The following is a 115,343-nucleotide window of genomic DNA, read 5'->3' as shown; positions in this document are numbered from 1 at the left end:
CTCTTCTGATCTTGCTTTACGGATATAGTGTTTCAGTACATCGCCTTCTTCAAGCGTTCCTAAATATTGATGGCCGATTTTTTCTGCCCATGCTTTAATATCCGCTTTGGAACCTTTATCTGTTGCTAATACTTCCAATACTTCTCCTGATTCAACCTGGTCGATTGCCTTTTTAGTACGCACGATTGGCATTGGGCATGCCAAGCCTTTCGCATCTACAGTCATATTTACATTCATCAGTAGGTCATCTCCTTTTTTAGAAAAAATATTATTCTACATTACCTTCCCACTCGAGCATTCCGCCAACCATATTGATGACGTCAAAACCTTGGGCTGCCAAGAACATAGAGGCTTTCCCACTTCTTCCACCAGAACGGCATACCATGAAATGCGTTTTTGATTTATCGATATCTTGCGTGCTGAACTCCAATAAACTTAAAGGAATGTTCACCGCTTGCGGAATCTTCCCTGCAGCCACTTCCTCCGCTTCGCGTACATCAATAATAGATATCTGCTCGCCTGCAGCAAGCTTTGCTTCTAATTCTTGTGGTGTAATCTCTTTCATAATTAACAGCTCCTTTTCTAATAAGTATTACCAGGCGTTCATACCGCTTTTGACATTCGTTAGTTTCGTAAACCCTGCCTTTTTCAATTGTTTGTCGGCTGCGTTACTGCGCATGCCGCTTTGGCAAATTACGATGATCTCTTTCTCTTTTGATAGCTTGTTTGTGTTGTTTCCAATGGTGTTCAAAGGGATATTCTGAAACTGTCGAATGTGATTCCCTTTGTATTCCATCGGTGTACGCACATCAATGAACTGTTTGTTCTTATCTTTTAACTCTTGTTTTAATTCAGCCGTTGTTATCTGACGCACTCCGGCAGTAGGTTTCATTCTGCTGATGAGAAATACCACTGCCAGCGCCATTACAATGTAAGGAAGAAACTCCATTAAGCCACAATCCTTTTAGATAAATAAGTTTACATTACCTTCAGAAGCATCGCCTAAATATGCGCCAACCCCTGCGTACTCAATTCCGTCAATCATTTCTTCATGCTTTAAGCCAAGTAAGTCTACCGTCATTTGGCAACCGACTAACTTAACATCCTGCTCTTTGGCCATTTCAATCAAGCTTGGCAAAGACTGTACGTTATGCTTTTTCATAATATCTTTAATCATTTTAGGACCCATGCCAGCCATGTTCATAGTAGATAGTGGCAACTTGTTCGCACCACGTGGCATCATTTTGCCGAACATTTTTTCAATAAAGTTTTTCTTAACCGGAACAAGCTCTTCCTTACGAAGTGCATTCAATCCCCAGAATGTGTGGAAAATGGTTACTTCGTGGTCATATGCCGCAGCACCGTTCGCAATAATATAGGCTGCCATTGCTTTGTCATAGTCACCGCTGAAAAGTACAATCGTTGTTTTTTTCTTTTCCATGATAAGATCCTCTCCTTTTATGTTTTCGATCGTTATGCTTTTTTAATATAGAAAGTAAATACGTCGTTTTCTTCTTTCATATCTAATAGCTCATTGCCAGTTGCTTTGCACCATGCTGTTAAGTCCGTTTTGGCACCTTTGTCTGTTGAGATAACCTCTAAAATTTCACCGCTGTTCACTTCACTTAATGCTTTCTTCGTTTTCACCAATGGCATTGGGCAAGCTAATCCTTTTGCGTCTAATACTTTGTTTACGTTCATGTTTTATTCCTCCTATTATTGTTACCCCTGGGGGTATATTATAAGTTAAAAAAATATAGCTTAGATCTAAATACCTGGTAGGGTATATTTTGTTCTAAAAAAATAATGAGTCAACCCGTATACCCTCAGGGGTATATTAACATATAAAAAAATATGATGCAACCTTTTGTTTAAATACCCTAGTGGGTATCTACAACTCTATAATATACCACTAAGGGTATATTATCAAGTACTTTTTTTACTACCTGCTTTTAATGAGAAGATCAACCGCTTGTTGCACCATTTCGCTGGTCTCTTCACCTTTTAGTACATTTTCTCGAACGCATTGTTCCAAGTTTGTACTAACAATGACGCCAATGGCGCGTTCAATTGCAGTGGTTGCAGCGTTTAACTGAGATACCACATCTCGGCAATCTTCGCCTTGCTCCATCATATGAAGAACTCCCCTGATTTGCCCTTCGGCACGTTTCAAACGATTCTTCATTTGGTTTGTGTATTCCATAGCAGACATGCACCTCCTGTTGAAAATAATGTAGTAACAATGTCTATGCTCATATATTATACCCCTAAGGGTATATTGTCAACCCTTTGAATTAAGAATCTTTTACTTCCTTATTATAGATAGATTGGTGTTATATCATATTTTCTATACCAATAGCACGAGACCTATAGTAAATAAAATCGTTTCAACAATCATCTATTTGTGGTAGGATTATTCTTGTATATTATTTAGCGAAACGTTTCGATTTAAAATATTTTGTAAGCGCTTTTCTACTTTACCTTAAGGGGATGGAGAGACATGATTGAAATTAAAAATAAACAGATACTTATAGATGGAAAACCCGTTCTTATTATGTGCGGAGAAATACATTATTACCGTTTAGAACGGAAAGATTGGCAGGATCGCATCAATAAACTGAAAGATGCAGGCTGCAATGCCGTTGCTACATATATCCCTTGGCTTTGCCATGAGCCGGTGGAAGGACAGGTAGATTTAGATGGCAGAACTCGACCGGAATTGGACTTGGGTGCTTTTATCGACCTCTGTGCTGAAAATGATCTATACTTTTTTGCCAGACCAGGCCCGTTCATTATGGCGGAAATGAAAAATGAAGGAATACCACACTGGGTATCTAAGAAGCACCCTGAAGTTGTTCCAGTCGGATGGGATGGAAATGCTGCAACCACGCCAACACTCGATTACTTGGCTCCAAACTTCCTAAAAGAAACAAAAAAATGGTATGAATCAGTAATGGCAGTAATCGCTCCACGTTTGCATACAAACGGCGGAAACATCATTGGAGTGCAGCTGGATAATGAAATCGGTATGTTATCTTGGGTAAGCAACTGTCCAGATTTAACAGAGCAGTTGTTGGAGGACTTTGCTCGCTGGTTAAACGAGAAATATGAAGAGGCAGAGTTAAAAGAACGATATCCATTTAATCTGCAGGATACGTACGAAAGAATCACTGGCATCCGCTCTCCAAAAGAAGAGTATGCAGCCGAACTAATGCGAGACCTTGGTCATTACATGAGAGATCGATTTACACGCTATGTCGCTATTTTGCGCGAGTATGCCGAAGAATTTGGTGTGAAAGATGTTCCTTTCATTGTCAATATTCACGGAACAGGCGGAGGCCGGGGGTTGACGTATCCGATCGGCATCTCCCAACTTTATGAGTCTTATACCCAAAGTGAGGGGTATATGTCGGGTTCTGATATCTACTTTGGAGACTTAGATATGGAGTCATTCCAGGATCTTTACTTGATCAATGGTTTTATGGACGCCGTTCATAACCCGGACCAGCCTCTATCTAGCGTCGAGTTCAACTGTGGCGATGGCAACTTTGGAGAAACTTATGGTGGTCGCTATGATGTTTCCGCAGCCGATTTCAAAACAAGAATGTGTGTCGCGCAAGGTAATCGTCTGATCAATTACTACCTTTTTACCGGTGGATATAACTACAAGTTGAATGAAGCAGCAGGCGATGGAAATGGACGTATTGCTTCTACTGGGGAGCGTCATGGTTTTGCTGCACCAGTTAATCCGGAGGGCAAGCTCAACTACACTTTCCCTAGAATGGCCCGCTCCATCAAAACCATGATGGCTGTCGGTGACAAGCTTGCGGCAATGGACGAAGACCGAGATTCTGTAGCTTTTGCATTTATTCCTGACTATTATATGACGGAGTATCATTATCCCAAAAGCACAAAGATGCGCGAGATTACAGAAAATATCACGATGCACCGTGGTGCAGGTGCTTGGGAAATCGTAGCGCGCGCTATGCTCCTTGCAAACTATCGTTTCAGTTCTGTGGATGTGCAAAATAAAGAATTGGATCCGCAAGCGACAAAGGCGCTAGTACTGCCTTCTGCGCGTTATATGGACAAAGAAGTGCAGCTGAAATTGGTTGAGTATTTGCAGCTTGGTGGAGGAATTCTACTTTACGGTGAAGTACCGACCTTTGATATGGAAGGGAAGCCTTTTACTGCTTTAGCTGATGCGCTTGGTGTGAAGCCCTTAGGAGTGACATTCAATGAGCATGGTCGCTTTATGTCTCTAACAGCGGATGATTGGGCAGCTAAGCGTCCTGAGATCCGTACTTATTTTAACCAGACATTTGAGCTTGGTTCTAATGCAGAAGCCATCATGCGTGTAACCGAATCCGATGATGTATGTGGTTTTGATGCGAAGGTTGGAAAAGGTCGTGCTATCGTACTTGCGACTGCTTACCGCTGCGATATCGACCTTTTCAAAACAGCACTGGAGCAACTTGGAGCCGTTGCTGGGCTTACACATGATTGTGAGTACCATGGGATATTCTCGACGTCTGTCTCAAATGGTAACGAACGATTCGTACACATTCTAAATCTTGACGGATTTGATAAAGAGATCCAGCTGAATCTAGATAATGAGAAGATTTTTGAAGGCCGCAAGTTCACCCTTCAAAGCAAAGACGGGGTGATGTTGCCAATGAACGTTGCGTTGGATCATCTAGGAGTTACAGTTGTTTATTCAACAGCAGAAATATTTAATGTTTCGGATAACTCCATCGAATTCCGTTTAACACAGAAGAGCGATACCATTTGCTTAAATACTGATCGAACGGTTGTCGATAGCGAAGATTACACGATAGATAAAGAAGGTTCTATGGTGACGTTAACTTCCAAGAAACACGCAAAAGTGGATGATCGACTAGTGGTCAAATTTGTATAGTTTTCTGTTGATCTAATTTTACTCGCTAAAAAGGGGAATCGATTATCTCAATTCGATTCCCCTTTATTGTTTTGTATTATTAAACTTTCACCAATCCTGGTAGCTTCTCCAAATACCTCTTGGCGATTAGCAACCCTTCCTTGGTTTTTTCCAAATTACCGCCCCATATCGGATCTTCATGTTCAATGCTGACTACACCGTCATATCCTGCTTCCAACAGCTCGGAAATAAATTTCCTCCAATCCAGTGCACCATGTCCAGGCAATCGATACCTCCACCAGCTATAATCTGTCAGGAATCCCACTCGTTTCAACCTCTCTTCATCAATCTCCGTATCCTTGGCATGAACATGAAAGATTCGGTTGCCAAACTCTTTAATAGGCGAGTAAGGATCGATAAACTGCCAGATTAGATGGGAAGGGTCAAAGGTCAATCCAACATTAGGCGAATCCAATCTCTCGAACAACCTGCTCATCAGCTCAGGTGAAATTGCAATATTCCCCATCAATGGACAATTTTCAAAAGCAATTTTCACATTGACTTTTTCCGCCAATGCCACCATCTCTTCAAAAAAACCTTCCATTTTATCTAAACTGTATTCGGGTTTGGGACGGATTGCGTCATAGCTATCGTATTTATCTCCCTCTGCATTCATCGAAATGCCAGTTGAGGTTACCACTGTTGGAATACCAAGCTCGCCTGCTTTTTGGATTCGGCTTTTTAACTCAAGCCGATGACCCTTCGCAATTTCAGGATTATCACTTAAGAAGTTGCGACAATAAGTTAAAGCGGTAATGTTAACCTGCCCTTCAGAAACCACCTTTTCTAAATGATCAAATGGAATGTTGGGGCCGATTTCCAAGTGTTGAAAACCATGTTTCAAAGACCAGTCAACTATTTCATTTATATCTTTCACACCATGGTGAACTATTGAATTCGTAAGATAACCGATATCCATCGTTGCTTCCCCTCTTCACCATATTATTTATTTGCCGTGAATACCCCATATAATAACGCGACACTCGCTGCACCAATTACCCCTTGATGATCCCCTAGGTCGGTTGTGACGATTTCTACATTTCTTTTTTTTGCTAAAAAAGATAGAGTATTGACTTTCCCCCTAATTTCTTGGATGAGAGGTAAATCTGCTCTGGCAAGTTCACCGCCAATTACTATTTTTTGTACGTGAAACATATTAATGAATGAAGTAAGAACAATAGCAATCCTCTCTCCTGCCTCCATAAGAACATGGTTCACTTTTACGTCCCCATTCTGACTGGCCTTAATGATACTGCTCACCGATTCCAGATTTAGCGCATGTAAAAGAGCCTCTTCAGAAGCATATCTCTCCAAGCATCCTTTATTTCCACACCAGCAGTCAATCCCTTCCGGCTGATAGGTCATATGGCCAATTTCCCCGGCCCCAGTCAATTCACTGCGGTAAGGATGGTCATTAAGAAATAAACCTGCTCCTATTCCCTGGCCGATATAAACACTCATAAAGTCTGAGTGTTTTTTGCACGAACCGAACATTTTCTCACCGAGTGCCATTCCGCGTACATTATGATCAAGGTATACAGGTACATGAAAGATATCGGAAAGCTCGGAAGCAAGGTTGACATTTTCCCAGCCTAGATGCTCCGCTTCCAGAATGCTCCCATTGTCGAAGTCTACTAGACCAACCGACCCGATTCCAATACAGCTTACAGATAATCTTTGGTTTTTTTGAAGAAAGCTTTGCAGTTTATCGATTAGAAGTCGAAGAAATTCAACCTGGTTTATTTTTTCAGGAATGGTAAACCTAGTTGACGTTAAAACATTCCCTTTTAATGTGACAATGCCCATTTCAACCCGGTCACTTCTGATATGTATCGCTGCTACCCTTTTTACCTCTTCATTTAACCCAAGTACTACTGTTTTGCGACCCGCTCTTTTTGTATCACTTACACCGGTTCCTAGTTCTATCACAAAGCCTTCTGCCATCAACTCGCTTATAATGTTGGTTATCGTGGCAGGCGTAAGCTTGGTAAATGCTGCTATTTCCTGTCTTGTTGGTGCTTCAAAACGCAGTAATGTTTGAAATACCAACGCTCTATTCAATTGTTTGGTTCTTAATGTATTTTGGCCAATAAATGACATATTACGTTCTCCTCTTTTGGAGACGGTCTGAGTTTAACACTTCAAGTTCAAAGTCTATTAAACCCTTACCTTACATAAACGAAGTTCATGGGCACCGTCTTCTCTTGTGTATTCATAATAATACCATATCTGATCTTCGTGAATGATGGCATCCACATAACGAACCGCCTTCTTTAAGCTTGTTTCAAGAACAGGACCGTTTACATTTATTTTCGCAAAGGTTTTTAAATCCACTGTTAATGCCAATGCTAACTTTTCTTCATAGTTCTGTTCGACGCCGATACTCCCATCCCATAGAACGGTATAAGCACCTTGATACGGGATAATGGAAGTAAGTCGAGCTTGATAGCGGTCCCACCCTGATTCACTTACAGGTAAAACCGTATCCTTCCATTCAAAGTTTACTCCATCCTTACTTACGGCAAGGCCAGTCGGGGCAACTGCCAATCCCGTATTATGGACATCCCCAGTGTTATGCATGCTGCCTAAGTCCGCATCCTTTATTCCATTAGCGTATACAAAATACATATAATATAAGTCATCATGCTTCACAATATATGGATCTTTTACACCTTCTACACCAGGATAATCAGTTGCTGTTAACACTTTTTTTCGATTATTGACATCAAATGAAAACGGAGTCTCAGCTTCTACTACATCAATCCTCCAGCGATTATCTGCTGAATCCACATAGCTGACGTAAAGTCGATATAGATTGTCTTGTACCTTAACCAGTGCAGAACGTTCAATGGAGCTTGAATTCAATTGCTTTTTATGCAAACTCCACATATCCGTAAAATTCTCTCCATCTTTACTGCTTGCGATTCTAACCTCAAAGCCTCGTTCATTTTCTCCCAAGCCACGAGGATTTCTTAATCTATAATATAAGTAGAAGGTTTCATCTTTCTCATCAAAAAGAATGGTAGGTGCTCCTGCCCAATAGCCTGTCTCGTTTCCGAGTGGGGTTATCACTGCCTTTCCTTCTTCTGGATGAAATAAAGGTGCAAGTTTTACCTGATTTTCCTGTATGATTGTTTTCTCCATATTAAATCCCCTCACTTCAATTATTTTGTCTCAATAGGACGTTAATTTGTTTTCCAAAAGCGGCACTCTTATTCCCTTTTCACTAGACAATACAGCAGCATCAATCACTTTAGCCGCTTTCGCACCATAAGCAAAGGAAAGCTCATGAGGCTTATCGTGTACGATCGCATCATAGAATTCGGCATATTGCTTCCCGCGAGCCAACCCTGGGAAAACATGTTTCTCTTGGATTGTCATATGTACTAATTCATCAGCCCATGCGCCATTTTCCGTTCGACTTCGAAAATATACCTCGCCATCTTTATTCATGGAAACGGCCCCTTTTGTCCCCACAATCTCTAATCCATCGCCTTCCTGTGGAAGTAACCTGGAATTATTCAGTGTGCAAATAGCCCCATTCTCCATTCGCAAAATAACCGATGCTAGATCATCATTGGTTACAGCTTGTTTTCCTTCTTCTGTATGACGGGAAGTGATGAATGTCCCAAGGGCTGCCTGTACATCTTGAATTTCTCCGCAAACATCCGACAAGAAAAATTGAATTAAATCAACTTGGTGAATTCCGAAATCTGCTACGGAACCAGGGCCAGAATGCTCTTTTTTCATACGCCATTCCAATCCGACATTTGGATTTCCTATTCTAGACCCACCAAGCTTATGACGATAGGAAAAAATGTCTCCCAGCTTTCCTCCTTGAATTAATTCCTTTATTAATTGTGCGTAAGGATGATAACGATATTGCATTCCCATATAATGAATAATTCCTGCTTGTTCTGCTTCATCCGCCAAAAGTTTAGATTCGTAATAGTTAATGGAAAGAGGCTTCTCACATAGTACATGCAATTTCCGCTTTATTGCTTCCCGCGCAATAGCTCCGTGAGACAAGTTATCTGTGCAAATTGCAATGGCGTCTACCTTACCTAAAAGAGAGTCGAGACTTTGGCAGATAATTTCTGAAGATAAAGCGTTTCGCTCCACCCAACTTCTGGCGTTTTCTTTATTGATATCAAAAACCGCCGTTAGGTCCCATTGAGGAACTGCCTGTATTCCTTTAAGGTGATCGGTAGCAACTCCGATTGTCTGTCCTGTTCCTACAATGCCAATACGTAATTTCACTTTGATTGCACCTCGCTTTAGATAATAATCAATTAATTAATTCATTAAATTTATTTAAGTCTTGTTGTTATCTTACCACTTCTCGTTAGACTCCTCAACCGAAAAATAAACAAAAAAAAGAAACCGTTCTCCACACCTGGAGCCGGTCCCTTCTTATGTACTGTCGTTTTTTAATTCATAGAGTCTATTAACTTGTGGAGATTTTGTATGCTCACTCTCAGACTATCTAAGGGATTTCCTGGACAAACATCCTGCTCCACCGCATACCATTCAATTCCATTTCTTTCTCCCCAACGTAAAATAGGTTCAAAACTAATGGTCCCAGTCCCTACTTCCGCAAAGGATTGCTCCTCATCTTTTGCCATGTCCTTAAGATGAATAATCGGCATTCTGAGGGAATACGGCTCTAAAAAGCTAACTATATCTTTGCCACCCTTTTTCACCCAATACACATCTAGTTCAGCTAACAACAGGTTGTCATCAGTTGGATCCAATAGGTACTCCAATGCATTTTTACCTTCAATCTCTGTTTCAAATTCAAAATCATGATTATGATAACTAATGCGGTACCCATCCTTTTTAAGCTTTCTAGCAATTTCGTTCATTTCAGCCTTTAAAGACATGTAGCTCTCTACATTTCTATCTTCTTCTACGAGGTATGGAAGAATTAAGTCTTTGGTTTCAAACAATTCAGCTTGTTCTAGTACTTTCGGAAGGTCATTTCGGAAACTATTAATATCAACATGCATCCCAGCTGTCTTAAGTCCTAGTTCTTTCATTAATGTAGAGATTACCTGTGGATCATGTCCAAACATTCCGGATATTTGTACCCCTGCATACCCCATATCTTTCAATTCTCTTAATACTCCCGGAAAATCTTCTTCCAACAAATCTCGAACCGTATATAGTTGTGCTGCTATTTTGTGCTTCATCTCTACTTTCCTCCCTTTGCAAATCATTATTTAATCATTCAAACAAAAGCAACCAAGAGTTATACACCCTTGGCCACTAATTTCTTACACCCACCACATATCAGCAGGTTGTTCTTTTATCAACACAGATTGAAGGTTTGTCACAGCGCGTGCAAAGCCCTCTTCAATCGACATAATCGGGTCTTCATGTTCGATGCTGACTACATAATCATACCCGTACGTGCGCAATGCACTCATCATATCGGACCATTCTTGGACACTATGTCCGCAACCAACTGAACGGAAGCTCCATGCACGCGTTTGAACTTCACCATAAGGCTGCATGTCCGTCAAGCCGTACATGTTCACATTATCTTGGTCGATATACGTGTCTTTTGCATGGAAATGATGGATCGCGCCAGCTTTTCCTAAAATTTTGATTGCTGCAACAGGGTCGATTCCTTGCCACCATAAATGACTTGGATCCAGGTTTGCACCGATTGCAGGGGACGTTAGCTCACGTAGTTTAAGCATCGTGTGAGGCGTATGTACCAAGAATCCGCCGTGCAGTTCAAGACCAATTTTGATATTACGCTCTTCTGCATACTTCCCTACTTCCTTCCAGTAAGGTACAAGCTTTGTCTCCCACTGCCATGTTAGTACGTCGCCATACTCGTTTGGCCAAGGTGCAACAGGCCAGTTTGGCGCTTTTGCTGTTTCGCTGTCACCAGGAACGCCTGAGAAACAGTTTACTACTTCAACTCCTGTCAAAGCAGCAAGGTCAATTGTTTTTAGCAACGTTTCATGGGATTCTTTTGCAAAAGCCTCATCCGGTGAAATTGGGTTACCGTGGCAGCTAAATGCACTGATTTGCAAACCGCGGGAATGGATTTCCTCCATATACGCATTGCGTGCACCTTCGTCTTCAAGAAGAGTATCCAATGGACAATGGTTGTTTCCAGGGTAGCAGCCTGTACCGATTTCCACTGCATCCAACCCTGCCGCTTTCACATAATCAAGCATTTCCGTAAAAGGTTTATTTGCAAAAAGGACGGTAAATACGCCTAGTTTCATTAGTGTTCACGCTCCTTAGTTCAATTCGTTTTGGATGTTGACAATCTTCTTCGTTTCGTTAGATTCAAGCGCTCCCAAAATAACCATTAAGGAGTTCTTTCCTTCGTTTCCGTCGACAAGTACTTCTTTGTCTTCTAGGATGCTTGCTACAAAATGATCGATTACATGAGAACCAGTTTGTCCGCCTGCATCATTGCTTTGAATTTTACCTAATTCATAGCGAACTGTTTCGCCTGTTGCGTATTGTACGACTAAAGAGTGAGTCGGATCGTCTTCTAATCGAAGAACTGCTTTTTCCGCATAGATGATCGTGGAGTTATCTTCACGTTTGTATGACCAGCTAGCAGCAAGTGTTCCGACGATTCCACTTTCTGTTCTTAATGCGCAAACCGCTGTGTCATCGACATCTGTGTTTTCTTTTGCAGAAGTTTCAATGAATGCCCCCACTTCCACGATTTCTTCTCCTAAAAGGTATCGCAATAAATCGGACTTGTGTACGCCAAGGTCTCCCATTGCGCCGATAAATGCTTCTTCTTTACGGAAGAACCAGCTGTCTTTTCCGTCCACGCTCCATCCCTCTGGCCCAGGGTGTCCGAAAGCTGTACGGAAGCTGTAGATTTTTCCTACTTCGCCACTTTCGATAAGCTGCTTTGCTTTTTGGTGGGATGGGACAAAACGTTGGTTGTGCGCAATCATTAGCTTTTTGCCAGATGCTTTAGCAGCAGCAATCATCTCATCCGCTTCTTCTTTGGACGTTGCCATTGGTTTTTCACATAAAACATGCGCTCCAGCTTTAGATGCATAGATGGATACAGGGGCATGCAGGTAGTTCGGTGTGCATACACTCACAACGTCCAATTCTTCACGGTCGATCATTTCTTGATAGCTTTCATAAGCTTTCCCGCCAAATGTTTCAACTGCTTTCTCCGCACGTGCTAAAACAACATCACATAGTGCGACAAGTTCTACATTTGGATTTGCATGGTACTCCGGTAAATGACGGTGCTTTGCGATACTTCCGCATCCTACTACTCCAACTCGTAATTTCTTCATTTCGTTATCCCCCTTATTTACTTTTAATTTCTTCTAATGGTTTTGCATTTCCGTAATATACATCGCCGATTGTTGTCGGTTTTGCCCAGTTAACAGCATTCGTGATAACTTTTTGTACTTTTTCATGATAATACGTCGGGTATGTTTCATGACCAGGACGGAAATAGAATACTTTCCCTCTCCCGCGCTTGTATGTGCACCCACTGCGGAAAACCTCTCCGCCTTCAAACCAGCTCACAAACACTAGCTCGTCCGGATCTGGAATATCGAAGTGCTCGCCATACATTTCTTCGCGCTCAATATCGATATGCTCCCCGATGCCTTCAGCAATCGGATGGCCTGGTGATACTACCCAGATGCGCTCTTTCTCGTCCGCTTCTCTCCATTTCAGGTCACAAGTTGTACCCATCAATGTTTTGAAGATTTTAGAGAAATGACCAGAGTGAAGAACGATTAATCCCATTCCATCTAGTACTCTATTTTTTACACGAGTAACGATCTCATCGCTCACGTCATCATGCGCGACATGGCCCCACCATAAAAGAACATCCGTGTTGTTTAATACTTCTTCGGTTAGTCCGTGCTCTGGTTCGTCCAATGTTGCGGTTCTTACTTCATAGTTTTCTTCTTTAAGGAAGGAAGCGATGGCACCGTGGATACCTTCTGGATATACTTCTCTCACTTTTTCGTTTGTTTGTTCATGTCGGTTTTCATTCCATACAGTTACTCTAATCATTGTTTTGCTCCTTTCTTTGCTTGCAGTCTATTTTGGTTACACCGCTGTTGATTTCCGCGCCAGGCTTCGCTTTTCGCTGGAGTCTCCGCCTTTCGCTCCAATCATCAGCTAGGTTACTCACTTAAATTTTTGTAAAATCTCTAACTCTATTAATTTGCTATGGTTATGTTTGTGGGAACGTTTCCATATTGGGATATATGCAACATTCCTAGAGAACTCTCCTACATTATAAATGGATAATAAAGCGTTTTCAATGTTAAAGTCCGAACTAGATGGTAAAATTCCGACTTCTCGAGTGTAGGTTGGGGACGGGGGAAGATGTAGGGGTGTGAAAGTGAAGGAAATTCGGAAAAATGGATAAGTTCGTTGTATACATGGATAAATCATTTTTACAATGGATATATTTTTTTTACAATGGATAAATGGCTCTGAACAATGGATAAAATCATTTTACAATGGATAAACACCGATCCTCCCAAAAGTCGGGTAGCGGAGATGGGCAACTTTAATCAGCGATGACCAATATACAGTAAAAATTACTTGTAAAGCCGGCAAACTCCCCAATAACCAATCAAAAAAAGCCCTCCCTGTCACATAAACAGGAAAGGCCTGAACATAACTGTATTATTACCTTACTTCACCGACTTGCGCTCCACTATCTCGGTAGAAAGGTTATAGTAATTTTCTACTGTATCCTCTTTGGCCAAAGCTTGGAATACTACATGCACCGCTAAAGCACCAACCTCATACTTTGGCTGCCTTACCGTCGTGAGCGGCGGGTTCACATATTCAGCCATCTGAATGTCATCATACCCGATGATGGAAATATCGTCCGGCACGCTGATTTTGTTCTCTTTGAAAGCTTGCAGACCGCCAATCGCCATTTCATCATTGGCATAGAAAATGGCTTCCGGGAGCTGGCGTTGTGCGATCAGCATTTTTGTTGCTCGGTAGCCACCTTCACGAGTAAAATCACCCGATAGCTTCCATTTGTTCTGGTACTGGATTCCGTGTTCCTTCAGGGCAGCCATGTATCCGTCAAAACGCATTTGGTTATCATGAGAATTCATCGGTCCGCTTACATACCCGACTTCACTATACCCTTTATTAATCAAGTATTCTGTGGCCGCATACCCGCCATGAAAATTGTCTACTTCCACTTGATATACAAACTTATGATTAATCTTTCGATCAAGTACGACGATTGGGAAACCTTCACGGGCTGATTCTAAAATAATATCATTTGTAATATTATGGGCAAGGATGATAGCGCCATCTACCCGTTTTTCTTTTAAAAATTTAGCTGCGGTTGACTGTGCACCACCAACAGAGCTACATGCTATCAGGTCATAACCATTTGCTGTTGTAACTTCCTGTACCCCTTTGATTAGCTCGGAATAAAATGGACCTGATAAATCTCTTAAAATGAGTGCAATCGTGTTTGTTTTTGTTCTTTTTAAATCAGACGCAAAGCCATTTTTCATATAGTTTAGCTCTCTTGCGGCTTCTTGCACTTTTTTCATCGTAGCAGGACTGACCTTGTTTACATTATTCAGTGCATAGGACGCCGTCGAAACAGCCACGCCTGCAAGCTTTGCCACATCTTTGATTGTTGCCACCTTGCTTAACCCCCTTATAGAGACAGGACACATGTCCAAAAATGACCTGTGAACTGCTCCTGTTCGAAACGTTTCAATATCCTATCTCTAGCATAATGTAAACGTTCTTATTATTCAATAGTTTATAGCTTCCAAAGAGGGGCTCTTCAAAAGAATATCCTACTTACTTTTCGAACAAATCCTGTTTGTCCTGACTTAACCCAACAGGCAGAATTTCTGGGCGAGAACAACTATTTTTTATGGAAATATGCTTTCCTTCCACTGAAGACTTGTGGATGGCATGCATTACCTCTAGAACCTGCAAGGCCATATGTCCATTTGCCCTGTGCTGTCTGCCGGCTCTGATGGCATGGGCCATATCAGCCGCTCCAATTCCACGACTATTATCTGAGTAACCATATTCGAGTGGAACTTCCTTAAAGTCGTTCGCACCTATTTCTCGGACCCGAATTGCACCACCAAAATTATTCGGATCAGGAACACTTAAAGTTCCCTTTGTACCGTAGATTTCCATGCAAGGCAACTGAGTACCACCCATTACATCAAAACTTGTAATTAATGTTCCTACCGCTCCATTTTCAAAATCCAGCAAGCCGGTTACATGTGTTGGTGTTTCCACCTCAATTTGGCGTCCGTAATCTTCTGCTCTTGTCACGGTCCGTTTTTCAAAAGCTGATTGGGTCGAGCCTGTCACTCGATTAATTGGTCCCAATAGGTGAATGAAAGCCGTTAAATAGTATGGCCCCATGTCAAACATTGGCCCGCCGCCTTTTTGTTAGTAAAAGTCAGGAGCAGGATGCCAGCCTTCAGGACCCGCTCCAAGCATGAAACCTGTTGCGGCTACCGGTTTACCAATAATGCCTTCATCCATAAGTTTGCGGCAGGTTTGCAGCGCACCGCCAAGGAACGTATCTGGGGCACAACCAACACGAAGACCTTTTTGCTCAGCCAGTTCTAAAAGTTTTTTACCTTCTTCGACTTCGATCGTCAGTGGCTTTTCAACAAATACGTGTTTGCCTGCTTCAAGTGCACCAAGTGTCACTTCATAGTGTGCTTTAGGAATGGTCAGATTGATGACCATTTCAATTTCCGGAGCTGCCAGCATTTGTTCGACGGTGTAAACTTTCTCCACGTTATATTCAATTGCCTTCTCTTTCGCACGTTCCAGATTTAAATCGGCTACTGCGACAATGTCCAGGATGGAAAATTTGGTTGGCGCTTCTAAATAAATGCCGCTGATCGTACCAGTACCGATGACTCCAACTTTCACTTTTTTCAAGATTTTCTCTCCTCACAAAGAAATACGGCGCACTTAAATCTACGCCGTATATCATTATTAGATTGGTATTTTCCTATTTTACCCTTATTGTGGTAAAAAAACTTAGATGAATACCTCGACTTTATTTTCCCCTTCAGACAGGAGTTGTGATAACTCTTCCTTGCTGATGACAAATCCTCCGTTACGATAGCGGTTGGATACTTCTGTTCCCTTCACTGTTTTGCCATTTACACGAACTTGCTTCTGCTCTTGATTTAATTGGTAAACAAATTGAACATCATGTCCATTTACTTTATAGGTGAAGTGCAGCCCATCAAGTTCTGCTGGTAATACAGGATCCACTACAAGATCTCCAGCTTGAAAACGGATACCGAGGCAGTTGGAAATCAATTGGTTCATGTAGATTCCAGGTCCGCTAGAATAGATTCTCCAGCCACCTTTTACTTTTACAGAGCCATCGCGAAGTTTGCCGAATTGTTCTTGCGCTTCATAACGATTGTTGAACTGTCCGTCAGAAGAGCTGAAGTAGGCGTTGCTTTGACGGCGTTCAGCGTTCGGCACTGCCTTTTGGATATTGATTGGATTGATGGTATTTAAACCTCTCCACACTTCATCTGTCTTCCCAAGCTTGGCCATCGCTTCCACGTAGCGGATATGTGCGTGCACATATTGAAGTCCGATTTCACGGCCAAAGTTTGCCGCTTGTTCTGCACGCTTAAAGTGGGTGCTGACACCACCTGCATAGTTTGCCGGGCGGTTCATAAGGCGCACGCCGTCTGGGCAGTACAACTCTTTTTTAATAAGTTCAAAGTGTGATTTCGCTTGTTCTGGTGTTAATAGTTCACTGATCATGCTACGAGTCATTGGCAGCAAACGATAATGAATCCCTGTTTTCGTATCTTCTGGGTGTACCATTAGTTCCGGCTTGTCCTGATCTTCCATAAAGACGAAACCAGGAATCACATCAGATGCAAGCATGTATTTGTTAAAGTCTATTTCAATTCCTTTTGCCAATGCCTTCAATTCTTCTGCTTCTTCTGTTAATACTTCCACAAGTGCTTTGGAAAGAGTGTTCAACACCTGGTATGTCAAGGAAACGGTCCAGCTTGATACCATATATTGCTTCAACTGTGCATTAGCTGGCTGCAGCGTGTCATCCCAGTCCCCGTCCCCATAGGAAGAAAGGAATGTATCATGAAGGAAGTGATCCTTAATATATTGAATTTCTTTTTTCGCATGTTCTAACACAGTAGCCTTTTCTTCTGTTAAATGGAAAGCACCACGAACAGTATAAGGAATTTTTTCTTCTAAAATAGAGTAGTCCTTTGTGATAGTCAGATAATCACTTAATACTTTCAATGGCCAAACAATGATGTCTCCATGGCTCTCTTCACTTTGAATTCGGTTGTATTTATCGAACATGAACCATTGCGGCCAGTTCCCGGTATCCTCATATTGATGAGTGTAAACTTTTTTGATGATTTCCTTCACGCTTTCGTAGTTTTGCGTAGCCATGAAGTATTCCGTAGGCCCTTGGCAAACATCACGCGTTCCCCATGCCGCTCCACCGTACTGCTCCAAACCATGTGGCACAGAGTAGTGTACAAGCATGTTGTGTGTGTACCACCAGGCAGTGGCATTCATTTTTTCTAGCTCTTCCTTGCTTTCGCCACCTAATGACAACTTGAAACCGTTCATTACTTTTTCAAAAAATGCACGGTAACGCTCCACTTCTGTGGAGAAATCACCGGTCACTAATTCTCTCTCTTCACCATGTAACAACCCTTGAACGGTCATTGTCCAGTTGGCTGTTGCTTCTGTTTCCAATACGACTAGGGAAGCAGATCCTGGAACGACACCTTCTGCAAGCTTTGTTTCGTCGCTAACAGTAAAGTCAGCACCATTGACAGTCAGTTTATAAGCCAGGTCAGGGTAAACATGCTTGCTATCAGAACCTTCCACAGCTGTGAACGTCAGCACCTTACCTTCCTGTTTCATCTCATAAGAAACAACCAACTCATTGTTGTTCATGGAGATTTGGTTCGTAACAAGGTAGCGATAGTTTTTACCGTTTTCAGACGTTACCTCTAACTGAATGTCAGGAGAATCTACTACCGTATAGTTTGTTACCACAATCACATCGTCCGCCGTTTTGTAATACCAGCGAGCATAGTTAAAGCCAATTTCGAATAAAGTAGGCATCGTTAATAGCTTGTACTTTCCTTCCACTTCCACATAGATTCGTTGTCCGGAAGTTTTCATAACATTCAATGCATTACGAGAATTTGTCATCATTTTATGAAAGGACGTGTTGCCAACGACAAGCTGTGAGTTGAAGATTCCATACATATAAGAAGTGGAAGTGATAATGTTTTCCGTCATTTTGTCATTATTGCCTGACATGATAATATGACCGTGCGGACGTTCCACGACAAGCTCTTTTTCCTTTAACACGATATGCTCATACGTATCGGTGAAGAAAGATAGCAACGTATCTCCGTCCCATTCTTCTTGCTTGCGAACAGGGAAATACTTATCTAGTTCCTCTTTTGTAAAAGAAGCACCGGAAAGCACACCGGATAGGTTGGCTTTGGCCGTAACTTTCTCTAACTCCTCAGAAGAATCAGAAGCTCGCCCTTTTACTTCCTCCCAAGCTTGTGCTACCTCCTCAGAAAACTCAAGCTCTGTTACAGCTTCCTTATGATTTTCTTGGAACAGGCCATAAAATACAAAACTTTCTTGTCCATCAAGCACAACCTTTTCAGATTGAAGCCCTGTAAAAGCAAATTCATATTGATAGATTTCATTGGCAAGTGTTTCTTCTGTCAGCACTTCCGGCTCGTTTGTTTCTTTGTAAGAAAGACCAAAGAATTGGAAGCCATCTGTTGAATAGCCCACTGCTTTTGTTAGGGAGCCTTGCTGCAGGTATGGGAAACCTCCCGGCTGTGGCTGGTTCTGACGGGAGCAGACAACATAGCCATTCTGCTCGTCTTCAAATACGGTGTGATCAATGTATTGGGAGAGGTAGGATTCATTTGTACGAACAAATCCTTTGCTTCCGATTCCAACGTCTTGCCCGTAAACGATATCGACTGTTTGACCGGCGCCATTTACGTTTACATCCCAGAACCAGATACCTTTATCAGATAGTCGGAAGTTTACAGAATAGTCGATGTCAGCAACTGTTCCTTTCCATTTGATTTCGTTTTGGGAATGGCTTGTGTGGCTGGTTGATTTTACGCCTAGTAATGGATAGGCTTGGATCCCGTTTTCGCTGTGAACGCGAAGGTATAGATTATTCAGTGCACCGTCGATTGGGTTGGACATCCATTGGTTAATCATAATTTCTTTGTGTGTAGCTTCGAAGAGGTCCCCGCTGTTTAGGAAAGTAAAGCGAACATTTCCGGCTTCTATATTAATCTTTTGATTCGCTGTTGTTTGCATGATTAATGTCCTCCTTTAATGGTTGTTGCTTATACGGACGCAGATGATCTTGGAAAAAGGGTTCGCTTTCCGCTTCCTCACCTTTGCCAAAGCCACTAGAAAAGTCACTGGATTTAAGGTGTTGTTTAGACACCGCTGTTGATTTCCGCAAAAGGCTGCGCTTTCCTAGGGGCGCTGCTGGAGCCTCCTCGGCTACGCCTGTGGGGTCTCCATCTAGCGCTATCTCCCTCAGGAGTCTTCGCCTTTTTCTCCAATCAACAGCTAGAAATCATTAAGTACATGAGATTTCAGTTTTTCTGTGACTTTGCTACTCCTTCGGGGTCTCCACCTACCGCTTTCACCCTCGGGAGTCTTCGCCTTTTTCTCCAATCATTTGCTGATATTGCACTTGCGTTAAAGACTACTTGTTTAAAGTGAACTCTTTTATCGTCAGTTCGTTGCTGTTCGGGCCGACCATGGCGTGGAATTTTCCTTTGTCGCTTTGGAAGGTCAGGTCCGAATGGTAGTATCGGAGCTGATCTTCTGTGATGGTAAAGGTGACTTGTTTTGTTTCACCAGGCTCTAGCCATACTTTTTCATAGCCTTTTAGTTCTTTAATCGGGCGGACGATTTCTCCTGAGAGGTCACGGATATAGAACTGAACCGTTTCTTCACCGGCACGTTCACCTGTGTTCGTCACGTTGATCCTCATATCGATGCTGGAGTCATCTGTTAAACTATCGGCTGATAGATTCATATCGCTGTATTCAAAGGTTGTATAGCTTAATCCGAACCCGAATGGCAATAAAGGCTCATTTGGAATATCAAGATAATGTGTGACATAGCGCTCCTGTTTGTTTTCACCTTGTGGGCGTCCCGTGTTGAAGCAGTTATAATAGACGGGAACCTGTCCCACCGAGAAAGGGAATGACATCGTTAGTCGTCCGGAAGGATTTGCCTCTCCAAACAACAAGTCTGCAATGGCTGATCCAGCTTCCGTTCCCGGATACCATGCTTCCAGAACCGCATCCGAATGCTCAATTACACCATGTAAATCTAAAGGTCGACCGTTGAAAAGAACCGTCACAACAGGTTTTCCAAGCTCCCTTATTTTCGCTACAAGCTTTAATTGTGCTTCTGGCAGGCGGATATCTGCTCGGCAGCCACCTTCTCCGCTCATCTCGGATGCTTCCCCAAGTGCCAAGACAATGACATCTGCTCCTTTAGCTGTCTCTATAGCTTCTGTGAGTTGCTCTTCTGTGATTGTTTCAATGTCAGATCCTTGTGCCACCAAAAGATTAGCTTCAGATGTTTTTGCAAGCAGTCCGTCATATACTTTTACTGCCGCTTCCTTTGAACCTTGCCAAGACCATGGTCCAAGCACATCTCCATTTTTCGCAAATGGGCCGATCAGTGCGATTTTCTGCTCTTTATTCAACGGTAGAACCTGAACATTTTTTAAAAGAACACTAGATTTGATGGCAAGTTCTTTTGCCACTTGACGGTGCTCCGATGACATGATGACCTCTTTTTCTAGTTCCTCGCTCGTGCCCCGGTAGGGATTTTCAAAAAGTCCAAGTTTGTTTTTTAAATTTAAAATACGTAAGACCGATTCATCAATCAGTGCTTCCGATAGCTCGCCGCTTTCTACAAGGTCCTGAAGATTCTTCGCGTAACAGGCTGTCATCATTTCAATGTCTACCCCTGCCTCAAGACCTTTTAGCGCTGCTTCCCGTTCGTCCTCTGCAACACCATGTGGAATCAGTTCTTTCACTGCACCCCAGTCGGAGATCATGACACCTTCAAAGCCCCACTCCTCGCGTAACAGATCTCTCATCAGCTTTTTGTTTCCGGATGCAGGAATGCCGTCGACCGTGTTAAAGGCGGTCATGACCATCTCGCAGCCTTCATCAAGTGCCGCTTTGTAGGCAGGCAAGTAAGACTCACGAAGCTGTCTTTCCGACATGTTGACTGTATTATAATCGCGGCCTCCTTCTGGTGCACCGTATGCTGCGAAGTGCTTTACGCAAGCGGCAACACGGTGAGTGTCATTGGTCAAGTCTTCTCCTTGGAAACCTCGGACAAAGGCCTTGGCAAAGACACTGTTCAAATAAGGATCTTCCCCTGTTGATTCCATCACTCGTCCCCATCTTGGGTCTCTAACTAAGTCGACCATCGGAGCAAATGTGACATGAACACCTGAAACAGAGGCTTCCTTTGCCGCAATTTCTGCACTCTTTTCCGCAAGTTTTGTATCCCATGAGCAACCAATGGCAAGAGGTACAGGAAAGATGGTTTTAAATCCGTGGACAATATCCGCCATCATCAGTAGAGGAATTCCTAAACGATTCTCTGCAAGATGCTCTCTTTGAATACTGGCAACTTCCCATGCCCCTGATGCCCCAAGCACGGAGCCACTGTTTTGCACCACGTCATTGGAGATTCCCATATCTTCAAGGGGACCGGTAATTTCTCCATCCCCTGCTGCACCTTTATAGAAGAATGTCGCCAGTTGCATGAGCTGGGCTATTTTTTCCTCTAATGTCATTTGTTCTAAAAGATTTTCCATGTTTTTAGCCATCCTTAATTACCTCCCCAATCACATAACATGAATACGAAACGTTTTCACAAAAAATAATGAATAAATATAAGAGTTTTTGCAATAAAATAAACCGCTCTTTTCGAAACGTTTCTATTTATTTCGATAAAGGGCCCATAACGGCACTCTTTATTCCTTTATTCACCCGCAATACCAGAACGATCTACACCTTCGACAAACCATCGTTGCGTAATGGCATATACAACAAGCATTGGCAAAATGGTCATGACCGTACCTGCCATATTAATGCCTTCATTGATTTCAGATGCTTCCCCACCACTCTGCGGGTACATTTGTTGATAAGTAGCTACAAATTTTTGGAGCTCAAGTGGTAAGGTTGTTAACGAGTTACCAAAATAGATCGCTGCCAAATATGTTTCATTCCAGTACCAAACGAAGGAGAACAAGAATGAAATGATGATGGCAGGTGCAGCCATTGGAAGCGCTAGCGTCAAGAAAATACGTAAATATCCTGCGCCATCAAGCTGAGCTGCTTCCTCGAGTGCTTTTGGCATCATTTTAAAGAATTGATAAAAAATCAATATGAAGATCGCACTGTTGATTCCTTGTCCAAGTAAGGCAGGGAATAAGAAAGCCTGAATGCTTCCCAGAATTCCAATCTCGTTAAAAAATACATAACGAGGGATGACCGTTACTTGAGGAGGAATGATGAACGTCGCCAATACCAGTACAAACATGGTTCGTTTGAATGGAAAGGCAAAGCGTGCAAACCCATACCCAACCACCGCACATACTGCCGTTTGTACAATAGCCGGTATGGCCGTTACATATAAAGATTCCACTAAAGTAGGAAGGAATTTCAATACTGCATAGGCAGATTGATAGTTATCCAGGTAAAGTTGAGTCGGGATCCAGTTTACTAGTGGATTTAAGATATCTTCCAAACTTTTTAAACTATAAGAAATCATATATAGCAACGGGAATAAGTATACAAAGCCAATTCCGATCAACAAGCCGTAAATGAATAGCTTATAGAGAAAGCCGTCGTTCCCTTTCATTCCGAAAGCGAGCTTTTTCAACCTGGTCACGATGCCTGTCCCTTTTGGTTTGCGGTTAGTCAGCGATTCGCTTGCCATGATAACGGCCTCCTTTAAGCATAATTTTTTCTTCCTCTAACAGTTAACAGCGCTACTGATATACCCAGTGCAACCGCAATCAATAGGAAGTAGATCCATGATAGGGCTGAGGCATAGCCAAAGCCTGTATTGATTTGAAACATATTCGTTTGGATATGCTCAATAACTGGATTTAACGAGAAAATCGAGAATGTCACAATGGTATAAACCGTGTTAACAACGATCATTGGGAAAATACTTGGCAATGTCACCTTCCAGAAGCATTCCCAGTTGGACGCCCCATCGATTTTGGCAGCTTCATAGACTTGTGTATCTATTTTTTGCAAGGCTGCCAGGAAAATTAAGAACTGCACTCCGGAAAACCATAAAATGATGATCAGGTTATCCATCAAATACAGGAGCACACTGCTGAATAAGGAATCTGCAGAGAGCATCGTTTCAAATATTGCATAGTCCTTAATGGACGGGATGGATGTCACTCCCTGCGAGATCAATTCATTGATAACTGGTCCGCTTGCAATGATAACCGGCAGGAAGAAAATCATTCGGAAAAAATTACGAAAACGGATCGGCTGATTCAACAGAATCGCAATGATTAAAGAAAACACAATGATAATCGGCACAGATAACACAAGTTCTTGCACAAACGTCAACAGCTTTTGTGTAAACAATGCATCCACTGTAAAGGCATCTTTAAAGTTATCAAACTTTACAAAGGTTGTTTGGATGCCCTCTGTGGTGATCCGTACTTTTTGAAAACTTAAGTACAAAGAATAAAAGAGGGGATAAGCTGTGAATAAGAGAAATCCAAGAATCCATGGTGAGATGAACAATAATCCTGTTAGCGTATTCTTCGAGCGCATGGATAGCTGCTTCATGCTTAGTTCCCCCCTTTTTTTATGCTAAATGACGTAGCTGCGACCGTTGTTCCGTCAATGGTAACGTCTGAATCCGTGTAGTTAACGATAATGGATACACCATTTTCATAGACGACTTCAGATACCCCTTTTTGATGGACAATCCGATCAACAATCGAGCTATTCTCTACTTTTCCAAGACTTTCTTTCACTTGACGGTATTGACTGATCAATTCCTCTTTCCAACTAGCAAACTCTGACGTATACAAACCTCTTGAAGGCGTCTTCATTAATAGCTGTGCCGACTCTCTTGTCAGATAAAAGGATGGATAAGCACCAAACTCGATCATTCTCAACACTTCTTCCGTTGGATTATGAGAGAAGTTGGAGAATGTCGCATAATACGGCGTGTATCCCTTCAAGACAATTTGTAAGAACGGTACCGTGTCTGTTACAAACATATAGTTGGAGGAATACATTGGCATATCCAAGTACTTGTCCATATATCCCCAAGCATAGTCATTCGGACGGTATAGGGATAAGTCAATACCTTGCTCCTGATAGTGAGCAAACAGTTCTTGATTCAATTCAATCATTTCTGCTCTTGAAGATGCCATGCCTTTATTAAAGTCAGAGAATAGTTTACTTGCAGTTGTTTCAACTGCTATATTTTCTACGCTATGACCCTTAAAATCCGCTGCATCTTTCTTGGCAATTTCAAGCGATTTCGCAGGACTGAGATAATAACTGCTATAGCCAAATTGACTTTGCGTCATCGGCTGGCCGTTAATTTTTTTGGAAACATCCTTGCTTCCTGAAAAGCCGGATGCGCCGTCAAAAGCAGTCGTGAAGTCTGTGTGCAGGTAGAAAGGAATGTCTTTTTCTTCTAACTTTTGAATTGTTTCCTCCAACTCCCCTCTACTACCAACCTTCTTCTCTAACGGGAACTTTTGTGGGAGCGTTCCCGTCAGTCCGCCTTTTGTCCAGCCTCTTAACACCACATGCAGATTATCGACATCGTTTTGCTCTAGCTCTTCTACAAAACGAGGAATATCTCGAATCTCTGTCATTTGCTGCACGGAATTCCAAATCAATCCTTTTTTCGTTTCCCCGCCTAAAAGCTCCAGGCGAAGATCTACCTTGTCTTCCTTGTTGCTAGAAAGTGTGCCTTTTTCCTCTAAATGCTGTTGATATCTGTTCGCCATTCCGACATAATCTGCTTCTTGGTCAGATAAAAACATGACTTTCTGTTTGATATTGAAATTGTTTCTTTCTTCTTGGTAGACATTAAACCCACCCATGCTCTTACTTGTCGGCTGAAAATAATTAAATCGATATTGATAGTCAGATGTAACCCAAAAGAAATCAGTAGATGCACCAGACGGATAAGCAAGAACCCGCCCATAGCTTTGTCCTTCCTCAATGGATGTGATGAAGGCATTTTGTTTTACACCATGTACGGCACCGTATACAGGAACAGAAATCTTTTGTGCAGGGTAGGTGTATTCATCTTCTGTGCTTTGCGGTCTTGTAAATCCTTCATCTTCTCCATAAATGGAACCGATGAATGGCGTATCAGAACGGAAAGCACTCTTTTCAAATCTCATAAGTGCACCGCTTCCGTCCGGTATGAACAAATAGCCAGTAATATCATCCATGTGTGCGGCACCAAAGAAAGGATAGACTTTCATGGCCACTATCTTATTGTAGGTGCCATCTTGTACACCTTCACTCGGCACATCAATGACAATGTTTTCGTCTTCAAGTGTCACGTTCAGCTCTATTTCAATGCTGGAACCACGGAAATCTATTTCTGCAGTAAAGCCGTCATCGTTCATTTGAATGCTCGGTTTCGTTTCTTCTGTCAGTATGCTTTCCGTTTTGATGTTTCCGCGTCGATCCAAGTAATCAATGGTGATGGCGGATTGCACCATATCTGTCCATGTGTTGTTTAAGCGATAATTCTCCGCATTATCCACACCAGAATGCCAGATATAGCCCGTATCTTTGTTTTGAATTTTTATTGCCAGTGACGCTTCTTGCACATATAGCACAAGCTTGTCGTTCTCCGTTACCTTTGTAAAACCCTCAAGGTTTCCTTCTGGCAGAGGTTTGTTTTCCCCCTCTGGCTGGGTGAACTGATTGGAATCAAAGCGGAGCGTCTCTTCTCCGAGCTCTGTTTCCACTTCGATGTCTTCTAGCTCTTCCTTTGATGTTAAAGATTCAGCGAATACAGATACCGGAAGAATGGCGATAAGCATCGCAAGCAGAATTTTTTTAAACACGGAGAATCACCTCCTGAATGATTGCTGTTACAAAATCAATAACCTGATCCATCAATACGTAGATAATGAAGCATACCAACACAATGATGAACATACAGAAAATTGTCGTAAAGATATTTCGTACCGTTCCCCAAAATTCAAAGGCATGAATTTCTTTGATCATGATGAACAAGATAATTAACGACCATCCCATCATCACTTGCATAAAGAAAACGTATAAGAAGTATTCATTAAGCGTAAGCACATTTGACATGAGTGTAATCGGAACCAAGAGTACAATGATCGGTGCCAACGAATAAATGGTTCCAATATAAATATCCGAGAACCTTCCTTCTCCATCGTTAATGGTACTTACTAGATAGTTGGAAACGATGAAAAGAATGATTGGCAGGAATAACAAAATGAATTCCATTCCGAAATTAATTTGCTCTAAAGTAATACCACCCCTGAAAATAAATCCTGTGAAGTACTTCATGAACAAGAATTCGGCATACAAGATGACGTAAAGAATGGTGGCTGATAATACGCTGACCCTTCTTTGTCTTTTAATATAATAGAAGCTATCAATTGGATGACGTAAAAACTTCCCTAAGAATAATAGCTCACTCAATAGTTTCTTATTTTTAAATGCCTGCCATCTTTTCCTTGTCGGCGATAAGATCCCTTTCTTTTTATCTGCAAAAAGCAAGGTCGCCCTGACAGCAAACAATCCTATTAAAATTGCAAAAACAGTGCTTAGATTCTCATTCATCCACTGATTCCTGATCTCCCAGAAGGAGTCGGAATATCCTGCTACATTGCCTACCAGTTCAAATGATTCTAAAGCCTTTTCATATTCCTGTTGTTTGTAATAAGCTTCCCCCATCGCGTTATGAGCAAGGCCAATGGAAGAATTCATTCTCAACACTTCGCTCCAATATTGCTCACTCTCTATGTAAAGCCCTTGAGCATAGAGGGAGATCCCGCCATGAAGCATTTCTGCAAAAGCTGTTGGTTCGAGTACTTGTACGGTTCCACGCTCACGGTCTGTCACAAAAATCCGACCAAGGTTGTCTGTTGCAACACCAGATGGATCCATAAACAGTCCAAGACGGTTTGTACCATCGTCTTTACCGCCAAAGATAAAGAGCAGATTTCCAAAACTATCATACTCGTAGATTCTTCCATCTTTAGCTAAAACAAAGAAATTCCCAAGTGGCCCCATTGCTATATCCTGAAGATTAGTAATCTCGGAAATGTACGGTGACAGTATGTTCCCACCTGCAATGTTCAACTTTCGAATGACTTCAAAGCTAGTACCAGCTGTAATGGTGTAAACAAGTCCTTTTTCATCAATTGCAATGTTAGTAGGCGCTGGCGGCACTTTCAAAAACATGCTGGAGCGCTGTTGATCTGTTGTCAGTGCATCCTGTACCACAGACATTAACGATGGTCTTGTACGGTTTACTCCGAAGAATCCGAGAAATGTACCATCCTGGCCAACCTGGATGATGCCATTTGTCGAACCCTCACCGATAATGTAGAGGTTGCCTCGTTTGTCTACGGTGATTTTCTGTGGCTTGTACGGCGTTTTTGTTCCAAAAAGAGGAGAATCTGGTCTGCCGTATTCTTGGAGCATTTTCCCTTCTTTAGAAAAGCGGTAGACTTTTTCATTTGTATAATCCGCTACATATATTTGCTGTTCATCATCTACAAAAACCCCAGTCGGCATTTGCAGGATTCCTTCTCCTACTTCTAACAGCTTTCTGCCATTCTCATCAAACTTGGTGATTTTCTTCGTACCGGAATCAGCCACATACACATGGTTGTTCTGATCGATATAGACATCTTCCGGATTGACTATATCACTCGTACTACCGAAAAGCCCCACCGGTATATAAGCGGTCTGCGTTTCAATGATATACCCTTCTGTTGATACCGTCTCTGTATTATATGGAACAGACAGGGCTGCAAAGGATTGCAAAGGAGAAAGGAGGATTAACCATACAGTCAATAAGCCAATGAAAATGCGCTTCATACTCTTTTTCTCCCCCTTCTACTTGATTCCTGAATGTGCCATCGTATTCATTACTTGACTTTGTAAGATAATAAAGATGATTAAATTTGGAATGAACATTATTAAAGATGCCGCTGCCGCCATTCCTTGACCCGCTACGGTGTTACCTGTGGAGGTCGAAGTTAAAGTCGACATGTAAAAGGCAAAGGTCTTCAAATTTTCATTATCGACAAACAATGTCGAAGTTTCCGTGTTATTCCAAACAAGTTGGAACGATAAAATTGCTATGGTCGCTATCGCTGGTTTTACGAGCGGTATAATAATTTTCCGGAAAATTTGATAATCCGTTGCACCATCCATTTGCGCCGCCTCTATTAATTCGTTGGGTATTTGATCGATAAATTGTTTTACTAGGAAAAGCCCGATTGGCATCGCGATCAGTGGAAAAATATGAACTAGGAACGTGTCTAACAGCCCTACTTTTTCAATCAAAAGATATCGTGGAATCACCACTGCCGCAGAAACGAACATTAATGCAAGTGTGTTAATTTCAAAGATAGTTTTCTTTAATCTGAATCGCTTTTTCGATAAGGCATACCCTGCCATCGTACTGATTAGGACAGTTACAAATACGACGATGAGGGTAATGGAAATACTATTAAATAAGTAACGGGACATCGGAACTCCCGATGTGCTAGTGTTATTCATTAAATCAATGAAGTTCTGCATCGTCGGTTTTTGCACAAAAAAGCGCGGTGGATAAGCGAAGAGCTCATCTATCGGCTTAAAGGCGTGAGAAAAGACAAAGACGATGGGCATAGCCATAAAGATGGCAAGCGGTATTAGAAATGCATAGAACTTTAATTGGCTTTTGTGAAAACGGTCTGGATTGATTTTTGTTCCATGGAATGCCGACACATCATTCACTCCCTACATTAGAAGTTTTATGGGCTTGGATGTTTTCTATAAGTTAGTTGGTTGGTTTTACGGTTGACCGTTCCTTGCGTTCCGTTGGAGGCGAATGAAAAAGCAAATAGTTCTGGTCTGGATTAAACACCGCTGTTGAATTCCGCAATAGGCTTCGCTTTCCGCGGGGCGATGCTTGAGCCTCCTCACTTCGTTGCGGGGTCTCAAGCTACCGCTTCCCTCCCGCTGGAGTCTCCGCCTTTTGCTCCATTCAACAGCTAGAAACCAGCAGGATTGTAAAATTTCCTTTTCAATGGCCTCCTTCATTTCAGGTGTTTGCAAGTGACTTCCGCTACAATCCACTTATTAACTTTCTCCTAGAAAACAGCCATCGCCATTTAGTCTTTTTCTCCGAATAAACGCCAAGCAACTTTTGAAAAGATATAGACGAATAGTAGTAATAGAACGGATATTGCTGCTGCATATCCCATTTCATAGCGGATGAAGCCATAGTCCTCTAAATGGTTGACCATTAACTGACCTGCATATTGAGGCGTCGGGTTGGCACCGGATAAGGCGACCCCGATCGCACCGGCCTGGAACGTTCCGACCACTGCCATGACAGCTCCGAAAAGCATTTGTGGCTTCATTGATGGAATGGTGATAAAGATGATTTCTTGAAATCTATTTTTAATGCCGTCAATATAACCGGCTTCATAGATTTCCTTATTGATGTTCAAGACACCCGACAACATCGCAAGGAAACCTACTCCCATGCTTCCCCAAAGGGTAACCACAATCATGATCGTCATTAAGTGATCTGGTGATTGCAGCCATTGAACAGGCTCCAAGATGACACCGATTGTGATTAAAAGACTGTTTAAATAGCCTGTCTGATCCCCGCTGAAAATGATGGTCCAAACAACTGCCATTGCAATGCCGGCTGTCATGGATGGGGAATAGATGATAAGCGCCAATACCGTTCGCGGGCCTTTGGAGATCTGTGCCAGCATCCAAGCAAGCAGGAAGGATAAAATGTATCCCCCCGGCCCGACAATGACTGCAAACATTAACGTATTCGGCAAGACGCGCTGCATGAAGACCTCATCTTGCGTAAGCACGCTCACATAGTTGGCAAGCCCAATGAAGCTCGGCATCTCAATCGCATTGAAGTACGTAAACGATAAGAGAATGGCCACTACCACCGGGATGATGATAAAGGTAAAGAAAAAGATTAAATATGGTGCAAGAAAGATCGATGTACTTGCATGCTTTTGAAGGCTACTCCTCATTTTCTTCCACCCAGCTTTCTACTTGTTCAATCGTGGGAATCGGATAGGTTTTTACGATTTTTCCGTCTTTCATATATCCGAACTCCTCCATCTTCCGCCTCATTTCACGGTCAATGGTTACCACCGCATCGTCTACAGCTGATCGGGTATTTTCCCCGTCGAAAACCACACGGTTCCAAACATTACTAATCTCACGCTCTACCATATAGGTGTATGGCGTTTTCGGTACTTCACGTAAATGTTCCCATTGCTCTAAGATGACTTCTTTATGTTCTTCTGGCCATGGTAATTGTTTAAAGGCGTCAAGATTTGCGGTATTCCACATATAAGATGGTCCATACATGATTTGCAAGGTAGTAGCAAAGTCCGTCTGTGTTTCTGTGGACATCCACCATTTCAGCACTTCCCATGCTTCGTCCTTATTCTTGCTGCCGTTAAAGATCATGCCGGCCTGTCCAGATCCTGTTGCCCATCTTTCCACTTCTCCGTCCTCATTTTCCACTCCAGGATGAAGGGAAATGTCCCACCAACCGGAGATTTCTGGAGCTGCAGATGTAAGCTCTACATAAGTCTGGAAGTTAGATACACCAATTGGCAATGTGGAATAACGGAAATGATTATAGAAATTTGGCACCTGAAGCGGCGTGCTGTATATTGTATTCAAATCCGTCATAAGCTGAATGCCGCGGACTGTTTCATCACTATCAATTGTCGTTCCCATGCCATCCTCTTTATACAAGTCCCCATGATGCTGATAAATAAATGGAGACGTTGCCTGGAACGGCTTGAACGCTACTGCACCTGCGATAGGCGTGTAGTAATTTAATCCAAAGCGTTGCAGCTCAGGCAAGACATCTACTACATCATCCCATGTGTCAGGGACAGGAACATCTAAAGCACCTAAAATATCTTTTCTGTAAAACTGAACAAAGAAATCCTGCGTTTCCGGCAATCCATAAACCTCATCCTCGATGATCATTGGCAGTAATGCCCCCGGAGAGAAGTGAGCAAGTGTTTCATTGAAATTATCAAACTCTCTTAAGTCATAAGCCGCCCCACGAATAGCGAGTTCATATGGCAGCCAGCTACTGATTCCAAGCGCAAGGTCCGGCTGACTGTTGGCAGCATTAGCCAAAATCAATTTCTGCTCGGAAGGCATGATAGAAAATCTCACTTTTATTCCTGTTTGAGGGGTAAAGTTCTGATCCACCATATTTTGCATCAATTCTACATAGTGACGTGGTCTGTTCACCCACACATCTACTACATCATCGTCCACCTTTTCCGTTGCTAACGTATTAGACTGGAACGAGTGGAAGAATTTCAAAACAGATTCTTTTGCTTTTGCAAAAAATCCTAGTTCTGGTTTTGGTAACGTTTCGTCACCGTGAATATATATTCGATCCATTATCAATGGCTGTTTTTTCAAATTCAGTGTTGCATTTCCAAGAAGCTGTGCGACAGAACTGGAGCCTTCTGAAAGCTGAGTCAGTCGTGCCGGAATTTTGTCAGGATCTGTTGCAAGCTCTCTTAACCGTTCGACGGCGATGTTGAGCGATACAATCTCCACTGATTCTTTTCCATCACTTAACTCAAGCAGATACTCACTTTCTCCTTCAAGCTTATCCGCCCATGAAGTAAGTTCCCCTTCTATCTCAGGCATGTACTCGGTAATCCTCCAGCCGCGAGAGCGATCTTGGTTGTTTCCAGTTAGTCGTTTAATAGATAAAGAGAGTTGTTCAATGCCCTTCATCACTTCATCCATTTCGAATAACGTTCGATTTACAGGTGACGCATCACCTTTGAGTGTAAGGGTGTTTTTCCCCTTCTCTAAATAAAAATAATACGGTTCCCCGTTTTCGTTGCTAAGTGTTTCATTTACCCAGTTTTTCTCCTGTTGAAAAGGATAGCTTTCTACTTCTTCAAAAGGTAACTCTCCATTGATCATGACTGTCCGGAACACCGGGAAGCCTGATTGTTTCTCTTGTAACACTTTCAAGGAAATCTGGTAGTAACCTTCTTTCTCTACTTCCATCTCCCATGTAGCCGTTTGCCCACTCGTTTGCCATGACTCTCCGCCAATTGCATTCAACAGACGCTTATCGCGCTCATATGGGACAACAGATGCATCCTGTCTGTTCACAGGTCTGATAAAAGAACTATTTTTCTTAAGCGGGTGCTCCGCTTCAATTGTGATTCTAGTTGTTTCCGTGAGATCCCCGGCTTGGTTCTCTCTATATTGTTCATATGTAGGGATCGTTTCCACACCGTTCACATAGATGTTTCCAAGTAACATTTCTCCCCGGATATTTTCCAATGTGATGGTGTTTTTTCCTTCTTTTAATTGATACTTTAACGGCCTTGCTTGTAGATGACTAGAATCCTCGACCTTAATAAAATGCCATTGTTCAATCGGCAGCTGCTGCGGAATAATTTCATCGCCAAATCGGTCCTGCTCAAACTCATTCGTTGCACTTTTCCAGTCCTTCGGGAACGTAATCCTACGGCTCTCAAAATATGGATATTCCCCATTTACTTTGATAGAGCCTTCTATCGGTACAATTCCTTCCCCAAGAGGATAATAGTCAAAGCCCAGTTCATATAAGCCTGCTTCCTCTACTTCCACTTCAATAGTGACAGAATCCTTGTTTCTCCAAGCATATACTTGATCACCATACTCCTTGCTTTCTCCAGTTGAAAGCAAGCTACTCTCATCAATGGATAAAAAATCAGCGGGAGTGACAACGCGCTCGAAATCTTGCGCGTTGCCCTGTCCCACTTCATTCCACTGCTTAAGGATCGATAGATAGCGTGGCTCAATGACTTGTTCTGCCACCTGCTCAAGGCTCTTCTCTTCATCAGCAAATGCGAATTGGCCTGGTACTAGCAACAGCAGTATTAATGACCAGAACATCATTTTACGTTTCATATCTAATCCCCATCCCCTTCACAGTTGATACATCTTATTGACCAATCGCTTCTTTGCCTTCTTGGTACTTTTGATTTGCTAATTCATTGATTTGTGCAGCATAGTCTTCAATCTTGATTTCGCCTCTGATACTTGCATCAATCAGTGCTGCAATGTTTGCATTAGGGTTATCGCCTACTGCTACGCCAGTTGGTGCTTCCCATCTGGACTGCACGAATCCAGGTACTGTTTTAACAGGTTCCACAATTCCATTCGCCAGATTGTCATATGCTGTACGTAAGCCAGGGATATCCTGAACTTCGAAGAATGCATCCAATACTTCTTCATCTTGAGTTACAGGAAGGTTGTTCAATGCTTTCTCATTCTCTACTGCTAAATCAATACGCTTCAAGAATCCTTCTTTACCAAAGCTCATCCACTTAGCAAAAAGGAAAGCTTCTTCTTGGTGTTTAGTAGATTTAGAGATTCCCATGAAATCATTAACGATTACTGTTCTTCCGCCAGGAGTTCCAACGAAATCCCAATCAAAATCAAGGTTAGTAGAGAAGTTTTCCACTGCCCATGTACCATCCCAGTTAAGTCCGATTCCACCACCAGCAAATACTTCTCCAGCATTCTCGCCATTGAAGTTTGCTTTTTGTTCATCAGACAAATTCTCATAAGAATAGCCATTTGTTACAAAGTTGCTTGTAAGGTTAATACCAGAAATGAATTCGTTACTGTTTAAGTGATACTCATCTTCACTGAATGTGTACCAGCCAATTCCTTCATTTACAGAAGATGGATACCAGTCCACAATGGCAAATGGATTATTTAAACCAACCACTCCATTGTTCACATTTGTCACGGAACGAACAGATTCCGTAAATTCATCAACAGAGAAACCATATTCAGGAACATCCAAGTTTGCCTGATTGTATAAATCTTTATTTACAAAATAACCTAGGAAATGCTGTGCACTAGGAATTGCATATACTGCATCATTGTATGTAACAGAATCTGTTACAACTTCAGGGATTTTTGCAAAGTCCTCATCTTCTGCAGCCAATTCGGTTACATCTAACAACCAATCATTTGCAAGTCCAGTTGGTACTTGAGATACCATGAAGACGTCAGGCATTGCATTTGCACTTGCTGCAGAGGAAAGGGAATTATTCCAGTCATCTGTTGCGATAGACTCATCAATTTCCACATCGATATTAGGATATTTGTCTTCAAATTCCGCAATCATCAAGCGCTCAATGTTCTGATCTTCTTCCGTTCCAAGCGCCCAGCTAGCAAACTTAATGGTTACTTGATCTTCGTTGTTACCTTTTTTCTCCTCGTCACTTGAAGCATTGTTGGAGTTACTGCACCCAACTACCAGCATGAACGAAGCGGCAATCGCGATCCAAGGTTTCATCAATTTCATTACCCATACACCCCTTAAGAATTTTTATAATACCTTAATCGAAACGTTTCAATTCGTTTGTAAAAATAAAAAGGGAGATTACTCAACCTTTTTTAGCTGTTTATCTGCAATTGATACGTTTCACTAACGTCATTATACTCCGTCTTGTAAACGATTACAATATTATTTTCGAAATATTTTCGGAGATTGATAGAATTGATTGAAAAGTCTTAATATAAAAGGGTTGGTAGGTATTGCCTTTGTTTCTATGTTTAGTAAAAATAGAAAAAAGAACCGATTCTGATGCGTAGAATCGATTCGATTTATCGATATTGGTTGTGTTAAACACCTCTGTTGATTTCCGCAAATGGCTTCGCTTTCCTAGGGGCGGCGCTTGAGCCTCCTCGCTTCGCTGCGGGGTCTCAAGCTACCGCTATCTCCCTTAGGACAAGGAAGGCTTCGACAGCGAAACATCGCACGAAGAAAATGCGTAGCATTTTCGAGGAGTCTTCGCCTTTTGCTCCAATCAACAGCTAGAAAGCCTCAATTATTCTACATTCAACTTCAATTAAACATATTTATTAAATCACTTTTGATAGTTCTTTTCTGCTGTGGAGGTCTAGTTCTTTTATATTTGTAATTTCGCAGCGTTTTCCGTCCATATCGGTGATAATGATTCGATTGGGTGGAAGCAGGTCAAGGTGCTCGTGTATGTTTCTCATCATGAGTTTTAATGGTCCTCTGTCTGTGTGGAGTTCAAAAATCCAGAGCCCTGGTTCTTCTTTTATTGATTGTATTCTTTTTACCTCTGGTACCACATAGCGAACATGAAGTTCCCTACGCAGTACAGCTTTACTTTCATCATCTAATGGATCTACACTCTTAATGACTCCAAGCTCTGTATCATCATTCCATATGGATATATACTCGTATGGTTTTGAGAAAGGAAAGGTGCGAAAGATACCTACATTCGAATAGTCCGTTCCCTTATGCCTAAAATGAATCATTGTCCCATTGCCGTAGAAGAACTCTACCTCTCGAGGGTCAAAATAGGTGATATCATATTCTTCACTCATCCAACTTCTACTCCTTTTATTTGTGATAGCTCTTTTTGCGCCTCCACAAGTTTATAATAGATTCCCTCTACTTTGAGCAGTTCTTCATGTGTTCCCACTTCTGCGATAACACCTTTATCCACAACTACAAGCCTATCAGCATTACGCAGCGTTGATAAGCGATGGGCAATGGCAAAGGTAGTTCGCCCTTTCACCAGCCTTGCAATAGCTTCTTGAATCTTCCTCTCGGTTTCTGTATCAACGGAAGCCGTCGCTTCATCCAAAATAAGAATGCGAGGATCATGCAATATAGCCCTAGCGATGGCAATCCGTTGCTTTTGACCTCCAGATAATCGATGTCCCCGTTCCCCAACCTTCGTATCGTAGCCATCTGCCATCATCACCACAAATTCATGGGCATTGGCGATTTTAGCGGCCCTCATTATTTCCTCCGGTGTCGCATCCTGCTTAGAATAGGCAATATTTTCAGATATGGTTCCGTCAAATAAAAACGTCTCCTGCAAAACCACTCCTATACTCTGATGAAGCTGTTCCTGCTTTAAATTCTTTAAGTCGACGCCGTCTAATAAGATCCTTCCTTCATTTGGATCATAAAAGCGAGTAACTAAATTGATTAAAGTAGATTTTCCAGCTCCGGAATGACCGACAAGCCCGATCATTTCACCAGGTTTCACATCAAGATTAATATTTTTGATGACTGGTTGATGCTTTTCATATCCAAAGGTCACCCCTTCAATTTGAACATGACCGTCCATTTTTTCTAGCACGATAGCATTATGGTTATCAGGAACCTCAGAAGGTGTATCAATAATTTCAAAAATGCGATTAGCGGATGAAATGGCCCTTGTCACCCAGCTAATCATCTGATTGAACCACTGCAACGGACCAAAAAACATCCCTAAATACGCAACAAATGCAAGTAAAGTACCAAGCGTAATATCTTCACTAATAACGGACAATCCTCCAAAATACCATACCAACAACATACCCGAACCTGTAATAAAGGAAAACAACGGGAATACGCCTTGCCATAGGCCATCCGTTTTAAAGGTTTGAGTTACAAGTGCACGATTTCCCGCCATATAACGCCCCTGCTCTTGTCCTTCCTGACCAAATGCTTTTACCACTCGTATCCCTTGAAGAGTATCACCGACAATCATGTTCAACTTGTTAGTGGACTGCCACTGCTTATACCAAAGATGCTGCACACGTGGCCAAATAATCATAGAGAATAGTAAAACAACCGGGGAGGGTAATAACGCAAATAATGCCAACTTCCAGTCCAAACTAAACATCATGACCATGATGGCAAGTAAAAGCATCAGCTGACTGACAATATATAAAACCCCGTCGGTTAGAAACTGCCTGATTGATTCGGCATCACTATTCACCCTTGCGATAAACTGTGCAGTCTGCCTTCGATCAAAATAACTAACAGAGAGGCGCATGAGGTTTTCATAGATTTCCTTCCTCATATCGCCCATTATATGGCTTCCTATCCAAACTCCCAAAACACCTTGTAGAAATTGCATTAATGTTAGTACTAACCCTGTTACACCAAGAAGGATTACTAGGATAATCAAAGAGCTCCCCAAATCTTTTGGCTCTAACACATCATCCACAATAATTTTCGTCAAATAAGGAGGGGCGAGCTCTAAAAGTGTTGCAACAAGTAAAAACAAAGCGACAAGCACCATTTTGCCACGATAAGGCTTAGTGAAATCTAACACTCTACCAATCACTTTTTTATTGTCCACACAAACTGAACATACTTCGGTACCTTCCTCGAATGGACGTTGACACTTCTGACAAATCCTTGGCTGTTCGTTTTTTGACAATTGTGGAATTGGCTCACTTTTCGCTAAACAATTAATAAACTTTTCCGCGATGGAAAATTTCTGCATATAAGAAGAGGAGCATCTAATAAGAACCTCATTTATTTCGTCATCTCCACTAGTAATTATTAATGCACCAGCTCCGATAAAGCGCTCCAATTTAATGGAACGAACATCGTTTACCTTAACCTTTTTTAACAATTCTCCACGGTCAGACAATAGTTGAATTTCCTTTTCAGAATGAGCAAGCCAGTTCTCCCCAAACTGACCGTCATCCTTCATATCTGTCTTTCCTAAAAATAATAACTCCCCATCTATGTGTATCTGAAAGTGACACGATTCAATAAACGACATATAGTCCCCCTTTAAAGCTGTTGTTCAAAAAATGCCAACACATCCTCAATATGCTTGTCCCAATATCCCCAATCATGGCCACCGGGACCATTGGAAAAGGTAAGATCTAGCCCCGCTTGGATGGCATGATCCCTAAAACGAATATTTGCCTCGTAGTTATGATCATCTGTTCCGCAACACTGATATAACTTTGGTGCCTTTTCTCCAATTCGTGAAGCAAGATGATAAAGGTCATCCTCACTTCCCAATATAGGTCGATCGCCGAATATGTACTTGAAATCCCTCGGGAATGCAGGCAATCGTTCATTAATGTCCACAGAACCTGACATGCTGGCTGCTGCTGCAAATTTATCCGGATTCTTCATCGCAACTTTGAACGCCCCATAACCGCCCATAGAAAGGCCCGCAATAAAATTTTCCTCTCTCTTGTCTGACAGTGGAAAAAAGTTTTGAGCAAGTGTTGGAACTTCTTCACTAACAAATTTGTAAAAATCATACCCATGCTCCATATCCGTATAAAAACTTCTCCCCGCAGCAGGCATTACAATCGCCCAGCCCATCGCAGAGGCATAACGTTCAATGGAAGTAAATCTTGTCCAAATCGTATGGTCATCCGAAAGGCCGTGCAGTAAATAAATTGTAGGGTGCTTTTTTTGTTTCATCTTTGTTGATACGCCTATTTGTGAATTCGGCTGTGGTAATAAGACCGTCATGGATGTTGAACATTGCAAAGCTTCAGAAAAAAAATCGCATGTAATTCTAGCCATGATTCTCACTTCCCCTATATGAGTTGTTGAAACGTTTCGACTTTTTTCATTATACGAGGTAGTGAATTCGCTTTCAATAATTATTTGCGGAATAATATTTTGTCGAACGTATGTTCTTTACTTTTCTCTTAGAACAAAATATACTTAAGTAGTAAGTACATATCCATTTAGAAGGAGTGTTGAAGATGAAGAATCAAGCTGTACCTTATTTAGCTTTTAACGGTAACGCTAGACAGGCACTTGAGTTTTACAAAGAGGTATTTGAAGGGGAAATAAAAAGCATCCAGACCTTCGGAGAAGCTGACTTCCCGACGCCACCTGAAGCGGACAACCTAGTTATGCACGCGCGTTTTGAAAAAGGAAACCTAACACTGATGGCATCAGATTCATTTCCGGGTCAAACAGTAGAGATCGGCGGCAACGTTTCTCTCATGCTGGAGATGGAAAGCGAAGAGCAAATTGATACCCTTTACGCACGCCTAAGTGAAAACGGAAAGGTATTAATGGAGCTTCAAGACACCTTCTGGGGAGCACGTTTTGGAAGCGTTCAAGATTCCTTTGGTGTGAAATGGGATTTGAACTATACAAAGCCACAATAACATTTGGCTCTTTTAAAGCATACTGTTGATTTTTACAACAACCTAGCTGTTGATTGGAGCGATAGGCGCAGACTCCTGAGGGAGATTGCGTTTAGGGGAGACCCCGTAGGGCAAGCCTAGGAGGCTCCCCCCCCCTAGGAAAGCGAAGTCTAGTGCGGAAATCAACAGCGGTGTTTAACAGAACCTATAAAAAAGCTTCGAGAACCATGGATGTTCTCGAAGCGTATAGGTTCATTTGGGCAGAATCTTTTCACCTGAAATTAGCTCAAATGTTTTTAAGAAAAACCAACTAAAACCGGCATAAAATCCAACGAGTGGATACTTAAATGATGCTGGCTTATTTTTTTCAAAGTAAAAGTGGCCGATCCAAGAAAAAACATAGTGCAATATTGCCAGCACTATGCTGACCCGCCAATTAATTAATAAGAAGATCCAAGCCAGGAAAGCTGCTAGAAAAGCAAAATAATGCAGAACCTGATTCCATGGGTTCTCATGTGCCTGTTGATATAATAGCAAATCATTTTTCACTTTTTTTTTCATATCAGGTTATCCCTCATAAATCATCTTTTTTGTCATCCCACCATCCACCGTAATATTTTCGCCATTAACAAAATTATTTTCAGAGTCAGTTAGGTACAAGCAAGCCTTTGCAATATCTTCCGGTTTACCGACACGATTGGACATGTGTTGTGAATGGTCCTTATCTCTTAGCTCTTCATAATTTTCATTCTGAATCCATCCAGGTGAAATAGCATTTACCGTGATATCCAACTCACTAAAGGAAGCTGCCAACGCATGCGTCAACGCTACAATCCCGCCCTTTGTTGCTGCATATGCTTCAGAATTTGGTTCTGACATGGTTGCCCTAGTGGAGGCGATATTAACGATAGAGCTGCCACTTTTCATGTACTTTGATGCTTCTTTAGAAGTAATAAAAACACTGCGCAGATTCGTGTTGATGACATCATCCCAAGCTTCAACTGTCAGGTCCTGAAGTGGAGTGAATCTGGATACACCGGCGTTATTTATAAGGATATCAATTTGATGGAAGTATTCCATGGTTTTGGTCAACAGATGTCGAATATCATCTTCTTTACGGACATCCGTTTTAACGAAAAGAGCTTTTTCCCCAAGCTGCTGTTTAAAAGCCTGTCCTGATGTTTCATCCATGTCTGCAAGCACTACATTTGCTCCTGCATTTATATATGCCGAAGCGATCCCTTTTCCTATTCCGTTTGCTGCACCGGTGACGATGACGGTTTTGTTTTGGAAATTCATCATAGGTTTTAATCTCCTTAGTATAAATTTTATCACTGTTTGATAGCCCTAGACTAAATTTAATATACACATTTTCTTATACCCTTTATATTAACAAACTATAGAATAAGTAGGTGAAGAAATGAAAGATTATGAAGCTGCGTATCTTTCCGGTATTATAGATGGAGAAGTCTGCATCCTATTAACAAACATACATAAAAATGAATATAGACGTCCTTGTATAACTATTGCTTCAACAGATATAGAATTATTAGAGTATGTAAAGTTTTTAACTGGTGGCTCCGTTACAAGAAAGAAAAATTATTGTACTTAATATCCTCCAATATATACATCCTTACTTAAGAGTTAATGAAAAAAGAGAAGAGCTAAATACATTTTAGATAATTATGAATTAGTAACCATGAGAAATGGGAAGTATAGTGAGGAAGAAAGGGTAAAAAAGGCTATTTTCGAAGAAACATTTTTAAACTTTAGATAAAAAGCAAAAACCGCACTTTTAAAAAGTGCGGTTTATTTAATATGGAGACGGTGGGACGTGCAATTCCATGCTTTCGTCATGGCACTGACTATATCTTGAACCTCCAAGTTGAGGTCCTCTGGCGTATTATGCGGACTAAGATTTTTAGTTCCTATTGCAACTAGCAGTTCCACATCCTAGTATTACCACTATTGTGGCAACCTATGAGTCGATACACGGCTGTTGAATTACTTCACATACCGCTCGGCATTGCCTTATCGTAAAAGAAATACGACTTAGGTTTCACCGATAAAGCCAGATTTTCACTTACATGTTACCATGCAAGGCGACTAATAAATAATCGAACCCACGTCCAGAAACATCGCCACTTAAGCATCTACGAGTGTAGTCAATATATTAGTATTTCGCTAACCGTTCCGCCTATTGACTGGCATCCTGGCAGCTAGTCTGGTTATTCTCTTCCTTTGACCTCAGACGGCGATCTCCGGCGTAGCCCACTAAGAGTGAGTCCCTGATCCTACCACATGGGCGATGGAGGGAGGAACCGCATCAGACTGTTATTAGGCAGCTAATGCGAAGTTGTTGTTTTCTTTGCCAGTTATTATTGGCGTTGACGTTGATGACGAGGACGATCCCCCCGACTCGCAACCCAAGCTCGAACTATCCCTGTCGAATCCGTAACGTCCCCTCGATAATAAATGTCTCTGTTGAAGTTTAAATCAACAAAGAGCAAAAACACGAGGTTTCTACGGGAAAGATAATCAAGCCAATGTGTTGGCTATTCAATTATCAATGCATCGCTCTGTCTATCAGCGACAACTATATTATAGCACATACAGATCACTTTGCAATTGTAAGTTACTGTAAATTAAACTATACTATTCCTTTTGACGTTCACGGAACGCTCTCTCTATATCACGTTTCGCTTCTTTCTTCTTCAAATCTTCACGCTTGTCGTATTTCTTTTTACCTTTTCCTAATCCTATCAATAGCTTGGCATAGCCGTTTTTAAGATAGATTTTTAAAGGAACCAAGGCATATCCCTCTTCTTTAGTAAGACCAATAAGCTGATTGATTTGTTTACGATGAAGAAGCAGCTTGCGAGTACGCAGCGGATCATGATTGTAACGGTTTCCTTGCTCATAAGGACTGATATGCAGGTTATGCAAAAACACTTCGCCGTTTTGCACTCGTGCAAAGGAATCCTTCAAATTTACTCGACCAGCTCGCATGGATTTAATTTCAGTACCTTGCAAGACCATACCTGTTTCATAGGTCTGCTCGATGAAATAGTCATGATTGGCTTTCTTATTGGTACTAATGACCTTGCCTTCCCCTTTTGGCATTAATGTTTCCCCCTTTCTTTCTAATAAGGCGTAGTGAATATTTTACCAAATCCACCCGACCTCTACAAGAAAGAAGGGCCTTCCTTTGTGAAAAAGACCCTTCTTTGAATGGAAAAAGCTTAGCGTTTTTTCTTTTTTCGTTTCTGTTTTGGTGCATTCTCAAAGAACTTCTTGTTTTTCTTTTTCTTCTTGCCAGGACCTTGCGTTGTCCAGCCTATTTCAAATGTGTAGTCATCGATATTGCTTTCATCTTTACGTTTCTGGCTGCGGCCCTTGGCAGGCTTTTTGCGTTCACTTTGGATGACACGCGGTGCACTCTTCGTATCTGGGCGACGAGTACCCTTCATACCTACTACCTCAAAGTCGATGGAGCGCTCATCTTTGTTTACGTTAATAACACGAATCGTAATCTCGTCACCGATTCGGTAGACTTTCCCTGTTCGCTCTCCAATCATCGCGTAATGGCGTTCATCGTAGCGATAATAGTCATCAGTGAGATAGCTTACATGGACAAGACCTTCAATTGTATTCGGCAGCTCGACGAACATTCCGAAGTTCGTCACAGAGCTAATGATGCCATCATATTCTTCCCCAATTTTATCAAGCATGTACTCGGACTTTTTCAGTTCATCCGTTTCACGTTCTGCATCAACCGCTCGGCGTTCCATATTGGAGGAATGCTCGGCTATTTCAGGTAGCTTGTCGCTCCATTTCTCCTGTGTCTTTTCATCGAGTTTCTTTTGAATCAGGTAGGTGCGAATCAAACGATGAACAATTAAATCAGGATAACGACGAATTGGTGATGTGAAATGGGTATAGAACTCTGTGGATAAACCAAAGTGTCCCAAGCTTTCCTCATCGTATTTTGCCTGTTTCATGGAACGAAGCATGACAGTAGATACTACCATTTCCTCCGGCTTACCTTGAACTGCTTCAATCACTTCCTGAAGCGCACGCGGATGAATCTCATTTCCTTTTCCTTTCACAACATACCCAAAGTTTGTGATGAATTCGAAGAAACGTTGCAATTTCTCTTCTTTTGGATCCTCATGGACACGATAGATGAACGGCACATTCATCCAGTGGAAATGCTCAGCTACCGTTTCGTTCGCAACAAGCATGAACTCTTCAATTAAGCGCTCGGCTACGGAACGTTCTCGAAGGACAACATCTTTCGGCGCCCCTTCTTCATCTACAATAACCTTCGACTCTTTGAAATCGAAATCGATGGCACCACGCGTCATCCGCTTTTTGCGAAGGACTGCAGCCAGTTCCTCCATCAGCTGGAACATCGGAACCAAAGATTCGTATCGAGACGTTACTTCTTCGTCTTTATCAACTAGGATCTTATTTACATCTGTATATGTCATACGCTCTGTTGTTTTAATTACACTATGGAAAATCTCGTGTTTGACGACTTCTCCCACATTATTAAGTTCCATCTCACAAGACATAGTAAGACGGTTCACTTTAGGATTTAACGAGCAAATTCCGTTGGACAGACGATGAGGAATCATCGGGATTACGCGGTCTACCAGATAAATACTAGTCCCACGCTCCTGCGCTTCCAAATCAATTGGTGAGCCTTCTGTTACATAATGTGTGACATCTGCGATATGAACGCCAAGCTTGTAGTTGCCGTTGTCTAGTTTCGTAACGGTTACCGCGTCATCAAGGTCTTTTGCGTCGGCTCCATCAATTGTCACGATAACTTGATCGCGAAGGTCTCGGCGATCACCCAGATCTTTTTCGTCAATTTCATCCGGTGTTGCGTTCGCCTGGTCCAACACCTCTCTCGGAAACTCCTGAGGCAGGCCATGCTTATGGATAACAGACAAGATATCCACACCAGGGTCATTTTTATGACCAAGAATGCGGATGACTTCTCCTTCCGCACTGAGGCGGCCTTCCGGATAAGTAACCAATTTTACTACTACCTTGTGCCCTTCGACTGCACCATTGCTGGCACTTTTCGGAATGAAGATATCATTGGCTATTTTTTTGTCGTCTGCAATAACGAAACCAAAGTTCTTACTTTCGGTATATGTACCAACAATCTCTTTAACTCCACGTTCAACAATTCGGATGACCGTTCCTTCTTGTCGCGAATCACCCGCAGCCTTCCTGCTAACGCGCACAAGAACGATGTCACCGTGCATGGCATTGTTCAGCTCGTTCGGTGGAATGAATACATCGTCCATATCCGCCTCTTCCGGCATGACAAATGCAAATCCTTTGGAGTGACCGATTACTTTTCCTTTGATTAAATTCATTTTTTCTGGAAGGCCATAGCGATTGCTGCGCGTTCTCACAACGAATCCTTGGTCTTCCATATATACTAACGCTTTGACAAAGTCCTTGAACTCCTCTGAGTCCTTAATTCCAAAGGCCTGTTCAAGTTCTTGTGTTGTTAGTGGTTTGTAGGCTTCTTCTTTCATATAGGAAAGTAGTTTATCTACATGTTGTTGAATTGTTTCTTCCATTATATATCCCTCCCCTTTTCGGGTTTTAAAATTACTGTAGTACACCGCTAGTGATTTCCGCAAATGGCTTCGCTTTCCTAGGGGCGCTGCTGGAGCCTCCTCGGCAAGCCTGCGGGGTCTCCACCTAGCGCTATCCCCCTCAGGAGTCTTCGCCTTTTGCTCCAATCACTAGCTAGGTTACTTCATTAAATAGCTTCTTCAAATAGTATTACCAATCAAGCGACTCTAAAAACTCGTATACGTCTTGGTGAAGTTGTTCTCGTTCTTTATCGAGGGTGATGACGTGGCCGGATTCTTCGTACCATTTAATTTTCTTATCGTCCGATTCGACTTCATTGTAAATGATGTTGGCACTGTCTGTGTTGATCATATTATCGTGACGGGCTTGTACGACAAATGTCGGTGAATAGATCATGTCTACATTATTCCGCACGTCTGCAATCAATTCCTGCAATGCCTTCAATGTACCCATTGGTGTCCTTTCAAACTCCTTCATTTCTTGTTCCATCTGCTCCGCACTTTTCCCTTCACGGCGCTTAAATTCGCGAGCGTATTCCAGCACACCTTGGTACATAATTTCTTCGCTCTTAATATACATCGGCGCGCACATAGGCACAATACCCTTCACTGGAACTGTGTAACCTAACTTTAGAGAGAAAACCCCGCCCAATGAAAGGCCAACAACTGCAATGCTTTCAAAACCTTTATCTTTTAAAAATTGGTAGGCTTCCATCACGTCCTCCCACCAATCCTCAGGTCCAGTATGTACCAATTCTTCCGGCGGCACCCCATGCCCTTTATACTGTGGCGCATGGCAAGTATAACCTCTTTTCTCCAAAAAACGGCCCATCATTCGCACATCCGCTGAATTCCCTGTAAATCCATGTAACATCAATACCGCACGATCTCCGCCTTCAAACGTAAAAGGCTTAGGCAGCTTCACTTTCATCACGTCAGAACATCCTTTCTTTCACATGTATTTATAGTATGCTATTTTTTATTAAATATCAGATATGATTAGTCCGAAAAGAACATTTTACCATAATGAAGTCAGAATAGCTTTTAGAGAGCTTGCTTCGGAGGGGTGATCACGTTTTAGGGGGTAGTTGATAAAGATATACCAAAAATGAATGTTTAGTAGGAGAAAATCGACAAAAATAATATTTTTGTTTTTATTCTAAATGGAGCCAAATAGGTCCTTTTACTATTCAAAAACCGCTATCCAAGTCCTGAAATCAGCTTTAATAAACCTTTTATTCCTGAAAGCATTTTTGTAAAATAATTTAACCTATTCGACATTAATCAGCAACATTCCATAATTAGTTAAATTATAATATATACAGGTTAAGATAAGGACAATCGTATTAATACTAAAGTTATATCAAGTAATAAATTGATACAACAGTAAAAGGCAAACTTGTTGAAAGACAAGGACGCAAAGTCAACAGATCTAAGATTGTAAAAGAATATCTTTTACTAATTAAGATGGCTGGGCTGCCTGAAATACCAAGTATTTTAGGAGGGAAAAGGATGGAGAAAGTATCAATTAAAATGACAGAAAATTTAGACAAGGAGTGGATAGAACTAATTGGGAGTGCACTTGAATTAGGTATATCTTCTGCTGAAATCAGAGATTTTTTACATAATAATGGGCAGATTTCTTCAAACTGATTACTGATGCTATATTATTCTTGTAATTTTTGTTCTAAATATCTAACAATCCTTTCGTTATATGCTATAATAAGCATGATAGGAAGGTGAAAGCCATGATAGGGGAACGAATTAAAAAATATAGAGAACAGCGTAAAATGTCTATGTCGGAACTTGCAGAACGTGCTGGTGTTGCCAAATCGTATTTAAGTTCCATTGAACGCAACCTACAATCCAATCCTTCTGTACAATTCTTGGAAAAAGTCTCTTCTGTCTTAGGCGTTTCTGTAAATACTTTGTTGCACGATCATGAAAACAGCGAAAACGTAGACCAAGAATGGACAATGCTCGTACGCGAAGCAATGGACTCAGGTGTTACAAAAGAACAGTTTAAAGAATTTCTTGAATTTAATAAATGGAAAATAAGTCAGGATACAAAAAAGTAAGTGCCAAACAGTGTGGCACTTACTTTTTTATTGTTTAGAAACAAACGTTATTACATTTATTTCTGGTGTATTAAAAAGACGAAATTTCATAAAGGGAATTGTATCACTGCTGCCAAGGCCTGTACTTACGTATTGTTTGATGCCTTTATATTCCCAGAGTCCCTTTACTCTGTTTTGCGGAGGGAAAAAACCGTTTCTTTTAAAGTATCCCTCTGGTACAAAAAATGCACCTAGAAATGGTATCCTATACTGACCTCCGTGATAATGACCAGCTAATATTAAGTCAAAATCCCTCATTTGATAATACGGATCTTTCTCAATTGTTTCAATTCTAAGATCCGCTACTGGATAATGATTAAGGGCGATTAATAAATCTGTCTTTTCTTTCTCTAGCACTAAGTTGTCATAGTAATTTTTCATACTTAACCTAACCAATGGAGGATAATTTTCATCAACTATAGATTCCTTGTATGCATCTATCCTTTTTGCACTAATGATTGCACTCTCAAAGTAAACAAATCGTACAATATCCTCACCTACAACAACCGTAGAATTGGTGTCTAGAAGTTTCACTCCCCTTGTCTCCATTTCTTCTATAAAATCATGTTTTTTAATTTCTTTCCCTTTAAATAGGAAGGGTTGTGGATCAGTATTACCTGGCACAAAGAAAGCATATTCCATATTATTTATGCCCTCAATTAAATTAAAAAACGGTGCATAATTTACACTCTCTTCATCATCAAGCATGTCACCAGTGAAAACAATGACATCGTAATCTAGCGAGTTAATTTTTTTGATTAATCGTTTCTGGTTTCTTCCGAACTGTTTTTCGTGAAGGTCTGTTACTTGTAATATTGTAAAATCTTCAAGGTTTTTAGAAAGGTTGTCTATTTCAACCTCTTGGCTTATAATTTCAATCCGGTTATTGTCCACAATAACATAAACAATCAAAATTACTGTAAGGACTAATATCGCCTTTTTCCAAGTTATTTTCTTCATTTTTAACCGCTCTCTAACTTTTATATGATTCCTGAAAACCTCAAAAACTTGCTCTCATTTGGCTTTTTAGCAGATTCCTAAATACACTTCGTTTTTCTTCAGATAGCTGACCATATTCTCCCTTTTGCACAATAACTCCATTTTCCAACACTACCACTTGATCTGCATTTCGAATAGTAGACAAACGATGTGCTATTACAATAATTGTCATCTTCCCCTTTAAGGATTCTAAAGCCTGTTGTATATGAGTTTCATTTTCCGTGTCCAATGCACTTGTTGCTTCATCTAAGAAAAGTATAGAAGGTTTTCTAAGAATAGCTCTTGCTAATACTAATCGTTGACACTCGCCACCTGATAGCTTAATTCCACGATCACCAATTAAAGAGTCCAATCCCTTAGGGAGTTTTTTGACAAACTCAGCTGCAGAAGCAAAGCTTAGAGCTTCCCAAATCTCATCTTCGGTTGCATCTGGCTTCATTATCAGTAAATTTTCTCTTATAGTTGTATTAAACAGAAATGGATCTTGTGGAACATAGCTGATAGCCTTTCGTAAAGCTACAAGATTATTTTTGGTAAGCGGGACGCCATCAATAGAGATTGTTCCAGATTCCGGTTGGTTTAGCCCCATTAATAAATCAATTAACGTACTCTTTCCAGCTCCGGATTTACCTACAACGGCAGTCATCTTATTCGCTGGAATGTGAAGATTTATATTACTTAAAGCAAACTCTGGCCGGTCTGGATTGTAGCGAAATAATATCTTTTTACAATCTACTCCTCTTTTAACTTGCAAAGGTTTGATATAATCTCTATTCACTTCAGAAAATTCGCGTGACTGCTTGGAATCATTTTGAATAGCAATAATTGCTCGAAATGCTGGAATTGTGATTGCTAGTTGCTCTAGTGAACCTTGAATTCCTGCAACTCTTGGCCAAAGTCTGGAAAAGATTACAACGATGAGCATTAGCTGTGCCACCTGGGCATTAAACATTATAACTGCAAAATAAATAAAAACAGCAACCAAAACAGCAGAGGCAATCTTGTAATACAATTGAGACTTTGTTTTCAGTTTGGTGTATTCAATTTGTTCGTCCTGCATACGCTTGGTTATATTGTTATACCAATCCATTCTAGAGTCTTCCAATGTATTACTCTTGATATCTTTAATACCATTAATCTGATCTGTAATTCCTGCCAAGTAACTTCTTCCTAAATTATAATTACGCTTCCCTAATTCCATGGACCATTTCAGAAACTTTCGATTCAATAGAACAAGAAACACACCGCTTAATATGACAAAGCTCGTAATAGTAGGCGACAGCATAAATGCCAACCCTATTTGGATAACCGTAAAAATGAGCGAAGCAACAAATTGGAGAAAGGAATTTGTCCCCGAACTAGCTCGAGCAATTTCCGTTGTTAAAAAATTTATTAAATCGGATTTGCGATTTCTGGTAAGAAAATCCCAATTAGCATAAAGAAATGCCTCATATGTGGTCACACGTAAATGTCTGAAAAATCCTTGTTGAATGATGGCATTCCGAATAGTAATCTGGCGGTGAACAAGATTGTGAGCAACTACTATCAATATGTATACACATAGAATTCCTGGCAGCCCTAATATTCCAACAAAATCACCTAGCAGTTGAAGGACATCTTCTAATGGAGTTCCATTAGCATGAAGATTTACTACCCCAGTCATATTTATCATAGGTATAAGAAGCAATAAACCCACTCCGTCAAGCAAGCTGATTATGACCATGGAAATCATATTTACATACAAAATTTTTCCCGCATAATGATGAATTTTGGCGAGGAAATAGCGGAATTCCTTCATTTGAATCCTCCTAATTCATTATTTAAAACCTTTCTCAATGCCTTCATTTTCACCGAATCTTTCATTGCTCTTTCTACATCAAACATTACCGCCATAAGCGATGTTCCTGGACCTTTAATTTCCTCCTTGAGTTCAATTGCTCTCCCAAACCTCGCTTTTATCATGAGATAAAATTTTTTCTCCATTAAACCAATATAATATTTTGGTTGATAAGTAATGATATGATCTAGAAAGACATGAAAAAAATAAGAAAAATAGATTCTTCCTTGATACGCTTCTTTCAGGCAAAGCTTATCAATTTCCCAAACCTTGTCTTGATTATTTACAATTTCCTCTAATACGGAAAACTTGTATTTATTATGGCCCTCCACGGTACAATAAGGGCTTTTCGGATTAAATTTCAAGAATTCAACAGTCCCTATAACCTCTCTCTTTTTAAGAACAAAAAACAATTTTTCTTGGGGAAGTAGTAGATTAAATCTGACTCCATCTGGAGCATACGGGTCGTTCAGCCACCTTTGTTTCTTACAAATTGGCTCCCATACATTTTGGAAAGATTTAAATTGCTTTCTATTCAATACTTGTTCATACATCTGTAATCCACCCGTCCTAAAAAAAGTTTTCATAGCCCTTACACAATTTGTATAAGGGCTGATTGTTAACCATTAGCTTTCACCAACTACCGGATCGCAATCATCATCACCAGGATTCCCATGAACAGGTGGTTTCCAACTCCAACCCTTCATTGTATGTTTTACATCTAATACTACTAACTCAGGCTTTGTCCAACATTTCATTGTTTCGTCACCCCCTCTCTCTACTACTAAACCTTTAACACCGTTTGTTTCCTGCTTTTTCTCCATACCCATAAAATCGGTCTTAATGGAATATAAAGTATATGTAGGGGTTTAGGTAATGGCATCGTATCTGCGTCTTCCGGGAAAGGAAATAAGCAGCTTAGCATATACAAACATTTCTGATGGGTACTCATCATGGCAAACATATGCTTAGCATGATAAGTAGAAACCTCTTTAGGCACAGGATCGGTATGTAAATTTACCATTGACCGCAAATAATAAATAGCATCCTGCGCTAACACACGATTTTTATTGTTCATTAAACCACTTAGTTCTTGTGGTAATTTAGTGTTTAATAGATTCTTAGTTAAAAATAGTGCTTGACCGCCTACACGGTTGTAGTGCAATTTTCTAAAGAGATGGATTAATTGCGACCAGTTCATATCATGTTGTAATAGTTGATATATGTCCACAAGCCATCTTAGCCTGGACCATCCGTGCCTAGCACCGTGAGTCACAAGAAAAAAGAATAGATCTTCATTCCCCAGCATATACACGCTCTGATTTAAAAGGGAACTTTTCATCTTCCTATCCCAAAGGTCATTGAATGCAGGTTCAAATCCCGGACCAGGGTTCAACCGCCAGTGCAGCTCACACTTCACTCCTTTTTCCCGATGAAAATAGGTGACGTGGTGATGCCGCCATGTCCAGTCCCCAAGTATGGTCTCAATATAATCATCCTTCTCATAACCCAGTTGTATAAGTAGCGCTTCTGCTTCACCTAAGTTTTCTAGAGGAATTAAAATATCCAAATCACAGGATGTTCTTAAAGAGATATCGCCATATAGTTCTTGCGCAAGTACTGGGCCCTTTAAAAAAATCGTTCGAATATCTTTTGTTAGGAATTGCTGGTTAAGATGGTTCATTTCTGCAGTAAGGTGCATCATCTGAAAGGTATTTTGCTGATACATTGCCTTCAGATAACGTAAAACATAATCGGGTACAGAGGAATTATCCATTTGTTTCAGCTGTTGATATAGTAGAGGAAAGAGACGATGGTGTTTGGCAAGCTTTAAGAATGCTTCCCAGTTTACCTTTTCTAGGAGTTGCTCATATTGATCACTCCAAGCTGTTGTTTTTTCTTCCTTTATTACATGAAGGATAAAAAGCAGCTCATGAGGAACTTTCTCTAAATTTAGATCCGTTTTTTTCACTTCGCTGCTCCCTTCCCAATGTTTTGGCGAATTTTCCTACAACTGTAAACTGATTCATCACCTCAGCACCAGTAATATAAAACGGACCTGATCTCAACCATGCATGCGCAATTAGCTTCCCGTTTTCGTCCTTGCCCGTACCGAGGTACAAAGTCGTCTCAATGTTTCTCTTTTCAAGCATCTTCATGGCCGCCATCGCCTTCACCAGACACTGACTTTCCCAGAACGTGTACTTACTCATAATATGAACAGCCTGGGATACAGCCGCAAGCACTCTCTGATCTTCTGAAGAAGGTCTATCAAAAGTCGTCTCCCTCATCTTGGCACCCAAAGATGGAGCTACGGTAGAAAAAGGAACGCTTTTTAAGTAGCGAGCCCAGGCTAAACGGAAGTAGGTTTCTACTAATAGTCTCCTAGTGTTCCAGTCCGCTTCCAATAACAATTTCAGTTTTCTCATGTTTTGGTCCCTTTCGCCTTGGAAAATTAATTTTGTTTAATAAGTCCTTCCTTATGAAGCATCGCAATGAACTCCATCACCTGCATTTCACAAGTCTTTTCATCCACCTCATATACTTCTTGCAATTGACTAACCATGTCCTTAATACTGTTAGGTTCCTGAAGCAAATCCCAGATGGCTCCTCCAACCTCCCCTAGGTTGTAATACTTTCCATTCGTAATACTAAACATTACCTTTTCTCCATCCATATCACTAATGATGTTTCCTTCCACCTGAGAATACACACAATCATTTGTAAGAACTAACCCTTTAGCCATTAACCACTTCACCCTTTCTCTCCATACTTGTCAAAATAAAGTCCGTAATTTCATTTGCCGTAAAATGGGAAGTAGGACGCTGAATCCGATAAAAGCTCATCTTGTTCACCATCTTAGCGGATGTCTGGAAATGCCAATCCATTAATCCAGCCCTTGGGATAAAAAAGTTACGGTATGTATGCTGGAACAACAGATGAAACCTTTCCAACCCAGTAACAGAAGAAAATTGAAGGGATTCATCCTCCGTTTTCATCAATTCAAAAACTCCTGCCAACGGGAGTAGCTTATTACAAAACTGAGAGTCTACCGGTATCGCAAACTTAGTTTCACGATCAATGATCGGACGGAAGTTACTCGACTCCATACCAAACTCATCTATACTCTCCTGCCACAACTTCTGCTGAGGATATGCCGGGGTCACCATCGGAATATTTTTTTCGTTGAAAGAAACGGGGATCACATCATCACTAATTAATTGATAACCCTGCTTTAACAAAGCGGATGCAGTCGTCGATTTTCCAGCTCCAGAATCTCCAACGATTGCATAAGCTTTTCCATTTATGGAAATTGCACTGCCGTGTAAAGGAAGGATTCGCCGCTGCATAAGGATTGCCCCCATGCAGGTACCAAGTAAGTAAAGTCGGATGTGATCTTCTGCTGCATCCTCAAAGGGACTTACAATAATTTTGCTGCCGTGTTGGATGAGGAAGATGGCGGTGTTAGGCACATAGAACATGCAGAGGTTCTTCTCTACGTAGAAATATTTGTTAGGTTGTTGGGAGCGGGATTTCCATTTGTCTTCTAAATGACCTACTTCAATGGAAATACCACATGTATCCGAATCTATTTTTGCCCTGCTCAGTTCAGGGAGCGCATATTCACTTTTAATGATGAAGCCGAACGCTTTGTACAGGTGTTTTAATGAAATGGTCATGTGGATCGCTCCTGTGAATTGAATTTTACCACTCATTTTAGTTCATTATAAAGAACGTAAATAGTAAAAAAAATCAATCGGAATGTTTTCATTCTTTATTAAGAACTAAATTATGTATTTAATTTAACACCAAAAAGGATAGTTGTCAATTATATTTAATGTATATATACACGTTTGAAATTCTTTTTCAAAGTTGCATGAAATTTCTGAAAAGGTAAAGGCCGTCAAAAAGCCAATCAAATCGACTTTTTGAACAGCCTCTTCAGGGATTAAGTATGTGGGTTTGATCAGCTGTAGTGTACACCTTCATCTGGATCAGTTTGTGTATCATCAGGAGTTCTAATTCCTGGTCCAGCAAACGTATTTTCTACTTCTAAAATTTCTAATTCTGGTTTCATCCAATTCTTCATATTATCACCTCCTTCAAATATATTTTTTCAAGAATCTATAGGTTATTAAACTTCTCATTAAGAATGCAAAATCTAAATCAAATACATTTTCAGATCGTGGATTATTTTTCAAATTTGCAATAATATTTTTTATAGCTTCAGTGTTTAGATATTCTTTAATTAATGGATCTTTTACTAATGTTTCTAACTCTAAGATAAAATCTTTCCATAAAGGAAGCATTCTAAAAAGACTATCACTCCCCTGTATACCTCGAACACGCTGATTCAATCTTACTTTTTCAGGAAGTATTCCCTTGGTAGCTCGTCGGATTAAAGCTCTATCAAATCCATTCTGTACGAATTGACTTTCTGGAATAGATAAACAAAATTTAATAACTCTTAAATCGTTAGTAGGGTCACGATTCCACAACTTGTATTTCAATGATAATTTAGTATTGACAGTACCATTTGAATTCCAAAATGTTACTTGATCAAAACATTTTTTTCTAGCCTCATATGCATTTGGTGTTTTATATTCATGAAGTTCAATATCATTAGAAATCAGTTTATTAAAAACTCCGGTCTGACTAGCAAAATCTTGGTTTATAAAGCTAGGAATTTTGTAAGAAAAATTATGTTTACTAAATACAGTAGGATAAGCCTTGTTTAATACCTTAGAGAAAATTTTAGACTTTTTGACACCAATATTTTTACTGTAAGCATCTAATTCTTTATAGAATAGTAGAAATTTCCTTTGCTTTAACAAAAGTGTCTGGTAGTCAAGATAAGGTCCCCAAGATACACTCCAGTTCCCTCTAGCTCCGTTCAATAAAGTACCTACACCATCTTGAGAAGCCATTTCATAAACTCCTCTAACCCAAAAAGAATTGTGAAAAAATTTGTAGGGCATTTCATATGTTTCCAACCATGTATCAATCTCTGAATAGGGATTTCTATTATTAAAGGCCAGGTAATTATCTTTTATATTACCAACATATTGAACGGTTGATTGTATGTATGGGGTCTCATCTGCAATCCTATGTTTTGGAGTCCACTGCTTAAAATCACTTGGTGGAATGTAACTATATGTATGTAGCTTTCTACCTTGTTTAACTAACTCTCTAGCTGCGTAACCCACAACGGAACCAGAATCCAACCCACCACTTAATTGAGCACCAACATTACGATTCGTTCTAATTCTTGAATTGACTGCAGTTTGAAAAATGTCTTTAAATGCTTCTTCGTAATCTTCGTTTGTCTTATATATAATTTGTTTGTCGACATCGAGTTTAATATACCTTGACAAATTTATCTGTCCATTTTTTAACGTCAGTGTATGTGAAGGAGGGATTTGCTTAATTCCTTGATAGATGGCGGTATTAGCATCTATCGTTTCGTACATTCCTGGAATTGCTAAATATTCTGCTAACCAAGATTCATTTAATTTTCTTGTTATGTAAGGTAAGGCTAACAGTGGTTTAAGTGTCGTACAAAATGCAAAATATTCTTGATTTAAAAAGTAATAAAGAGTACGAGTACCGGAAAAATCCCTTGCTCCAAAAATTTGATTTTTACCTTCATCCCAAATGATAAAAGCAAAATCTCCTATCAAATATTTCGGAGAATCATCTTCCCATTTCTGATATGCCTCTAAAATTAATTCGGTATCAGTAATTTTGTCTCTTTTATAAATAGGGATCTGCAATCTCTCAAATAGTTCTATTCTGTTATCAATGATTGCATCTGCTGCTATTACTAAATTCATTTCTCTGTGGTGTAAAGGATTTGACTCTCCAACCGATTCCGGTGTTATCCATTGCAAATGGGAACCTAAGTACATATTTCCTTTTTGCCAGGTTTGAACATCGTCTGCAGGAAAATGACTTAGTCCCTTCATGAGATCCACACGGTGTTCAAGTGGAATGTCATTTGATTTTATACTGTGTATACCTGCAATAGCGCTCATATGTACCTCCAAGTAATAGAAATACTTTTAAATTATTTGTTCTTAATATAGAACATAACATCCTTAAAAAAGAATGTCAAGGTTATTCAACCGACTTTCCTATATAAGTTTTTACCTATTTGTACAAACCATTTTCCCTTCCTTTGAATTAAATATAGTAACGCTTTTCTATAACGGAGGATTAATAATGGGATATAAAATTCAAATTAAGAGTTGCTTAAAAGTTAATTTGCCTAAACTTGATGTAGGTGAATTTGCACTATGCACTGACTCAAATGAACTTTTTATAGGTTCAGATCTAGGAAATATACAAATTTCAAATATAGAAATGATTGGTCTTTTATCAACCTTATCTACTCAGAATAAGACAAATATCACTGCAGCTATTAATGAAATTCACCAAAACTTGATTGACTTAACAGAAAAAGAGATAAATATTGAGGATAGCAAGAAAAATGGAAACATAATCGTTAATGGATCAGAAATAATCGTTTATGATGAAAGTGAAATATTAGAACAATTAAACACAAAAGCAAACTCGAATGATTTGGAGAATAAAGCTAATCTTGATCATCAACACACATTAAACGATATTAACGAAATATCCATTTCTGATTTACGAGAAGGATATACTCTTCAATATGACTCAACCATCCAAAAATTTTCTGCAAAGCCCCTTTCTTTTAGTGAAATGGAGTTAAAACAATTAAAAGATGTTCGTTACCCAACTGACATTCCAAACAATGGAAATGTTTTGACCTATAACCAGGGATTTTGGGAGCCAAAAGACATTGAACCTCAAAAAAATACTGCAAGTGGCTCATATCTAATTGAACTAAATCGATGGGGGATAAGGAATGACAAGACTGCTCCCAAAGAAACTGTTGATGGAATAAACAATGCATTTAAATGGGCTTTTGAAAACGGATATAAAAATATTGTATTTCCCAAAGGGAATTATCTAATTTCACAAAATAAAAGTATCTATCCTCAAAATAATACTCACTATGACTTTGGAGGTTCTAGAATATTTATAGAACCAAACAATAAAGAACGATACTCTATCGTTTCAATTGGATCTTCTGACTCAACTAAAAAAGCGCACCATATAACCATTACGAACGGGGAATTTATCGGAGATCGCTATGACCATGATTTTTCATCTGGTGGAACTCATGAATGGGGGCATTGTATCTCTTTGAAAGGTCACTGCAAATTTATTAAAATTGCAAATTGTATTTTACGTGACGCAATAGGCGATGGCTACATTGGTGAAGGGAATTATGATGTTTGGTTATACCCGAATGAATCTAATTTCGAATTAGGAACGATCAATAAAACTTCTGGAGTAAAAGAATCCTCGATAAATAAAGTAAGAACAATTTCTCCTTACGATGTTAGTCATTTTAGGGTCACTAATAATGAAAATAAATTCATGTTAACAGGAAATGGATACGGTACTTTAAGAGGAATCAATACAGATATATTCGATTTATTTTTCTATGATGAAAATGGTAATTTTATAGGACATAAAGAAAATACCTCATGGTATGAAGATATTGAAAGACCAAATGGTGCAAAAACTATGCATATCGTTCTTCATCAAAATACTGCAACTAATATTTCTTTTGAAGTACGTGCTGAACCAAGACCAGAATTTATAACAATCGAGAATTGCGAAATTATGAACAATAGACGTGTTGGTATTGTAGGTGCCGGAACAAGGAATTTTTATATTAGAAATAACAGAATTCATCATAATTCTGGTTATGTAGGTGCTGGAATAGATATAGAAGATGGTTATAGAACAAACCAAAATATTTATATTGATGGGAACGAATTTTTCGGACATGGTATTAATGATGTAATTTTGGTAGGAACTTATTATGCTTCTGTTACAAACAATAGTTTTCAATCAAACTGTGGCGGGAGTGGGAAGTATTGGTTGTTACATGGTAATAAGTTTTTAAATGCTGGTGCCAGTATAAGAGCAAATGATGTATTGTTCACAAATAACATGATTAAGAATACAACCCTGAATTTCGGGTACAATTCTAATGGTAAAAACATCATTATTTCATCATGTGTATTCCATAATTCAAGGATCATAATGAATCAACCAGAGCCACATTCCATAAATTTATTTTCTTGTAGTTTTTTTAACAACTCAGATAAATATCTTAGTGGTACTATTTCAAGTTATAATAATCCGTGCATCATCAAAAATGTATCTATCATAGGTAAGGAATCAAGTGGAGCAACATTAATAGCTACCGATGATAGCGTTGTCAAAGACTCAATTTTTATATATCCAGTGTTTAGTGGATCCTATTTGTTTAAATTCGAAAATTGCGAAATAAGTTATCCTTCAATTATGACAACTACAACAAGTAGTAGCAATAAGACTCTCTGTTTCGAAAAATGTTCATTTACAACTAATGACAGATTCCTAGTTTTCAATAGTCCAAATTCCAATTTAAACATCATGAATTGTAAAATAACAGTGGTAGGTACGAATGCTAATTTTATCAACATAATCAATGCTAAAAACATATTCGTTCAAGAAAATCATTTTTCTTCCACTATGGCAGATAGTGGAGCATTTATTTCATCAAGTGGTGTAAATACTGCTTTTACTAAGATAAAAAACAATATATTTGAAGGAAACTCTCTTGTAGTAAAGCCTATAGACTTTTCTTGGAAGTTAATTGTTAACCCAACTATTTATGAGAATAATGTTATTAAAGGTATTTCAGAAATACAATTAATTACTGGTGATACACATAAGATTGGGCCATCCTATATCAGACCTCAAAAAAAATTAGAACTTGGAACAACTTTTTTTGATACCACATTAAGAAAGCCTATATGGGTTAATGAAGTAAAGAGTGGTTACTATACTAACGAAATATCCAAAAGAAATTCATTGTATAAATTAGGTCAATTGATATATGAGAATGGGAAAATTTTCGAATGTACAAAGGGAGGTACTACAAGCACATTAAAACCTAACTTTCCTACAGGAGTAGGGGAAGAGGTAATAGATGGTACTGTGAAGTGGACTTGTAGGGGAGATCGTGCTATTTGGTTAGATTATCTAGGTAATACTGTTGAATAAAAAATTTTGAGAAGCTCTATTAATTAAACAATAATTATAGAGCTTCTCTATTAAAAAGAGTTTCCCTTTCGAAACATTTATTAATTTCACAAAACTTTAGAAATTCTTCACATCTAACTACCCATGTAACTGTCTCTTCCAAATGGTTAGGGCATTTTCTGTCATTTTCTAAATCGAGCTTTAAGTAAATTAATTCGATAATAAATATATTAATATACTTTGTAATAATATGCTTAATATTTTCATCAGTTATTCTTTGACTAAAAAAAGTATCATCTCTTTCTATTATTGATGCAATAAGTTCTTTCATTCTATTATTGGCGTAAATCACACTAAGCTTTTCTACCTTTTTATCTTTGAAAAACTCTATGAACACATAATAAAACGTATCAAAAAATGGACTCCTATAGCCGTATGTGTTCCAGTCAATAACAATAAAATTATTGCCATGTACTAATACATTTCCATCCCATAGATCGCCATGAGAAAAATGTAAATTTAATTCCTCAGAATCAATTTGTTTCCCAAGTTCAAGTAATCTTGATGAAGTAAATTTTTTTATCTTATTGATGTTCATGTTACTTTCATAATTCAGTAAATATTCTTCTATTTTTCTTACTTTGATATCAATATATTTTTGTAATTTCACCTTTTTAGGAGGTCGATATTTTAACAATTGATATAGTACATCTTTTATTTCCTGCTTCATCTTACATTTCAAGCTTTGTAAACTGTAGTAATTGAAATATTGTTCTTTGATAGTTTTTTTAGAGGAGTCAATATCGACTATCTTAGGTGCTATTAACATATCATTGATTTGTATTAACTTACTTACTTTCCCTAAAAATGCAGGGTCTGAAATATCTGGAAAGTAAGTTTCTACTGTTTTTTTTTTCAAATTAAAAACTTTATATTCTCCTTGGCGTAAAGTAAGTAAACAATGCCCATATATATCTGACTCAATAATTCTTATTGGTGTAGTATTTCTCTTCAGAAAAAAATGCATCACCCTAATTGCTCTAATAATTGGTAAAGGTAGTATATTAAACCATTTTGATTTACTTAATCGAGAAAAATAAAAAAAAGATTTTGTTCGATAATACAATAAAAAAAACAATGTTACTAAATTGACTCTATCATTTATATATATTCCATTTTCAACCAAAATGTATTTGTATTTTTTTTTCATGGTTACCTCCAATTCTAATTAAGCATATTTTTTGTTCTCTGATACAATTTTTCCTTTATCTAATTTATAACTAATATCACAATTTTCAATTGTACTTAATCTATGAGCTATAATAATTAGCGTTTTTTCTCCTTTCAAACAATCTATTGCTTTCATTACTTCTTTTTCTGTCTCATTATCTAATGCTGAAGTTCCTTCATCCATAAATATTATTTCCGGATTATTATATAGAGCTCTGGCGATCCCAAGTCTTTGTCGTTGCCCTCCTGATAACTTTACTCCTCTTTCACCTACAACAGTATTCAACTTATCAGGTAAATTTTCAACAAAGCTTTTTAATTGAGCTTTTTCTAACGTATCCCATACAATTTCCTCATTTATTTCATTCTCTTCCACTCCAAAAGCAATATTATTTCGTATGGTGTTATCAGTTAGAAAAATATTTTGGGGGATATACCCAATTACCTTTATCCAATTGTTTCTAACAACCTCTAGTTGCTTATTATCAATCAAGATTTCTCCTTGTTGTGGGGAATACAACCCTAATATTATATCCATCAATGTTGTTTTTCCTGATCCTGATTCACCAATAATTGCAACCGACTCCCCTTTCTTTATAGTAAGAGATACATTATTTATAGAAAAATCTGACTTGTCTGGATATCGAAATGATACATTGTTGAGTTTTATTTCTTCTTTAAAAAAGCTAGGATAGATATTATTAAGATGCTGATTTTGATGTAATGTTAATTTTTCCTTTTCCAAGTTAGAATTAACAAATAAATCTTCATAAATTACTTTAAGTGCAGGTTGACTATATCTAATTGTTGTTATTAATCCTACGATTTTATTAATTGAAGGCATTAACCTAAAAGCAGCCATTGCAAACAATGCCATTGTAGTCATTAATTTAGAGGTGTCTGACCCCTGAAAAACTGTAATTAGAAGTGTACATAAAACAATTGATACTAATAAGATCTCAATAAATAATCTGGGAAGTATTTCTAACAATTTAATATATCTACTATTACTTATTTTAATAGCTAGCATTCTTGAATAAGAGTTAACAAAATAATCTTCATTTCCAGCCACTTTTATTTCCTTGCTTGCTCCTAGTCCTTGATTTATCCATTTTAATATATTCCCACTAATTTGTTGTTGCTCTTTACCCAGGCTAGTAATTTTTCCTTTGAAATATTTCACAAAGAAGTACAAGCTTGTCAATAATATTAAAGTTGCGGACATAGTTGCCAAAGGGGAGGAGAATAATAGCAATCCTAAAATCAATATTATTACGAGAACCTCAGTAATTATTTGAAAGTAGGAAAGAACTATTCCTTGAAACACTTTTGGGATTTCTTCATTAATATTACGTAATAGAGTAGACGAATTCTGTTCTAAATGAAAAACATAAGGCTTTTTCAAATATTCTGTAAATAATCGTTTCGATAGCTTTAATTGTTGACTTAAAATAACTTTATATTGTACAAAGTTAAATAAAAATAAGTAAGCATTTTTAAAAATGTAGACCACTAGCAAAGCAAATATTCCGAAAATAACAAATTTGTTAGTTGAACTAAAATTTAAAGTATAAAAAATTTTATTAAGATAAAAGTTGCTCTCAATGATACTAGGGTTTGTAATAATACCTACTATTGGTACTATCAACCCTATGCCAATAGTTTCAAAAAGCGCAGCAATAACCATCATAAAAAGCAAAAGATAAAATTTATTGATATCTTTTTCGTTTATTAATCTCTTTAAATTCATTATGTTGTTTAACACATAACCCATCCTCTACACTTTAATATGATTGTTATTTTTGGAATAAAAATTCGATTCTATTTTGAATATTATCTTCAAATGCTCGTTTAACAGATAGCTTCTTAGAAAACGTTTTCCTCATTCCTTCGTCCTCTATTAATTTGACAATTGACAAATGGATGTCTTCATCAGCTATTAATCCATTTACTCCATTATCTATTTGTTCTTTTGCACCAGTAAAACCAGTTGTAATAATTGGTTTTTCAAGACATATTGCTTCTGCTAATGTTATACAATATCCTTCATGCCTTGATGGCTGTACATAAATATCACAGTTGAATAAGTAGTTATAAGGGTTTAAACAACTACCGAGGAAAATAAAGGATGATTCCAAATTTAACCTTTTAACTAGATTAGTATATTTATTTATACTTGGACCATCTCCAACACAATACCATTTTACTTTATAACCCATTTTAACTAATTTTGATAATGCATGAATTGCTATATCTATTCCTTTTTCATGTGTAATTCTTCCTACAGTTAATATCCTTAATCCAGTGAACTCATCTGAAAAGGTAGGTCCTGACTTTGCTTGTTCAAGTATATATTCTCTTCTTAATACATTGTAAAAAACAAATGTTTTTTGTTTGATTGAAGGTACTAAATTTACTAATTTTTCTTTTCCTTCTTTTGAAACTACGATTACTTTATCAAATCTTTTTAAGGTTCTTCCATCAGACTTTTTGTTAAAACCTATTTTCGATACATCAAAATGTATCCACTGTATTTTTTGCTTAGCCTTAATTTTTTCTATTACATAATAACTTATGATATCCATTGGTCCGGCAAATGCAACAGCAGTATCATAGTCTTCTGTAAGATTAGGTAAATTTTTTAAAATATACTTCATGTATAAAGATTTGTTGTTAAAAAATTTTAAGATTAAATACACAAAACCAAAATGTATGGAGGATCTGATATGTGTTTTTCTTAATAAATTTAATAAAGATTTTAATGGGGGAGATTGGTATAGCTCTTTTACTTTATGGTAGTTTTTCACGTATTTGACTTCCACATGTTTAGGAATTTGATCTAAAAGCATACCCTGGTTTTCAAGCAACAGTAACGTGATGGAGTATCTTTTTTTAGAAAGTTCATTGATGAAATTTAAGAATGCTTTCTCTGTGCCACCCATATTCATATCTATTAACATAAATAACAGTCTTTTTTTCATGAACCGGTCATTACTTTCTGCATTAAGAATGACTCTAATTTTAAAAAATGTGCCTTTGCTTCCGTTCTTAATGACCTTAGGAGAAGTGAATCAGCTTTGTTATTAAATGATTGTTCTAAAACCTTCTCATTATATTGTAAGTCCAATTCGTTCATATTTAATTTAACATCACAAAAATTAATATCATTTAAAACGTTCGTAGTTTTTTGGCTATATATTATTGGCATCATTCCTATTTTTAGAACCAACCCTAATATATTGGCATGAAATCGGGCAGCAATTAACAAATTTAAAGAAGCTATAAATTTTATAGCTTCTTTTATATTTCCTTGATAATTGTATTCAATGATAGATTTTTTAGCTTTCGGAGTTAACTGTTTTGTTATGTCACTTATTACTTTCATGTCTCCTTCAAACTCACAAAATGAGATTAAACAAACTTCGTATCCATTTTCTGAAAGTTTCTCAATCAAGGAAACAGTGCTAGTAATATAATTATTGTAGTATGATGACATTCCTATTTTATGTCTTACATCAATGATAGAGATCCCAATTTTATTTAAAGATTTACGACTCTCATACTCTAAAGGATTCAACTGAAAAACTATATCTGGAGCATAGCGGACATTCTTTAAATCTTTGAATAAATTATATGAATATTTATCTCGGAAACATATATCATCACAAAGTTTAAATAATCTTCTGTAGTCATTTATAAATGATTGCGTTATAAAAGGTCCAAAATTTGCACCCAGAATGAAAACAGATTTCTTCTTTTCTTTAAATGATTTTACAAGATTCATCCTATCTTTATAAAGATTTGGATGATAGTCTTCCTCTCTGAATATAGCCCCACCAATAAATAATAAACCGTCATATTTTTCTGCTAAATCATTATAGTTAGTAATGGAATCAGTTAATTTAAGTTTCTGACCTATTTTGTTTATTATTGTATATTTTCTCCTTTTTAAATTTTGATAATTTGATATAAATTTGTCATAATTTTTCCCTAAATAATTTATAGTAAATTCGGAATCTGGAAAGTTCTTCACAAGAATGTCTAAAAACAAGTCATCACCTAGATTAAATTGCAAATAGATATCAACGAATATCTTCTTCAACTAATAACACCTCTCTTAATCAGTTTATTTTTTTATGGAACTGAATTATCTGATCTATTTTCAAATTCCGACTACATTTTTCTAAGTTTTTCAATATCTCTGCTTTAAATGGAATATCAACAATATACCGTTCTATTCCTGCAAAAATACTTTCAATTTTGTGTTCTACAATTAAGCCATCTACTTCATGATGTATTATTTCATTAGCAGTTGGGAAGTTAGTACATACTATAGGCTTTTTCAATATTTTGGCTTCATATAACGTTAAGCCAAAGCCTTCCTTGAGGGATGTTTGAACGTATATATCACAATTTTTCATATAAACATAAGGATTTAGTTTTTTCCCAAGAAAAATAAAGTGATTACTTAATTTAGATTCATCTACTATGTTCTGCAATAGATTTCTATCTGGTCCATCTCCCACTACAAACCATTTAAAATTGTGACCAGCATTTTTAAGTAAAAGTGCTACTTTGATCGCTCTGTCGAATCCCTTAACACTTACCAACCTACCAACTGTTAATATATTTATTGTATCTCTTGAAAATTCATTAACTCTGTATTCGGTTGACATTTTTATTATTAATTCTGAATCTACAATATCCATTATTACATCTAATTTTCCCTTGTAATCTTCATAAGTGTTAATAACAGATTTCTTTGTGTTTTCCGAAACTGCGATTATTTCATCAAAGTTCTTGTATGAAATATAATCCAGTTCTTTATTGTACAAAGTGTTTTTATAATCTGTATTAATCCATGCAAGTTTTTTGTAGGAATTAATTTTATGAGATACATAATATGTAGGCATTCCCTGGCTATACGCTATTGCAACATCATACTTTTTCTTTATTGGTGTTAATACTTTCCTTATGGATTTATAAACTACTTGTTCACTATGGAGTGGTGTTTTCTTAAAAAGATTTAACCGTAAGTTTATTGATGTTTTTACCCTGAAGATAAAATTAATAATTCTAGATCGATAGTTATTTTTGTCATTTTTAAAATACTGTGGTGGTTCAAGGATTTTTACATTATTCGGAAGAAAATTCTCCAACTCACCACCTCTTTTAAACATAAGCAAGTCAATTTGGAATTTGGTTTTATCCATATTATTTAGTAAAGAAATTAAACTTTTTTCGGCTCCACCAATATATAGAGAGTCTATAACAAACAATATTTGTTTTTTTCTCATATTTTCACTGTCTTTCTTAAAGGGAATATCAAACCATAAATTTTTTTGGCAATATGTAATTTCAGTCCATATAAAACACATAGTAAAACCAAATCATATTTCATAAAGAAAACGAGCGGTTTATATCTATATAAGGGCGGTTTAAATTCATGTTTATATTTCATGAAATAGTCATTTCTCAAAAGTATATTTATGTTATAAAGAACACTTCTCAAGTTGTTTGAAGTTAGAGTAGCGCACTGTTGCTCGACTATTTTTATGGCTACATCTTGAACTTTCTCCCTAATAATACTCTGAATTAAGTAGTGGTTTTGAAAATTCATTGTTAAAATTTGTTTTATTTTATCCCATACCTTAACATAGTTATTAAGATATGCAGGGGAAATATTTGAGCTTATACTTTCAACATTTAATCGATTATATTCATATAAATATTCATTTATCGAGAGATATGAATCACAATTTTGAACGTATTTAAGAATAAATATAAGATCTTCACACATAAAAATATCGTTATCTAAGAAAATGTTATATTTCTTAACGATGCTTGTTTTAAACAACTTACTCCATAACACTCCACCAGTTCCTTTACATGCCATTTTTATGAAATTTTCTCTTGTGATGTTTTCTAAACCCAAAAAATCATGGGAATTATATGACCCATACACAGAAATATCAACATAGCCACAACAGATTAAATCCGCATTAGAATTTTTGGCACCATTTACTAATAATTCAACATAATTCTTCTTAACTGTATCATCTGAATCAATGAATGCTAGAAAATCACCTTTTGCTTTATTTATTCCATTATTTCTTGCTGCTGAAGGACCTTGATTTTTTTGAATCAAGTAAATGATTCTACTGTCATTCTTAATAAAATGTTGAATAATCTTTTCTGTATTATCATTTGACCCATCATTAACTATTATTAATTCGAAATCTTGAAAAGTTTGTACAAGGATGCTTTCAATACATTTTGAAATGTATTTTTCACAATTATAAGCTGGCAAAATAATGCTAACTTTTGGGTTCATTTTCTTTCACCCTCTATCAATATCTTTAGTTTATTAAACTAAATAATTTTTCCAATTCTGAATTATTCTCAAAATTTCGTAGTTCATTTTGTTTTTGTAAGTTTCTTCTAAAACCATCATCCATGTATAACTTTTCAATACTACTCGCTATTCCCTGAGGGCTATTTTCACATATTAAACCTTCTATATTCTCTTTTAATTGACTTGATGCAGTTGAATAATTTGTTATTATTATTGCTTTTCCTAATACTTGAGCTTCTGTAACGGTGACTGCTTTCCCTTCATATCTAGAGGGCTGAACATAGACATCTGCTGTTTTTAAATAAGGATAAGGGTTTAACTTTTTTCCAAGTAAAATGAAACGGTCTGATAGTTGATATTGTGCTATGAGATCTTTTAGTTTATTTTCATCTCCTCCGTACCCTATAACGTACCAAGCTAAGTCACTGTATCCCTTTTTAACTAGTATCTCTAATGCTTTAATAGCATTATCTATTCCTTTAGCATGAGATAACCTAGCAATTGTAATTATCTTAAATCTGCTATCTTTTACTAGTGGATTTTCGACTGTTTCTTTAGACATTGTTTTTATTAATTCTGTGGACATGATATTTTCCATAACTATAATTTTATTCCCAATACCCGGATATTTATTTACTATAGAATTCCTACATGCTTCTGATACTGCAAAGATTAAATCGAATTTAAACCAAATATTAATATCCAACTTTTCATTTGTTTTAATTGAAGAATAATCCGTATGAATCCACGCAATCTTCTTTTTTGCCTTGACCTTTTCTGCCACAAAGTCATGTGGCCATAGATAGCTAATTGCTAAATCATACTCTTTTTCAACTTCTGGTAGAAATGGCATTGCGTATTTCCACATTAATTGCATTTGATAGTAGCCTGGCTCAGAGTAGCGCTTTATTTTGCCGATTAGATCTGCCTGTAATTTGGCTAAAATTCTTGTAGTAGCAATTGCATAGTTTTTTTCTTTTAATAACGTGCCAATTGATTTACGAAAGGTAGCATATTGAGGGACTTCTTTTAATAAGTTAACTTTCTTTGTAAGCATGGGCATGAAATCACCTTGGTGTCTATAAAGCATTACATCTACATTATAGTTTTCATAATCAAAATGCTCTAACATGCTTATTAAGCTTCTTTCTACTCCTCCTATTTCTAGGTCAAAGGAAGCTATTAGTATATTTTTCATAGAAACCTCCTACTTATGGGCAAAGATCCTTCTAATCTTTGCTATGTTGTGTCCGCCAATTATAAATGCTGAGGTAGCCTTAATTTTTCCTTTGAGTTTGGCATCCCAAGGAAGCCAGCTTTTATGATAATGGTGCATAGCATAGGTGTCATCTGTAGTAAGATTGATACAATTAATATAGTCATATGGAGAGAGATAGGTTTGAGGATAGACAGTTCCCACATTTTGGATGGTTTGATATTTGCCGTTTCTAACTAATCCTAAATCTTGTAGCATATGAGTCACCATCGCAACATTAGTTAGGTCGTTCAGACTGCCATCATTATTAATGAAGGATCTATTCATATAAAGATCGAGAAATTCTTTAATCAGTTTATTTCTTGGTTTTGCACCAATAGTACTTGTAGCAATGTAGTTTTCTTGTTCAAATCCCCAGAAGGACTCATTTTTTAACAAGTCATCAAATGGTTTGAATACTTCCACATCTGTATCAAGATAGATGCCACCGTATTCATACAGAACTTTAACTCGAACATAATCACTTACAAAAGCAAATTTACCAGCTTTGTATGCTTCATTAGCATATTTATTTTTCTGTACTTTACTATTAGTTTCATTCCATTCAATGAATTGATAATCCTTAAGGTGCTTTTTCCAGCTCTCTATACATTTCTTAACGATTGCTGGTTTATCTTTTCCTCCAAACCAACAATAGTGTATGATTTTCGGTATATTTTGATGGCTCATTTACCTTCACCCTTCCTTGACCAGCATTTCATTTGTGCACTGCTTAATACAGCTTATTATTCGATTTTGGTCTTCGAGTGTTAGATTTGATCCTGAAGGTAAACAAATGCCTTTTTCAAAAAGACTAGCTGCAATATCCTCCGTTTCACTATGACGGAAATACTTGCAATTCCGAAATAAAGGTTGTAGATGTAAAGGCTTCCATACAGGTCTCGCTTCAATATTCTCTTTTGCTAGTGCTTCCATTATTTCTTTGGCACTAATACCTGCCTCTATTTCATTTACTAAAAGTGCCGTCAACCATCTATTTGATGTTGTCTCCGTTAATTCCGGCATAAATTCAATTCCACTTACTACGTTTAAATCTGTAGAGTAACGATTAAAAATATCCCTTCTCGCTTGAACTCGTTCTTCCAAAACCTCTAATTGACCTCTACCGATTCCAGCAAGAATATTACTTAATCGATAATTATATCCAAGCTGACTATGTTGATAATGCATCGCTTGGTCTCTTGCTTGAGTTGCCAAAAATCTAGCTTTTTCTGAGAGAGTTTTATCATTAGTGACGAGCATACCGCCACCTGAGGTAGTAATAATTTTATTACCGTTAAAGGAAAAAATGCCAAAGAGACCAAATGTTCCACTTGGTCGTCCTTTATATATTGATCCTAAAGATTCTGCAGCATCTTCTATTAAAGGAACATCATATAGATTACACAACTCTAATATTTCTTCCATTTTTGCACTCTGGCCGTAAAGATTAACAACAATAACTGCTTTGGGTAATTTACCATTAATAAATGCATCCTGAAATGCTCGTTGTAGTGCCTTTGGTGACATATTCCAAGTATCCGGCTCAGAATCAATAAAAACTGGCTCAGCTCCTTGATATAGAATAGGATTTGCACTTGCTACAAAGGTTAAAGTGGAACAAAAAACAGTATCACCTTTTTCGACTCCTAATAAAGAAAGAGCCAAATGAATGGCTGCAGTTCCAGAACTTACTGCTACAGCTTCATTGACTCCTATTTTTTGGGCTATTTCCTTTTCAAAAGCATCCACATTTGGTCCAAGGGGGGCAATCCAATTAGTTTGAAATGCTTCTGATATATATTTCATTTCATTTCCACTCATATGAGGGGGGGACAAATAAATTCTTTTATTGGATGTTGATTGCAACAACCTCATCACCTTCTTTCGATTTAATTTTTGCTGGGACACCTACTGCGGTAGAAAATGCGGGTATATGATTTATTACTGTTGCTCCCGCTCCGATCGTGGACCATTTTCCAATGCTTATGTTAGGAATGATATTAGCACCTGCACCAACATGTACCCCTTCTTCAATATGAACAGTGCCTGTTAAGGTTGCATTGGGGGAAATATGTGCAAAATTTTCTATGATATTATCATGCTCTACTATCGCACTAGTATTTATTATGGTATGTGCTCCTATTGTTGCATCCGTGTTAACAACTGCATTAGCAAGTATTACTGATCCCACTCCAATTGTGGCGGAGGCACTTATTATTGCTTTAGGATGGATTACTGTAATATATTGTGTATCTTTCAATCCCAGTTTTTCTACAATCTTCTTTCTCACTTTGTTATTTCCAATTGCTATAACAAATTTGATATTGGGCTCTTTTATTAATAGTTCTTTGTTTGACCGAATGGGACCATAGTATAATTCATTTTTGAAAACAAGTTCATGAAAGTTATCATCTAAATAACCAATGATCTTCATGTTGCCTTGAAATGTAATGGCCTCAGTAACAACTTTGCTATGTCCTCCTTGCCCTACAATAACGACCTTAATCATCCATGACCACCACCCACTCTTGATTTTACTTTCGAGAAAGGTTGAATCGTTGCATAACCTGGTTGTGATATCCCTTCCTTTTTAATCACTTTTATCACCGTTAAAAAAATGATCTTTAAATCAAGAAAGAAGGAATAGTTGTAGACATACCAAACATCTAAATCAAACTTTTCCTCCCACGAAATAGCATTTCTTCCATTCACTTGTGCCCACCCTGTAATACCTGGCTTTACCAGATGCCGCTTAAATTGCTCTTTACTATAGAGTGGTAAATACTCCATTAAAAGGGGTCTAGGGCCAACAATACTAAGTTCTCCTTTTAATACATTTATAAATTGAGGGATTTCATCCAGACTATACCTTCTTAAAAATAATCCAAATGAAGTTAATCTCATTTCATCCGAAAGAAACCTTCCATTCTTATCTATACTATTTGTCATGGTTCTAAATTTATAAAGGATAAATGGTTTACCTTTCAGGCCCGGTCTTTTCTGTTTAAATAGGATTGGGGAACCCAGTTTAATCCTTATTAGAATAGAAAGAACTATATATATTGGGGAAAGTAAGGATAATACGAGTAATGAGACTATGATATCTAAAGTTCTTTTCATTTGCTTGCCCCCCTTTTTTATAGTTGCCTATTCTCTATTATTAGTAATGTTTAGAAATTCAAGTTTTATATCTTCAATCATTTCAAGAACACTGATGTCTTTTGATTCCTGCCCTTTCTTATAGATAGAAAGTAGTATGTTTTGTAGTTTCTCTTGTGTACATTTATCTGCTATAGACATAGTGTAGCTCCTTATAAATAATTGCTTTTGTATAAGATATTTAATGAGATGACATGCTCATAATAAAAGTAAGCTAAGTAGAAAATGAAGATTCCATAATAGAGAAATTTTTGATCCCTTTCTTTCACCAACTTTACTATCCAGGTAATTAAGATTAGATTGTATAATCCAAAATAAATTGTAAACCTTGCAAAAATCCAGTTCTGGGAAGCAATGATCATGAAGATCAGATTCAAGATACATAGATTTACAATATAATCACTATTAGGAAAGATGTTTCTAAGCTTTTCTCTTCCTAAATACGCGATAAACAATGGCGCAGCATATACCACCACTCTTAGGATACTGGCGCCACCTTCTGAGAATTCGCTATAATGTCCATATTGGGTATTTTCCAAAGCACTAAATAATATGCTTGAAAATTGGTTATATCCAACAACCACAATCATAGCAAGGACTAACAAAGTAAATGTAGACTTGGTCCATGCTTTTCTTCTAACCAAAAAATAGATAGGAATAAGTATGAGTGCACTTTGATGAAAGGTGGAAGCGAGTAAGACCATCACAATGAATTTTATCCAACTTCCATCCATAACGTATTTTGTAGCGGCAAAGATAATAGCTGCAGCAAGGAATTGTCTTATTCCATTCATAGAGACTAAAAATAAGCCGCTTGTGATGTAAACAAAGAGGCTAAGTTCTATCAATCTAGAGTACTTGTAAATGACCATCACAATTAGCAAATTTGTTATCAATGCTGTTACTAATATTAAAATCTGCGGATCTTCTGACAAGTATTTTAGTAACATTTGTAGAAGACCAAATCCTATATCCTTTTCACTTAATACGAACTCCCATGTGAAATCCTGTACTTCAAAAGCATGTCGATAAAAAAAGGTATCCCCTATATTTGTTCGTAAGCCTGATACTAAGACGAGTGTTATCATTGCCAACATTGTTAAATATCTATTCGGTTTAACTTCTATTGGCGAATTCAGGGAAGTGGCCATAGCAGGTGTGGAAAAGTACCTAGCTATCCAAGACAATGAAAAAACAGTAACAAGGTTTAAATAAAGTACAGTCATCTTCTCATTATTCCTTTCATGAACAGCACACTAAGCAACCTTTGTTTTTGTGATGATGTATAAATAGAGCAAATATCCAAATGGGATAACCATGGTTGTAACAGCCTTATTAGGAGCATCTGATATAAACCCACGGTTATTCATCATTAAACTGCTGGATACATAATGCACAGCTTGCCTAACTTTGAACTTAAAGCTTACGAATGGGAGTTTCATCAATTCTTTTCGATAAAATGCAAACCCTTTTGGATTATGACGATATTGCTTTAACATATTGACTGAAGATCCATCTGGTAGATATTCGACAACACATAATGCCTCATTCATGATTAGTAGTTCGTAGTCTTGATCCAGCTTATAATATTTGTAAGCCAGCCCTACATATTTTTCGCCAGTAAAAATGGGATAGGGATATCTTTTTGTTAATTCAGTCCTGTATACGAGTTTTTTATCACCTTTTACCCCGTGCTTATTGTATAGATTAAAAAGTGTGGATGTTTTGTATTCTTTAGGTAATGCGGTGCCAATAATTTGACCATTTGTAAAAAGATCCAAGCCCACAATTCCACTTACTTTCTTGCTACCATGTTCTTTCCAAAAAGTCACTATTTTCTCTACGGCATCCATTGGCATGTAGTCATCCGAATCAATGCAAACATTTAATTCGGTTGTGATATGCTCATAGGCAGTGTTGTGGGCACCGTGCATCCCTTGATTTTCCTGCCAAATATACTCAATTTCAATCTTATTTTCGTTTCTCCATCTATCAACTAACTCTTTTGTTCCATCGGTTGAGCCATCATCAATAATTAACCATCTGAAATTATTAATGGTCTGATTTGTTAAACTCTCATAACATCTTCCAAGACAATAGCCTCTATTGTATGTTGGTGTAAATACTGTTAGTAACTTCATTACCTGACCACCTTTATATTGCCGAGTAAAAACCTTCTGTCCAAGATGCTGTATTTTTTATGTTGTAGCCCTTGTCATCTAATGTCTTTGAAGAGTCTATTACTCGGTCAGTTGAAATGCTCATTTTAGCTGATATGGCTTCCACCCATTGATCATGTTTTTTTATTGGAAGATACTCTACTAAACCTAACCCCATATCAACCTCTTCTGTAATAACTTCTGATATCAGACATGGAACACCGGCACTCTGGGCTTCAATTAATGTAACAGGTAAACCTTCATGTAAAGATGGAAATGCAAATAAATCCATCCCTTGAAGCAAGTCGGGAATATCACTTCTTACCCCTGCAAAAACTATTTTTTCTTCTAACTTTAGTCGTTTTACCTTTTTTCTAAGTTGTTCCTGAAGAACGCCGTCTCCCACCAGTAAGAGATGCGCCCTCTTATTCACTTTGGATATTTTTGAAAAAACATCCAACAAAAAGTTGTGGTTTTTTTGTTCATTGAATCTTCCTATATGTCCTATTAAGAAATCGGATTCTTTTATTCCGAATTCTTCCCTTATCCGTTTTCTATTTGAAGATGAAAACTTAAATTTCTCTGGTTCAATTCCGTTTTTGAGAATTTGTGCTTGATGAATGTTATTTTTAAAGAGCCATTTCGCTGCTTTATCTGAACATGCCATGTAGTGGGTTGCAAATTTTAAAATGTCTTTTCCTACATACCATTTGTAAAGTTTGGCTATTGAGTTCCCCTCACTACTTGTGTTGTGACTATGCGCTATTCTAGTAGGTACATTATGTTCTCTAGCTACTTTTAATACCAAACCACTCATTTTATCCATGTGAGAGTGGACAATTTTATATTCTAAGTTGGATGAAAAAAAACGGTTGAGCGCTCTAGTATATCCCAAATGTCCAATGTCTGTAATGTAAGGAATTCTGTGTACTTTTCCTCCTAGGCTTTGAATCTCTTTATCAAAAACGCCTTCTTTAGAGGTAAGAAAGTCAAATTGTATTTTTGACCTGTCTATATTTCTGTACAGATTCATCAGAAGAGTCTCCGCTCCGCCCCGATTCATATTCACTACGGCGTGAAGCACTCTTATCGGGCTTCCCATAGAACACCCTCCTGTTCTGGCATATACTTTTTGTAGATCTCGGTAAGTTGAAAATGTACCGTTTCTTCATTAAATTTGTTTTGAATTAGCTTTCTTCCGTTCAGGCCAAAGATTTTTCTCTGTTCGGTGTTTGTATAGAGGTACTTCCATGCAACTGAAAACTCGTTGCTACAGTTTTCTTTTAACAAAAACCCATTATACTCCTCAAAAACTAACTCCCTGTGCCCCCGATTGTCGCTTGCAACTATTGGTAACCCACAGGCCATGGCTTCCATGATGTTAACTGGGAGGCCTTCGCGGAAACTCGACGCCACAGCGACGTCACAGGCGGGAAGGATGTGGTGGATGTCTTTTCTGAAGCCGAGGAAATCTACTTGTGAAGAAACTCCAAGTTTTTCGGCGAGTTTCTTGGACTCCTCCTGTTTGATCCCCTCTCCTGCAAGCAAAAGACGAGCTTTCGGAAGCTCGTCTTTTAAGGACGCTATGGCATTTATGAGTACTTTTTGGTTTTTATTTTTGTTAAATTCAGCTGCATAGAAAAGGATAAAATCATCTTGTTTAAAGCCTAGTTTTAGGCGAAGTTCTTTTTTCTGTTTATCCGTTACTGGTTGGAAGCGGGTTGTGTCTACTCCGACACCGTTCACCAGTTCTATATGAGACGAACGGAAGCGGTGGTCCACTGCCAGTGTGTAGTCTTCACGGTTTATCGTAATCAGACAGTCCGTATATGCGGCAAGCTGCTTTTCTATTGGATAGTATAAAAGCCAGTTTATGTATGGTGCACCTTTGCAGAAGTGAAAACCGTGTGCGGTGTAGATAACTTTTGTGCCATTTTTTCTGGCTTCTTTGGCTGCAAGCCGTGTTAACACGCCGCCGAGTGGAGTGTGACAGTGAATGATTTCAAACTGGTTTTGGTTGATAATGGCTTTTAATTCCTGATAGGCTTTCTTGTTGTCCTTACGGAACGGAGAGCGGTGGATGGGAATGACATGTTGTTTATCTGTAAAAGGTAATTCCATGTTTCCTGCAGCGGCAACATGGACTTCCCAACCTTGTTCTTTGAACCATTTCATTATAGGCAAGTGGAACGCTTTAAAATGGTAGTCAACTGTGGCACAAAAGAGAATTTTTTTTGTCAATGTTATCCCCCTATCAGGATATTATTTAATGGTTTCCCGGTTCATCACCTTTGATAGGAAATCCAATAGTGGATATTTCAATTCATCGTGCTGTAGGGCAAATTCGATGGTTGTTTCAATAAATCCGAGTTTTTCACCGACGTCATAGCGTTTTCCCTCGAACTCATAGGCATATACTGCTTCAAATTGATTAAGCGTGGCGATGGCATCTGTAAGCTGAATTTCCCCTCCGGCTCCTGGAGTCTGGTTTTGAAGAATGTCGAATATCCTCGGTGTTAAAATATAGCGTCCCATTATAGCTATGTTGGAAGGAGCTTCATCCATCGCAGGCTTTTCAACAAGGGCATTAATGGTATAAAGTTGTTTACTTATTTCTTTTCCATCGACAATTCCGTATCTGGAAACTTCGTCAGGATTCACACTCTGGACACCCAACATGCTAGAACGGAAGCGGTCAAATTGAACGATCATTTGTTTAAGACACGGTGTCTCAGACTGAACAATGTCATCACCTAACAGGACGGCAAAAGGCTCATTCCCTATAAACTTTCTAGCGCACCAGATGGCATGACCCAGTCCTTTTGGTTCTTTTTGACGGATATAATGAATATCCACATTGGATGGTTTCTGCACTTCATTTAGGAGTTCCACCTTTCCTTTGCTTAGTAAGTTCTGCTCCAATTCAAACGAGTTATCGAAATGATCCTCAATTGCGCGTTTACCTTTACCTGTCACAATGAGAATATCTTCTATACCTGCATTGATAGCCTCTTCCACGATGTATTGAATGGTAGGTTTGTCGACAATCGGCAGCATTTCCTTTGGCATGGCTTTTGTAGCTGGGAGAAACCTTGTTCCTAGACCCGCAGCTGGAATAATTGCCTTTCTTACTTTCATGTGTTTCACCCCTCCTTATCCTGTAACGGTTAGCATCACTTTTGGCTTTTCTGTGTGCTCTTCCATCGCTTTTCTGTTGGCTAGTTGCAGTAACATTTCTCTAAGGTCTTCATTACTGTACGCTTCTAAATTTTGCAGTAATTCTTCTATCTCATTCATATACAATTGTGATGTTTTTCCGATGTGTATTTTTGGATAGATCTGTTTTTCCTGAATTTCGTTATCGTTCAGCAATTCTTCAAACAGCTTTTCGCCTGGTCGTACCCCTGAATATTCGATGCCTATGTCTTCTACAGAATAGCCGGATAGTTTTATCAGGTTCTTTGCAAGATCCAGTATTTTAACTGGATCACCCATATCCAATACGAAAATTTCTCCTCCACGGGCGAGACTTCCAGCCTGAATGACAAGTCTTGACGCCTCTGGGATGGTCATGAAATATCGGATCATATCAGGATGGGTAACAGTGACCGGTCCACCTACCATTATTTGCTTTTTAAATCGTGGGATGACGCTTCCCCTGCTTCCCAGAACATTGCCAAAACGAACGGCAATGAATTTGGTGGTACTCTTTTTATCTAAATCTTGAATGATCATTTCCGCTAATCTTTTGGTAGATCCCATTACGCTTGTAGGATTTACGGCTTTGTCGGAGGAGATCATGACAAAGGTATGAACGTTATTCCAATTGGCTGCAAGTGCTACATTTTTTGTACCGATAATATTGTTTTTTACTGCTTCTTCAGGATTTCGTTCCATCAGTGGAACGTGTTTATGGGCAGCTGCATGGTAGACGATATATGGCTGATGCTTCTCCATAATTGTTCCCATTTTCTTGCCATCCTGGATGTCTGCTATTTCTGTCACAAATTCAATGGTGGTTTCCTTGAACGTTTCTTTCAATTCCATCTCTATCGAGTAAATACTATTTTCTCCATGACCAAGTAATACTAATTTGGAAGGATGAAAGGAGGATACTTGCCTGCATATTTCCGAGCCGATGGAACCTCCAGCTCCTGTTACCAGAACCACTCTATCTGTGATGGTTTCTGAAATACTATTAATATCCAACTCTACCGGCGCTCTTCCAAGCAGGTCTTCCACCTGCACGTCTCGGAAATGATTGACAGAAACTTTACCAGTCATTAGATCCTCCAGCATAGGAAGGGTTTGCGTTTTAACTTTTGTTTTCCCGCATTCCAGAAAGATTTGGTTCAGTTCTTTTTGATGTAGGGATGGAATGGCGATTACGATATGCTCTATTTCAAGTTCTTTGACGGCTCTGACGATACTCTCACGCCCACCAATAACGGGAACGCCAAGAATGTCCAATTTATTCTTTTTATTGTCATCATCAATAAAAGCGATTGGGTGCAAATCTGACTTCGGGTTGTTCAATAGCTGCCTTGCTACCATTCTTCCCGCTGCCCCTGCGCCAATAATTAATGTCCGTTTGACTATTCCTCTTTTAAGTAATACATTATCCCTCCACAGTCTCCAACCGAACCTTGATCCTCCTATACAAACCAGGTAGATGAACCAGGTTGTAAGAAGCATGCGGATTTCTAAACCATTGCCCAAGAAAAATTGGATAGGTACTGCAAGGAGTATGCTGATACTTACAATTTTAATAATTATGTATAATTCCCCTACACTCGCATACTCCCACGCTTTTCGATACAGTTTGTATCTATGTGATACTATGGTATGGATAAGGACCAGGCTCATAATGATTGATGTCAATATTTGACCGTTTTCCCCATCGAAACTGCCTTTTGCTAAATAGTTACTTAGAAATAATGCGGCTACCAATAAAGTGATGTCTGCTGCCAATAAGGTGAACACTCTTAATATACCTGCCAACACTAGTCCTCCTCTCTTTCATTTTTTGAATTGCTTAAGGATGAAGTAATCAAGATCACTTCATTCCTAAGAAATTCAATGAAAAATTGGGCATTCAACCCACCCTCACACCACACTAACGACAACTTGTGTCTAAGGTTTTCACCCACAGCATGATCGAGTGCCTCCATTGATAACGGCAAGGAGACATCGCCTATATAAAGAATATATTATTCTCAATAAAGAACGTTGTAATTAAAAAAATTTGCTCATCAGTCCTTTGGGTTTTGCGTTCAACACTACTCCCAATAAGTTGGCCTTGGCAATTTCTAGTGCTTTCTTTGCCTCTAGGGCTTTGGCATTTTCCGTCTTGCCATCTTTCACTACCATGATGACCCCGTCACATTTGCTTGCGAATATGCGTGTATCATTTCCTTGAAGTGCGGGAGCCGAGTCGACCAGGATATAATCAAAGCTTTTCGATAGCTTTGCGAGCATTTCATCAAGAGTAGTAGATTTAAAGACTTTTTCTGTACTATATGGTATTGGCCCAGCGGTCAACACTTTTAATCTACCGATATTCGTTTGGTTGATGGATTCATCCACTGTCTTTTGCCCTGTCAGAACATTAGTCAGGCCGACGGTGTTTTTTATTTTAAACACTTTATGCAAGGTGGGCTTTTTTATGTCCGTATCAATGAGAAGAACATTCTGGCCGTTTTCAGCCAATGCTGCTCCGAGGTGAGTGACAATGGTCGTTTTTCCTTCTTTATAGCTCGGAGATGTGAAGATGATTATTTTACTATTATTTTCAAAGGAAGAAAATTCGACGTTCAATCTAATTCTCTCAATTTCTTCAATCAATGATTGAGGTGTCTGCTTGTTCCTGCGGAAGATACTTTTTTCAGCCAATTTTAGATTCACTTACGTCACCTCTCACATAGGCTTCCACCTTTTTCTCTTTGTTGGCAGTCAATGTTTTCTTCTTATATTTTGAGACAGTACCCAGAACAGGTATTTCAAGTAGGTTTTCTATATCTCTTTCGGATCTAATTTTGTTATCAATACTGTCCATCAAGAAAACAAACCCGACTCCAATGATGCATCCCAATACCATTCCGAACATTATCAGCCTATTGGATTCAGGGTTGATAGGTGGCTGATTTTCCTTGACCACTGCAGGGTACAAGATTTCAATAGAATTGAAATTCAGAGTACTTGCTACCTGTTCCTTGAAGATTTTTGCGGTGGTGTTTGCTATTTCGGCTGATCGGTAGGGGTCGGAATCTATGGCATAAATTTTCACTATTTGTGATTCCTGTACCGTCTGCACACTAATTTGATTGGCCAATCCTTCCATCGAGCTTTCCAGTTCCAGTTCATCTATCACTGCTTCCATGACTGGTGGTTCCTTTATAAAAACCTCCAAAGTATTAATGATGCTTGCACTATCTTGAATAAGCAGACTGGCTGAAGTTTGGAAGAGGGGCGTCGGTTTTGTAAAATTATTATAAACAGCAGAAGCTCCTGTTGTAATCATTACAAACAGTATTATAATCCAAGATTTCTTTATAAGTAGTTTAATTATCTTTCCGATTTCAATTTCTTTATTACCATGTGAATCCATGTCTACCCCTACTTTCTTGTTTTGAACAGTAGTGCTGTATTAAGAACGCCAAGTGTAAAATTTTTTTGATGGCTATATAACGGATTATAGTTCATTATATAGAACGTGTCAACGAACAAGTTCAATTTTATGGAATTTTTATATCGTTGTGTCGAAAGTGCTTTTTACAAGTCTTATTTTTAATTGTTTCTTTCCCGTCAATTTAATTTGTTTAATTAAATTTGGGGCTGCCACATACCATTTCTTATCTATTAAATCCTCTGCACAATTTGGGCACCTCGACTGATCTTTTTCGTAGCTGCTATATGATTTGTTATTGCACCGGTTGCAAAACTTCATATACATATTAGAGATTTCCCCTTTTTATCTGAATTTTGATTAAAAGTATATAACATTTTGTTCTTTATAAAAAACGTTGAAATAGTTCAATATTTCTTAATAAAGAACTTATTTCGGCATATTCCTCTCATTTTCTCTCATTTACTAAATATTTTGTTTTTTTCAAAGAACAATTAGTACTATATAATGAACAACATACATAAAAATAAGGAGATTACGGATGATCGGAGAACGAATTAGGAAGCTAAGGAAGAGCAAAGGCTATTCACTCAGTGAGCTCGCTGAGAAAGCAGGAGTTTCAAAATCGTACTTAAGTTATTTAGAGCGTGACCTGCAGACCAATCCCTCACTACAATTTCTTCAAAAGATATCTATTAGTTTAGGGACAAACATAGAATACTTATTAGACGGTCGTTCAACGGAAAAAAAGTTGGAACAGACTAGGCTTGTTGTAGACGAGGAATGGAAAAAGCTAATTCAAAAGGCCATTAAGGAAGGCATGACAAAAGAGGATTTTGTCAACTATCGAAATTATCTTCAGTTCCAGAAGTGGCAATCATTTAATCGAAAAGATAGCAAGGAGGATGGCAGTAGTGGTTGAGTATATAGATTTGGATTTAGAGTGGGTTGAATTGATTTTGGAAGCAAAGGACCTTGGAATATCGGACGAGGAGATACGAAGGTTTTTTGAAGAGGCTAAACAAGAGAATGTTCTCACAAGCAGATAATTGCGAATAATTTTTTCTAGTAGCAAAAAACCACTTTCCAAATTTGGAAAGTGGTTTTATTTATTATGCGAAGTATGCAATGGACAGTGTCAGAATGAAGAATAATACAGAAAGAACAACTGTCGCACGGTGTAGAACAAGGTCTAGGCCGCGTGCTTTTTGTTTTCCGAAAAGTGTTTCTGCTCCACCGGAGATCGCTCCTGAAAGACCTGCACTTTTACCTGATTGAAGTAGTACTACTGTGATCAAAGAGATTGCTACGATAATAAGTAAAATAGTAAGAAATAACGTCATGTAAACTACACCTCCTGCGGAACGTACATATGTGATTATATTTAATGTACCACATTATGACAAGGTGGACAAGAGGAAATGAGAGGTAGACAATCCCTCTTAGCTACTGCTGTTTCTTTCCGCAAATAGCTTCGCTTTCCGCGGGACGGCGTTTGAGCCTCCTCACTTCGTTGCTGGGTCTCAACCTACCGTTACTCCCCCGCTTGAGTCTCCGCTAGTTGCTCCAATCCACAGCTAGAAAATTATATGAACCTAAAAAAGAACCCAACCGAAGTTGGGTCCTCATGTAGAAGAAATTACTTCTTCAAGTTATAGAAAGAACGTAGGCCGTCGTAGCGAGCAGTGTCACCAAGTTGGTCTTCGATGCGAAGAAGTTGGTTGTATTTCGCTACGCGGTCTGTACGGGATGGTGCACCTGTTTTGATTTGGCCAGCGTTTGTTGCTACTGCGATGTCAGCAATTGTGCTGTCTTCTGTTTCACCAGAACGGTGAGAGATTACTGCAGTGTAGCCTGCGCGTTTAGCCATTTCGATTGCTTCGAACGTTTCTGTAAGTGTACCAATTTGGTTCACTTTGATTAGGATGGAGTTACCGATTTTGCGCTCGATACCTTCAGCCAATTTCTTTGTGTTTGTTACGAATAGGTCGTCCCCTACTAATTGAACTTTGTTTCCAATGCGCTCAGTTAATAGTTTGAATCCTTCCCAGTCGTTCTCGTCTAGGCCGTCTTCGATAGAGATGATTGGGTACTTGTCCGCCATCTTCTCGTAGAAGTCCACCATTTCAGCAGAAGTGTAAACAACGCCTTCCCCTTTAAGGTGGTATTTGCCGTCTTCTTTGTTGTAGAACTCAGAAGCTGCAGCGTCCATAGCAAGCATAACTTGTTCGCCTGGTTTGTAACCTGCTTTTTCGATAGCTTCAATGATAGTTTGAAGCGCTTCTTCGTTAGATCCAAGGTTTGGAGCGAATCCACCTTCGTCACCTACAGCTGTGTTTAAGCCTTTAGCGCTTAGTACTGATTTAAGAGCGTGGAAGATTTCAGCGCCCATACGTAGAGCTTCTTTGAAGTTTTCCGCTCCAACAGGCATTACCATGAATTCTTGGATATCAACGTTGTTGTCCGCGTGCTCTCCACCGTTGATGATGTTCATCATTGGTACTGGAAGAGTCTTGGAGTTGAAACCACCAAGATGTTGGTATAAAGGAATTTGAAGGAAGTCAGCTGCTGCACGCGCTACTGCCATGGATACACCAAGGATTGCGTTAGCACCTAATTTTCCTTTGTTTTCTGTACCGTCAAGGTCGATTAATGCTTCGTCGATTGCTACTTGCTCAAGTACGTCGAAAAGACCTACTAGTTCAGGAGCGATGATTTCGTTCACGTTTTCTACTGCTTTTTGAACACCTTTTCCAAGGTAGCGGGACTTGTCGCCGTCGCGTAGTTCTACTGCTTCGTATTCACCTGTAGATGCTCCACTTGGTACTAGTGCGCGTCCGAAAGCTCCGGATTCAGTGTATACTTCTACTTCGATTGTTGGGTTACCACGGGAGTCAAGGACTTCGCGTGCGTAAACGTCAGAGATAATTGGCATGTTTGTAACTCTCCTTTTGAATTGAGATATTTTTTATTTTTTACTGCTTTAACACCGCTATAGATCTCCGTTTCAGGTGTTCGCTTTCCGCGGGACGGTGCTTGAGACTCCTCGGCTTCGCCTGTGGGGTGTCAAGCTACCGTTACTCCCCCGCTGGAGTCTCACACCCTACACTTCAATCTATAGCTAGAAATCAGCTATTACTTTTTAATTAAAGAACTTCCTGTCATTTCGGATGGTTTGTCTACCCCTAGTAAGTCTAGCACAGTTGGGGCTAGGTCACCAAGGATTCCGCCGTCGCGGAGTTCTACACCGTTCTTCGTTACGATGACTGGTACCGGGTTGGTTGTGTGGGCAGTCATTGGGTTGCCTTCTGTCGTTACGACTTCGTCAGCGTTCCCGTGGTCTGCCGTGATGATGGCAACACCGTCTTTTTCTAAAATGGCGTTGACTACCTTCCCTAGGCACTCATCTGTCACTTCCACAGCCTGGATTGTAGGCTCAAGCATTCCGGAATGCCCGACCATATCAGGGTTTGCGAAGTTAAGGATGATGGCATCGTGTTTATCTGCTGCTATTTCTGCTAAAAGTGCATCCGTTACTTCGTACGCACTCATTTCTGGTTTTAAGTCATAAGTTGCTACCTTTGGAGAATCAATTAGAATTCTTTCTTCTCCAGGATAAGCTTCCTCACGTCCACCGCTCATGAAGAACGTGACGTGCGGGTATTTTTCCGTCTCCGCAATACGAAGCTGGTTCAAGCCTTTTTGGGATAACACCTCGCCCAAAGTGTTGTCCATTCCTACTGGTTTGAATGCTACATATCCATCCACCGTTTCACTGAAGTGAGTTAAACAAACGAACTGAAGGTTGGTCGGATGTTTTGGCCCACGATCAAATGCGCGGAAGTCATTATTGGTGAATGTGTTAGAAATCTGAATGGCACGATCCGGACGGAAGTTATAGAAAATAACAGCGTCTTCGTCTTGAATGGTTGCAACAGGGCTGCCATCTTCTTTTGTCATAACAGATGGAATGACGAACTCGTCAAAGATTCCGTTGTTGTAGGAGTCATTGATACACTCCATTGCGTCGTTATAAGTAGGGCCTTCACCGTACACCATCGCACGGTAAGACTTCTCTACGCGATCCCAACGCTTGTCACGGTCCATGGAGTAATAGCGGCCAGAAATGGTTGCAATCTTGCCTACTCCAAGGTCTAGAAGCTGCTCGTTTAATTGCTCGATAAACTCTGGAGCAGATTTAGGAGCAACATCACGACCATCAAGGAAACCGTGAATATACACACGATCTAAGCCTTCTCTTTTCGCAAGCTTTAAGAGAGCGAAAAGGTGCTGGATGTGACTATGAACGCCTCCATCTGAAAGCAAACCGAACAAGTGAAGGTTGGTGCCTTTTTCTTTTGCATGCTTAATGGCGTTAAGGAACGTCTCATTTTCATAAAAGTCCCCTTCGCGGATCGCCACATTCACACGGGTCAAACTTTGGTACACAATTCGGCCGGCTCCGATGTTTAAATGGCCAACTTCAGAGTTACCCATTTGCCCTTCTGGAAGTCCTACCGCTTCCCCGCTTGCAGTTAACTGCGCGTGCGGGTATGTGCTCCAAAATTTATCAAAGTTAGGTTTGTTTGCTTGCGCCACCGCATTACCGGTTGTTTCCCCGCGCATCGCAAAACCGTCTAAGATGATTAGTGCTACTGGTTTTTTAGTCATTCTTACCTGCCTCCAAAAGCTGTAAGAAAGATTGGTGTTCAAGGCTTGCTCCGCCTACAAGTGCTCCATCGATATCAGATTGAGCCATGTAGTCTGCAATGTTTCCAGGTTTTACAGATCCGCCGTACTGAATACGTACTGCATCAGCTGCAGCTTGATCAAATTCAGAAGCGATGACGCTGCGGATGTGCGCACACACTTCGTTTGCATCTTCCGCTGTGGAAGATTTGCCAGTTCCGATCGCCCAGATTGGCTCGTATGCAACAACCGTAGTTTTAACTTGGTCAGAAGTTAAGCCTGTTAGAGCTTTCTTCACTTGGTTACCAACGATGTCGTTTGTTTTGCCAGACTCGCGCTCTTCTAAAGTTTCACCGCAGCATACGATCGGAGTTAATCCGTGTTTGAATGCTGCAAGAGTTTTCTTGTTAACCGTTTCGTCTGTTTCAGCAAACATTTCGCGGCGCTCGGAGTGACCTAGAACAACATAGGATACACCGATGTCTTTTAGGGCAACAGGGCTGACTTCGCCTGTGAATGCTCCGCTGTCTTCGAAGTGCATATTTTGGGCACCGATTTTAAGGTCGCGGCCTTCTGTGTTTGAAACAAGTCGCTCTAGGAAAAGAGCTGGTGCACATACTACTGCGTCGATTTTGTCGGCAGCAGGAACTAGTCCTTTTACTTCTTCTACGAAGCTTGTTGCTTCGGAAAGTGTTTTGTGCATTTTCCAGTTACCAGCAATAATTGGTTTACGCATGGTATCCATCCTTTCGGGGTTGGGGTAAATAAAGTTTCTGTATTACTCCGCTGTTGATTTCCGCAAATGGCTTCGCTTTCCTAGGGGCTGACGAGAGCCTCCTCGGCAAGCCTGCGGGGTCTCCACCTAGCGCTATCTCCCTTAGGAGTCTTCGCCTTTTGCTCCAATCAACAGCTAGAAACCTCATATTATTAATTACTTATCGTTCAGCGCTACTACTCCTGGAAGTTCTTTGCCTTCCATGAATTCTAGGGATGCGCCTCCACCAGTTGAGATATGGCTCATTTTGTCTGCGAGGTTGAATTTTTCAACAGCAGCTGCAGAGTCTCCTCCACCGATGACAGAGTATGTATCGGTAGCTTCTGCCAGGGCTTCACCTACTGCTTTTGTTCCGCCAGCAAATGCATCTAGTTCGAATACTCCCATTGGTCCATTCCAGATAACAAGCTTGGAGTTTTTGATTACATCCGCGTAGATTTCACGGGATTTAGGTCCGCAATCAAGGCCTTCCCAGTCGCTTGGAATTTCTTCAACAGGTACGATTTGTGTGTTTGCGTCGTTGGAGAAATCATCTGCTACAACAACATCCACAGGCATGTACATGTTCACACCTTTTTCTTTTGCTTGCTCCATGAAGGATTTAGCAAGGTCGATTTTATCTTCTTCAAGTAAGGATTTTCCTACATCGTAGCCTTTTGCCTTGATAAACGTGTAAGCAAGTCCACCACCGATGATCAAGTTGTCCACTTTGTTTAGAAGATTTTCAATTACACCGATTTTATCTTTAACCTTAGCTCCGCCGATGATTGCCGTGAATGGGCGCTCAGGGTTGGAAAGGGCTTTTCCTAGTACTTCTAATTCTTTTTCCATTAAGAGGCCTGCTACTGCCGGTAAGTGCTGGGCGATACCTTCTGTGGAAGCATGTGCACGGTGAGCTGCGCCGAATGCGTCATTTACATACACATCTGCAAGCTCAGCAAACGCCTTTGCAAGTTCTGGATCGTTTTTCTCTTCACCAGGGTAGAAACGAACGTTTTCTAGTAAAAGAACGTCTCCCTCGCTCATGTCGTTAACGATGGCCTTTACGGAATCTCCGTAAGCTTCATCCGCTTTTTTTACATCTTTTCCAAGAAGCTCTTGTAGACGAGCTGCAACTGCGTTTAAGCGAAGCTCTTCGACAACTTGCCCTTTTGGACGTCCTAAGTGGCTTGCAAGTAACACTTTCGCGCCGTTATCCACTAAGTGCTTGATTGTTGGTAATGCAGCACGGATACGTGTTTCGTCTGTTACTTGTCCGTCCTTCATCGGTACGTTAAAGTCCACACGGCAAAATACGCGTTTGCCTTTGACGTCGATGTCACGAATACTTTTCTTGTTCATTTTGAACGGCCTCCCTTGAAAGGAAATTTGTTTTGAAAACATGAAAAGAGGGAGGGGTGTGTTCCCCAATCCCCCTCTACTTCACATGTCTTATTATAGAATGCTGATAAGGTTTATCCAAGCAATATCTTTTTGCTATGAAAATTATAGTCCTTTAGCAGCGATATACTTCGCTAGGTCTACTACACGGTGAGAGTATCCGCTCTCGTTATCGTACCAAGAGATTACTTTTACCATGTTGCCTTCCATTACCATTGTAGATAATGCGTCGATTGTAGAAGACTCAGGGTTACCATTGTAGTCACCAGATACTAGTGGCTCTTCAGAGTAACCAAGAATTCCTTTTAATTCGCCTTCAGCCGCTGCTTTGAACGCTGCGTTTACTTCTTCAGCTGTTACGTCTTTGTCAAGCTCAGCTACAAGGTCAACTAGAGATACGTTTGGAGTTGGAACACGCATAGCTCCACCGTTCAATTTACCTTTTAGTTCAGGTAATACTAGAGATACTGCTTTTGCAGCTCCAGTAGTTGTAGGGATGATGTTCTCAGCTGCTGCACGCGCACGACGGTAGTCTTTGTGTGGCAAGTCTAAGATTTGTTGGTCATTTGTGTAAGAGTGAACAGTTGTCATCATTCCACGTTTGATACCGAACTTGTCGTTCAATACTTTCGCGAATGGCGCCAAGCAGTTAGTCGTACAAGATGCGTTAGAGATAACGTTGTGGTTAGCTGCATCGTACTTGTCTTCGTTAACACCCATTACGATTGTGATATCTTCGTCAGATGCAGGTGCAGAGATGATTACTTTCTTCGCTCCAGCTTCTAAGTGTTTCGCAGCGTCTGCACGCTTTGTGAAGAAACCAGTAGATTCTACTACTACTTCTACTCCAAGCTCACCCCAAGATAATTTCGCTGGGTCACGCTCAGCTGTAACTTTGATTGTTTTGCCGTCAACAACTAGGTTGTCTCCGTCAACTTTCACGTCAGCAGCTAATTTGCCGTGTACGCTGTCATATTTTAAAAGGTGTGCAAGCATGTTAGCATCTGTTAAATCGTTAACTGCTACTACTTCTACCTCAGAGTTTTTAAGTGCTGCGCGGAATACGTTACGTCCAATACGCCCAAATCCGTTAATACCAATCTTTACTGCCATGTTTATTTCCTCCTTAGTTTTTCTAAGAAATTTTTTATTTGGCTTCATTACTCCGCATTTGATTTCCGCAAAAGGCTTCGCTTTCCGCGGGCGGTCCGGGAGCCTCCTCGGCTTCGCCTGTGGGGTCTCCCATGTCCCTTCCTCCCGCAGGAGTCTACGCCTTTTGCTCCAATCAAATGCTGATAGTCACTTAGCCATTATAGAAGGGATGTTAGTCCCTAATTAACTCTTTTGCAGCTCCTTCATCCGTAATGAGGATGGTGTGGGGAGCTTTTTTTAGATACGCTTGAATCGCTTTTGCCTTTGAGGCACCGCCGGCTACTGCAATCACACATTCTATCTTTTCCAAATCTGCGAGTTGCATTCCAACTGTCTGAACTTTATGCACCACTTCTCCGGCTTCGTTGAAATAGTATCCGAAAGCTTCAGCTACCGCATGGCTTTGTTCGATCTTGCGCATGTTTTCCGGCGCTGTTTTACGGCGCTCTGCCATTGTTTTAGCGTCTCCAATTCCATGAATAACCATACTAGAATTTTTGATGAGGGAAATTACCTCTTTTATAGAAGGTTCTTCAATCATCGACTGGTAGGATTCATGACTCAGCGAATCTGGGATATGCAAGAGTCTGTAGTCGCCAGATGCCTTTTCTGCCATGGTGGCACAAATGGTGTTTGACTGGTTTTGGACCTTTTCCCCAAGACCGCCTCGAGCTGGGACAAACAACAGATTACGGTTTTTCGTGTCGGGCGCCATCATTTCCGCTACAGAGGAAACAGTCGTTCCACCGGCTACGGCAATGACGTTTTCGTCATGGAATCGTTCTCGCATTGCGGATACACATGCACGACCGAGTTCCTTTTTCACCCAAGGGGATTGGTCACTGTCACCCGGAACCACGACAACTTTTGTAATCCCTAACTTTTCTTCTATTCCCGCTTCTAGTTGCTTTAAACCGGAAACTTCTTTCATAACCTCTTCCAGGTCTTTAATGAGGTATTCCCCTTCTTTCGTCAATGTCATGCCGGCAACACTGACGTGAATCAGGTTCTGCGCTTTAAGGAAATCAACTTCTCCTCTTAGCACCCGCTCACTCAAACCTAGACTGCCTGACAAACTTCTTCTTCCAATTGGCTGCATTAACCTTATGTATCTCAGGATTTCGTATCGCTTCTGCATAATGGAAAGAAGATCAGGCAACAATTTCTTTTGTACTTCAATAATCTGTTTCATTATAGCTTCCCCTTCAGAGTGTGTATTTTACCTGATGGACAAAATATCATCTGTCTGCTGGACACAAAATGTCCCACTGTGACATATTATGTCCCAGTAGCGGTAAAAAAAATCACCCTTGCTACAAGTTGATTGTAACAAAGGTGAAACCCTTATGCAACTAGGGTTTAGCGGATTTTTTCAAGTAAACGCTTTCTTACTTCTTCTTTGTCCACTTGACCATAGGCAAGCATTTCTCCCTCATGCTCCACTACCGGAATCATCAACTGATATTTTTCTAGAAGCGTGTCATCTTTATAAATATCAAATTCTTTGATTGTAAAATTTATTTCGTGCTGCAACTCTTTTAATTTTGCTTTCGCTTTATCGCAAAGTGGGCAATCGACTTTTGTGTAAAATTGTACGTTCATTTTGCATCTGCCTTTCTAATCATACCGTTTTCTCATGGAAGATCCGGGGATGTTCAATATATCTCTATATTTTGCCACGGTTCTTCTGGAGATGGTTATATGATACTGCTTTTGCAGGATGTTTGTCAGCTGTTGATCCGATAAAGGCTTCTGTTTGTCTTCCTTTTTGATAAGTTCTTCCACCAACTGCTGCACCTGTTTGGTTGATTTCTCTTCATCATGTCTGCCAGAGAGGCTTTGACTGAAGAAATACTTCAATTCAAACAATCCATACGGCGTCTGAACATACTTTTCCTTTGTCGCCCGGCTAACCGTGGACTCATGGATTTCTAGCCTTGTGGAGATATCCTTTAATGTTAACGGTTTCAAAAATGATGGTCCATTTAGAAAGAAAGATTGCTGAGCTCGTAGGATTTCTTCCATCACTTTTACGAGTGTATGTTTGCGATGCTCCATAGATTTAACAATCCACTGGCATTGTTGCATCTTTTCTTGAAGGTAGGATTCCAGTTCATTTTTCCTTTTCAGGGCCGACTCATACTGCTTATTTATCTTAATTTGAGGGATGATTTCTTCGTTTAATGACACGATAAACTGATTTTGGTGTCTTTGGACGATTAAGTCCGGGGTTATATATTTGGGTTTTTCCATTGTTTCATACTTGTTTCCTGGTCGCGGGTTAAGTTTGACAATTTCGTCGTGTATCGTCTGTATTTCTTTTAGGTTGATCTCATATTTCTTTGCGAGTGTCTTCCACGCTTTTTCTGCAAAGAGGATGAAATCATTTTCTAAAATAGCTTCAGCCACTTCGTTTTGTGGTGATTTTCTTTTTAGTTGAAGCAGAAGGCATTCCTGTAAGTTGTTGGCCCCTATTCCGGCCGGTTCCAGCTGCTTAATGGTATTTAGAATTTTTGTGACGGTTTCTGTTGTTGTTTTTAGCTGTTCAGCAATTGCCATTGGCTCTTCTTGTATATAGCCATTCTCATCTATGTGTTCGATGATGCGCTTTGCACATTGTTTTTCTTCGGTTGTCATGGGAGTGTCCAGCAATTGTTGTTGAATATATTGATGTAACGTTTCTCCATGTTTACTGAAATTTTCAATGGAAAAGGTCTGTGTGGTGGTCGTTCCGATCTTCTTTGGTTTTAAGCGTTGCACTCGAGAAGAAGCAAGTTCCCTATGGACGGTGGGTTCCTTCAGATCCATAAGCGGGTTCTCGAGCGACTGCTCTTTCAGGAAATCGACCAGCTCCAATGTCGAATACTGCAACAATGTTATCGCCTGCTTCAACTCCTGCGTCATCGCAAGCCTCAACGACTGCTCCTGATACAAACCAACTGACTGCTTCATACATCCAACCCTCCTCCGGCCAAACTTAAATCCTGTCTCTACCTATATTCTACATGACTTTTGGGAACTTGTAAGCTTTTAAAATCTTCCTGTACATCACTTTTGGGGTCAGACCCCGGCAGGATTTTCTCCATTTATGTCGAAGGGTGCGCTTTAAGCTGACGGTGCTAGCTGATTATTCTATTTTATTATGGTGTTTGGGTTGTCATACTAATTTTCATGGGTAAGGTTTAAGTTTGGGGCAAGTTTTGAGTTGGGGATTTGCTTGTGATGTGTTTTATTTTCCGTTAGCACTAATATATTTTCCGTTCTGCTGTTTTATTTTCCGTTAGAGGTATTTTATTTTCCGTTATCCCATTTTTTGATCCAAAACTTATAAAATACTTTCCGTTCGCCCAAAACTGGTACGTAGAACAAAAGACATTCCTTCAAGAAACCGGAATGCCTTTTAAGCAAAATAAAAACCCAGTGTGCCGCCACTGGGTGAGTAGATAATATGAGATAACGGCGCTTGTCCGTTACAAGTAATACTATAGCATGTTTCAAGATTACGTTTCAAACGTAAGTTTTTCCAATTATCGTAGTTATGGCGCGCTCGGAGGGATTCGAACCCCCGCATGACGCGGTACCGGAAACCACCGCTCTATCCCCTGAGCTACGAGCGCACGCTGCAAATGGAACTTTACTAATATACCAAATTATACACCAATTGTCGAGAGTCGGGCAATAGGAAGTCGCATCACCATAGGAAATAACTTTTATAATAATGAGTTAAGTATTACAGTTTAAAGTTTAATCCCACCCCATACTGGATATGATTATTACATGGGGAAAAATGGGGGTATTTGCGATGGTTTTTATTTGACCATTCTTGACCTTGTATGTATGATAAAAGTACATAAAGATTTAGTAATACTTACTAATTGGTATAGGTTCGCTGAAGGTTTTCCCATTTTTACATAGGAGCCTATGTCGATTGAAAACTTAAATTTAAAGGAGGAAAAGTGAGATGAACTTAATTCCTACAGTTATTGAACAAACAAGTCGTGGGGAGCGCGCGTACGATATTTACTCCCGTCTATTAAAGGACCGTATCATCATGCTTGGAAGTGCAATTGATGACAATGTGGCTAACTCCATTGTGTCTCAGCTTCTATTCTTGGCAGCGGAAGATCCTGATAAAGATATTTCTCTTTATATCAACAGCCCAGGTGGTTCCATTACAGCTGGTATGGCTATCTACGATACAATGAACTTCATTAAGCCGAATGTCAGCACAATGTGTGTAGGTATGGCGGCTTCCATGGGAGCATTCTTGCTTGCAGCTGGAGCTAAAGGCAAGCGTTTCGCGCTACCTAACAGTGAAGTCATGATTCACCAACCACTTGGTGGAGCACAAGGTCAAGCAACGGAAATCGAGATTGCGGCTAAACGCATCTTGTTCCTACGCGAAAAATTGAACACGATTCTATCCGAGCAAACTGGCCAGCCAATCGAAGTAATCTCCCGCGACACAGACCGCGACAACTTCATGACTGCCGACCGTGCACTAGAATACGGACTAATCGACAAAGTAATTAGAAACAATAACTAATAGTTTTTAGCTGTTGATTGGAGCAAAATGCGAAGACTCCTTCGGGGGAGTAGCGGCATAGTTGAGACCCCGCAACGGAGTGAGGAGGCTCAAGGCCGCCCCGCGGAAAGCGAAGCAGTTTGCGTAAAGCAACAGCAAGTTTTAACAGACACATAAAACAAAACCGGGTTTCCCATCAAGGGGAGACCCGGTTTTTTAGTTCTCTTGTTGTACGTAATCTGCTAACGCAGCAATCGCATCCTCTTCATCATGACCATCAGCAATCAATGTGATTGTAGCACCCGTGCTGATAGCTAAGCTCATCAAGCCCATAATACTTTTCGCATTTACCTTTTTCCCGTCCTTTTCTAAGAAAACCTCACTTGAGAAGCGGTTGGCTTCTTGTACGAAAAGTGCTGCTGGGCGTGCTTGTAATCCAGTTTTTAAACGAACATCCACTTGTTTTTGTACCATTATTATTCCTCCTCTATCTAATGTATAGTTGCTGGTTGGAGTCAGCTCGAATCGAAGTGACTCTCTCCAGTCTTATTTAACAGATTCCCCTGCTCGTAGTTTATCGGCAATCTCATCTATTTTACGTAGTCGGTGATTGATACCGGATTTGCTGATCGTCCCGCTTGATACCATTTCTCCAAGTTCTTTCAACGTTACATCTTGGTAAGTGACGCGCAGTTCCGCAATTTCACGAAGCTTGTCAGGCAAAATACTAAGTCCGACCGTGCTATCGATAAAACGGATATTCTCTACCTGGCGGATCGCAGCACCAATTGTTTTATTGAGGTTGGCAGTTTCACAGTTCACAAGGCGATTAACCGAGTTACGCATATCACGCACAATCCGGATGTCCTCGAACTTCAGCAAAGCCTGATGGGCACCGATGATGCTTAAGAATTCAGCAATCTTTTCGGCCTCTTTCAGGTATGTGATATAGCCTTTTTTCCGCTCCAATGTTTTACTGTTTAAGTGAAACATATTCATCAGTTCACATAAAGATTCGTTATGTTCATGGTAGAGAGAAAAGATTTCAAGATGATAGGATGACGTTTCCGGATTATTCACTGAACCGCCTGCCAAAAAGGCACCTCGCAAATAAGATCGCTTGCAGCATTTTTTGCTGATCAGCTCTTCAGATATGTCACGAACGAAGGTGAAGCCATCCTTCAAGATTTTTAATTCATCCAAAATATAATGTGCTTGCTCGGCATACCGAACGATATAGACGTTATTCTTCTTTAATCTCATCTTCTTTCGTACAAGCAATTCGACACGCACATCATAAATCCTTTTTGTTAACGTATAGATTCTGCGGGCAATGGCGGCGTTTTCAGTTTGTATATCCAATATAAGTTTGCGATTGGAAAAGGACAGAGAACCGTTCATACGGATCAGCGCCGCAAGTTCCGCCTTGACGCAACAGTCTTTTGTTTCTATGGTCGTTAATTCTTTTTTCGTTTCAGAAGCGTAGGACATTGTTTTCACCTCCATTGTGAATTTACTAGGTGTATGCGAGGTGCTCAAGCATTATCCCCTTACATCCAGTAATGCATCCGTTTGCATCTAGTTTTCGTCCAGTTTTATCATGGAGTACAATAATGCCGCTACTTTTTGGGTGTCATGACGAATCACTCCATCTTCGTATCGGATGATTTTATCATGAACTATTTCAAGTCCCAAATTAGATAAAGCAGCAATATCATACACTACAGGTGTTGCAAGTTCTTTTTTATAGCGAATGGCGATATCTTCAGGAATATCTTCTTCATTAACAAGAATGGTATCCATAAAACGGCAACCCAAATGATCATAGAGCGCCTTAACATGATCACTTGCCGTATATTCAAGCGTTTCACCAGCTTGCGTCATAACATTGCATATATACACTTTTTTGGCGTGTGCGTTACACACAGCCTCTCCTATCTTCGGGACAAGCAGATTCGGCAAAATACTTGTGTAGAGACTTCCCGGTCCGACAATGATTAGATCTGCTTTTTCTATTTCGTCCACTGATTCCTGCAAAGGCTCCACTTTATCGGGGGTAAGGAACACCCGCTTTATTTTCTGCCCATTGGCCGGAATCTTGGATTCTCCTGTAACAATGGATCCGTCTTCCATTTCCGCATGTAAAATAACACTTTGGTTGGCGGCAGGCAGAACTTTCCCTCGAACATTCAACACCTTACTCATCTCGCGGATGGCATGGACAAAGTCACCTGTGATGGTAGTCATTGCTGCAAGCAAGAGGTTTCCTAGCGAGTGTCCTGAAAGCCCGTTACCTGTTGCAAAGCGGTGCTGGAAGAGATCTTCAATCAAAGGCTCCACATCCGATAAGGCGGCGAGCACGTTCCGGACATCTCCAGGAGGTGGAATGTGCAGTTCATCACGCAATCTCCCCGAGCTTCCTCCATCGTCGGCAACTGTGACCACTGCAGTAATATCCACATCATAGTGCTTGAGGCCCCTGAGTAAAACAGGCAGCCCAGTTCCCCCACCTATGATGACAATCTTAGGTACTTTTTGACGTCTCATCAGTGTTTACCCTTTCGTTTCTCAATATCTCGGTGTGTTAGGAGTGTATCATACTCATCCTTGAAATGCTTAGCAAAATACTCTGCCAAGGTCACAGAACGGTGTTGCCCTCCTGTACACCCGATTGCAAGGACTAACTGACTCTTCCCTTCTCGCTTGTAGTAAGGCAGCATAAAGGTCAACAAATCCGTAAGCTTTTCTACAAATTTCTGCGTTTCCGACCACTTCAACACATAGGAAGAAACCTCTTCATCAAGCCCTGTCATCGGTCTCATATGGTCAATGTAATGGGGATTTGGTAAGAAGCGTACATCAAACACAAGATCTGCATCTATAGGAAGTCCATATTTAAAACCGAAGGAAACGACATTCAATTTAAAAGTTTGTTTGGAGTGTGTGGCAAATTGTTTGAGGATTTTCTCTCTAAGTTCACGTGGCTTTAAGTTGGAAGTGTCCAAAATCAGTTGGGCACGGCCCTTTAACTCTTCTAACAACTCGCGCTCATGTTCGATTCCTTCAAGCGGCAGACCTGATTTAGCCAATGGATGCGCTCTTCTTGTCTCTTTATAACGTGTCACAAGAACAGAATCCTTCGCATCAAGGAATAAGATTTGAGGCGTTACCCAAGACAATTCAGAAATATCATCCAGCGCTTCAAACAGACTGTCAAAAAACTCACGTCCGCGTAAATCCATTACTAATGCCACTTTATTCATTTTATTACCCGACTCTTCCATCAGCTCCAAAAATTTTGGAAGCAAAGTCGGCGGCAGATTATCAACACAGAAAAAACCCAGATCCTCTAAAGCTTGAATGGCCACTGTTTTTCCTGCTCCACTCATACCAGTGATAATGACTAATTCTACATCACTGCTCGTACCTGTACTCATGTTTCTTCCACTCCCTTTTTTGTCTAATCAGTTTGGATCAAGGCGGTAGGACAACAGTTCAAAGTCCGGCGTATAAGTAAACGTCCCGAAAATCATGCCAGATCCTTTTATAAGGTAATCGAGAATATGGAAATCGCCAGGTGCCATCGGAAGTTTGGCGATGTCTTCCTGCTTATGCCACTCAATTATCCCTTCTTCTGATTCCTTTACATTCTGTCCGTCGTATTCCGTTGCAAGGAATGTGAACATCATCCATTCAGAAACAATATCCTTGCCTTCTTTTATTACAAATGTAAAAACACCCTTCAGGGCAGGATTTTTTAAGTAAATGCCAGTTTCTTCACGATATTCGCGCACTACGGAATCCTTCACTGATTCACCGTGCTCCATTTTTCCACCAGGTGCAACCCACCATCCACGACGCGGCTTTTGCAATAGTAGCACTTGGTCATCTTTCACTAGCACACAATTTGTTACTCTTTGCATGGTTACAACCCCTTTTGAGCTTGGCTAATTGTGTTTTTTCTATCCCTTAAGCTATTTGCGGAAAGCAACAGCTGCGTAAAAAATAAAACTAGCCAAGTGTATCATTTTTTATTTTACAGCAAAAGTATTGATTAAGACACAGTAAAGTTCTACAAATTAGCAAACTGTGTGTCAGGATTTCTTACAGGTATCGATTCCAGCTTCCGGTTCGAATCGTGTAAACGCTTTATTTTTTAAGTATATCATAGCTTTGTTGGATAGAGTAAACAAGGTGTAATGTGCGTAGGGGTGTGAGGGGACCTTATTACGGAGTTAATTTCTATAGGACTTTTACGCTTGGAGATCACTTACTTCAGGCGTATAGAACGCTTCTATTTGACCTTTCTTCTTGAAAACCACTTGCTTCGGGCGTATAGAACGCTTCTATTTTACCTTTCTGCTTGAAAACCACTTGCTTCAGGCGTATAGAACGCTTCTATTTGACCTTTCTGCTTGAAAACCACTTGCTTCGGGCTAATAAATCGCTCATATTTGACCTTTCTTCTTGAGAATCATTCACTTGGGGCTTATAGAAATAACCGTCGTCAGACTCAAGAAAAATAGACATAAAAAAAGGACACGGGAAAAAGGGAACCCGTGTCATCCACTATATTTATAAAAGGGGGTCAATTACTATTTATATAATAACCGATTATTGTTTCAAAGCTGTTACAGATGCGTTAAGGCGCAATTACGTTTTGATTAAAGGGAGATTTCGACATGCTCTTTTATAGTTCGACATACCTAGCACCCCAAACCTTTAGCCCATTATTTCGCTGCGTTTGCCTTAAGTTCTTCAACTAACTCTTCTACATAATGTTGTGCACTTTGAGCCGCGATGCTTCCGTCACCTGTTGCCGTAACAATTTGGCGTAAAGTTTTCTCACGGATATCCCCCGCAGCGAAAATACCAGGGATTTTCGTTTCCATGCGCTCATTTGTTTCAATGTAACCCATGTCGTTTGTGATCCCAAGGTTCAAGAACGGTTTTGTCAGAGGAAGCATACCTACATAGATGAAGACACCATCTGTTTGGAATTCTTGCTCTTCGCCATCTTTCGTGCTGACAAGTGTCACACTGCCAACCTTGCCATCTTTTTCGTTAATTTCTTTGATAGTATGATTCCAGATGAAGTCAATTTTGTCGTTATCGAAAGCACGTTGCTGAAGGATTTTTTGTGCGCGAAGCTCATCACGACGGTGAACAATCGTCACTTTGGATGCAAAGCGAGTGAGGTACACACCCTCTTCTACAGCAGAGTCTCCTCCACCTACAACTACTAATTCTTTATTTTTGAAAAACGCGCCGTCACATACTGCACAGTAGGAAACCCCGCGTCCGCCAAGCTCTTTCTCTCCAGGCGCACCGATCTTTTTGTATTCCGCACCACTTGAAATAATGACCGTACGACCTTTGTAAGATTTGCTTCCAGCGTTCACTGTTTTATACTCTTTTCCATCGATTACTTCTTTTACGTCACCATATGCATATTCAGCACCGAATTTCTTCGCATGCTCGAACATTTTCGTTGATAGCTCAGGTCCAAGGATATGGTCGAAACCAGGGTAGTTTTCTACTTCCTCTGTGTTCGCCATCTGCCCGCCAGGCATCCCGCGCTCGATCATCAATGTGCTTAAATTCGCACGAGATGTGTATACCGCAGATGTCATTCCCGCAGGTCCAGCTCCTATAATAATCACATCATAAATTTTTTCTTCTGTCATGTTGCCCACTCCTTTAACTCATTTGTTGCATTTTATGATAACCCTATTTTCATCCGATTTTAGATATATATTTACAGAATACCTTTAAAAGTATTCCCAGTTACTATCCTATATAACAGGGTGGTTGTCCGTCCAATTTTTTGCTCATGGGGAGTTTGGTCGAGCTCTTTTGACTTTTCGAAAGCTATGAGGACAATGTATTCATGATTTCTTAGGGGCTGGGATTCATAGACACTGAATGAGGACAATGTTTCCTCTTTTTCACCTGTTGAGGGCTTCATTGACACCCTATGAGGACAATGTTCCCTCTTTTTCTTCGGCTCAGGGCTTCATTGACACACTATGAGGACAATGTTCCCTCTTTTTCTTCGGCTCAGGGCTTCATTGGCACCCTATGAGGACAATGTTTCCCCTTTTTCTGCAGCTCAGGGCTTCATTGGCACCCTATGAGGACAATGTTCCCCCTTTTTCTTCGGCTCAGGGCTTCATTGACACCCTATGAGGACAATGTTTCCTCTTTTTCTGCGGCTCAGGGGTTCATAGAACCATCATACCTTTTCTTCCATAATTAAAATTTAAACACACAAAAAAACCGAGCATCATCCCAGCCCGGTTTTTAAGAAAGTAGATCTTCTACCTTTTTAATATATTTTCTTAGCGTGCTTGTGGAAACCTCATATCTTTCCACTAACTCTTTCTGGGTCACAGCGTATCCGTTTCCTTTGCTCCAGACGTAGGCGAATGCTGCTGCCCATGCTGGTGCGTTCGTAAAAGTGACAGCTTGTTTTAATGCTCGAGCATATAAATCAAACCATTCTTTTACAATCATATCTACTTGGTTTGTATTTAATAGTGATGCAATTTCATACCCATTCACGACATTTATTGGCACATCTCTACGTTTCAATAAAGCAAACATGGCAAATTCACGGACCGTCGACGTGACGAAGGATTGTTCGAGTACATTTTTGACTGTAGTCTTGCTAGAAGTACTTGATTGGAAAATATGAAAAAGCTGCTCCGCTTCTTCTTCCTCAACCGTTTTATCTTCCATTTGATTCCAAGGCTCCGTTCCGGCCTTTTCAGGATTCATTTCAAGGACTTTTGACCACGACTGCTCCGCAACTGTAAAGCGTTCCGTTTGATATGCTGCATTCGCAAGCCAGAAATAAAACGTTGCATCACCTTGAAAACCGTTTTTCTGTAAAGAACGTAACCACTTGTAGGACAATTCGTGTCGACCAATCAACCCGAAAGTCGCTCCAAGCTTATAACGGTGTTCCACCAAAATAGGTGTCACTTTTTCAAGTCGGTTTGCTAGCTTGTTCATTTCCTTCACATTATTTTCATAATGGAAAAAGACAAGCAAGTTACAAAGCGCATGCAAGTTTCCTGGGTTCTTTTCCAGCACTTCCTCCAGAACTTCCCGAGCTTCTACTAAGTTCCCTTTATAGAAGTAGGCTAAAGCCAGATTATTATACGCCGACCAGAATTGGGGATACTCTTCAATAATTTGTTCGAGAAGCTCCAATGCTTCATCAAGTTCCCCTTTTTCAAGCAGGCCTCTTGCATTCTCCTGCATGACAATGAGGTGGTCCTGACCATCCACATAATCTTCCGCTTCATCTACCTCGATTTCCAAAAGATCAATCAAATCCTCGGTATCCTCTACAAATTCTCCGTCTGGCTCCATCGTTAAATATTCCTCAGCATGCTTTCTTGCCTCCTGAAACAATCCCAAGTAGGCATAGTTGTTAGCTAAGAAATAATGACAATCATGCATGTCCGGTGCCAAATCTTCTATAATATCTTCTAAAAGTTCATTAGAACGCTGATAGTCTCCAAGCTCAGTAAGGACAATCGCCAGCTGACACATGATAGATGCATCACTTGGCTTCATTGCCTCGGCACGTTGGAGCCATTTTCTTGCCTTATATAAATCCCGCTTCCGATAAGCACGGATTCCCTTTTGAAAAAAATAATCGCCATTCTGCGCAAATGGGATGATCTTCGCAACTTGTTTCACATTCGGATTTTTTCCCATTATAGCCTCCATACAAACTTACTTACCGTTCGTAGTATAACATAAGAGGGGTTGGAAAGAATAGGTGGGAAATTTTGAGGTGTGCTTTATTTTCAAATAAAAACACTTTCCTAGCATTGAAACTAGAAAAGTGCTGTAACCAGGTTATTCTTCCTATTCACCAGAGGGCTTTTTCGCATGCCGCTCCTCCAACACTGCCAACACTTCCGCCAAGCTCACATCCTGCTCACGCAATAACACCATCACATGGAAAAAGAGATCGGCAACCTCCCAGGTAAGCTCACCGCGGTCACGGTTTTTTGCCGCAATAATTACTTCCGCCGCTTCCTCGCCAACTTTCTTCAGAATCTTATCCACACCCTCTTCAAAAAGATAGGTAGTATAAGAGCCCTCTGGCTTATCCACAGCACGGGAGGCAATGACAGACTCTAAGCGTGCTAAAATCGAAGCTGTCCCTGAATCCGAAGCGTCAATTTCACCTGCCGCATCTGTTTCCGTACCAAGCACCACCTCATGAAAACAAGTCTCCTCCCCCTTATGACATGCCGGACCATTCGGCTCAACCAGCACAAGCACCGCGTCCTGATCACAGTCATATCGCATTTCTACCACACGCTGCGTGTTACCGGAAGTTGCCCCTTTGTGCCAAAGTTCACCTCGAGAACGGCTCCAAAACCATGTCTCCCTGGTTTCGACTGTTTTCACCAATGACTCACCGTTCATATATGCTAGAGTCAACACCTCTTTAGTAGTAGCATCTTGCACAATAGCCGGGACAAGCCCTTTTTCATCAAACTTCACTGCTTCTAGATTGATCATCGAACCTGCACCCCTTTCTCCTTTAGATAACTCTTCACTTCTTTTACACTCGTATCTTTATAGTGGAAAATAGAGGCTGCCAAAGCTGCATCTGCTGCTCCTTCTCCAAACGCATCCAGAAAATGAGAAGCGTCGCCTGCTCCACCAGAGGCAATCACCGGAACGGAGACGGCCGAACTTACTGCTTTAGTAAGCGCCAAGTTGAATCCCTTCTTCTCCCCGTCACTGTCCATGCTCGTCAATAGAATCTCCCCGGCTCCCAACTTCACCGCTTCACGAGCCCATTCCACCACTTCCCAGTCCGTTTCCTTCCGTCCGCCATGTGTATACACTCTCCACGAACCAAGGGTCTCGTCATACTTAGCATCAATTGCGACAACAATACATTGTGAGCCAAAGTAATTAGCCCCAGCCTGTATCAAATAAGGATTCAACAATGCTGCTGTATTCAGTGAGACTTTATCCGCACCCGCTCTTAACAGCCTTTTCATGTCATCAATAGAGTTGATGCCACCGCCGACTGTGAACGGAATCGCCAATTTTGCAGCCACCTGCTCGACTACATCCACCATCGTTTCACGTCCTTCATGAGAGGCAGAAATATCAAGGAACACCAGTTCATCTGCACCTTCTTCATCGTAAAAGGCAGCCAGCTCAACCGGGTCACCCGCATCTCGGAGTTCGACAAACTGAACCCCCTTTACCACCCGTCCTTCTTTTACATCCAGACAAGGGATGATTCGTTTCGTTAGCATCTATTTCACCTCTTCCAATGCACTCGCGAGATTGATTTTCTCCGTATAGATCGCTTTTCCGACAATGGACCCTGACACGCCATCGCCTGCATATTTTCGAAGCGCCATTAGATCGTCCACAGAACTTACTCCCCCGGAAGCAATGACAGATGCACCTGTCACACGAGCAAGTTCAACCGTCGCATCGACATTCGGTCCAGATAACATGCCGTCCGTTGCGATGTCTGTGAAAATGAATGTTTCTGCTCCCGCATCCGCAAGCTCTTTACCAAGCACGGTCGCTTTCACAGTAGACGTTTCCACCCAACCTTCCGTTGCCACATATCCATCCTTGGCATCAAGGCCAATTGCAATTTTCTTACCATATTTAGCAAGCATCGCCTTCACAAAATCTGGGTCATTAATTGCCGCACTTCCTAAAATAACCCGGTTTACACCGTTTTCCAAATAACGCTCCACGTCCTCCACAGTACGGATTCCTCCGCCAATCTGCACTTTCGCAGACAGCTCTCGTGCCACCTGCAGCACAAAGCGGTCATTGACTGGCGAACCTGCCTTGGCGCCGTCAAGATCCACCATATGAATCCACTCTGCACCTTGATCTACAAACGTTTTGGCCATATCAAACGGCGAATCCCCGTAGACCGTTTCCTTACTATAATCTCCTTGCAACAGACGTACGCATTTTCCACCGCGCATATCGATAGCCGGATATATGGTAAAACTCATATTATCACTTCTCTTCCTGGACAAGATTCACAAAATTTTTCAATATCGCCAAGCCGACATTGCTGCTTTTTTCCGGATGAAACTGTGTTCCAAACACATTCCCGTGTCCCACCACAGCTGGCACCTGCACATCATATGTACTGCTTGCCAATAGTTCCGCTTCAGCAAAATCCTTTACATAGTAGGAATGAACAAAATAAACGAAATCCTCTGGCACACCATCTAAAAGCGGAGATGCCTGTTGGAATTCAAGCTTGTTCCAACCCATATGCGGTACCTTATAGGATTCACCTTCTGCTGTAACTCCAGGAAAGCGTTCCACCTTGCCTTGTAAAAGAGACAGCCCCTCTGTTACACCATTCTCTTCACTTTCCTCAAACAACAGCTGCATGCCTAAGCAAATCCCAAGCAACTTTTTCTCCCGTGCTACTTCTTCTTTTATAAAAGAATTTAGACCTGTTTCTTGTAAAATAGACATGGCGTCACGGAACGAGCCGACACCTGGCAGGATAAGCCCTTCCGTTTCAAACAAGACATCCCGGTCATTAGAAATGACATACTTGACATCCATCCGCTCTAAAGCCTTACTCACGCTATACAAATTCCCCATTCCGTAATCAATGATACCTATCATCTTCTATAACATTCCCTTCGTCGATGGTACCCCTTTAACTCGCGGATCAATCGTCGTTGCTTCGTCCAGTGCACGGCCAAGCGCTTTGAATATCGCTTCGATAATGTGGTGGGTGTTCGTACCATAATGCACAATCACGTGAAGATTCATGCGAGCCTCTAAAGCAAGCTTCCATAAAAATTCATGGACAAGTTCGGTATCAAATGTACCTACCTTCTGGCTTGGGAATTCCGCTCTCATTTCAAGATGCGGACGGTTGCTTAGATCTACAACAACTTGTGCAAGCGCCTCATCCATTGGCACAAACGCGTTTCCGTATCGTTTTATCCCCACTTTATCCCCAAGTGCATCTTTTAACGCCTGACCTAGACAGATCCCGATATCCTCTGTGGTGTGGTGATCATCAATATCCACATCCCCGTTTGCCTGCAAGTCCAGATTGAATTGGCCATGCTTTGTAAAAAGGTCCAGCATATGAGTCATAAAAGGAACAGGCGTCTCAAGCTTTGCCGCTCCTTCTCCATCTATCGTAAAAGCAAGCTGTATTTGTGTTTCTTTCGTATTTCTCTCCAAACTAGCTGTTCGTGTCATCAGTCTCTCCCCACTTTTCCTTGTTAGTAAATCGCGATTCCACCGCACGTGCATGCGCTTCTAAACCCTCTAATCGCGCAAACGCTGCAATTTTATCCACATTCTCTTTTAAAGCCTGTTCACTATACATAATTACACTGGATTTTTTCACAAATTCATCCACAGACAATCCACTGGAAAAGCGGGCTGTCCCGTTAGTAGGAAGCACATGATTCGGCCCGGCAAAATAATCCCCAACAGGCTCTGAGCTGTATCTGCCTAGGAAAATAGCTCCGGCATGTTTGATGTACGGAAGAAGATTCATTGCTTCGGCTGTCATCACTTCTAGATGCTCTGGTGCCAGCTCGTTGATCACACGGAGCGCCTCTTGAATCGTATCCGTTACAAAAATAGTGCCGTATGCTTCAATAGATGCTCGCGCTATTGCTTCACGCGGAAGTGTGGATAGCTGTTTTTCTACTTCATAAGCGACCTGTTCGGCAAGTAACGCTGACGTAGTCACGAGCACGCTTGAAGCCAGTTCATCATGCTCTGCCTGAGACAATAAATCCGCTGCAATCTCGTTAGCCTTTGCCGTCTCATCCGCCAACACGACAATTTCGCTTGGTCCTGCAATGCTATCAATATCCACAAGTCCATATACTTCTTTTTTCGCAAGTGCCACAAAGATGTTTCCAGGTCCAACGATCTTATCCACAGCCTGAATGGTTTCCGTTCCATAGGCAAGGGCGGCGACCGCTTGTGCTCCACCCACCTTATAGATTTCATCCACACCGAGAATATCAGCTGCTACGAGCACCCCGGCAGGCAATGTGCCGTCTGCAGAAGGGGGACTCACCATCGCAATCCTTTCCACTCCTGCCGCTTGTGCCGGTATGACATTCATCAATACGGACGAGGGATAGGCCGCTTTTCCACCAGGTACGTAAACACCGACCGCATCGAGCGCTGTTACTTGTTGTCCCAGAATCGTGCCGTCTGGTTTTGTGGATAACCACGACTGTTTGACCTGTTTTTGATGAAAATCGCGGATATTATCAGCAGCATTGTGGATGATGTTGATAACTTGTGGAGAAAGTTGTTGATAAGCTGCTTGGATTTCTTCTTTTGTGACTTTTAATGTGGATAGTGTTGCGCCATCCCATTTTTCCGTGTATGAATACAGCGCTTTATCCCCTTGTACTTTGACCGTTTGCAGGATTTGTAGGACTGCATCACGTTGTTCTTCTGTTCCCTGATCAATCGAACGGCGCAACGAAACCGATTCGCTCACCTTTTTTATCTTTATCATTTTTACACCTCTCCAACTACCTCTGCTAATCTACCCACAAGTTCATCTATTTGCTTGTCTTTTAACCGGTAACTCACAGGATTCACAATCAAACGCGACGTGATATCCACAATTCTCTCAAATTCCACTAATCCATTCTCTTTAAGTGTTCGTCCGGTGGATACGATATCCACAATTCGGTCGGATAACCCAATCAACGGTGCCAGTTCAATAGAACCGTTTAACTTTACAATCTCCACTTGCTCCCCTTGTTCACGGTAATAGCTTGAAGCAATTCCAGGATATTTCGTTGCAATTTTAGGGGCAACATCCTTCATTTCCGTTCCAGGCAAGCCTGCCACTGCCAAATAGCATTCGCTGATTTTTAAATCGAGCACTTCATATACATCACGCTCTTCTTCTAGCATCACGTCCTTGCCCGCAATTCCGACATCTGCCACTCCATGCTCCACATAAGTAGTCACATCCATCGGCTTTGCTAAAATAAAGCGCATGTTTTCATCCGGTACATCAATGATCAGCTTTCTAGAATCATCTAGATCGGGAGGAATGTTATAACCCGCTTGGACAAGCAATTGAGCCGCCTCTTCAAAAATTCTTCCTTTTGGCATCGCAATTGTCAGTACGCTCATGCTTCGTTCTCCTTTCTAGCTTTTCCAAGAAAAAAGGTTACATCGCTGAAGGACGCCGTGCATGCATCCACATTTTCCACACCTGCAATGTCCTGAAGGATTACTTTTTCCCCAGCTTCTCTTTTGGAAGTGGCAAATGCGATTGCCTCTTCTCTTCTTACTTGACTGAACAATACTCCGTGTATCTTCACTTCCGCCTTCTTCACACCTTTTGCTTCTAAGAGACGGTCTAAATGGATTCCGAACCCTGTGGCCGATTTCTCGCGGTTGAATTTTTGGAACAGCTTATCATATCTTCCGCCATTTCCGATCGGGAAGCCTATGTTTCCTGCATACGCTTCAAACACAATCCCTGTGTAATAACTCATATGACTGACAATGTTTAAATCCAGTTTCACAAACTCTGCGACACCATAAGCTTCTAACATCGTCCATAGCTGCTCTAGCTCTTGTATCGCTTTTTTACCCGCATCTCCATCCAGCACTTCTTTCGCAAGCTCAATGTTGGACGAATCTCCTCTTAATGTTAATAAGTTTAGAAGGCGTTTTTTATCAATCGAGGACAGCGGCAAGTTTTTCACATGCTCGCGATACCCCACGTAATTTTTTTCATATAAGTACCTTCTTAAGGTTGCCGCACGCTCTTCATTACCGACTATGTCGAGGAAGATCTCCTGCAAAAATCCGATATGACCAATCGCTACAGTAAAAGTTGATAACCCTGTGTTTTGGAGAAGAGCTACAAGCAAGGCAATCATCTCGGCATCGGCACTGATAGAACGGTCACCAATGCACTCCACACCTATTTGCTCAAATTCAGCAGGTCTTCCAGCTTCGTTTTGCTGAGCGCGGAAAACATTGGCCGAGTAAGCAAGTCGCTGCGGATAACCCTCATTTAATAGTCTTGAAGCCGCCACCCTGGCAATGGGAGCTGTCATGTCTGGTCTTAAGACGAGTGTGTGTCCTTGCTGATCTAGTAACTTAAAAAGTTGCTGATCGAGGATAGCGGATGCTTCGCCCACCGTTTCGTAGTATTCCAGTGTCGGGGTTTCCATAAACTGATAGCCCCATTGACTGATTTCTGCTGTCATCGTGTTTTTGACGTTCTGTTTTGCTTCATATAAGGAAGGAAGCGTGTCCCGCATTCCTAGTGGTTTTTCGAACATGAATGGTTTTGACATGTGGATACCCACCTTTTATAATAATCTGAAATCCTTTAGTTCGCTAATATGGTAACATACTAACAAAATGAAGCTTTTTGGTCAAGTGTTAACGGTTTTAGTTGTGTCTTTCTCTATTTTGGGTAAAAAAAGGCACTTTATCCTTGGAGACAAAGTGCTAGTTATTTGTTAGTTTTGATTTAATAGAAAGGGTTATCTGTAAAACTTCCTGTTAATTTCCGTTCCAGGTGTTCGCTTTCCTCGGGACGATGCTTGAGCCTCACTTCGTTGCGGGGTCTCAACCAACCGTTATCCCCCGCAGGACAAGGAAAGCTTCGGCAGAGATTCATCGCACGAAGAAAATTCGTTAGCATTTTTGAGGAGCCTCACACCTTGCACTCCAATTAACAGGTGGGATCACCTTTTCTAAAACTTCATCCGCTCCTGCATTTCCTCTTTCGTATAGATGACGCGCATTGGGTTCCCCCCGACGAAGGCACCTTCTGGGACGTCTTTATGTACAAGGGTGCCCGCGGAGACGATGGCTCCGTCGCCGATGATAATGCCGGGCAGGATCGTCGTGTTGGCGCCGATCATCACTTCGCTGCCGATTTCGACATCGCCGAGGCGGTATTCCTTGACCAGGTATTCGTGGGCAAGGATGGTTGTGTTATAGCCAATAACCGTGTTGCGACCGACGCTTATTTTTTCCGGGAACATGACATCAAGCATGACCATTAAGGCAAAGGAAGTTTGGTCGCCTACCTTCATGCGTAAAAATGTGCGGTAGAGCCAGTTTTTCATTCCTAAAAATGGCGTGTACCTGGCGATCTGAATAACAGCAAAGTTTTTCACGACTTTTATAAAAGGGACGGTTTTGTAAACATGCCAAAGGGAATTCGCGCCCTCCACCGGGTAGCGGGTCGTCCTTCTACTCACCCTCAGTCACTCCCAATATTGGCAGCAAGTCTTGCATATGTGTGAGCATATAATCCGGTTCAAAGGATTGAAGGTATTCGACTCCTTTAATCGTCCAGCTTACTGCTGCCGTTTTCGTTCCGGCATTTTTTCCTGCTAGGATGTCGTGAAAGTTGTCGCCTACCATGATTGCCTCATCAGGCGTTGAGCCTAGCTGCTGCAGGGCAAGGTGGATTGGTTCCGGATCTGGTTTGGCATTGGTGACATCATCCAGGCAGACGACCACATCAAAGAATCGGTCAAGACCCGTCAACTTAAGACCCATTACCACAGTCTGACGCATTTTTGTCGTCACGATTCCAAGCTTCAGACCTTTTTCATGCAAAAGCTTTACTGTTTCTAATACCCCTTCAAACTCTGTTACATACTCGTCATGTTTGGTCATATTGAAGTCGCGATAATAGGCAATCATCTCGTCCACTTTCGACTCATCCATTTTTACGAATGTATCGTATAGAGGTGGGCCGAGGAAGGTCAGTACGTCTTCACGCCCATACTGATCTGGATAATAATGATTTAATGTGTGAAGGAACGACTCAATAATAAGGTCGTTTGTATCTATAAGTGTTCCATCTAGATCAAAAAGCACGGTGTTAATGGTCATAAGAGGCTTCCTTTCTTTTTGCAAGTTCTAGCCTTTTCCAAACGAAAGCAACGGCTATCGTAAGGAGAATGGCAGTTGTAATTCGGATCGCAAGTAGCGGCCAAACCGGGATACCAAGCGGAATGAAGATAAGCGTATCCTCCACCACCGCATGACAGGCAACGAGAAAAATAAAGGCAAGAGTCAAATCCTTCTTACTTACATTATCCTCTTTTACCGCCTGAATCATAACTCCTGCTCCATAGGCAAGGCCGATTACTAGGCCCGCCGCCATGGTAGTAGACGTATTCTCTTTCATTCCGAGCACTCGGGTAAACGGCCCCATCCACTTCGAGAATACCGCCAGCCAACCAAGCTCCTTCATATATTGCACAAGGACCATAAGTGGAATGACGATGATTGCAAGCTGCAGAATACCCATCAGACCACGTTGTGTGGCATCAAGGATAATAGGGAAAAAGCCTGTTACAGCCTCTTCAGATTTTGCGACCATGCCATACTGGGCAAGTTCGCCTCCACCTTTCCATACCAGGTTGATGAGTATTCCCGCAGAAAAAGCTAGGCCGAGTCGGACGGCTAAGATCACCCATATTTTCAACCCTACTTTTGCCGCAACGGTCGACTCTACTAAAAGATTATGTGAAAACGAGAGCATGACAGCCAAGATAAACACTTCTTTTACGGTAAGGTCCAAGGTAAGGATGGCACCTATTCCAGCATACAAGTTTAGAAAATTCCCGATTACAAGCGGGATGGATGCTTCACCTGATAGACCGAAAATCCCCATGATCGGCGCGATTGCTTTTATTAGATATTGTAGGACTGGTGTATGCTGAAGAATACCGACAAGGAGTGTTACGGGAAAAATGACTTTCCCCAGTGTCCACGTCGTCGCCAGCCCCACCATCAGCCCGCGTTTAAATGTTTGCATCATGAAGCTCCTCCCCCTTTGAAGTAGCCGCTCCATTTTTTCTGTAGGAGGCTTGCTTATTTGGTCGCTTCAGGTGTATTTTTCTTTGAATCCATGTAACGTTCTTTATTTTCTGGATCCAAGTAACGTCTGTTAGCCATGCCAAGCACACGACGCACAATAATAAGTGCGATGGCAAGGACGATCAGTCCAATGGAAATAACTTGTGCGATTCTTAAAGACTCAGTCAGCATTAAGCTGTCTGTACGCATTGCTTCTATAAAGAAGCGTCCAATTGAATACCATATCACATAACTTAAAAAGAGTTCCCCACGTCTTAAGTTCACTTTTCTCAGTAAAAGAAGCAATCCAAACCCAACCAAATTCCAAATAGATTCATAAAGGAAAGTTGGATGATAATACGTCCCGTTTATGTACATTTGGTCGACAATGAAATTCGGTAAGTAAAGCCCCTCCAAGAATTCTCTTGTCACTTCCCCACCATGGGCTTCCTGGTTCATGAAGTTCCCCCAGCGGCCAATTGCCTGACCAAGGATGATACTTGGTGCACCGATATCAGCAAGCTTCCAGAACGAAATCCCTCGTATTCTTGCAAAAATAACCCCAGTGGTGATGGCGCCAATCAGACCGCCGTGTATCGCAAGTCCGCCTTCCCAGATCTTCAGAATATCGCCCGGGTTTTGCGAATAATGATCCCACTGAAACGCTACATAATATAGTCTTGCACAAAGAATTGCAATCGGGATGGCAAACAAGACAAGATCGACAAATACATCCTTGTTAAGTCCGCGTCTTTCGGACTCTCTTGTGGCAATCCATAATCCAAGCAGGGCTCCTGTACCAATAATGGCCCCATACCAGTAAACCGTAATCGGCCAACTGATCATGACCGGATTTAACGGCTCAATGTTTCCTAACAACATGTTCCCCACACTCCATTATTTATTAAATGTCTTCATGCTCATTTTCATTATTAATAACACCTGACAAACGGTTGGAGAACTGCTCAGCAGCATTCATGCCCATTCTCTTCAAGCGGAAATTCATCGCTGCCACTTCAATGATAACAGCCAAGTTTCGTCCAGGACGAACAGGAACCGTCAAGCGTGTCACTTCAGAATCAATAATCTTCATCTTTTCTTCATCCAAACCAACCCGGTCGTACTGCTTGTTTTTATCCCATAGCTCAAGATTAATGACAAGCGTGATTCGTTTGTAACTGCGCACCGCTCCCGCTCCAAAAAGCGTCATGACATTGATGATACCAAGACCCCTGATCTCAAGAAGGTGTTCAATCAGTTCCGGCGAGTTCCCGATAAGAGTATCTGTATCTTCCTGTCTGATTTCGACGCAATCATCCGCCACCAAACGATGTCCTCTTTTTACAAGTTCAAGTGCCGTTTCACTTTTACCTACGCCACTTTTCCCAGTGATAAGCACGCCGACTCCGTAAATGTCGACAAGCACACCGTGTACTGCGGTTGTCGGTGCGAGCTTTCCTTCTAAGTAATTGGTCAGATGGGAGGATAGCCTCGTCGTTTTCATCGGTGAACGCATTAGTGGCACACTTTCGTACTCTGCTGCTTCCACGAGTTCAGGTGGAACTTCCATGTCCCTTGACACAATGATGCCCGGAGTGATGTCCGTGCAGAGCTGACTCATACGCTCTCTTTTTTCCTTCGGCGTAAGCCTTTCAAAAAAAGACAGCTCCGTTTTTCCAAGCAACTGAATTCTCTCTGCCGGATAGTAGGTAAAATAACCGGCCATCTCTATACCAGGTCGGGAAATATCACTTGTCGCAATCGGACGATTCACGCCCTCTTCCCCACCAATCAATTCAAAATTAAACTTCTCAATCAGATCCTTTGTCCGAACCTTTGGCACAGCCAAAACCTCCTTCAGTATGGAAACACCCTGATGTGTATGTCAAAATGAGTGTTACGCTTCTTATGTAAATCAACCTTTTCTCATTTTAGCACTATTTGACTTTTTTATTAAGTGGGAGGTTCGGGAGAGGGGATTTAAATGCGGATATGAAATCTCTTAGCTGGTGATTGGAGCAAAAGGCGAAGACTCCTGCGGGGGAAGAAGTGACCGTGTTGAGACCCCGCAGGCTTGCCAAGGAGGCTCAAGGTCGCCCCGCGGAAAGCGAAGCCATTTGCGGAGATCAACAGCGGTGGTTAACAGAACCTAAAAAACGCGAACCCGGGATCTTTCAGGTTCGCGTTTCACATTAATTCTTCTTTTGCAAAGGCTCGACAATTGCTTTCTGGATTAACAAATTTAATATGGATATAACAATTGCTGCTAAAATGGCCGTTCCAAACCCATCAATATTGAATGCATCCCCCATCAAGAAAGCAGTCAACATAAGCGTGATCGCATTGATCACAAACAAGAACAATCCTAAACTAAGCAATGTAACAGGCAAAGTCAAAATAACCAAGATTGGTTTCACAATGGTATTCAACACTGCCAAAATCAAACTTGCAATGATTGCTGCTCCGACACTGCTCAGTTGGAATGAGTCAAAATAGCCCGCAACCACAATCAATATTAATGCATTAACGAGAATACTGACAGCCCATCTCATCAGTGAATCTCTGACTCTTCATTCGGAAGTAGAAAAGTTAAAACAAAGTACGTAACTATCAGAGGCATTATTCCTGTTGGGAACAAGAGAATGACAAAAATAACGCGCAACAGATTGGAATCTATCCCTAAATATTTCCCTAGGCCTCCAAGCACACCCGCAAGCTTGCGGTCGTTTTTGGAACGAATAAGACGTTTCATATTACTTCACCTCATTTGGTTTAATTAAAATGGATCCTGTCGTCGTTTCCGCAAGAATGTACGTAAGCGGAGCATCTTCCTTTTTCGCCTTAAAATGAAGCGCCTTTTGCACCACTTCATTTTTCTCCTCCACAACATCCATCCCTGGAACCTCGCATGTAAAGCTTCCAAGATTCGTTTTCAACTCAGCCTCCAACGCATTTTCTGTTGGAATGAACAGATCCACACTACCTGTTTTGGTTTTCGCCATAATGGAACGGGCGGAAGTTCCAGTCAACTCTCCAACCACATTTCCATTAAAGCTCTGCACATCCAATTTTTCAATATCTCCGCGAACCTTTAACATTCCGTTAATGGTTTCCGCCTCGATTTCTTTCGCGTCGCAATCTGTTAATTTAATATGACCGTTTGCTGTTTCTGCTTCAATGTAATCGCTTCTTAAGTTCTCCCAAGTTAACGAACCATTCGCCGACTTCATTTTCATCGACTTTACATCTAAACCTTCCCCTGAAATTGGCCCATTAAACATGCGGATATTCAAGCTGTCATATTTCTCTTCTGGAACATAAACTGTTGCATTCACTTTTATATGCTTCTTCTGGACAGAAAAACGTAGTTTCCCAGCTTCAATCGAAAATAGTACTTCACTAAGGAAAGCTTTCCGTGCGTCATCTTGTGAGTTCTCCTCATAAACCTTTGCCTCACACTCTATCTTCACATCGTTCTCTTTCCAAGGAACCACCTTAACCGCGCCATTGGCAACATCAAGGTCGATATGCTGCAAATGCACATCTGACTGTTGGAAAATATGTTGAATCGAGATAGAAGGACCAAAGTTAAAATCCAAGTCCAAATCTTTAATCTTCTGCAACGCACTTCCAACAAAATCTAAGATATTATTTTTAAAAGAGGACGCCTGCTTGCTGTAAGAATCAAATTTTGATTTATCAAAAGAGCTGGAGCCGGTTGATCCATTTTTATTATTGGAATTGGAAAAAACCTTGGAGGACAGTGCTTTGAAAATATTCTCTTCTGCTTCCTGAGAACCTTTCGCATCTTTAGCAAGCTCAGAAACAATTTCATCCTGACGCAAACTCTTCTCTTCACTATTCTTCTCCAAACTCTCCAATAAAATAATCGCCTCTTCCGCCGTCAGCTTCCCTTCCTCCACCAACTTCAAAATACGCTTACGCTCTTCCATACATAACATCCTCCCTATCTATAAACTTTATTAAACATTCCCAAACAACCTCTACAATATCTCTACGACTGACCTCACCAAAAGTTTCACTTTTTACTTCTACCCTTAGTTTGGCATAAAATTTGCGAAAAGGGGTCAGACCCCGGCAGGATTTTTGATACCCATGTCGTACGCCTCAAGTCTTATTAGTTTGTTGCCCATGGTGATTCAATTTGGATTCTTTGAGTCTCCCTCTCGCCCAATGGTATAATGGTTCTAGTTTCTGGGTATAGATTGTGTGGAAGGAGTGAGATGGATATGGATTTTATTATGGATCATTTGTTGACAATCATTATTGTTCTGGTCATTTTATTTGTAGTGATTCCTTTCTTGAAAAGCATTTTATCTAAACTTGTTATGATTGGACTGATACTTGCCGGCTTGATTTTCTTTGGCGTGCTGGGTCCTGATTTCACTGAGTCTTCCTCTAATTATGTGGAAAATACCATTCGTCCAGTTGTGACGAATGAAATAGATAAAGCAGATTTTCATTATGATGAAGGGTCAAAAGAGTACAAGATTCAAAGTGCCTCTTTTCACCTGAAAGGAAAGCTAAACGAAAATACTGGCGAAATTCGTTTCAAAGATAAAACGTATGAGATGGATGTTCGATTCTTACAAGATATTATCGAAAAGAAAGTTCAAGAACAAGAGACAAACCAATAGAAATACAAAAAAGAAGGATGGTTGCCAAATTGGCATAACCATCCTCTTTTTCATCTAATCCTTAAAGTCATCCTTTACTAACCGCTTCGACTTTCTTTACTTTCTGCTCCATTCGATCACGGTCACGCAGTAATACAGGTCGGAGGTATTGACCCGTATAAGAAGCTTCTACTTCAATAACCTCTTCTGGTGTACCAGTGGCAATGATACTGCCCCCTTTGTCCCCACCCTCAGGACCAAGGTCAACCATGTAATCTACCGCTTTAATAACATCTAAGTTATGCTCAATAACAAGCACGGTATCCCCATTCTCCACTAATCGTTGTAAAACCTTTAACAGCCTCGAAATGTCATCCACATGTAACCCTGTTGTCGGCTCATCCAAGATATAGAGAGAGCGACCTGTAGATCTACGGTGCAACTCTGATGCAAGTTTTACACGTTGCGCTTCCCCACCAGATAGAGTGGTTGCCGGTTGACCGAGTGTAATATACCCCAAGCCAACATCGTAAATAGTCTGCAGCTTCCGCTTGATCTTCGGTATATTTTCAAAGAAACTCACCGCATCCTCAACGGTCATTTTCAAAATATCATCTATGTTTTTCCCTTTGTACTGCACTTCAAGCGTTTCGCGATTATAACGTTTGCCGTGACACACTTCACACGGTACATACACATCAGGAAGGAAATGCATTTCAATTTTAATAATTCCATCCCCGCGACATGCTTCACAGCGTCCGCCTTTTACATTGAAAGAGAAACGACCTTTCTTATATCCACGAACTTTCGCTTCATTGGTAGAAGCAAATACATCACGGATGTCATCAAATACCCCTGTGTAGGTGGCAGGGTTAGAACGTGGGGTTCTTCCAATTGGAGACTGATCGATATCAATTACCTTATCAAGTTGATCAATTCCTCGAATCTCTTTATGTTGGCCAGGTTTAGTCTTTGCATTATGCAAACGCTGTGCAAGCGCCTTATGCAAAATTTCATTAATTAATGTACTTTTCCCTGATCCTGACACCCCTGTCACTGCCACAAAACAGCCAAGCGGTATTTTCACATCCACATTGCTTAAATTGTTTTCATTCGCACCGATTACTTCAATGAAGCGGTCCTTTACGACTTTTCTTTCTGTCGGAAGTGGAATGAACTTCTTGCCTGATAGATACTGACCAGTTAAAGAGTTCTCATCGTTCATTACTTCTTCAGGTGTACCAGCTGAAATTACCTGACCACCGTGAACACCTGCTCCAGGTCCTATATCAAGCAAATAATCCGCTGCCATCATGGTGTCTTCATCATGTTCGACTACAATTAACGTATTACCTATATCACGCATGTTTTTGAGCGTTTGAATCAATCGGTCATTGTCTCGCTGATGAAGTCCGATAGACGGCTCATCGAGGATATAAAGGACTCCTGTAAGTCTTGAACCAATTTGGGTTGCCAGACGAATCCGTTGTGCTTCTCCACCAGAAAGTGTTCCGGCAGAAC

The 115,343-nt window shown here is 40.2% G+C and carries 106 protein-coding genes, 1 tRNA gene, 1 other RNA gene, 1 pseudogene and 1 riboswitch (2 of these 110 cut by a window edge); of the genes and pseudogenes, 10 read left to right on the top strand and 99 right to left on the bottom strand.

Annotated features, from left to right (window positions below):
• The 6 genes from HF078_RS19920 to HF078_RS19895 all read right to left on the bottom strand — a co-directional run.
• A protein-coding gene (locus HF078_RS19920; RefSeq protein ID WP_169292862.1) for a sulfurtransferase TusA family protein crosses the window boundary here: on the bottom strand, window positions 1–240 show its 5' portion. The gene continues 315 nt to the left of window position 1, outside the view; only the first 240 of its 555 coding nucleotides appear in the window; the start codon lies at window positions 238–240; its stop codon lies beyond the left edge, outside the window.
• 28 nt (window positions 241–268) lie between these two features.
• On the bottom strand, window positions 269–565 hold the full coding sequence (locus HF078_RS19915; RefSeq protein WP_169292709.1) for a rhodanese-like domain-containing protein: 297 nt from the start codon (window positions 563–565) through the stop codon (window positions 269–271).
• 27 nt (window positions 566–592) lie between these two features.
• Window positions 593–949: a rhodanese-like domain-containing protein gene (locus HF078_RS19910; RefSeq protein WP_169292708.1), complete on the bottom strand. Its 357-nt coding sequence runs from the start codon at window positions 947–949 to the stop codon at window positions 593–595.
• A 15-nt stretch (window positions 950–964) separates the two neighbouring features.
• The gene (locus HF078_RS19905; RefSeq protein ID WP_060665435.1) at window positions 965–1,441 is read right to left on the bottom strand and encodes a DsrE/DsrF/DrsH-like family protein; all 477 of its coding nucleotides are present in this window, start codon (window positions 1,439–1,441) and stop codon (window positions 965–967) included.
• 32 nt (window positions 1,442–1,473) lie between these two features.
• Complete coding sequence (locus tag HF078_RS19900) at window positions 1,474–1,701, bottom strand: sulfurtransferase TusA family protein (RefSeq protein ID WP_169292707.1); 228 nt, start codon at window positions 1,699–1,701, stop codon at window positions 1,474–1,476.
• Window positions 1,702–1,942: 241 nt separating this feature from the next.
• Window positions 1,943–2,203, bottom strand: a complete 261-nt coding sequence (locus HF078_RS19895) for a metal-sensitive transcriptional regulator (protein WP_010196754.1) — start codon at window positions 2,201–2,203, stop codon at window positions 1,943–1,945.
• Between the two features lie 297 nt (window positions 2,204–2,500).
• Between HF078_RS19895 and HF078_RS19890 the strand changes: the two genes are divergently transcribed.
• The gene (locus HF078_RS19890) at window positions 2,501–4,918 is read left to right on the top strand and encodes a beta-galactosidase (RefSeq protein WP_169292706.1); all 2,418 of its coding nucleotides are present in this window, start codon (window positions 2,501–2,503) and stop codon (window positions 4,916–4,918) included.
• 79 nt (window positions 4,919–4,997) lie between these two features.
• On the opposite strand, the gene HF078_RS19885 is transcribed toward HF078_RS19890, so the two are convergent.
• The 23 genes and pseudogenes from HF078_RS19885 to HF078_RS19775 all read right to left on the bottom strand — a co-directional run bounded on the left by HF078_RS19885 (window position 4,998) and on the right by HF078_RS19775 (window position 38,695).
• Window positions 4,998–5,876 (bottom strand): sugar phosphate isomerase/epimerase family protein, encoded by an 879-nt coding sequence (locus HF078_RS19885; RefSeq protein WP_169292705.1) that lies wholly within the window; start codon window positions 5,874–5,876, stop codon window positions 4,998–5,000.
• 23 nt (window positions 5,877–5,899) lie between these two features.
• Entirely contained in the window at window positions 5,900–7,057 is a 1,158-nt protein-coding gene (locus tag HF078_RS19880) for an ROK family transcriptional regulator (protein ID WP_169292704.1), read from the bottom strand.
• 57 nt (window positions 7,058–7,114) lie between these two features.
• Window positions 7,115–8,101 carry a glycoside hydrolase family protein gene (locus HF078_RS19875; RefSeq protein WP_169292703.1) on the bottom strand — a complete coding sequence of 329 codons (987 nt, stop codon included), beginning with the start codon at window positions 8,099–8,101 and terminating at the stop codon, window positions 7,115–7,117.
• A gap of 30 nt (window positions 8,102–8,131) precedes the next feature.
• Window positions 8,132–9,217, bottom strand: coding sequence for a Gfo/Idh/MocA family protein (locus tag HF078_RS19870; RefSeq protein ID WP_169292702.1), 1,086 nt, complete (start codon window positions 9,215–9,217; stop codon window positions 8,132–8,134).
• A 170-nt stretch (window positions 9,218–9,387) separates the two neighbouring features.
• The gene (locus HF078_RS19865; protein ID WP_169292701.1) at window positions 9,388–10,149 is read right to left on the bottom strand and encodes a sugar phosphate isomerase/epimerase family protein; all 762 of its coding nucleotides are present in this window, start codon (window positions 10,147–10,149) and stop codon (window positions 9,388–9,390) included.
• Between the two features lie 84 nt (window positions 10,150–10,233).
• The gene (locus HF078_RS19860) at window positions 10,234–11,202 is read right to left on the bottom strand and encodes a sugar phosphate isomerase/epimerase family protein (RefSeq protein ID WP_060665432.1); all 969 of its coding nucleotides are present in this window, start codon (window positions 11,200–11,202) and stop codon (window positions 10,234–10,236) included.
• 15 nt (window positions 11,203–11,217) lie between these two features.
• Entirely contained in the window at window positions 11,218–12,255 is a 1,038-nt protein-coding gene (locus HF078_RS19855; RefSeq protein ID WP_169292700.1) for a Gfo/Idh/MocA family protein, read from the bottom strand.
• 13 nt (window positions 12,256–12,268) lie between these two features.
• The gene (locus HF078_RS19850; protein ID WP_169292699.1) at window positions 12,269–12,991 is read right to left on the bottom strand and encodes a ThuA domain-containing protein; all 723 of its coding nucleotides are present in this window, start codon (window positions 12,989–12,991) and stop codon (window positions 12,269–12,271) included.
• 632 nt (window positions 12,992–13,623) lie between these two features.
• Complete coding sequence (locus HF078_RS19845) at window positions 13,624–14,610, bottom strand: substrate-binding domain-containing protein (protein WP_169292698.1); 987 nt, start codon at window positions 14,608–14,610, stop codon at window positions 13,624–13,626.
• 163 nt (window positions 14,611–14,773) lie between these two features.
• Window positions 14,774–15,889, bottom strand: a pseudogene (locus tag HF078_RS19840) (Gfo/Idh/MocA family protein).
• Window positions 15,890–15,991: 102 nt separating this feature from the next.
• Entirely contained in the window at window positions 15,992–19,333 is a 3,342-nt protein-coding gene (locus HF078_RS19835; RefSeq protein WP_169292697.1) for a GH36-type glycosyl hydrolase domain-containing protein, read from the bottom strand.
• A gap of 400 nt (window positions 19,334–19,733) precedes the next feature.
• Window positions 19,734–21,893: a beta-glucosidase BglX gene (gene bglX, locus HF078_RS19830; protein WP_169292696.1), complete on the bottom strand. Its 2,160-nt coding sequence runs from the start codon at window positions 21,891–21,893 to the stop codon at window positions 19,734–19,736.
• A 155-nt stretch (window positions 21,894–22,048) separates the two neighbouring features.
• On the bottom strand, window positions 22,049–23,008 hold the full coding sequence (locus HF078_RS19825; RefSeq protein ID WP_169292695.1) for a carbohydrate ABC transporter permease: 960 nt from the start codon (window positions 23,006–23,008) through the stop codon (window positions 22,049–22,051).
• A gap of 14 nt (window positions 23,009–23,022) precedes the next feature.
• Window positions 23,023–23,886, bottom strand: coding sequence for a carbohydrate ABC transporter permease (locus HF078_RS19820; RefSeq protein WP_169292694.1), 864 nt, complete (start codon window positions 23,884–23,886; stop codon window positions 23,023–23,025).
• A 2-nt stretch (window positions 23,887–23,888) separates the two neighbouring features.
• Entirely contained in the window at window positions 23,889–26,150 is a 2,262-nt protein-coding gene (locus tag HF078_RS19815; RefSeq protein WP_169292693.1) for a DUF5696 domain-containing protein, read from the bottom strand.
• Entirely contained in the window at window positions 26,143–28,167 is a 2,025-nt protein-coding gene (locus HF078_RS19810; protein WP_169292692.1) for a YIP1 family protein, read from the bottom strand. The genes HF078_RS19815 and HF078_RS19810 overlap by 8 nt, the downstream gene beginning before the upstream one ends.
• 18 nt (window positions 28,168–28,185) lie before the next feature.
• Complete coding sequence (locus tag HF078_RS21235; RefSeq protein WP_168862927.1) at window positions 28,186–29,064, bottom strand: ABC transporter permease subunit; 879 nt, start codon at window positions 29,062–29,064, stop codon at window positions 28,186–28,188.
• Window positions 29,065–29,450: 386 nt separating this feature from the next.
• Window positions 29,451–30,344, bottom strand: coding sequence for a carbohydrate ABC transporter permease (locus HF078_RS19800; protein WP_168862928.1), 894 nt, complete (start codon window positions 30,342–30,344; stop codon window positions 29,451–29,453).
• Window positions 30,334–33,273, bottom strand: a complete 2,940-nt coding sequence (locus tag HF078_RS19795) for an extracellular solute-binding protein (protein WP_240951801.1) — start codon at window positions 33,271–33,273, stop codon at window positions 30,334–30,336. Before HF078_RS19795 ends, HF078_RS19800 begins: the two co-directional genes overlap by 11 nt.
• 34 nt (window positions 33,274–33,307) lie before the next feature.
• On the bottom strand, window positions 33,308–34,684 hold the full coding sequence (locus HF078_RS19790) for an ABC transporter substrate-binding protein (protein ID WP_169292691.1): 1,377 nt from the start codon (window positions 34,682–34,684) through the stop codon (window positions 33,308–33,310).
• Window positions 34,685–35,244: 560 nt separating this feature from the next.
• A complete protein-coding gene (locus HF078_RS19785) occupies window positions 35,245–35,739 on the bottom strand; it encodes a DUF1854 domain-containing protein (RefSeq protein WP_169292690.1) in 495 nt (164 codons plus the stop codon).
• A complete protein-coding gene (locus tag HF078_RS19780) occupies window positions 35,736–37,928 on the bottom strand; it encodes an ABC transporter ATP-binding protein (protein ID WP_169292689.1) in 2,193 nt (730 codons plus the stop codon). The genes HF078_RS19785 and HF078_RS19780 overlap by 4 nt, the downstream gene beginning before the upstream one ends.
• An 11-nt stretch (window positions 37,929–37,939) precedes the next feature.
• Window positions 37,940–38,695, bottom strand: a complete 756-nt coding sequence (locus HF078_RS19775) for an alpha/beta hydrolase (protein ID WP_169292688.1) — start codon at window positions 38,693–38,695, stop codon at window positions 37,940–37,942.
• A 185-nt stretch (window positions 38,696–38,880) separates the two neighbouring features.
• Here HF078_RS19775 and HF078_RS19770 point away from each other — a divergent pair, with 185 nt between their 5' ends.
• Window positions 38,881–39,294, top strand: coding sequence for a VOC family protein (locus HF078_RS19770; RefSeq protein ID WP_169292687.1), 414 nt, complete (start codon window positions 38,881–38,883; stop codon window positions 39,292–39,294).
• A gap of 231 nt (window positions 39,295–39,525) precedes the next feature.
• On the opposite strand, the gene HF078_RS19765 is transcribed toward HF078_RS19770, so the two are convergent.
• Both HF078_RS19765 and HF078_RS19760 read right to left on the bottom strand, forming a co-directional pair.
• The gene (locus HF078_RS19765; RefSeq protein ID WP_169292686.1) at window positions 39,526–39,834 is read right to left on the bottom strand and encodes a DUF962 domain-containing protein; all 309 of its coding nucleotides are present in this window, start codon (window positions 39,832–39,834) and stop codon (window positions 39,526–39,528) included.
• Between the two features lie 6 nt (window positions 39,835–39,840).
• Entirely contained in the window at window positions 39,841–40,572 is a 732-nt protein-coding gene (locus tag HF078_RS19760) for an SDR family NAD(P)-dependent oxidoreductase (protein WP_169292860.1), read from the bottom strand.
• A gap of 121 nt (window positions 40,573–40,693) precedes the next feature.
• On the opposite strand from HF078_RS19760, the gene HF078_RS20985 reads away from it, so the two are divergent.
• Window positions 40,694–40,885 (top strand): hypothetical protein, encoded by a 192-nt coding sequence (locus HF078_RS20985; protein WP_240951800.1) that lies wholly within the window; start codon window positions 40,694–40,696, stop codon window positions 40,883–40,885.
• A 502-nt stretch (window positions 40,886–41,387) separates the two neighbouring features.
• On the opposite strand, the gene ssrA is transcribed toward HF078_RS20985, so the two are convergent.
• The 4 genes from ssrA to HF078_RS19735 all read right to left on the bottom strand — a co-directional run bounded on the left by ssrA (window position 41,388) and on the right by HF078_RS19735 (window position 45,828).
• Window positions 41,388–41,730: a transfer-messenger RNA gene (gene ssrA, locus HF078_RS19750) on the bottom strand.
• Window positions 41,731–41,928: 198 nt separating this feature from the next.
• Window positions 41,929–42,396, bottom strand: a complete 468-nt coding sequence (gene smpB / locus HF078_RS19745) for an SsrA-binding protein SmpB (protein ID WP_060665428.1) — start codon at window positions 42,394–42,396, stop codon at window positions 41,929–41,931.
• 119 nt (window positions 42,397–42,515) lie between these two features.
• Window positions 42,516–44,879, bottom strand: a complete 2,364-nt coding sequence (gene rnr / locus HF078_RS19740) for a ribonuclease R (protein ID WP_169292685.1) — start codon at window positions 44,877–44,879, stop codon at window positions 42,516–42,518.
• A gap of 208 nt (window positions 44,880–45,087) precedes the next feature.
• Window positions 45,088–45,828: an alpha/beta hydrolase gene (locus tag HF078_RS19735; protein ID WP_169292859.1), complete on the bottom strand. Its 741-nt coding sequence runs from the start codon at window positions 45,826–45,828 to the stop codon at window positions 45,088–45,090.
• A 451-nt stretch (window positions 45,829–46,279) separates the two neighbouring features.
• Window positions 46,280–46,381, top strand: a riboswitch (cyclic di-GMP riboswitch).
• Window positions 46,382–46,409: 28 nt separating this feature from the next.
• Between HF078_RS19735 and HF078_RS19730 the strand changes: the two genes are divergently transcribed.
• Window positions 46,410–46,550: an anti-repressor SinI family protein gene (locus tag HF078_RS19730; protein WP_169292684.1), complete on the top strand. Its 141-nt coding sequence runs from the start codon at window positions 46,410–46,412 to the stop codon at window positions 46,548–46,550.
• A gap of 95 nt (window positions 46,551–46,645) precedes the next feature.
• Window positions 46,646–46,975 carry a helix-turn-helix domain-containing protein gene (locus HF078_RS19725; RefSeq protein WP_169292683.1) on the top strand — a complete coding sequence of 110 codons (330 nt, stop codon included), beginning with the start codon at window positions 46,646–46,648 and terminating at the stop codon, window positions 46,973–46,975.
• A 27-nt stretch (window positions 46,976–47,002) separates the two neighbouring features.
• On the opposite strand, the gene HF078_RS19720 is transcribed toward HF078_RS19725, so the two are convergent.
• The 10 genes from HF078_RS19720 to HF078_RS19675 all read right to left on the bottom strand — a co-directional run bounded on the left by HF078_RS19720 (window position 47,003) and on the right by HF078_RS19675 (window position 55,885).
• On the bottom strand, window positions 47,003–47,974 hold the full coding sequence (locus tag HF078_RS19720) for a metallophosphoesterase (RefSeq protein ID WP_169292682.1): 972 nt from the start codon (window positions 47,972–47,974) through the stop codon (window positions 47,003–47,005).
• 40 nt (window positions 47,975–48,014) lie between these two features.
• Window positions 48,015–49,811: an ABC transporter ATP-binding protein gene (locus tag HF078_RS19715; RefSeq protein WP_169292681.1), complete on the bottom strand. Its 1,797-nt coding sequence runs from the start codon at window positions 49,809–49,811 to the stop codon at window positions 48,015–48,017.
• A complete protein-coding gene (locus HF078_RS19710) occupies window positions 49,808–50,404 on the bottom strand; it encodes a hypothetical protein (protein ID WP_169292680.1) in 597 nt (198 codons plus the stop codon). The genes HF078_RS19715 and HF078_RS19710 overlap by 4 nt, the downstream gene beginning before the upstream one ends.
• A gap of 72 nt (window positions 50,405–50,476) precedes the next feature.
• Window positions 50,477–50,608: a paeninodin family lasso peptide gene (locus HF078_RS19705; protein ID WP_169292679.1), complete on the bottom strand. Its 132-nt coding sequence runs from the start codon at window positions 50,606–50,608 to the stop codon at window positions 50,477–50,479.
• Between the two features lie 26 nt (window positions 50,609–50,634).
• Entirely contained in the window at window positions 50,635–51,822 is a 1,188-nt protein-coding gene (locus tag HF078_RS19700) for a nucleotidyltransferase family protein (RefSeq protein WP_169292678.1), read from the bottom strand.
• Entirely contained in the window at window positions 51,782–52,279 is a 498-nt protein-coding gene (locus HF078_RS19695) for a lasso peptide biosynthesis B2 protein (RefSeq protein ID WP_169292677.1), read from the bottom strand. The genes HF078_RS19700 and HF078_RS19695 overlap by 41 nt, the downstream gene beginning before the upstream one ends.
• 26 nt (window positions 52,280–52,305) lie before the next feature.
• Window positions 52,306–52,596, bottom strand: a complete 291-nt coding sequence (locus HF078_RS19690) for a lasso peptide biosynthesis PqqD family chaperone (protein WP_169292676.1) — start codon at window positions 52,594–52,596, stop codon at window positions 52,306–52,308.
• Window positions 52,589–53,530, bottom strand: coding sequence for a phosphoenolpyruvate carboxykinase (ATP) (locus HF078_RS19685; RefSeq protein ID WP_169292675.1), 942 nt, complete (start codon window positions 53,528–53,530; stop codon window positions 52,589–52,591). Before HF078_RS19685 ends, HF078_RS19690 begins: the two co-directional genes overlap by 8 nt.
• Before the next feature lie 287 nt (window positions 53,531–53,817).
• A complete protein-coding gene (locus tag HF078_RS19680; RefSeq protein WP_169292674.1) occupies window positions 53,818–53,940 on the bottom strand; it encodes a paeninodin family lasso peptide in 123 nt (40 codons plus the stop codon).
• Between the two features lie 13 nt (window positions 53,941–53,953).
• Window positions 53,954–55,885 (bottom strand): asparagine synthase-related protein, encoded by a 1,932-nt coding sequence (locus HF078_RS19675; RefSeq protein ID WP_169292673.1) that lies wholly within the window; start codon window positions 55,883–55,885, stop codon window positions 53,954–53,956.
• Window positions 55,886–56,072: 187 nt separating this feature from the next.
• On the opposite strand from HF078_RS19675, the gene HF078_RS19670 reads away from it, so the two are divergent.
• Window positions 56,073–59,003: a right-handed parallel beta-helix repeat-containing protein gene (locus tag HF078_RS19670; protein WP_169292672.1), complete on the top strand. Its 2,931-nt coding sequence runs from the start codon at window positions 56,073–56,075 to the stop codon at window positions 59,001–59,003.
• A 34-nt stretch (window positions 59,004–59,037) separates the two neighbouring features.
• On the opposite strand, the gene HF078_RS19665 is transcribed toward HF078_RS19670, so the two are convergent.
• The 20 genes from HF078_RS19665 to HF078_RS19570 form a co-directional block, all read right to left on the bottom strand.
• Window positions 59,038–60,192: a phosphotransferase gene (locus tag HF078_RS19665; RefSeq protein WP_169292671.1), complete on the bottom strand. Its 1,155-nt coding sequence runs from the start codon at window positions 60,190–60,192 to the stop codon at window positions 59,038–59,040.
• A gap of 18 nt (window positions 60,193–60,210) precedes the next feature.
• Complete coding sequence (locus HF078_RS19660; protein ID WP_346775378.1) at window positions 60,211–61,977, bottom strand: ABC transporter ATP-binding protein; 1,767 nt, start codon at window positions 61,975–61,977, stop codon at window positions 60,211–60,213.
• 31 nt (window positions 61,978–62,008) lie between these two features.
• A complete protein-coding gene (locus HF078_RS19655) occupies window positions 62,009–63,172 on the bottom strand; it encodes a glycosyltransferase (protein ID WP_240951799.1) in 1,164 nt (387 codons plus the stop codon).
• A 17-nt stretch (window positions 63,173–63,189) separates the two neighbouring features.
• Entirely contained in the window at window positions 63,190–64,314 is a 1,125-nt protein-coding gene (locus HF078_RS19650) for a polysaccharide pyruvyl transferase family protein (RefSeq protein WP_169292669.1), read from the bottom strand.
• Window positions 64,315–64,333: 19 nt separating this feature from the next.
• Window positions 64,334–65,509 carry a glycosyltransferase gene (locus HF078_RS19645; protein ID WP_169292668.1) on the bottom strand — a complete coding sequence of 392 codons (1,176 nt, stop codon included), beginning with the start codon at window positions 65,507–65,509 and terminating at the stop codon, window positions 64,334–64,336.
• Window positions 65,506–66,546 (bottom strand): glycosyltransferase family 2 protein, encoded by a 1,041-nt coding sequence (locus HF078_RS19640; protein WP_169292667.1) that lies wholly within the window; start codon window positions 66,544–66,546, stop codon window positions 65,506–65,508. The genes HF078_RS19645 and HF078_RS19640 overlap by 4 nt, the downstream gene beginning before the upstream one ends.
• 25 nt (window positions 66,547–66,571) lie before the next feature.
• Window positions 66,572–67,765, bottom strand: coding sequence for a glycosyltransferase (locus HF078_RS19635; protein WP_169292666.1), 1,194 nt, complete (start codon window positions 67,763–67,765; stop codon window positions 66,572–66,574).
• Window positions 67,766–67,774: 9 nt separating this feature from the next.
• Window positions 67,775–68,512 (bottom strand): glycosyltransferase family 32 protein, encoded by a 738-nt coding sequence (locus HF078_RS19630; protein WP_169292665.1) that lies wholly within the window; start codon window positions 68,510–68,512, stop codon window positions 67,775–67,777.
• 6 nt (window positions 68,513–68,518) lie between these two features.
• Window positions 68,519–69,646 carry a DegT/DnrJ/EryC1/StrS family aminotransferase gene (locus HF078_RS19625; RefSeq protein WP_481748035.1) on the bottom strand — a complete coding sequence of 376 codons (1,128 nt, stop codon included), beginning with the start codon at window positions 69,644–69,646 and terminating at the stop codon, window positions 68,519–68,521.
• A 25-nt stretch (window positions 69,647–69,671) separates the two neighbouring features.
• Entirely contained in the window at window positions 69,672–70,331 is a 660-nt protein-coding gene (locus tag HF078_RS19620; protein ID WP_346775386.1) for an acetyltransferase, read from the bottom strand.
• Complete coding sequence (locus tag HF078_RS19615) at window positions 70,331–70,945, bottom strand: sugar transferase (RefSeq protein ID WP_169292662.1); 615 nt, start codon at window positions 70,943–70,945, stop codon at window positions 70,331–70,333. The genes HF078_RS19620 and HF078_RS19615 overlap by 1 nt, the downstream gene beginning before the upstream one ends.
• Before the next feature lie 27 nt (window positions 70,946–70,972).
• The gene (locus HF078_RS19610; protein WP_169292661.1) at window positions 70,973–71,125 is read right to left on the bottom strand and encodes a YwzD family small protein; all 153 of its coding nucleotides are present in this window, start codon (window positions 71,123–71,125) and stop codon (window positions 70,973–70,975) included.
• A gap of 11 nt (window positions 71,126–71,136) precedes the next feature.
• Window positions 71,137–72,210 (bottom strand): EpsG family protein, encoded by a 1,074-nt coding sequence (locus HF078_RS19605; RefSeq protein ID WP_169292660.1) that lies wholly within the window; start codon window positions 72,208–72,210, stop codon window positions 71,137–71,139.
• A gap of 30 nt (window positions 72,211–72,240) precedes the next feature.
• Window positions 72,241–73,125 carry a glycosyltransferase family 2 protein gene (locus HF078_RS19600; protein ID WP_169292659.1) on the bottom strand — a complete coding sequence of 295 codons (885 nt, stop codon included), beginning with the start codon at window positions 73,123–73,125 and terminating at the stop codon, window positions 72,241–72,243.
• Between the two features lie 13 nt (window positions 73,126–73,138).
• The gene (locus HF078_RS19595; protein ID WP_169292658.1) at window positions 73,139–74,245 is read right to left on the bottom strand and encodes a glycosyltransferase family 1 protein; all 1,107 of its coding nucleotides are present in this window, start codon (window positions 74,243–74,245) and stop codon (window positions 73,139–73,141) included.
• On the bottom strand, window positions 74,230–75,384 hold the full coding sequence (locus tag HF078_RS19590) for a glycosyltransferase family 4 protein (RefSeq protein ID WP_169292657.1): 1,155 nt from the start codon (window positions 75,382–75,384) through the stop codon (window positions 74,230–74,232). Before HF078_RS19590 ends, HF078_RS19595 begins: the two co-directional genes overlap by 16 nt.
• 21 nt (window positions 75,385–75,405) lie before the next feature.
• Entirely contained in the window at window positions 75,406–76,281 is an 876-nt protein-coding gene (gene galU, locus HF078_RS19585; protein ID WP_169292656.1) for a UTP--glucose-1-phosphate uridylyltransferase GalU, read from the bottom strand.
• A gap of 15 nt (window positions 76,282–76,296) precedes the next feature.
• A complete protein-coding gene (locus HF078_RS19580) occupies window positions 76,297–78,144 on the bottom strand; it encodes a polysaccharide biosynthesis protein (protein ID WP_240951798.1) in 1,848 nt (615 codons plus the stop codon).
• 234 nt (window positions 78,145–78,378) lie between these two features.
• Window positions 78,379–79,047 carry a polysaccharide biosynthesis tyrosine autokinase gene (locus tag HF078_RS19575; RefSeq protein ID WP_169292655.1) on the bottom strand — a complete coding sequence of 223 codons (669 nt, stop codon included), beginning with the start codon at window positions 79,045–79,047 and terminating at the stop codon, window positions 78,379–78,381.
• Window positions 79,028–79,750: a YveK family protein gene (locus HF078_RS19570; protein ID WP_169292654.1), complete on the bottom strand. Its 723-nt coding sequence runs from the start codon at window positions 79,748–79,750 to the stop codon at window positions 79,028–79,030. Before HF078_RS19570 ends, HF078_RS19575 begins: the two co-directional genes overlap by 20 nt.
• Window positions 79,751–80,309: 559 nt before the next feature.
• On the opposite strand from HF078_RS19570, the gene HF078_RS19565 reads away from it, so the two are divergent.
• Both HF078_RS19565 and HF078_RS19560 read left to right on the top strand, forming a co-directional pair.
• Window positions 80,310–80,690 carry a helix-turn-helix domain-containing protein gene (locus tag HF078_RS19565; RefSeq protein WP_169292653.1) on the top strand — a complete coding sequence of 127 codons (381 nt, stop codon included), beginning with the start codon at window positions 80,310–80,312 and terminating at the stop codon, window positions 80,688–80,690.
• Window positions 80,674–80,817: an anti-repressor SinI family protein gene (locus HF078_RS19560; protein WP_169292652.1), complete on the top strand. Its 144-nt coding sequence runs from the start codon at window positions 80,674–80,676 to the stop codon at window positions 80,815–80,817. Before HF078_RS19565 ends, HF078_RS19560 begins: the two co-directional genes overlap by 17 nt.
• 63 nt (window positions 80,818–80,880) lie before the next feature.
• On the opposite strand, the gene secG is transcribed toward HF078_RS19560, so the two are convergent.
• From secG to HF078_RS19510, 10 genes are all read right to left on the bottom strand, one after another.
• Window positions 80,881–81,111, bottom strand: a complete 231-nt coding sequence (gene secG / locus HF078_RS19555) for a preprotein translocase subunit SecG (protein ID WP_060665413.1) — start codon at window positions 81,109–81,111, stop codon at window positions 80,881–80,883.
• A gap of 296 nt (window positions 81,112–81,407) precedes the next feature.
• Window positions 81,408–82,703, bottom strand: a complete 1,296-nt coding sequence (gene eno, locus HF078_RS19550) for a phosphopyruvate hydratase (RefSeq protein WP_060665412.1) — start codon at window positions 82,701–82,703, stop codon at window positions 81,408–81,410.
• A 200-nt stretch (window positions 82,704–82,903) separates the two neighbouring features.
• Window positions 82,904–84,439, bottom strand: coding sequence for a 2,3-bisphosphoglycerate-independent phosphoglycerate mutase (gene gpmI, locus HF078_RS19545; RefSeq protein WP_169292651.1), 1,536 nt, complete (start codon window positions 84,437–84,439; stop codon window positions 82,904–82,906).
• Window positions 84,432–85,193 (bottom strand): triose-phosphate isomerase, encoded by a 762-nt coding sequence (gene tpiA, locus HF078_RS19540; protein WP_168862694.1) that lies wholly within the window; start codon window positions 85,191–85,193, stop codon window positions 84,432–84,434. Before tpiA ends, gpmI begins: the two co-directional genes overlap by 8 nt.
• A gap of 195 nt (window positions 85,194–85,388) precedes the next feature.
• Window positions 85,389–86,573, bottom strand: a complete 1,185-nt coding sequence (locus HF078_RS19535; RefSeq protein WP_060665409.1) for a phosphoglycerate kinase — start codon at window positions 86,571–86,573, stop codon at window positions 85,389–85,391.
• A 144-nt stretch (window positions 86,574–86,717) separates the two neighbouring features.
• Window positions 86,718–87,725, bottom strand: coding sequence for a type I glyceraldehyde-3-phosphate dehydrogenase (gap, locus tag HF078_RS19530; RefSeq protein ID WP_168862693.1), 1,008 nt, complete (start codon window positions 87,723–87,725; stop codon window positions 86,718–86,720).
• A gap of 211 nt (window positions 87,726–87,936) precedes the next feature.
• The gene (locus HF078_RS19525; RefSeq protein ID WP_169292650.1) at window positions 87,937–88,956 is read right to left on the bottom strand and encodes a sugar-binding transcriptional regulator; all 1,020 of its coding nucleotides are present in this window, start codon (window positions 88,954–88,956) and stop codon (window positions 87,937–87,939) included.
• A 167-nt stretch (window positions 88,957–89,123) separates the two neighbouring features.
• Entirely contained in the window at window positions 89,124–89,366 is a 243-nt protein-coding gene (locus HF078_RS19520; protein WP_169292649.1) for a glutaredoxin family protein, read from the bottom strand.
• 15 nt (window positions 89,367–89,381) lie between these two features.
• Window positions 89,382–90,716: an RNA polymerase factor sigma-54 gene (gene rpoN, locus HF078_RS19515; RefSeq protein ID WP_169292648.1), complete on the bottom strand. Its 1,335-nt coding sequence runs from the start codon at window positions 90,714–90,716 to the stop codon at window positions 89,382–89,384.
• A gap of 587 nt (window positions 90,717–91,303) precedes the next feature.
• Window positions 91,304–91,381 (bottom strand) — tRNA-Arg (locus HF078_RS19510).
• Window positions 91,382–91,725: 344 nt separating this feature from the next.
• On the opposite strand from HF078_RS19510, the gene clpP reads away from it, so the two are divergent.
• Window positions 91,726–92,310 carry an ATP-dependent Clp endopeptidase proteolytic subunit ClpP gene (gene clpP / locus HF078_RS19505; RefSeq protein WP_060665404.1) on the top strand — a complete coding sequence of 195 codons (585 nt, stop codon included), beginning with the start codon at window positions 91,726–91,728 and terminating at the stop codon, window positions 92,308–92,310.
• Between the two features lie 195 nt (window positions 92,311–92,505).
• Here the strand turns inward: clpP and HF078_RS19500 are convergent, their stop codons facing one another.
• From HF078_RS19500 to HF078_RS19390, 23 genes are all read right to left on the bottom strand, one after another.
• A complete protein-coding gene (locus HF078_RS19500) occupies window positions 92,506–92,763 on the bottom strand; it encodes an HPr family phosphocarrier protein (protein ID WP_060665403.1) in 258 nt (85 codons plus the stop codon).
• 72 nt (window positions 92,764–92,835) lie between these two features.
• Window positions 92,836–93,780 carry a DNA-binding protein WhiA gene (gene whiA, locus HF078_RS19495; RefSeq protein WP_060665402.1) on the bottom strand — a complete coding sequence of 315 codons (945 nt, stop codon included), beginning with the start codon at window positions 93,778–93,780 and terminating at the stop codon, window positions 92,836–92,838.
• A gap of 87 nt (window positions 93,781–93,867) precedes the next feature.
• Window positions 93,868–94,836 (bottom strand): gluconeogenesis factor YvcK family protein, encoded by a 969-nt coding sequence (locus tag HF078_RS19490; protein WP_148989073.1) that lies wholly within the window; start codon window positions 94,834–94,836, stop codon window positions 93,868–93,870.
• Window positions 94,836–95,726, bottom strand: a complete 891-nt coding sequence (gene rapZ, locus HF078_RS19485; RefSeq protein WP_169292647.1) for an RNase adapter RapZ — start codon at window positions 95,724–95,726, stop codon at window positions 94,836–94,838. Before rapZ ends, HF078_RS19490 begins: the two co-directional genes overlap by 1 nt.
• Before the next feature lie 27 nt (window positions 95,727–95,753).
• Window positions 95,754–96,212 carry an 8-oxo-dGTP diphosphatase gene (locus tag HF078_RS19480; protein WP_060665399.1) on the bottom strand — a complete coding sequence of 153 codons (459 nt, stop codon included), beginning with the start codon at window positions 96,210–96,212 and terminating at the stop codon, window positions 95,754–95,756.
• A gap of 807 nt (window positions 96,213–97,019) precedes the next feature.
• Window positions 97,020–97,976 (bottom strand): thioredoxin-disulfide reductase, encoded by a 957-nt coding sequence (gene trxB, locus HF078_RS19475; protein ID WP_169292646.1) that lies wholly within the window; start codon window positions 97,974–97,976, stop codon window positions 97,020–97,022.
• A gap of 616 nt (window positions 97,977–98,592) precedes the next feature.
• The gene (locus HF078_RS19470; protein WP_169292645.1) at window positions 98,593–100,020 is read right to left on the bottom strand and encodes a tetratricopeptide repeat protein; all 1,428 of its coding nucleotides are present in this window, start codon (window positions 100,018–100,020) and stop codon (window positions 98,593–98,595) included.
• A gap of 153 nt (window positions 100,021–100,173) precedes the next feature.
• A complete protein-coding gene (hisIE, locus tag HF078_RS19465; protein WP_205831687.1) occupies window positions 100,174–100,839 on the bottom strand; it encodes a bifunctional phosphoribosyl-AMP cyclohydrolase/phosphoribosyl-ATP diphosphatase HisIE in 666 nt (221 codons plus the stop codon).
• Window positions 100,836–101,594 (bottom strand): imidazole glycerol phosphate synthase subunit HisF, encoded by a 759-nt coding sequence (gene hisF, locus HF078_RS19460; protein ID WP_169292644.1) that lies wholly within the window; start codon window positions 101,592–101,594, stop codon window positions 100,836–100,838. The genes hisIE and hisF overlap by 4 nt, the downstream gene beginning before the upstream one ends.
• Window positions 101,595–102,323: a 1-(5-phosphoribosyl)-5-[(5-phosphoribosylamino)methylideneamino]imidazole-4-carboxamide isomerase gene (gene hisA, locus HF078_RS19455; RefSeq protein ID WP_169292643.1), complete on the bottom strand. Its 729-nt coding sequence runs from the start codon at window positions 102,321–102,323 to the stop codon at window positions 101,595–101,597.
• Between the two features lie 4 nt (window positions 102,324–102,327).
• The gene (hisH, locus tag HF078_RS19450) at window positions 102,328–102,957 is read right to left on the bottom strand and encodes an imidazole glycerol phosphate synthase subunit HisH (RefSeq protein ID WP_169292642.1); all 630 of its coding nucleotides are present in this window, start codon (window positions 102,955–102,957) and stop codon (window positions 102,328–102,330) included.
• A gap of 3 nt (window positions 102,958–102,960) precedes the next feature.
• A complete protein-coding gene (gene hisB, locus HF078_RS19445; RefSeq protein WP_169292641.1) occupies window positions 102,961–103,548 on the bottom strand; it encodes an imidazoleglycerol-phosphate dehydratase HisB in 588 nt (195 codons plus the stop codon).
• The gene (gene hisD / locus HF078_RS19440; RefSeq protein WP_169292855.1) at window positions 103,532–104,836 is read right to left on the bottom strand and encodes a histidinol dehydrogenase; all 1,305 of its coding nucleotides are present in this window, start codon (window positions 104,834–104,836) and stop codon (window positions 103,532–103,534) included. Before hisD ends, hisB begins: the two co-directional genes overlap by 17 nt.
• A 5-nt stretch (window positions 104,837–104,841) precedes the next feature.
• Window positions 104,842–105,471 (bottom strand): ATP phosphoribosyltransferase, encoded by a 630-nt coding sequence (hisG, locus tag HF078_RS19435; protein ID WP_169292640.1) that lies wholly within the window; start codon window positions 105,469–105,471, stop codon window positions 104,842–104,844.
• Window positions 105,468–106,652 (bottom strand): ATP phosphoribosyltransferase regulatory subunit, encoded by a 1,185-nt coding sequence (locus tag HF078_RS19430; RefSeq protein WP_169292639.1) that lies wholly within the window; start codon window positions 106,650–106,652, stop codon window positions 105,468–105,470. Before HF078_RS19430 ends, hisG begins: the two co-directional genes overlap by 4 nt.
• 405 nt (window positions 106,653–107,057) lie before the next feature.
• On the bottom strand, window positions 107,058–107,570 hold the full coding sequence (locus tag HF078_RS19425; protein WP_169292638.1) for a DapH/DapD/GlmU-related protein: 513 nt from the start codon (window positions 107,568–107,570) through the stop codon (window positions 107,058–107,060).
• Window positions 107,563–108,213, bottom strand: coding sequence for a pyrophosphatase PpaX (ppaX, locus tag HF078_RS19420; RefSeq protein WP_169292637.1), 651 nt, complete (start codon window positions 108,211–108,213; stop codon window positions 107,563–107,565). The genes HF078_RS19425 and ppaX overlap by 8 nt, the downstream gene beginning before the upstream one ends.
• Window positions 108,203–109,147: a nucleoside recognition domain-containing protein gene (locus HF078_RS19415; RefSeq protein WP_169292636.1), complete on the bottom strand. Its 945-nt coding sequence runs from the start codon at window positions 109,145–109,147 to the stop codon at window positions 108,203–108,205. Before HF078_RS19415 ends, ppaX begins: the two co-directional genes overlap by 11 nt.
• A 53-nt stretch (window positions 109,148–109,200) precedes the next feature.
• Window positions 109,201–110,067 carry a prolipoprotein diacylglyceryl transferase gene (gene lgt, locus HF078_RS19410; protein WP_169292635.1) on the bottom strand — a complete coding sequence of 289 codons (867 nt, stop codon included), beginning with the start codon at window positions 110,065–110,067 and terminating at the stop codon, window positions 109,201–109,203.
• 22 nt (window positions 110,068–110,089) lie between these two features.
• Complete coding sequence (gene hprK, locus HF078_RS19405) at window positions 110,090–111,028, bottom strand: HPr(Ser) kinase/phosphatase (protein ID WP_060664420.1); 939 nt, start codon at window positions 111,026–111,028, stop codon at window positions 110,090–110,092.
• A gap of 349 nt (window positions 111,029–111,377) precedes the next feature.
• Window positions 111,378–111,740, bottom strand: coding sequence for a phage holin family protein (locus tag HF078_RS19400; protein ID WP_169292854.1), 363 nt, complete (start codon window positions 111,738–111,740; stop codon window positions 111,378–111,380).
• Window positions 111,737–111,937 (bottom strand): PspC domain-containing protein, encoded by a 201-nt coding sequence (locus tag HF078_RS19395; protein ID WP_169292634.1) that lies wholly within the window; start codon window positions 111,935–111,937, stop codon window positions 111,737–111,739. Before HF078_RS19395 ends, HF078_RS19400 begins: the two co-directional genes overlap by 4 nt.
• A gap of 1 nt (window position 111,938) precedes the next feature.
• Window positions 111,939–113,138, bottom strand: coding sequence for a DUF4097 family beta strand repeat-containing protein (locus HF078_RS19390; protein ID WP_169292633.1), 1,200 nt, complete (start codon window positions 113,136–113,138; stop codon window positions 111,939–111,941).
• A gap of 297 nt (window positions 113,139–113,435) precedes the next feature.
• Here HF078_RS19390 and HF078_RS19385 point away from each other — a divergent pair, with 297 nt between their 5' ends.
• Window positions 113,436–113,843 (top strand): hypothetical protein, encoded by a 408-nt coding sequence (locus HF078_RS19385; protein ID WP_168864343.1) that lies wholly within the window; start codon window positions 113,436–113,438, stop codon window positions 113,841–113,843.
• A 67-nt stretch (window positions 113,844–113,910) separates the two neighbouring features.
• Here the strand turns inward: HF078_RS19385 and uvrA are convergent, their stop codons facing one another.
• Window positions 113,911–115,343: the final stretch of an excinuclease ABC subunit UvrA gene (gene uvrA, locus HF078_RS19380; RefSeq protein ID WP_169292632.1), read on the bottom strand. The gene runs 1,444 nt beyond the window's last position; only the last 1,433 of its 2,877 coding nucleotides appear in the window; its start codon lies off the right edge, out of view — the gene reads right to left on this strand; its stop codon occupies window positions 113,911–113,913.

It is taken from the genome of Bacillus sp. RO2 (assembly GCF_012911845.1).
Classification (GTDB): domain Bacteria; phylum Bacillota; class Bacilli; order Bacillales; family Bacillaceae_I; genus Sutcliffiella_A.
Note: the sequence above shows the minus strand (reverse complement) of the source record. Positions and strands in the feature narration are given on the sequence as shown.

Coding starts and splice junctions, on each gene's coding strand:
- HF078_RS19915 (WP_169292709.1), bottom strand. CDS start 565: ATGAAAGAGATTACACCACAAGAATTAGAAGCAAAGCTTGCTGCAGGC.
- HF078_RS19910 (WP_169292708.1), bottom strand. CDS start 949: ATGGAGTTTCTTCCTTACATTGTAATGGCGCTGGCAGTGGTATTTCTC.
- HF078_RS19905 (WP_060665435.1), bottom strand. CDS start 1,441: ATGGAAAAGAAAAAAACAACGATTGTACTTTTCAGCGGTGACTATGAC.
- HF078_RS19900 (WP_169292707.1), bottom strand. CDS start 1,701: ATGAACGTAAACAAAGTATTAGACGCAAAAGGATTAGCTTGCCCAATG.
- HF078_RS19895 (WP_010196754.1), bottom strand. CDS start 2,203: ATGGAATACACAAACCAAATGAAGAATCGTTTGAAACGTGCCGAAGGG.
- HF078_RS19890 (WP_169292706.1), top strand. CDS start 2,501: ATGATTGAAATTAAAAATAAACAGATACTTATAGATGGAAAACCCGTT.
- HF078_RS19885 (WP_169292705.1), bottom strand. CDS start 5,876: ATGGATATCGGTTATCTTACGAATTCAATAGTTCACCATGGTGTGAAA.
- HF078_RS19880 (WP_169292704.1), bottom strand. CDS start 7,057: ATGTCATTTATTGGCCAAAATACATTAAGAACCAAACAATTGAATAGA.
- HF078_RS19875 (WP_169292703.1), bottom strand. CDS start 8,101: ATGGAGAAAACAATCATACAGGAAAATCAGGTAAAACTTGCACCTTTA.
- HF078_RS19865 (WP_169292701.1), bottom strand. CDS start 10,149: ATGAAGCACAAAATAGCAGCACAACTATATACGGTTCGAGATTTGTTG.
- HF078_RS19860 (WP_060665432.1), bottom strand. CDS start 11,202: ATGAAACTAGGCGTATTTACCGTCCTTTTTGCAAATAAACCTTTTACG.
- HF078_RS19855 (WP_169292700.1), bottom strand. CDS start 12,255: ATGAAGAAATTACGAGTTGGAGTAGTAGGATGCGGAAGTATCGCAAAG.
- HF078_RS19850 (WP_169292699.1), bottom strand. CDS start 12,991: ATGATTAGAGTAACTGTATGGAATGAAAACCGACATGAACAAACAAAC.
- HF078_RS19835 (WP_169292697.1), bottom strand. CDS start 19,333: ATGCAAACAACAGCGAATCAAAAGATTAATATAGAAGCCGGAAATGTT.
- bglX (WP_169292696.1), bottom strand. CDS start 21,893: ATGGCTAAAAACATGGAAAATCTTTTAGAACAAATGACATTAGAGGAA.
- HF078_RS19825 (WP_169292695.1), bottom strand. CDS start 23,008: ATGGCAAGCGAATCGCTGACTAACCGCAAACCAAAAGGGACAGGCATC.
- HF078_RS19820 (WP_169292694.1), bottom strand. CDS start 23,886: ATGAAGCAGCTATCCATGCGCTCGAAGAATACGCTAACAGGATTATTG.
- HF078_RS19810 (WP_169292692.1), bottom strand. CDS start 28,167: ATGAAGCGCATTTTCATTGGCTTATTGACTGTATGGTTAATCCTCCTT.
- HF078_RS19800 (WP_168862928.1), bottom strand. CDS start 30,344: ATGAGGAGTAGCCTTCAAAAGCATGCAAGTACATCGATCTTTCTTGCA.
- HF078_RS19795 (WP_240951801.1), bottom strand. CDS start 33,273: ATGAAACGTAAAATGATGTTCTGGTCATTAATACTGCTGTTGCTAGTA.
- HF078_RS19790 (WP_169292691.1), bottom strand. CDS start 34,684: ATGAAATTGATGAAACCTTGGATCGCGATTGCCGCTTCGTTCATGCTG.
- HF078_RS19785 (WP_169292690.1), bottom strand. CDS start 35,739: ATGAGTGAAGAATATGATATCACCTATTTTGACCCTCGAGAGGTAGAG.
- HF078_RS19780 (WP_169292689.1), bottom strand. CDS start 37,928: ATGTCGTTTATTGAATCGTGTCACTTTCAGATACACATAGATGGGGAG.
- HF078_RS19775 (WP_169292688.1), bottom strand. CDS start 38,695: ATGGCTAGAATTACATGCGATTTTTTTTCTGAAGCTTTGCAATGTTCA.
- HF078_RS19770 (WP_169292687.1), top strand. CDS start 38,881: ATGAAGAATCAAGCTGTACCTTATTTAGCTTTTAACGGTAACGCTAGA.
- HF078_RS19765 (WP_169292686.1), bottom strand. CDS start 39,834: ATGAAAAAAAAAGTGAAAAATGATTTGCTATTATATCAACAGGCACAT.
- HF078_RS19760 (WP_169292860.1), bottom strand. CDS start 40,572: ATGAATTTCCAAAACAAAACCGTCATCGTCACCGGTGCAGCAAACGGA.
- HF078_RS20985 (WP_240951800.1), top strand. CDS start 40,694: ATGAAAGATTATGAAGCTGCGTATCTTTCCGGTATTATAGATGGAGAA.
- smpB (WP_060665428.1), bottom strand. CDS start 42,396: ATGCCAAAAGGGGAAGGCAAGGTCATTAGTACCAATAAGAAAGCCAAT.
- rnr (WP_169292685.1), bottom strand. CDS start 44,879: ATGGAAGAAACAATTCAACAACATGTAGATAAACTACTTTCCTATATG.
- HF078_RS19735 (WP_169292859.1), bottom strand. CDS start 45,828: ATGAAAGTGAAGCTGCCTAAGCCTTTTACGTTTGAAGGCGGAGATCGT.
- HF078_RS19730 (WP_169292684.1), top strand. CDS start 46,410: ATGGAGAAAGTATCAATTAAAATGACAGAAAATTTAGACAAGGAGTGG.
- HF078_RS19725 (WP_169292683.1), top strand. CDS start 46,646: ATGATAGGGGAACGAATTAAAAAATATAGAGAACAGCGTAAAATGTCT.
- HF078_RS19720 (WP_169292682.1), bottom strand. CDS start 47,974: ATGAAGAAAATAACTTGGAAAAAGGCGATATTAGTCCTTACAGTAATT.
- HF078_RS19715 (WP_169292681.1), bottom strand. CDS start 49,811: ATGAAGGAATTCCGCTATTTCCTCGCCAAAATTCATCATTATGCGGGA.
- HF078_RS19710 (WP_169292680.1), bottom strand. CDS start 50,404: ATGTATGAACAAGTATTGAATAGAAAGCAATTTAAATCTTTCCAAAAT.
- HF078_RS19705 (WP_169292679.1), bottom strand. CDS start 50,608: ATGAAATGTTGGACAAAGCCTGAGTTAGTAGTATTAGATGTAAAACAT.
- HF078_RS19695 (WP_169292677.1), bottom strand. CDS start 52,279: ATGAGAAAACTGAAATTGTTATTGGAAGCGGACTGGAACACTAGGAGA.
- HF078_RS19690 (WP_169292676.1), bottom strand. CDS start 52,596: ATGGCTAAAGGGTTAGTTCTTACAAATGATTGTGTGTATTCTCAGGTG.
- HF078_RS19685 (WP_169292675.1), bottom strand. CDS start 53,530: ATGACCATTTCATTAAAACACCTGTACAAAGCGTTCGGCTTCATCATT.
- HF078_RS19680 (WP_169292674.1), bottom strand. CDS start 53,940: ATGAAGAATTGGATGAAACCAGAATTAGAAATTTTAGAAGTAGAAAAT.
- HF078_RS19675 (WP_169292673.1), bottom strand. CDS start 55,885: ATGAGCGCTATTGCAGGTATACACAGTATAAAATCAAATGACATTCCA.
- HF078_RS19670 (WP_169292672.1), top strand. CDS start 56,073: ATGGGATATAAAATTCAAATTAAGAGTTGCTTAAAAGTTAATTTGCCT.
- HF078_RS19665 (WP_169292671.1), bottom strand. CDS start 60,192: ATGAAAAAAAAATACAAATACATTTTGGTTGAAAATGGAATATATATA.
- HF078_RS19655 (WP_240951799.1), bottom strand. CDS start 63,172: ATGTTAATAGATATGAATATGGGTGGCACAGAGAAAGCATTCTTAAAT.
- HF078_RS19645 (WP_169292668.1), bottom strand. CDS start 65,509: ATGAGAAAAAAACAAATATTGTTTGTTATAGACTCTCTATATATTGGT.
- HF078_RS19640 (WP_169292667.1), bottom strand. CDS start 66,546: ATGAACCCAAAAGTTAGCATTATTTTGCCAGCTTATAATTGTGAAAAA.
- HF078_RS19635 (WP_169292666.1), bottom strand. CDS start 67,765: ATGAAAAATATACTAATAGCTTCCTTTGACCTAGAAATAGGAGGAGTA.
- HF078_RS19630 (WP_169292665.1), bottom strand. CDS start 68,512: ATGAGCCATCAAAATATACCGAAAATCATACACTATTGTTGGTTTGGA.
- HF078_RS19625 (WP_481748035.1), bottom strand. CDS start 69,646: ATGAGTGGAAATGAAATGAAATATATATCAGAAGCATTTCAAACTAAT.
- HF078_RS19615 (WP_169292662.1), bottom strand. CDS start 70,945: ATGAAAAGAACTTTAGATATCATAGTCTCATTACTCGTATTATCCTTA.
- HF078_RS19610 (WP_169292661.1), bottom strand. CDS start 71,125: ATGTCTATAGCAGATAAATGTACACAAGAGAAACTACAAAACATACTA.
- HF078_RS19605 (WP_169292660.1), bottom strand. CDS start 72,210: ATGACTGTACTTTATTTAAACCTTGTTACTGTTTTTTCATTGTCTTGG.
- HF078_RS19600 (WP_169292659.1), bottom strand. CDS start 73,125: ATGAAGTTACTAACAGTATTTACACCAACATACAATAGAGGCTATTGT.
- HF078_RS19595 (WP_169292658.1), bottom strand. CDS start 74,245: ATGGGAAGCCCGATAAGAGTGCTTCACGCCGTAGTGAATATGAATCGG.
- galU (WP_169292656.1), bottom strand. CDS start 76,281: ATGAAAGTAAGAAAGGCAATTATTCCAGCTGCGGGTCTAGGAACAAGG.
- HF078_RS19570 (WP_169292654.1), bottom strand. CDS start 79,750: ATGGATTCACATGGTAATAAAGAAATTGAAATCGGAAAGATAATTAAA.
- HF078_RS19565 (WP_169292653.1), top strand. CDS start 80,310: ATGATCGGAGAACGAATTAGGAAGCTAAGGAAGAGCAAAGGCTATTCA.
- HF078_RS19560 (WP_169292652.1), top strand. CDS start 80,674: ATGGCAGTAGTGGTTGAGTATATAGATTTGGATTTAGAGTGGGTTGAA.
- secG (WP_060665413.1), bottom strand. CDS start 81,111: ATGACGTTATTTCTTACTATTTTACTTATTATCGTAGCAATCTCTTTG.
- eno (WP_060665412.1), bottom strand. CDS start 82,703: ATGCCAATTATCTCTGACGTTTACGCACGCGAAGTCCTTGACTCCCGT.
- gpmI (WP_169292651.1), bottom strand. CDS start 84,439: ATGACTAAAAAACCAGTAGCACTAATCATCTTAGACGGTTTTGCGATG.
- tpiA (WP_168862694.1), bottom strand. CDS start 85,193: ATGCGTAAACCAATTATTGCTGGTAACTGGAAAATGCACAAAACACTT.
- HF078_RS19535 (WP_060665409.1), bottom strand. CDS start 86,573: ATGAACAAGAAAAGTATTCGTGACATCGACGTCAAAGGCAAACGCGTA.
- gap (WP_168862693.1), bottom strand. CDS start 87,725: ATGGCAGTAAAGATTGGTATTAACGGATTTGGGCGTATTGGACGTAAC.
- HF078_RS19525 (WP_169292650.1), bottom strand. CDS start 88,956: ATGAAACAGATTATTGAAGTACAAAAGAAATTGTTGCCTGATCTTCTT.
- HF078_RS19520 (WP_169292649.1), bottom strand. CDS start 89,366: ATGAACGTACAATTTTACACAAAAGTCGATTGCCCACTTTGCGATAAA.
- rpoN (WP_169292648.1), bottom strand. CDS start 90,716: ATGAAGCAGTCAGTTGGTTTGTATCAGGAGCAGTCGTTGAGGCTTGCG.
- clpP (WP_060665404.1), top strand. CDS start 91,726: ATGAACTTAATTCCTACAGTTATTGAACAAACAAGTCGTGGGGAGCGC.
- HF078_RS19500 (WP_060665403.1), bottom strand. CDS start 92,763: ATGGTACAAAAACAAGTGGATGTTCGTTTAAAAACTGGATTACAAGCA.
- whiA (WP_060665402.1), bottom strand. CDS start 93,780: ATGTCCTACGCTTCTGAAACGAAAAAAGAATTAACGACCATAGAAACA.
- HF078_RS19490 (WP_148989073.1), bottom strand. CDS start 94,836: ATGAGACGTCAAAAAGTACCTAAGATTGTCATCATAGGTGGGGGAACT.
- rapZ (WP_169292647.1), bottom strand. CDS start 95,726: ATGAGTACAGGTACGAGCAGTGATGTAGAATTAGTCATTATCACTGGT.
- HF078_RS19480 (WP_060665399.1), bottom strand. CDS start 96,212: ATGCAAAGAGTAACAAATTGTGTGCTAGTGAAAGATGACCAAGTGCTA.
- trxB (WP_169292646.1), bottom strand. CDS start 97,976: ATGACAGAAGAAAAAATTTATGATGTGATTATTATAGGAGCTGGACCT.
- HF078_RS19470 (WP_169292645.1), bottom strand. CDS start 100,020: ATGGGAAAAAATCCGAATGTGAAACAAGTTGCGAAGATCATCCCATTT.
- hisIE (WP_205831687.1), bottom strand. CDS start 100,839: ATGATCAATCTAGAAGCAGTGAAGTTTGATGAAAAAGGGCTTGTCCCG.
- hisF (WP_169292644.1), bottom strand. CDS start 101,594: ATGCTAACGAAACGAATCATCCCTTGTCTGGATGTAAAAGAAGGACGG.
- hisA (WP_169292643.1), bottom strand. CDS start 102,323: ATGAGTTTTACCATATATCCGGCTATCGATATGCGCGGTGGAAAATGC.
- hisH (WP_169292642.1), bottom strand. CDS start 102,957: ATGATAGGTATCATTGATTACGGAATGGGGAATTTGTATAGCGTGAGT.
- hisB (WP_169292641.1), bottom strand. CDS start 103,548: ATGACACGAACAGCTAGTTTGGAGAGAAATACGAAAGAAACACAAATA.
- hisG (WP_169292640.1), bottom strand. CDS start 105,471: ATGAGCGTACTGACAATTGCGATGCCAAAAGGAAGAATTTTTGAAGAG.
- HF078_RS19430 (WP_169292639.1), bottom strand. CDS start 106,652: ATGTCAAAACCATTCATGTTCGAAAAACCACTAGGAATGCGGGACACG.
- ppaX (WP_169292637.1), bottom strand. CDS start 108,213: ATGACCATTAACACCGTGCTTTTTGATCTAGATGGAACACTTATAGAT.
- HF078_RS19415 (WP_169292636.1), bottom strand. CDS start 109,147: ATGATGCAAACATTTAAACGCGGGCTGATGGTGGGGCTGGCGACGACG.
- lgt (WP_169292635.1), bottom strand. CDS start 110,067: ATGTTGTTAGGAAACATTGAGCCGTTAAATCCGGTCATGATCAGTTGG.
- HF078_RS19395 (WP_169292634.1), bottom strand. CDS start 111,937: ATGAAACGTCTTATTCGTTCCAAAAACGACCGCAAGCTTGCGGGTGTG.
- HF078_RS19390 (WP_169292633.1), bottom strand. CDS start 113,138: ATGGAAGAGCGTAAGCGTATTTTGAAGTTGGTGGAGGAAGGGAAGCTG.
- HF078_RS19385 (WP_168864343.1), top strand. CDS start 113,436: ATGGATTTTATTATGGATCATTTGTTGACAATCATTATTGTTCTGGTC.